A 100,406-nucleotide genomic window follows, 5' to 3' on the forward strand; every position below is an offset into this window, starting at 1 on the left:
TGATTTGTAATCAGCAGGTTATCGGTTCGAGTCCGATCATCGGCTTAGGCAAAATATTTATGGACCTTTAGCTCAGTTGGTTAGAGCAATCGGCTCATAACCGATCGGTCCAGGGTTCGAGTCCCTGAGGGTCCATTTTAGATAAATTAAGTAAGTAAGAATGATATTTTGGCCTGGTGGCTCAGTTGGTTAGAGCGCCGCCCTGTCACGGCGGAGGTCGAGGGTTCGAATCCCTTCCGGGTCGTTTCTCTTGTATGTTACAAGATTTTACTGGGATCTTAGCTCAGCTGGGAGAGCATCTGCCTTACAAGCAGAGGGTCACAGGTTCGAGCCCTGTAGGTCCCATTATGACAATTTAATATTGTTGTATGCCGCAGTGGCGGAACTGGCAGACGCCCAGGACTTAAAATCCTGTGGGTAGTGATACCCGTACCGGTTCGATTCCGGTCTGCGGCATTTTTATTTAGAAAAACTTCCAATATGGTTATATGTTGGAAGTTTTTTTGGCTTGTTAGAGGATATACCTAATGCAACAATCTCTTTCTGAGATTGTTGCTCTAAAGTTGAAAACTATGCAGACGCTGTCATGTAGGGCATCTATAAGCAGGTTTCTTTGTTACCATGAGAAGTTAATTGATATGTATGCTTCTAAAAAGAAGATGACAATGATGCCGGTAAATATAAATGGCAATGAGTTTAAGTTTTCTGCTGGTAAACATAATGAGCTACAGAAGGCTATTATTGAAGAATTTGCACCAAGATTTACACCAAATTTTCTGAATGTTTATATGTTGGAGATACAATAGAAAAAGATCTTGTAAAAAATGTTGATAAATTGAAAGAGTTTGGATTTGAGATTACGCTTCATGATAAAATGCCGGATGTAGTGCTATATCGTGAGGACAAGAACTGGATTTATTTTGTTGAGTCAGTAACATCTGTAGGACTGATGGATCCGAAACGCATATTGGAAATTACAGAAATGACGAAAGATGTCACGGCAGGAAAAATATTTGTAACAGCATTTCTGGATTTTAAGACATATAAAAGGTTTGCAGAGGAACTTGCATGGGAAACAGAGGTCTGGATTGCTGAAATGCCAGAGCATATGATACATTTGAATGGTGATCGATTTATGGGGCCAAGATAGAATGAAAAATTTATATGGCAAAATCTAAAGTGTGATAAGTATTGGTTAAATTTATGGGGATTAGTATCGTTAAAGATGTTTGCTTCTTGAGAAAATTGTATATAAGTGTTATTATAAATATAAGATACTTAAAATAATAATACTATCAGGCATTTAGCTTGATAAAGTATTAGAATTGTTTAGGGGAGAGAAATGGGTAGAGAAAATAAAGGTATAAGAATTTCATTTAATTCACCGGTTATTTTGATTTTTTCAATAGCGAGTCTTTTGGTATTAGGACTTAGCTATATGACCGGAGGTGTTTCAGACAGGTTATTATTTTGCGTGTATAGATCGTCTTTGTCAGATCCTTTGACATATTTCAGATTTTTCGGTCATGTTCTTGGTCATGCAAACTGGGAACATTTTCTTAGTAATATTATGATGATTCTTGTTGTGGGTCCGCTTCTTGAAGAAAAGTATGGCTCGACAGATACACTGTTTGTCATATTGACGACAGCATTTGTCACCGGACTTATTCATTTTATCTTTTTTCCCAATGTTGCTCTTTTAGGGGCGAGTGGTATTGTTTTTGCGTTTATATTGCTTGCAAGTATGACGAGTATAGAAGATGGCAAAATTCCGCTTACTTTTATTCTTGTCGCAGTTATCTATATAGGCGGTCAGATACGGGATGGAATTCTGGTAAAAGATGATGTATCAAATCTGACACATATAATCGGAGGAATTGTCGGTTCTGTATTTGGATTTGCTATGAATAAATACAGGGTGAGGAAATATTGAGATTAGCAAATCATGACATTGATAAATGATTACGGCAAAAATATTGAGATTGCAATTATATCATTAAATAAAAATACAAATACCGACGGATATTGAGGTGGTAAAAGTGTCATTTAAGCATATGAAAATTCAAAGCCTTGACGATTTCTTTGTTCCGCTTAGCGGACGGAGTGAAAAAGGAATTTATTTTTATCGTTTTAACAAAACATCTGATAAAATAGATGAATTTATTTATAAATATTATAATGCGGCGAGAAAATCTGGTGTTGTAATTGACGGGAAGATAGGAAATCCGACTGAAAGTAATCTTTCGTATTATCAGGAGATTATGGGGATGGATTTTCAGATGAGCATGGGATTTATTTCTGATTCTTTGAAAAAATGGCTGCCACGCATGAGGTCGATTCAGCGTGAAAATATTGCAGGGGCGATATATGATGTTCTTGACGGACTGCGAAGAAGTGGTAAGAATGAAAATATGCTTAAAAATGCGTATATCAAATTTATGTGCTGGCTTTATTATAAATTTGAGGGCATCGTGGAGCAGATGAACGGTGAGAATATTCCAAAGATTTTTTTCGTGGGAGATATTGTCGGCTATGAATTTATGCTTATAAATATACTTGCTGATGCAGGATGCGATGTTGTTTTTGTTCAGCCACATGGAGATGCGTATTATCTTAAGGTTGATGGAAATTTAGAAAAGTCTTTTGAGTATGTGGGAGAAAACGGTGCGGCAGAGCAAGATGTAATGAGAGCGTTTGCGGCAGATTTTAGTATAAAAAGTATGCTTGAAAATCATGATTTTAAGGCACAGAGAGAAAACGGTCAAGGAACGGTAAGTTCGCAGGCAGAAGTACAGAGAGCGAAAAGTCAAGGAACGATAAAGTTGCAGTCAGGAGGACAGGAAACAAAAAGTCATGGAATGGGAGGTTCGCAAGTAGATGTGCAGAACATACAAAGACAAGAAAGTGGAATAACGCAGGCAGAAGAAAAGAGTACGAAATCTTTACAGAACAAAAAAAGTTTAAATATAAAAATTCAGAGTACAGAAGCAGACAATATAAATAGTATGGCAGACAGAGGTGGTTCACAGCCAAAAATATCGTATAAGGTTTCTACTCGTAATTGCACTAATGTCTGGATAGAGGGCAATGGGCTTGACGATTTTTTGCAGCCGGCAGGGGTCAGAAAAGACAGATTTAGGAAATTATATGAAAACGAAAGAAGAACAGAAAAAGTAAACAATGTAGAAAATGCACAGAATTTGCATATAAGAAATGCAGATAAAGTAAACGATATAGAAAATGCACAGAATTTGCATAATATAAGAAATATAGAAAATAATCTGGGAAATGGGATGTTTTCTGCTGATAATGCACAGGGTTATGGGGCAGATAAAGATAAAATATTTTTAAACTGTTATGTAAGGATAAACGGTGTCTGGGACAAACTTACATATGAAAATGAACTTTATCAATTTTATCTTTCGCTTAAGGCTATGAAACGAAATGTTGTTGTCATTAGTGAGCTGATACCTAAGCCTGATGTTGATGAGATTGCAAAGATAAGGAGAGGAAATTACCGTGATGTTTTTCAGCTTGTAAAGGGACTTGAATTAAATATCAATTTTACCGAAAATCCGATAGTTAGTGAGTTTCTTATCAATTCTTTTGAGGATACTGTTTATGGAGAGGCGGACAGGCTTGGGACAGGTGCAAATATAAATAAAATTTTGAATAAAGCCGTATATCTTCTTTGTTTTATTAACAGATATCAGGCGCAGTTTTTTAAGAATTTCAGCTATGACAACATACCGTGTTTTATTTATATGGGTGGCTGCAATGATGAAAATGAAGCTATGTTTATGCATTTTCTTGCAAGGACACCGATTGATGTGCTTATTTTATGTCCAAACAGGGCAGAGAGATGCCGACTTGAGGATAATATTCTGTATGATATAAACTATGAGGAACAGCTTGCCATAGATAAATTTCCTATACAAAATTCGGGGCTGCACATAGGTACGGCGGCATACCATGCGGAGAGAGAGCTTGACACACTTATGTATAACGATGATACCATATTCAGGGATAAACAGTATGATAAAGCACGGACTGTTTCATTGCAGACTATGGACAGGGAAATCAAGATTTTGTGGGAGACTGAGATTAAGTACAGACCGGGATTTTCGACTGTTGACGGTTCTGTAAATATTCCTGTTATCTTTTCTAAGTTTTCGGGTGTAAAAGACGGAAATGTCAGAGAATATATGATAATGTTAAAAAAGCTTATGACACCTGAAACGGTTGTTGTAGACAAAGTTCCTAATATTCTTTCGACAGATGCAAATCCGATTAAAGAATATGCCACAGAATTTTTTAAGAATGGCAGGCTGCACAGGGACAAGATAAAAAAAAGCAGGGCATACCGGTATGGTTTTCTGCGTGATGAGATGCAGGATTATATTCTTGACAAACTGGAATTTTTGATAGCACAAAAATATATTAAGGGGACTTTTGAAAATGGAACTGAATATACTATAGTTTCAGTGGCTCTTAATCTGCCTAAGGAAGTGACAAGGCTTTTGCAGGCATTTGATTTTACTAAGAAAAATCCAAAACTTTTGTATATAAATACATCAGACGAGCTGATTTCCTTAGAAGATACGATTTATCTTACTTTTTTGCATTTGCTCGGTTTTGATGTTGCTTTATTTGTGCCTACGGGTTACAATATGGAAAAATATTTCAATTTGAAACTTATGGAAGAACATCAGCTCGGTGACTATATATATGATATTCAGATACCGGACTGGGAAAGTATTCCGTTAAGTTTGCACACATCATGGCGTGACAGGTTGTTCAGGCATGGTTGAGAAAATAAAAACAGATATTTATTTCTGAGCAGGCAGTTTGCAGAAGTTTGTGAAAACAGACTGTTAAAAAATAGATATTAACTAAACAAAAGTTTAAGATGAGAACTAAAAGCTGAAAGCGAGGGACGCATCTTGAATGAAAGTCAAGAAGATTGATAGTCAAAAAATATTAAGGAGGACAAGTATGGGACTTGATTTTGGAAAAAAAGAACCGGCAGCAGTTCAGCCGGCAGTTCAGAATGAGATTGAAGCGGTCGAGGTGTATGATATTGTCGAGGACAGAAAGCAGATGAACAACGAGCTTGTGGGTTCAGATGAGGTTGATGCACTTGTCAGCACTATCGAGGTAAACAACCTTGAAACGATAGTGTCTTTTGGTGCTGAGGCAGCAGATGAGATTTCAAAGGCTTCTGATATAGTTCTTAACAGTATGAGCATGAGCCAGATTGATGAGTCGAGCGAGATGCTCAATGCACTTTCAAAGATAATGTCAAAGTTTGATATTGACGAGATTAGGGAGGACAAGGGACTTTTTAATAAGTTATTTGGAAATCTGAGAAAGCAGCTTGAAAAAATCTTACAGAAATATCATACAATGGGTGATGAGGTTGACAAGATATATGTTCAGCTTAAGCAGTATGAGAGTGAGATAAAACAGTCAAATAGAAATTTAAACCAGATGTTTGATGCAAATGTTGGTTATTATCATGAACTTGTCAAATATATTCTTGCCGGTGAGCAGGGATGCAAGGAACTCGAAAATTATATTGCACAGAGACAGCAGGACTATGAAAATACGGCTGACAATGCCATTCAGCTTGAAATTTCAAGCCTTAATAATGCGTTGATGATGCTTGAGCAGAGAACACAGGATTTAAGGACTGCAGAGAATATTGCCATGCAGTCAATTCCCATGATTAAGACGATGGAGTACAGCAACATGAATCTTGTCAGAAAGATAAATTCTGCATTTATCGTCACATTACCTGTATTTAAGCAGGCACTTGCACAGGCTATTATGTTAAAGAGACAAAAGATACAGGCAGAGGCAATGTCTGAACTTGACAAAAAGACAAATGAGATGCTTATAAAAAATGCAAAGAATACTGTTGAGCAGTCAAAGATGACGGCAAAACTTGCATCGGGCAGTTCAATAAAGATAGATACGCTTGAGAAGACATGGAGAACCATTGTAAACGGTATTGACGAGACAAGAGCTATTCAGGAAAATGCCAGAAAACAGCGTATTGATGATGCAGCAAGACTTGACCAGATTAAGAAAGAGTTTATGGAAACATATGGCGGTGCTGTTAAGCGTTAATAAAAACTTAAGTATTAGATAAATACTTTTAGTGTTATACTTATATTAATGAAATTTTTACATTTAAAAAGAGGAGGAAATGAGTTATGCCAATTAATTTATCAAAAGGACAGAAAGTAGATCTTACAAAAGGAAATCCTGGACTTAAAAATGTTATGGTAGGTCTTGGATGGGATGTTAATGCATTTGATTCGGGGGCTGATTTTGATCTTGATGCAGCCGCATTTATGGTAGATTCAAATGGTAAATGCCCGACAGAAAAAGAGTTTGTATTTTATGGAAATCTTGAACATCCATCAGGTGCTATAAAGCATATGGGTGACAACCGGACAGGTGACGGTGAGGGAGATGATGAGCAGATAGAGGTAAATCTTGCTGATATTCCCGCAAATATTGAAAAAATCGCATTTACGGCAACAATTTATGATGCAGAGACAAGGAGACAGAATTTCGGTCAGGTGTCAAATGCTTATATAAGACTTGTCAATGTTGAGACTAATGAGGAGATTATAAGATACGACCTCGGAGAAGATTTTTCAATCGAGACGGCAGTGGTAGTTGGCGAGATATACAGACACAACGGAGAGTGGAAGTTCAATGCGATAGGAAGCGGTTTCCAGGGTGGTCTTGCTGCACTTTGCGGACACTATGGAATTGAGGTTGCCTAAAAAGGAGGTATGAAATGTCAATAAGCTTAAAAAAAGGGCAGAAGGTAAGCCTTACAAAGGAAAGTGCCGGTCTTTCAAATGTACTTGTAGGTCTTGGATGGGACGCTGTGGAGAGTAAGAAAGGTTTTCTTGCATCATTATTTGGAACACAGGCAGCTGACATAGATTGTGATGCGACTGCAATCCTTTTAAAGGACGGAAAGTTCTGCGATAAGAATGATGTGGTTTATTTTGGAAATCTCGAACATAAATCAGGGACTGTAAGGCACATGGGTGACAATCTTACAGGTGACGGTGAGGGTGACGATGAGCAGATACTTATAGACCTTTCAAAAGTTCCTGCTGAGTATGACAGGATAGTCATTGTGGTAAATATTTATGACTGTATAAAGAGAAAACAGGAATTTGGTATGATAAAAAATGCATTTATAAGAATAGTTGACGGAAAAACAAACAGGGAAATGTGCAAATACGACCTTTCTGAGGACTATTCGGGAATGACTGCGATGATATTTGGAGAAATCTACAGACATAACGGAGAGTGGAAGTTCAATGCCATAGGTCAGGGGACAAAGGATACAAGTATCAGTGAATTATGCAGACATTATAAGTGACAGGGCATATGCTGAAAGTCAGAAAAAGTTTATTTTAGAAAGAATTGATAGCAGGTAATTGTGTGATGCTTTAATAAAGTATTGCGTGAATATAAAAAAGAGAGGAAATTTTCTAATCATGATTGAAATAAGGAAAAAGGACAGCCTTAAAAAAGGCTTGTCCGGTGAACAGGCAGCTAAGAGTAAAGCAGAGTTTGGAACAAATGAGCTTGCAAAAAAACAACCGGAGTCATTATTATCAATGTTTATAGGAGCATTTGATGATATATGGATAAAAGTTTTATGTTTTGCACTTCTGCTTAAAATTGTGCTTGCGGTACTTGGTGTTATATTTCCGGCTATTTCAGGCGGAAACGATGCAATAGAAATAGTGAGTATCATTCTTGCAATAGCACTTGCAACGGGCTTTTCAACATTGTCGGAGTACAGAAACAGTTCAAGAAGTGAAGCTTTGCAGGAGGAGTACAGTAAAACTTTTGCAAAAGTAATGAGAGACGGAAAACTTTTAAAGATTTCTACAAATGAAATCGTAAAAGGTGATACGATACTTATACAGGCTGGTGACAAAGTACCGGTTGACGGACTTATTTTTGACGGTCATGTTAAAGTCTCTCAGGCGGCATTAAACGGTGAGTCAAGAGATGAGTCAAAAGTGGCAGCAGACAATATGGATGATGCAGAGTCGACAGATTATTCATCAGAAAATAAAGTGTTTATGGGTTCTGTAGTTACAAGCGGTGAGGCTTATATGGTGGCAACTGTTATAGGCGATGCTTCAGAGCTTGGTAAGATAAATAAGGCACTTACAGATAATGAGGAAGAGGAAAGAAAAGACACTTCAAGCCTTAAACTTGAGGTAGTAGCTGCAGGTATCGGTAAACTCGGTGTCTCAGCAGCAGCCATAGCAGGTGTTTTACAGGTAGTGTTAAATATCGTAAGAGCGAATGAAGCAATTACTCCGGTATTTGTTATTTTGCTTGTTGCGGAGGCAGTGATGCTTATGGCTTCTATCGTTATCATGGCTGTTCCGGAGGGACTTCCGATGATGAACAGTCTTGTGCAGTCAATGAATACTGAGTCAATGTATAAAAAGAATATTTTAGTAAGCCACAAAGCTGCATTTTCAGATTCCGCTTATATGAACCTTTTGTTCAGTGATAAAACAGGTACTATCACAGAGGGAAATCTCTCTTTGGTAGAATTTATCACAGGTGATGGAGAGATTGCTGATAAACTGTTAAATGCTGACTTTATTGATGCGATAACAGTCAATAACCTTGCTAAAGTATCAGAGGGAAAGGCTATCGGAAGTAACAACATGGACAGGGCACTTCTTTCTTATGCTCTTGCCAACAATGCAAAGCCGGATGAGGATGAAATTGAAAAAAGAGTTAAAGAAAATAATGGATTTGACTCTGAAAAGAAATGTGCCATCGTGGAACTTAACGACGGTGTAGTTTACTGGAAAGGTGCAACAGAGCAGATAATTGATGACATTACCCACTATGAGACAGCAGACGGAAGCATAAAAGAGTTTACTGCTGCTGACAAAGAAAAGGTTATAAAACAGATGGGAGCACAGGCTAAGCGTACTATGAAACTTTTATCTGTTGCAAAGATAGCAGATGGAAAGAAAATACTTCTTGCAGTATTGTGTCTCAGGGATAATGTCAGAAAAGATGCAATCGAGACAGTTGAGGTGCTTAACGGTGCCGGAATACAGGTTGTCATGGTGACAGGTGATGCTGAGGAGACAGCAACGGCTATCGCAAAAGAAGCCGGTATTCTCGTGGATGAGAAGAACGATGTTGTTCTCACACATGAAGAACTTGAAAAAATGTCAGATGAGGAGCTTAAAAAAGAACTTCCACATCTTAAGGTTGTAAGCCGTGCAAAGCCTCTCGACAAGAAGCGTTTAGTATCTATCGCACAGCAGCTTGACAATGTTTGTGGTATGACTGGTGACGGTGTAAATGATGCACCTGCGTTAAAACAGGCTGATATAGGATTTGCTATGGGTGACGGAACTGCAGTTGCACAGGAAGCCGGTGATGTAGTTATTCTTAATAACAGTCTTACTTCAATAAAAGACTGCGTACTTAACTCAAGAACAATGGCAAAATCAGTCGGCAAGTTCCTTATTTTCCAGCTTACGGTAAATATAAGTACACTTCTTATGAACATTCTTGCACCTATACTTGGCTGGACAGAGCCATTTTCAATCGTGCAGATATTGTGGATAAACCTCATAATGGATACGCTTGCAGCAATGGCATTTGGTGGTGAACCTATTCTTAACAGATATATGGACGAGAAGCCTGCAAAAAGAACTGACAATATCCTCACCGGGTATATCAAGTCAGCAATAGGAGTCAGTGCTATATTTATCACATTAGGTTCAATACTGATACTTGAAAATGTGGGCGGTATAACATCATTTGTAATGCCTGAAGGATGTAAAAATCCTGAACTTTACGAAAAGACATTTATGTTTGCCTTCTTTATCTATTCGATAATATTAAATAGTTTAAATACAAGATCTGAGAGATTTAATCTCTTTGAGCATATAAGCGAGAATAAAAATTTTGGGCTTGTAATGGGAGCAATATTTGTATTGCAAACAATTATCATTCAGATAGGCGGTCCGGTATTTGATACAACGATGCTTAGCGTAAAAGCACTTGTTGTGTCAATGTTGCTTGCTGTGCTTATTATCCCGGTAGATATGATAAGAAAGCTGATAGTACGAAAATAAATAACAGAATGAGTGAAAGAAGGGGTTGTGCTTGACTATTCCTACAATAATCTGCCTTGTTGGGGCGGAATTATGTGCTTTATCACTTATATTCAGACGCAGGAAATAGAGAGAAACAAGTGATGATGTTGAAATAAAGAAAATAGCTTAACAACTTGGCATATTTAGAAGTATGTGGGTGCGGTACCGGATGTGCCGCACCTCAAATTTTTGTCTAACAGATATTTAATTTATGATATACAGGAGAAATTTATGGATAATATATATGTAAACTATCTTTTGACAGCATTGATATTGACTTTTGCAATACCGGGTGCGGGAGTTGTCATAGAGCAGTTTGTAAAACTTCTTTATTCGGTGACAGCAGCCTTTCTTGGCGGCAGTTTCACCTATTTTATATTTAACAGACTGACTTTTATAGGAGTATTCCACCATGAACTGTCTCATGCCCTGCTTGCAACGGTTACGGGAGCGAAAGTTACCAAAATAGTATTCTTTCATCCTGACGGTGACAGGCTCGGATATGTCGAGTATGTGACAAGGGGAAATATAATAATGAGGTCAATTCAGCAGGCATTGGCTTCGATAGCACCGGTATTCTGCGGTGCATTGACAAGTGCGGGTATTTATTATTATCTTACTGTTTATGGTGCGGCATTAGCGGTATGGCAGACTGTACTTTTGTGGTATGTATTTATTTCAATCATATTACATATGACTATGAGCAGACAGGACTTTAAAGGACTGTATCGTGGCATACCGGTTGTGTACCTGATAGTATTTGTCATTGTATATATTTGTAAATTTACATTATTTTAATCTTAGTAACAGTTCAGCCATAAAAATATAATCGATAATATCTGAGATTGCTCATTGTATTGCTGATTATATTTTTACGGTAGAATAGCCTTTTATTTATTATATGAGGTAAACATAAGCTGCGTAGCAGTGACTGACAGTTTGCTGGCAGGTTTATGAATGTAATAAATGGAAGGCTGAACTGTTACCCTGATTTTATGGCTGAACTGTTACAAATATTGATAATATGGTGATTTTTTGCTATAATAAAAAAGATTGTGCATTGTTAAATGCAGTTACTGTTCCCTCATAAGAGAGGTGACATTATCTTATTTTAAGCATTTGCGAAATGCATATAATGTGTGCAATTAACACAACCTAAAATTAGTTTCGCAATTACTTATTAGCTTATTTTAAAAGGAGGATACAGATAAAATGAAGAAATTAGAGGACTATGTAAGATGTATTCCGGATTTTCCAAGCAAAGGCATAATGTTTCGTGATATTACATCAGTGATACAGGATCCGGACGGGCTTAAACTTGCTATTGATTCCATGATAGAGGCTGTCAGGGATGTTGATTTTGATGTTGTTGTCGGTACTGAATCAAGAGGATTTATTTTCGGTATGCCTATTGCATATGCACTCGGCAAAGGATTTGTTCCGTGCCGCAAAAAGGGCAAACTTCCATGTGAGACAGTTACGGCATCGTATGCCCTTGAATATGGAACGGCTGAGATTGAAATTCATAAGGATGCAATAAAGCCGGGACAGAAAGTTCTTCTTGTGGATGATCTTATCGCAACAGGCGGAACTATTGAAGCCTGTGCAGGGCTTGTCGAGGAACTCGGCGGTGAAGTAGTTAAGATTTTATTCCTGCTCGAACTTGCCGGTCTTAAAGGAAGAGAAAAACTTGCTAAGTATGATGTGACATCATTGATTACATATGAGGGAAAGTAGAATACAAAAAAGGAGACATAATTATTTATGTTAAATAAGTTATTTAAGTTAAAGGAAAATAATACAAATGTAAAGACCGAAGTTATAGCTGGTCTTACTACATTTATGGCTATGGCATATATACTTGCCGTAAACCCAAACATTTTGAGCGGCACGGGAATGAACCGTGATGCGGTACTTCTTGCGACAGCTATTGCATCGTTTATCGGCTGTATGGCTATGGCACTTCTTGCAAATTATCCATTTGCACTTGCACCGGGTATGGGACTTAATGCATATATGGCAGGAACAGTTTGTGCAAATATGGGATATTCATGGAAAGTAGCACTTCTTGCGGTATTTGTAGAAGGTCTTATATTTATCGTGCTCTCGCTTACAAATGTGCGTGAAGCTATATTTAATGCAATTCCGTCTTCACTTAAAAAAGGTGTAAGTGCAGGTATCGGTTTATTCATTGCATTTATCGGACTTCAGGGTGCAAAGATAGTAGTAGCTGATGATTCTACACTTCTTACTTATGTCAGATTTACAAAAAATTTCCATACTGTAGGAATTGGAGCATTACTTGCACTTGTCGGATTGTTTATAACAGTTATTCTCTATGCAAAAAATGTTAAAGGTTCTATTCTTATCGGAATATTAAGTACATGGATACTTGGAATGTTGTGCCAGCTTGTCGGAATTTATGTTCCGAATCCTGACACCGGATTTTATTCATTATATCCTACACTTAAGATGATAGATATTACAGCTATCGGAGATACATTTGGACAGTGCTTTAAAGCCGATTTTTCAAGCATCAGAATCCTTGATTTTATCGTTGTACTTTTTGCATTCCTCTTTGTAGATATTTTTGATACACTTGGAACACTTATCGGTGTATCAACAAAAGCAGGTATGCTCGATGAAAACGAAAAACTTCCAAGAATCAAGCCTGCACTTCTTGCCGATGCTATCGCAACATCAGTCGGAGCTGTTCTTGGAACATCAACAACTACAACATATGTTGAGTCATCAGCCGGTGTACTTGCAGGAGGACGCACCGGACTTTCGGCAGCAGTAACGGGTATTATGTTCCTGCTTGCGATAATCTTCGCACCTATATTTACTGCAATTCCTTCATTTGCTACTGCACCTGCACTTATCTTTGTAGGTTTCCTTATGATTTCATCAATCATAAGTGTAGATTTTACAGACCTTACAGAGTCAGTACCGGCATATCTTGCACTTCTTGCAATGCCGCTTATGTATAGCATTTCAGAGGGAATCGCACTCGGTGTTATATCATATGTAGTTATCAATGTATTTTGTGGAAAAGCAAAGAAAGTTAAACCTTTAATGTATATACTTGCGGTATTGTTTGTATGTAAGTATATATTCCTGTAGAAACAGGGAAAACGGTGCCGTTGTCAAATAGCATGATGCAAGGGTCAAAAGCAGATAGCAATGTATGTTTACATAAAAATTGCTATCTGTTGGCAGCGTGTCAGATAAAAAACGCAGTTTTGTGAATTGAGTTTCATAAAGCTGCGTTTTTTGTTTTGCCGAAAAAAAAGAACCGCTGGAGAAAGCGGTTCTAACAGTCAAGCTTTCGCTTAACTGTTTGGAGAAGGTATGAAAAAAATTTAAGCACTTATCAAATGATTTTGTTTCATTTGATGGGTTTATATTATCGTGGAAGTGTGAACTTGTAATGTTTTAAATGTGAAATATATGTTAATAAATGTGAACAAATAAAGTTAATTGGGGAGAGTTTGTGGAAACAGGATGAAAATACGGAAAACCCAGCAATTTTAACATTATCAGGCAGGCAGCAGAGAGGGGGCAGATATCTGATTAGCTATGTCAGGGGATTTTTTGGCTGAAATATTATATGTATATAATTATGAAATACCTGAATATCAGGGGATTGCAGTGTGTGAAAACGATTTCAAATATTATTGTTGTCCTAGGGAAAGAGTATGAATATAATGTAAGTGGGAAAAGACAAAAGTTGTTCATAGAGTACATCCTTAAGTAAGAAAGGAAAAAATCATGTCAATCAAGAAAATAGCAGAGAGAGCAGGTGTATCGGCTTCGACTGTTTCACGCGTGCTCAACAATCCAAATTATAAATGTTCATCTCCCAAGCTTCGTGACAAAATCTGGAAGATTGCGATAGAGCTTAATTACACCCCAAATACTGCTGCAAGAAATCTAAAGATGGGAGTTAAGGAGAAGGAAGAAAAAGTCTATTATGTCAGTGTTCTTATGACACGAATGGAAAAGGCAACGGCAGATCCGTTTTTTAATGAACTGCTGCGGGTGATAGAAAGTGAGATACATAAACAGGTTGCAATATTGACAAAGGTCTGGTATATGCCTGTTTTTTCAAATGATAAAAAATGCCGCCATGAGGATCTTAATCTGCTGGTAGATAAAATGTATGATGAGCTTGAGCAGAAATGTGACGGTCTTATAATCATTGGTAAATGTAATAAAGACGCATTGAAAAAACTCAATAACAAATTTAAAAATGTCGTTTCGGTAAACCGTAATTCAACAAATTATGAGGTTGATGAGGTTTTGTGTGACGGAAAGAAAGTTGCCATGATGGCAGTAGAATATCTTATATCACTAGGGCATACAAGTATAGGTTATGTTGGTGACTGCTACAATGAAGCGAGGTATCGTGGGTATCTTGAGGCATTGCACAGACATGACATCGACCCGGAGGCAGATTATATAGTACAGACCGGGCAGACAGAAGCGGAGGGGTTTGCGGCAATGCAGAAATTTATGCAGTCGGAGGACAGACCGACAGGAATATATTGTGCAAACGATATAACAGCTATCGGGATGTTAAAATTCCTTGAAACAAATAAAAACAGGTATTATATTCCATCTATAATAGCAAGTGATGATATAGAAGAAGCACAATATACAAGACCTATGCTTACAACAGTAAGACTTCCTAAAGAGGAGATGGGGAAGTTTGCATTATATCTTTTAGTTGACCGTATGCGTGGAGGACATAAAAGTGTTGTCAGGACAGAACTTGAGGGAAAACTTATGGTACGAAACAGTTGTGTAGGGACTGATGAGGGTGGATGGAGTGATTATTGTATTTAGATGTAAAATTAGGTGTTGACAGCTACTTTCTTATAAGATAGAAAATAATAGATATTCTAAAGGAGAAGTTGAACATTTTACTGATATTATAAGGTCAACAGCTCATTTAATAATAGAGTAAAAAAGAATAAAAAACTACCCCATCTGTATAATGAAAATATTCACAACATAGATGGGGGTTAATTTTTAGAAAACAGTTTTATATCGTAATATCAATATTTGCACCGAGTTCCGGATTGACAGACCTTTCCATAGCAGAACGATTCATCATGTCAATAAGACCGGCTCCGCTTTCTTTCATTGTATCTAGACTTTTTGCAAGAACTGCGGTTTCAACATTATTTATTACATCTGCCTGTGATATGCCCATAGAGAGTGCTGCAATATCCATAGAAATCCCTCCTTTTCATTTTGACCTATTGACCTATTGGTCTGTTTTCAGATTATAATTTTGAAAAATTTCTTTCTAAAATAATTATACCATAGTTTGATGAAGATTAACAGTTCAGCCATAAAAATACTGTAAACAACTTGCACTAATTATAAACTTAATGTATAATAGCCGATGCGGGGGAGCTTGTGCGTGAAACAGGCTGAGAGTAGATTGCGTATCTTAACCCTTATAACCTGATGGATAATGCCAGCGTAGGAAGTTGTCGGTATAGATTTGCAATGATTTATGTTGAGAATATGCATGGTAGTTATGTATATTCTTTTTTTGTGGCTTTTTATATGATGTAGCACGATTATAGGAAATTGCGAAACTGATATTCTGCGATAGCAGTTAATAGTGTTACGAGCAGGTAGTGGAACGGATTGTCAATATCCGTTTGACTCAGGCAGATTGGTGATAGTTTCGCAGATACCGAGAGTACATAAATAAAAAAAGGAGGACATAAATTTTGAAAACAGCATTAACAATAGCAGGAAGTGATTCAAGCGGTGGAGCAGGAATTCAGGCTGATATAAAAACAATGATAAGCAACGGAGTATATGCGATGAGTGCGATAACTGCACTTACGGCACAGAATACTACGGGTGTGACTGCTATCATGGATGTGACACCTGAATTTTTAGGAGAGCAGATTGACGAGATATTCACGGACATTTACCCTGATGCGGTAAAGATAGGAATGGTATCGGCAAGCGGACTTATAGAAAAAATCGCAGATAAACTCATAGAGTATAAGGCAAAAAATATAGTTGTTGACCCCGTTATGGTTGCGACAAGCGGTGCAAAACTCATAACTGATGATGCGATAAGTACATTAAAGAAAAAACTGCTTCCGATAGCAACAGTTCTCACACCAAACATACCTGAGGGTGAAGTTTTATCAGGAATGAAGATTGAGAATGAAAATGACATGGTAGAAGCGGCAAAGTTTATAAGTGAAAAATTTGACTGTGCAGTGCTTATGAAAGGCGGTCATCAGATAAATGATGCAAATGACCTATTATATAGAAATGGTGATTACAAGTGGTTTACGGGAAAGAGGATAGACAATCCTAATACTCATGGAACCGGATGTACTTTGTCAAGTGCCATAGCATCAAATCTTGCAAAAGGATATGACCTTGATAAGGCGGTACTCAGGGCAAAGGATTATATATCAGGAGCACTTGCGGCAATGCTTGATCTTGGAAAGGGAAGCGGACCTATGAACCACGCATTTGCGTGTGACAATGAATTTATGAAATAAGGGTCAAAATTGCGTAGCAATGGAGCAATCCGTTATATTTGAAAGACTTTATACTATATTAAATGTCATAAGCTCCTTGTTTATGATATGTAAAGTTGCAAAAACAAAATATAGTTTATTGGGAGTTTCACAAATATTTATATAAGATAACAAGAAAAGAAATAATAAGAAGTAAGAAAGAGGAATTAAATGGAAAACAAGGGAAGAACATCATTATTTGAAAACGGGCTTATATGGTTTGGAGCCGGACTTTCGATAGCCGAGATACTTACGGGAACATCGTTTGCATCGCTCGGTTTTGGTAAAGGAATACTTGCTATCATAATCGGTCATATTATAGGTTGCCTTATGCTTTTTTGTGCAGGAATCATAGGTGGAAAAGAAAGAAAAAGTGCAATGGATACTGTTACTATGAGTTTTGGTGCGGATGGAAGCAAATTTTTTGCATTTTTAAATGTGCTCCAGCTTGTGGGATGGACTTCTATTATGATCTATGATGGAGCACTTGCAGCAAATGGAATATTTAATACAGGAAACTGGGTGTGGTGTCTTGTAATCGGTGCTCTTATTATTCTCTGGGTTGTGATTGGAATAACAAATCTTGGAAAAATAAATACTGTTGCAATGGCTGCATTATTTATTCTTACTATAATAATGTGTAAGGTTATATTCTTTAGCGATACATCAGGAGTAAAAGTATCAGGCGACAGCATGAGCTTTGGAGCAGCAGTAGAGCTTGCGGTAGCTATGCCGTTGTCATGGCTTCCACTTATAAGTGATTATACAAGAGAAGCAAAAGAGCCTGTAAAGGCAACACTTGTAAGCACGATAGTTTATGGAATCGTAAGCTGCTGGATGTATATTATAGGAATGGGTGCAGCTATATTTACGGGAGAAAGTGATGTTGCACAGATAATGGTAAAAGCAGGACTTGGAATTGTTGGTCTTTTGATTGTTGTATTTTCAACAGTGACAACAACATTCCTTGATGCATATTCAGCCGGAATATCAAGTGAAACTATTTTATCAAAATTAAACGGAAAATATGTGACAATAGCAGTAACCGTAATCGGAACAGTTGCAGCAATATTATTCCCTATGGATGATATAACAGACTTCATGTACCTTATCGGTTCGGTGTTCGCACCAATGATAGCTATACAGATAGCAGATTACTTTATCTTAAAAGCAGATAAGAGCAGTAAGAAAGTTGATATGATAAATGCAATCATCTGGGTTATCGGATTTATACTCTACCGTTATCTTATGACTGTAGATATACCTGTCGGAAATACATTGCCTGATATGGCTGTTACTATTGTGATAGCAGTGGTTGCAGGAAAGATTTTCGGAGAAAAATAAATATAAAGATTTAGCAGACTAGTGTAATGTATCATTGATACATTGCACTAGTCTGTTTGACTTAGAAAACAGAAGAAAAGAATTGTATTGTCAGAAATGAATATAAATATTTGATGATAAAAATATTTGACAGGGCAAAACAATGATGATATTATGGAAAAGTAGTAAATATTTGTATAAAAGTAACAAAAGATAGGGGTGATAAAAAGCAATAATAAAAACAATATACAAATAGCAGACGATAGTAAAGTATAGTGGAGGGAAAATATGAAGAAATATGAAAAAATTTTAGCAAATATTTTAAGTTTAACAATTATAATTTGTGGAATAGTCGGTAATTATTCAGCTAGTAAGGTTAATGCAGAAATAAAAGATGAATATTATAAAGAAAGTATAATGACTGGAGATTTAAGTATAAATGGGAAGAAGATAAAGAATGAAAATCAAAATCAAAATATTTCTAAATTATCAGATGGTATAGTATATCAGTATGAAAATTCAGATGAAAGAGAATTGGAATTTTCTGAAAATAGTGAGGGTGAAAAATTTAAATTTACAGGAAATATTTATTCTAAAAATAATTATGACATGAGGGCGGCAGATACAAACTTTTCAGGGAATCTTATGACAGAAAAAGATATTAAGATAGATGGACAGAAGCTGATAATGGATAATGCCATATTATATTCAAAAAATGGAAATATAATTATAAATGGAAATTCTTATATTTCTAGTGGTATAATATATGCACCCAATGGAAATGTTGAAATTAATTGTCAGCAATTTACATGTCAGGGGGTGATTATTTCAAAAGCAGTTAAAATTAATGCATCTATATTGGAAATAGAGAAAGATAATACAGCTATAAATAAATTAAAAAATCTTGAGCAATACAAACTTCCAAAGTATAAGAATATTACTATGTTTTATGATAATAATACAGGAAAAATCGGAATAGAGGACATTGAATATCAGAAAATCAACTTATTTACAAGATTTGATGATGAAAGCTTTAAAAAGGTAAGTGGATACAAGAATGGTATGGAATTTAAATTTCGTGAAGGAAGTAAATATTTTGAGGCATATGCAGAATACACTGATAAATTTGGACAAAAATATTTAAGTCAGGTTGAAACATTTCAATCTGATAAAGAGGGAGGTTATAGTCCGGTACAAAGAGATGAGAATAAAGATGGTATTCAAGATGCATATGATGATATTGTAATGGATAGTGGGGATGTAAATGAAACGATTGAATTATCTTTAGATGAAAAAACATATAACAAAATAAATAAATACGATAGTATTATTCAAAAAAAAGTTGAAAACAATGTTGTAAAATATATTTATCACTTAAAAAGAGGTGATGATATAGAGAAATATTATGATTCAAATGGAAATAAGGTAATAAAGATAAATAACATATTATATCTAAGAAAAGTGGTAGAGATGTCTGGAAATACATATTCGTTATATATTTATAATAAAGATGGAGATTTATATGCAAAATGTGCCTATGATGGAAAAAATCAAATTTATAATGAATATAATTATGGAAAAAAAGGATTGAAGACAGTCAAACATAATGGTGTTGAATATAAATACGGATATACGGATGGTGAAGTGACAAAGCTGTCAATAAATGATAAAATGATATATGAACGAAAATCTGTATCAACAAATAATACAAGTATAACGATGGCAAACGGTTATGATTATAATTTAATAACAGATGAAATTGGAAATGTGACAGATTATGTAGAAAATGGAACAAAGAAATATAGCTGGAAATATGATGCAGATGATCATTATAAGTTGACAAGATGTTACGATAATGTCAATAATGTTATTTATAATTATAAGTATAATGATGAAGATGAGATTATAGCTGAGCAACTCAGTGACGGATTTAGCATACAAAAAGATATTAATGGATATGAATGGGATAAAAAAATAAAGTATAATGGAGAAATATTAGAGGAAAAATATAGGACAGATTTAGATACCTATATTTATAGTGTAGGAGATTTAGAATCTTATCAAAATAAAAGTGAAAAAAATATATCATTTAAAGGTAGTACAATTTTAAAAAAGCAATATTTTTCGCAAAATGATTCAGAAAAGATAATTAATGAATTTGGTAAAAAAATATGCTACAAATATAATGAATATGGTTTATTATATGAAATAACAGAAAATGGATCTGTTAAAGAAAATTATGAATATAATAATTTGATGGAGCTTGTAAGAGAAGATAATAAAGATGCAGGGAAAACATATATTTATGAATATGATGGTGGTGGAAATATTGTTGCTGTAAAGTCATTTAATTATAGTTATGGAATTCCTGCAAATGAATTAAACAAATATGAAAGTCAGGAAAACTATTTCTATAATGATAAATTTAAGGATCAATTAATTAGGGTTCGTGGGAAAGATATAACCTATGATGATGTTGGAAATCCTATAAGATATATGAATAAATATAGTATGAAATGGAGTTTTGGAAATAAATTATCTGAGATTGATAATGAATCAGGTAAAAAGATTGCAGAATATAAATATGACATGAATGGTCGTCGTGTTTGTAAAAATACAGGTGATAGTATTACAAAATACTATTATGATGAAGACAAGCTGATATTACAAAAAAATGATAAAGAGGCGATATGGTTTAATTATGATGTTTATGGAATACCGATAGGATTTAAATATAATGGTGTTCAGTATATTTATAATACAGATGAGCAGGGAAGTATAACAGGAATATATAATACCGCCGGGAAAAAAATAGTTGAATATATATATAATGGCTGGGGAGAGATAGTAAATCAGTCAGGTGATAAAGAGATTGCCCAAATTAATCCATTGAGATATAGAGGATATTATTATGATGAGGAAAGTGGTTTTTATTATTTGAATAACAGATATTATGCTTCATCAATAAAGCGTATGATAAATATGGATAGATATACAGACACAGGTTTTGGAATGTTTTCACATAATATGTATGCATATTGCGAAAATACACCGGTAAATGCAAGTAATTATAGTGGTAATGTACCGACATGGGTGACAAAACACTCTAAATCACCTAGTGGTAAGAATTATTACTGGAAGTATATTACAAACAATAGTGATATTAATTGTTATGCATATGCAGTTGATTTGAGTAAAAGGAAAGATCCAGGAGAAGCGTGTGGATATAAATTTAGTTATAATTTTACAGAGTCATATATTAGAGATTTAGTTATAAAAGATTTAAATAATAGAAAATATGAATGTAGAAAAATATCTCCATCAGATGTACGAACGGTTACAAGTGATTGGAAGTTGATTGCAATTAGAACTGGAAAAAGTAATAAGCAGGGAATCGGAAATAAATTATATCAAGATTATCATGTCATGAGAAGAAGGTATAAAGATGGAGCATTTTGGGGTCATAAACCAGGAACTGCTTCAGCAGTACTTATATACAATGGAGATCCTATTAAAGCAAAAACTTGGAATGGAGATGAATATGATGGTGGATGGGGAGATACTACTTATAGATATACAAGTTCAATATGTTTAGTTGCATACCGTTGATAGGGGGAGTATATGAAAAAGCGAAAAATAATAAATATTATTGGAATAATTTTAATAGTGGCAATATTTTATTTGGCAGGAATATTTTTCCCAAATAAAGCGAGGATTGGATATTATAAACATATTGATGATAAAGGGAAATTTTATAAGGATGCTGACAGGAATATTGAAAAAAGAGTTTATATATATGAAGATGATAAAAAAGAGCATATGCCATTTTTGAATATGTATTGTGATGATGTTTTGGTATATGACTGGTCGACAAGTGGCTTGACATTACCAGTGGATTATTTTAGACCAGCTGGAATGTATGATGAGAAAATAGTATATTATTCGCATAATAAATTTGCATTTAAAACATATTCACAGAATGGTAAAGTCAATACGATATATTGCAATTTCAATGACAAATATATAACGCTTACTGATCTGAAAGGACAGAAAATAACATACAAATGGATTGGTTTATTGTGTAATCCGGAAGAACATGAAAAGAAAGACTACACTAAGAAATATGGGGAGTACATTTTAAAGGACAGCGAAGAATTGTCATTGAAAGAAATAAAAGAAAATAGAAACAAGAGATACATTTTTTATGGAGCAGATATATTGTTCGTATTTGCTTTGGTATTTTATAATGTGCGTTGTCATAAGAAAAGCACGCAGAATATAGATTTTGGAGATGAAGGATAGTTTTTTACATTTGGTTGTTTTTTGAGCGAAGATAAATAGTTGATTTCACATGAAAGCGGAAAGCTTTCATGTGGGTGGCACGCACCTAAATAAACCAGTATTTTTACGAATGAATAAGGTCTTGTCATATGGCAAGACCTTTTAATATCTTTTAATTTACCACATCACTGCCAAGAAGCATCTTAAGGTCTGAAATTTCATCTCGTATCTGTTTACCGTTTTCGGTATCCTTGACAAGTATTCTTGGACTTGCCGTGTAAACTATCTCAGATTCTGAGTCTATATCTTTATTATCTCTAAGTGCTTTATACACACTTTCAAATGGGTGGTGTGCTTTGATCCTCATTCCATGTGAATTAAATATAAGCGTGTATCCGGCGATACCGGTTGTTTCGTGGTAGGCTTTGCTGAAACCGCCGTCTATCACAAGAAGTTTTCCGTTTGCCCTTATGGGTGATTCTCCCTCAATAGTTTTTACAGGGGTGTGACCGTTTATGATATGTGATTCAGGTGAGAAAAGACCAAATTCGTGAAGTATCATATTGCAGGTCTTTTCAGTATGATAAAATCTGTAGTAAGGGTTTGTCGGTTCATGCCATGTATTCTCATCGTTTATCATACTTCTCTCAAAGGTCTTTATGACACGGCCGCAGAGTGGTGACTTGTGACCTGCCCATAAAAACCACATAAAATCGAGTGCATTTTCGTTGTCATTGTCAAGATAAGCAAGTCTTGCCATTTTGTCTGCATAATCAAGGTATTTTTTGCCCTGATAGACAACTCCATCAAGTGTGATTCCGTCGAAGTTTCCGTATTCATCAAGAGGAACACAGCCGTGGTACAACAGATTGTTGTTAAATATCTTATACATACTGCCCTTTTCGTATAAAAATTTTATATGCTTCTGCAGACGGTTACTTCCGATAAAGGCAGCTTGTAATTCGTCCATAATGGCATTTTCCTGTTCAGTAAGTGCCAGGGGATTATCAGGATTTATTGTAGGCAGGTCTGTATCTGATAATTTATAAAGTAATTCCGTCGGATTGCAATCGGAGTTACAGTTGCTGTCTGAAACGGTATCAGTGTCATTTTTATTGTAGTTATTTTTTATATCAGTATTAGCAGTTATAGTATTTTTATTGTTTAAATCAGAGTTAGCAGTTTTTATGGTAAAATCATTAAGATTTATTTTTGAAAGAAGCAGTCTTTCGTTCATCTCATATTCAGGATGGCGGCAAATTATCTGTTCTTCAAGTTTAAATAAAATAACAGATATTGCTTTGAGTGCAGCATCCATCGGTTCTTTATCCTTATATGTTTTTTCTCCGAAAAGAGCAAGGTTTCTAAGACTTATACCATAACCGTTTTCAAGGATTCTTGTATTATCATATTTCAGATTGTTTCGTATGACATTTGCTATAGATGCCTTGTTTCCGCAAGCCGCACCCATCCAGAGAATATCGTGGTTACCCCATTCAATATCAAGTGAATGATGCTCCATGAGCAGGTCAAGTATCATATCGGCACATGGCCCACGGTCAAATATATCACCGACGATATGAAGATGGTCAACGGCAAGTCTTTTTATAAGATTTGCGAGTGCAATGATAAATTCATCACCATTATGAATGTTTAATATTGTATCAAGAATGACTTTGTGGTAGCGGACCTGGTTGTCATCCTCGTCTTTCTGTACATGTAAAAGCTCATCAATAATATAGGCAAATTCCTTTGGCATTGCTTTTCTAACTTTTGAGCGTGTGTATTTTGAGGAGAGGAGTTTTGCGACCTCAATGAGATTTCCAAGCATCATGCGGTACCATTCTTCAGGGAGTTCACATTCCTTGTGGAGCATTTCAAGTTTTTCTTTGGGATAATATATCAGCGTGCAGATTTCCTGTCTTTCCACATTGCTGAGTGTATCACGGAATAAAAGGTCAACCTTTTCATGAATGACACCTGAGCAGTTATTTAGAATATGGCAGAATGCTTCATATTCGCCATGAATATCGCTCATAAAATGTTCTGTTCCTTTTGGCAGGTTGCAAATAGCACTTAAATTTATTATTTCGCTGCTCACAGCTTGTTTCGTCGGATATTTTTGGGCGAGCAGTTTAAGATATTTCTTATTATTTTCCATAGTAGTCCTCCTATTTTAGTGCGGATTTTGGAATAATTATATCACAAATTTGCAATTTTTTGTAACACACTACAGTGTTACAAGAATTTTACATTATTTTACAAAAATTTGTCTATTGCATGGTTATGGATTTTACATAAGGTTGCTATTATTAACCTTGTCAGAGAAAAGAAATTGGTTTTAATTTTCACAGTATATATAAACAGTAATGAAAATGCTGAAATAAGCTGATAAATGGCTTGTTAGACAATATGTCTTGCAAGTGTGTGATACAGCAACGAAATTAAGACCAATAAAAAGTGAGGATTACACATGGAAACTTTAATATATCATATTGAAAATGGCGGGAGTACATGGCAGGAAAGAACAGTGGATGTCAGTTCTCCAATAAAGATTATGAATATAAAAATAAATATACCAAAAGAGTATGCGTTGCTTTGCTATATAATTGTAAAGGATAGTAATGGAAAGTTTAGAATGTTCAGGGAAATTGGGTATGGTCCCAGAACACTCATAATAGGAAATGATGGGATGCATACGACAGCAGGTGGGACGGCAGGAGATATTCCTATAGGCAGATGGAAGTTTATAATATGTGCATTTAGGGAATATGTTATGCAGCGTCTTGGGAAAAACAGTTTCAATGTTAAAGTTACTATTTCTGATGACATTTCTTCAGTGAAAGAGCCAGTGGGAGAACAGGACTGGGTTGGGAATAAAGAATTTGATATTGATAAGAATTATTCGGACGAGAGCAGATGGTATAAAGGTGATTTTCATACACACACGAGATTGTCTGATGGAAAGGAGACAACGAGAAGTGCGATGAAAAAGGCAGAACAAATGGGAATGGATTTTTATATCCCGACCGAACACAATGTTTTGCACACCGGATGGCCAGAAGCAAAAGTGATGGTCGTACCGGGGGTTGAGATTACGACAAGTCTGGGGCATTTTAATATATTTGGTTGTCTTGGGATGCCGGGCAGACTTACACACATTTTAAAACATGATGGTGAGGACAGGATAAGTCAGGAAGTAGAGTACACCATCAGGGAAGCAGATGAAAAGGAATGGCTTTGGAGTATAAACCATCCATTCCTGCATATATGGAAATGGACATATTTTGACCTTAAATTGAAAAATCTAAGATTGATGGAGATAATAAATGACCCGACATATGAATATGCAAAAAAAGCAAATGAAGATGCTATATCATTTATAGATTTTTTGTGGCAGCAGGGATTTAGGGTTTTCGGACTTGGGGGAAGTGATTCGCACAACCTTATAGACGAAAGGTACGAGGGGGCAGATGAGCCGAGTGTGCCGGGAGACCCTGCAACATTGGTATATATGGATGGAATGACGCCTTCTAAACTGTTGAAAGCGGTTTCAAAAGGTCATGTCATAGTTGCCAGATATATTACAATGGAAGTTTATTTTCTTTTTGAAAATAAAAAATATCTTCCCGGTGACAGGATAGAGATAACAGGCGATTCTGAATTTGAAAATGACATTGTTGCGAGTGTGACAATAAAAATAAATGAAGAAACATACGGAAAAAATATTATTCCTGAATTATATCTGATTGAAAACGGAGTAAAAAGAGAGGTCGTGCTTGAAAAGAGGGATGAACGGACATATATGGCAGATGTTGTGACAAACTGGCACACCATTGACTGGGAATGGAAAAGATTTGAGGTATTGTCTAAAGATTACGGTTTCTTAGGCTATGTAAATCCGATATTTCATGGAAGAAAAAAATCAAAACTAAAGACATTCGGTGAAGCAGTGCAGCTATGGCGAGGTCAATAAAATAAAGAAATGGGGAATTAAAAATGTTTGGTAACAGTAAATTAAAGAAAATAGGAAGTGTGTGGCTTTTTGTACTTCCGGCATTTATACCTTTGATGGTGTTTTGGATTTATCCGATATTAAAATCATTATACATAAGCTTTACTGATTGGGACTATATGTCGCCTACATATAACTTCGTATTTTTAGATAACTTTATAAAGCTGTTTAAGGACAGCAGATTTTATGAAGCATTAGGCACAACTGTTTGGTTTAGTATCGGAACATTATTTCCAACGATAGCCGGCGGACTTTTACTTGCACTTCTTCTTAGAAAAACATTCAGGGGAAGCGGATTTTTCAAATTCATTCTTTTTTCGCCGTGGATAACTCCGACTGTTGCGGTATCTATCGTGTGGACATGGATATTCAATCCCGACAGCGGACTTGCAAATGCGGTGTTAAAATTTTTTCATCTTCCTGCATTGCAATGGATAAATAGTTCAGATACGGCTCTTTTATCGGTAATAGTAGTAACGGTGTGGAAAAGTCTCGGTTATGCAATGATATTTTATCTCTCGGCACTTGAAAAAGTACCGACTGAGCTTTACGAAGCAAACGGACTTGATGGTGCTAACGCATGGCAGCGTTTCAAAGATGTGACACTTCCCTGTATATCACCGACAACATTCTTTTTGCTGATAGTGACAATGGTAAATTCATTGCAGGCTTATGACCAGATTCAGATACTTACGCAGGGAGGTCCGTCAGGTTCGACAAGAACACTTCTTTATATGTATTATCAGCTCGGTTTTGAAGAATATGACATGGGACAGGCGACAGCCGTAGCAATAGTTCTTATAGCAATAACGGTATTGCTGTCGGTAGTTCAGTTTATTATTTCTAAAAAATGGGTTCATTATTGATATAGATTGTGAATTATGAAGAAGAAATGAGCCGGCAGCAGAGCGGATTGTTAATATTCGCTTGACTGCAAGGTATTTAAGGGATATTTGATTTGAAATCATAAATGAAACTTTAGAAAGCGAGAGAAAAATGCAGCAGAATATAGTAAATGAAAATAAATATACAGGATTTGGAACAAAAAAGACATTTTCATCAATTACAAAGATAAACAAAGACAGTGTATCAGAGAGAAATCCGGCATTAGAAAAAAGCATTGAAGTCTTTGGGAATATCGGAAAGACATTCGGAAAAATGTTTATTCTTGTCATAGCAGGTATATTTACGGTATTCCCTTTTATATGGATGATAATCAGTGCATTAAAGACAAAGGCGGAGGTTATGGATGTGTCAAAATTATTTCCTGCAAAGGCACAGTGGGGAAATTTTGTGAGCATATTTACGGCATCGCCGATGCTTAAATACATAGGAAATAGTTTGTTCGTAAGTGTTGTGGTCGTTGCGATACAGATAATAACAGGTGCAATGCTTGCTTATGCAATGGTATTTATGAGATTTAGGGGAAGAAAAATATTATTTGCGATAGTTATGGGAACTTATATGCTGCCGGCAGCGGCAACATATATACCAAGTTACATAATACTTGCAAAACTGGGACTTTTAAACAGCTACACGGGTCTGATAATCTCAGACACGATAAATATATTTGGAATATTTTTGTTAAGACAGGCATTTATGCAGGTGCCGACACCGCTTATAGAGGCGGCAAAGATGGATGGTGCGGGGAATATGAAGGTTTTGTGGAAAGTCGTAATGCCCATGACTAAATCATCATTTATAACATTTGGTCTTATGAGTTTTATAACAATGTATAACAGTTATATGTGGCCGTCACTTATAACTAACGATAAAAATATAAGTCTTGTATCGCAGGGGCTTCGCAGCTTTTTTATAGAAGGTGGAGCTTACGGTACGGAATGGCCTAAGGTTATGGCTGCAAGTGCTGTTATAGTTGTGCCGCTTTTAGTGATGTTCGCATTTACCCAGAAATGGTTTATCAATGGTATTGGTGGAGATACGGGCGTTAAAGGTTAGAAAGACACCTGCAGAACTGCTTATAGACTATGTTATATCTATGCAATTCAATTCAGTGTAATGATAGTTTTGCAGATGTCTGGAAAATAGATTATATATAAAGTAAAAAATGGAGGATTATCATGAGAAAGAAATTATTATGTATGGCGTTGATGATGAGCATGACAGTGGGGCTTCTTACCGGTTGCGGAACAAGTTCTAAGTCTGCCGTAAAGAGTGGGTCTGATTCTAAAAAGAATGGTCCGGTTGAGGTTGAGTTCTGGTATTCCGGCGGTAAGACTGCCGTGAATGTTGTTGCGGACATTGTTGATGAATTTAATAAGTCCCAGTCGGATTATAAGGTTAAGTGTGTTACTCAGGCAGATTATGATGAAACTTATCAGAAAGTTCAGGCTGGTATTGCAGGTGGTACTGCACCTGATATTGCACTTCTGGATGTAAATAGTTCAAGGACCCTTAATCAGAAGAAAGTTCTTGAAGATATAAGTACATATACAAAAGATGATTCTGATTTTAATAAGGATGATTATCTTGATGTGTTTTTAAATCAGGGTGTAGATGATGAGAATAAGACATTTGCAATCCCTGCTTATGGAACTACACAGGTACTTTATTACAATAAAAAAGCATTTAAAAATGCAGGAATTAAGCCTGAAAGCATTAAGACATGGCAGGATTTAGCAGATGCTTCTAAGAAGATTACTGAAAAAAATAAGGGCATGACAGGTTGGGAACCTATGTGGGGCAAGGACAATCTTGTTGATGCAGTGCTCAGTAACGGCGGAAGTCTTTTTAGTGATGATGGAAAGACAGTGTGTGTAAACAGTAATGCGTGGGTTGAAGTGTGGGACAGCTTTAAAAAATGGATTCACGATGATAAGATAATGAAAATTCATTCCGGCGGACAGGGATGGGAATACTGGTACACAACTATTGATGATGTTTTGCAGAATAAGGCAGGCGGTTATACCGGTTCGTCAGGAGATCAGGCAGACCTTGACTTTAGTATCGTAGGTGCAATGCAGCAGCCGGGATTTGGAAATAATGCATCAGCTCCGGCAGCAGAAGCTAAGAATCTCGTTATCCTCAAAAATTCTTCAGATGAAGAAAAGAAAGGTGCTTATGAATTTATAAAGTACTTCACTACACCTGAAAATCAGGCTAAATGGTCTATGGAAACAGGTTATGTTGCAGTTAGAAAATCAACACAGGATGTAAAAGAATTTAAGGATTATACAGAAAAAAATCCACAGGCACTCGTACCATTACAGCAGGCTTCACATGGTTCTGTACTTCCGACAGACCCTACAGGCGGAAAGATTTATGACGCACTCAAGGTAGCAGCAGATAAAGTTGAGATTGAGGGAGTTTCTGCAAAAGATGCACTTGACGAGGCTCAGAAAACAGCAGAGGAAGCTATGAGTTCAGTTTCAAAGTAGTTTTTAGTGATTGTGAAACTAATTATTTGTTATATTTCACAATTTAATTTCAGATTATGATAGTTTCACAAATATTTTAAGTAAGTATATGGAAAGAGGGGACGAGCGGTGATTAAGGGGATTTTGTTTGATAAGGATGGTACGCTTCTTAAGTTTGATGAGTTGTGGAATGAGGCTACTAAAATGGTGATGCCAAAGTTTCTCCATAAGATAGGGATTGATGCTGATGAGGAAAATGTTTCAATGGCGGTGAAATCCGTTGGAAACAGCATTGCAGCAATGACCTACAGGGATATGACGAAAGCAGTCATTGAGTTTTTTGAGATAGAAGCAGATGATAAAATGTTAAGTCTTTATTCTAAACAGCTTGAAGAACTTTATTTTGAAGAAGTTACTAAAAGCACGGCAAATATCCTACCTACCGCTGACCTTGATAAATTATTTAAGTGGCTGTCGGACAGAAAGCTAATAGTGGGGCTTGCTACTGCTGATACAAAGCAGACAGCTCTTAAATGTCTTGACAGACTTGGCATCAGACATTTCTTTTCATATGTTGGCTCTGATGACGGGGTTTTAAAACCAAAACCGTCATCAGATATAATAGAAGATTTTAAAAGAAGATTTGAAATAAATTCAGATGAGATAATGGTAGTAGGAGATACAAATACGGATATGCAGTTTGCGAAGAACGGTGGAGCATTGGCAGTTGGAGTGTTGAGTGGTGTCGGTGAAAAAGAAGAATTGAAAGAAAGTGCAGACTTTATAATTGCTGATGTGGGACAACTTATGTACAACTGGAAGAATATAGAAATACAGGAAAGCAGGTAGTTACAGTTATGGCAGAATTGTTGATGGACGGAATTGAAAAAAAATATGACGGTGGAAGTTTTGCAGTAAAAAACTTTGACTTACAGATTAAAGACAAAGAATTTGTTGTGTTTGTTGGCCCTTCAGGCTGCGGTAAATCGACGGTATTAAGAATGATAGCAGGTCTTGAAAAGGCAACGGCAGGCAGTATTTATATAGATGGAAAAGTGCTTGATAAAAAAATGGCGGCAAACGGAGATATAGCAATGGTTTTCCAAAATTATGCCCTTTATCCGCATATGTCGGTGTACGACAATATAGCATACAGTATGAAGATAAAGAAAGTACCTAAAAGACAAATAAAAGAAAATGTTGAAAAAGTTGCAGATATGCTAGGTCTAAAAGAAGTTCTTAAAAGAAAACCGGGGCAGCTTTCGGGCGGTCAGAAACAGAGAGTTGCAATAGGAAAGGCACTTATCAGAACGCCAAAGGTATTTCTTATGGATGAACCATTGTCAAATCTTGATGCAAAGCTCAGAACCCAGATGCGTATGGAGATTAAAGAACTTTATAAACATTCAGATGCAACATTTGTCTATGTTACGCATGACCAGACAGAGGCAATGACACTTGGAACAAAGATAGTCGTGTTAAACAATGGAAAAATTCAGCAGGCATCAACCCCAAAAGAACTTTATAACAAACCGGCAAATCTTTTTGTAGCACAGTTTATAGGAACCCCACAGATGAATGTCTGGAAAGCAAAAGTCGTTCAGGAAAAAAAGAATGTAATGCTTTTTATCGGTGGACTTGGAAGATACAGACTGTCAGAAAAAAATGCTGAACTTTTGAGAAAAAGAGGATATTTTGATAAAGAAGTCTATGTTGGAATAAGACCTGAAGACATATTTTTACAGGTAAAGGGTATGGATGATGAGATGTTTCAGAGCAGCCTTGCAGCAAGATTAAAAGTTTATGAGCCGGATGGGGCAGTTTCATATTTGCACTTGGAAACGGCTGGCGAAAGTGATAGTATTGAAAATGAGAAAATTTCTTCAAATGAAAATGTTGCAAAAAACTGGAATGATACGATTGAGAGTGAAAATAAATTTAATAGTAATGTAACAATACGCATTGAGGGAAATGGTGATTTCAGAGAAGGCGAGGAGTATCACTTTGGATTTGATGAGTCAAAAATTCATTTCTTTGATATAGAAACGGAAAAAGCAATAAGATGAAAAATACAAAAAAAGAAGTGCTTAGAAACTGCATACCTGCAATGGTATGTATGGTAATAAGCGGACTTAACACGATAATAGACGGTTTATTTATTGGCAGAAATATAGGTGAGGACGGACTTGCAGCAATAAATATTGCATGGCCTGTGCCAGCGTTTATCCTTGCGAGCGGTATAGGTATAGGAGTAGGATGTGGGATAAATTATGTTTCCGCACTTGGAAAAAAACATGAAAAAGAGGCAAAAGAATTTTTAAAAAATGCTTTTGTCTTTTTGGCGTGTGCAGGTATTTTATACAGTGTATTTTTTGAAATGACAGCACCGTATCTTATGAAAATACTCGGTGCAGAGGGGAAGGTGCATACGCTTGCGGTACAATATACTAGGATAATAGCGGCAGCGGCACTCTTACAGATATTTGGAGCAGGACTTGTCCCGATAGTCAGAAATCTTAATATGCCAATACAGGCTATGGCAGCGACGATAAGTGGTGTCTGTTCAAATTTTGTATTTAACACGATATTTATTTTTGTACTTCAGATGGGAATGAGAGGAGCGGCACTTGGAACGGTGCTTTCACAGGTGGTAACAAGTGTTATAGCAGGTGTGAGCATAAAAAAATCAGGTGCATTAAGCAGAGAAGATGTGGAAGAAAAAGCGGAAAATACGGGTGGTTTAAGTTGTTATAAAAAAGTGGGAAATAAAATATTATCGGATAAGTTTATAGAAGAAAAATCAGAAAAAATATATTCGGGAAATATTGAGAAAATTATTAAAGAAGGATGTGAAGAAGAAAAAAGGTCAGGTTATATAAAAAAGATTTTTTTAGGCGGTATAGCTTCATTTGGAATTTCACTTCTTCCTACCTGGGTACTTGCATTGACAAACTATCAATGTCTTTCGTATGGAGGCAGCAGGACGGTGGCTTGTTATGCGGTCATATCGTATCTTGTATATCCGGCTCAGAATATGCTCACCGGTATAGCAGACGGAGTGCAGCCGCTTTTTAGTATGTGTGCGGCAAAAGAAAATATGGAAAAGAAAGAAAAGCAGATAAAAGGTGTTGTGACAAGGCTTGTGGTTTGTGTATCAATATTAGTAATGCTTTTGCTTTTTGCCGCTGCACCCGTATTTCATAAAGTTTTCTCACTAAGCAGTGAAAATTATGAACCATTTGTGCAGGGACTTAGGATAACAGCTATATCATTGTTGTTCTATGGATTAAACAGACTAAGCATAACGATAATGAACGGAAAAGGACAGCACCAGGAAGCATCAATAATAATTTATGGAGAAGCAATAATATATACACCATTTTTTTTATTTGTGCTGCCAAAACTTTTTTTAGTTACAGGAATATGGATAGAGCCGGTTGCGGCGGCTGTATTGACTGAAGCAGTATGTGTGATAGGTCAATTAAGAAAGAGTGAAAAATATGAATATACAAAAGCCGGATGAACTGAATTTGGGAAATAGCCGTATAGAAATATACGACAAAGACAATAATCTGTTAAAAGTAATAGAGCCGTATGCTGTGGAAAGCTGCATGAATCCCGGAATATTTAAAATTACGCCGATTAAAATAAAAAAAACGAAAGACAGCATTATATTTATATCGGAAAATATTAAAACTGAGATAAAAAAACAGGATATAGAAAGCGGTGATATAGAGGTGAAAGCATCTGATTTTACACCGCAAAGGCGTAAAGCAAAGAATAACTGCACTAAATGTACTAACTGTGGCAGATGCAGCTGGTAAAAATGAGTTCTTGGCAACAGACTGATAAAGTAAGCGTCAGATTGTAAAGCAGCTTGCAAAATAGTTGAGAATAATCTTTTTTGCAAATAATTTGTCAATTTATGTTAAGTTTGTGAGCCAGCAGTAAAAAAAATTCTTGCCTGATACACTCTTTTTGCGTATAATTTAGTTTGGTGTAAAAATATTAAATTATATACAAAAGGAGAAAATCATGTGGGATAGTATTAATAAGATATTAGCTAACATTGACGATTTCGTCTGGGGAGTTCCACTTATGGCAATCATAATAACAGGTGGAATTTTGCTTACATTTCGTCTTGGATTTTTGCAGATTCGCAGACTTCCGCTTGCATTAAAATGGATGGTTAAAAATGAAGAGGGCGGAAAAGGCGAAATATCAAGTTTTGCAGCATTGTGCACAGCACTTAGTGCAACAATAGGAACAGGTAATATAGTAGGTGTGGCAACGGCTGTTGGAGCAGGCGGACCCGGAGCACTTTTCTGGATGGTTGTAACAGCGTTGTTCGGAATGGCAACAAAGTATGCAGAGGGACTTCTGGCGGTCAAATACCGTGTGGTAGATAAAGACAATCACAGTCTTGGCGGGCCGTTTTATTATATAGAGCTTGGAATGGGTAAGAAATTCAAATGGCTTGCAAAAATATTTGCATTTTTTGGAGTCTGTGTAGGACTTTTTGGAATAGGAACATTCAGTCAGGTGAATGGAATATCAAGTGCTGTTCAGAATTTTTTTGATCCAAATAAGGCACATACGGTATCAATCCCCGGAATAGGTACATATTCATGGACGGTAGTAATTGCATCACTTATTCTTGCATTCTGCGTTGGAGCCGTACTTATAGGTGGAATTAAGAGAATTGCAAGTGTAAGTCAGATAATAGTTCCTTTTATGGCAATAATTTATTTTATATTTGCAGTAATGCTTGTCATATGCAATATAACAAAAATTCCTGATGCCATAGTGATAATTGTAAAAGCTGCATTTAATCCGCAGGCAGTTGCAGGTGGCGTGACGGGAAGTATGCTCGTTGCAATGCAAAAAGGTGTTGCCCGTGGTATATTCTCAAATGAGGCGGGACTTGGAAGTGCACCTATAGCGGCAGCAGCAGCTCAGACACACGAACCTGTAAGACAGGGTCTTGTCAGTATGACAGGAACATTTATTGATACAATAATTATCTGTACAATGACAGGTCTTTCAATCGTACTCACAGGAGCATGGAAAGTTGAGGGACTTGAGGGGGTTCAGGTGACAACATATGCATTTAAGCAGGGACTTCCGTTCCCGGCAGAAGTATCCGCATTTGTCTTGATGCTCTGTCTTGTATTCTTTGCATTTACAACGATACTCGGATGGGACTATTACAGCGAACGCTGTCTGGAATATATTACAAATGGAAATATGAAAAAAGTAAAAGTATTCCGCTGGGTATATATACTTGCAGTATTTATCGGACCTTACATGACAGTAAGTGCGGTATGGGTAATCGCAGACATATTTAACGGACTTATGGCACTGCCAAATATGATAGCAATATTTGCGTTAAACGGTGTGGTCGTAAAAGAAACAAGAGATTTCTTTAAAGCAAAGAAGCATTTGCAATAGGATGAGTTTTTAGTCCGCATCATTTAATAAAATATTATGATTATTTTGTAGATATTTAAAAGGCAGATAATGGCAGAGTCGGTCGAATAAATAGAATATATATATAAGAAATATAAGAAGCTTATGTTTTAACAATAGGATGGATAGAAGTTAAGACATAAGCTTCTCTTTTAAAGTTTTATTTAATCTTCATTGTGCTGTGCTATTTAGTGAAATATGCGTTAAGTAAAATGTAACAAAAAGTAATCTCAATATAATACTTGATTTTGTATAGAATTTTGAAATCTCATTAAATCTCATAAAAAGCTATATGTTCATTGTAAGAATTACACAGAAAATAAGAATACGGTATGTGAAAAATGCAGATAGAAAAAGCTGACAATATTATGTTAATATGGCGAAAAAGCCGGAACGGCAGAAGTAGTTTGATTTAGTTGTATTTATCCATGAAGTGTGATTGGATAAATATAGTTGTTAGCTGTACCATATGTGAGAGCAAATAGATATAAATGAAATTTTTGTAACAGTTCAGCCTCTCATTTATTACATTCGTAAACCTGACAGCAAGCTGTCAGTCGCTGCTATGCAGCTTGTGTTTACTTCATTTCATAAATGAAAGGCTATTCCGCCCAAAAAAACAAGCCAATAATACATCGAGAAAGCTCGTGTATTATTGACTTATCTTTTTTTGGCTGAACTGTTACAAAATTTTCAAATGCTTTTTAAGGAAATATTGCCGTAGAAAATAAAAGGTGTTATCATTAAGTTAAACAAGGAGAAAATGTATGGGGAAAGAAAATGATATACAGTGGCACTTAGGATTTTGTGCCGCAATGGAACTGGAGCTGAGGGAATATGCGGATAAGCTGGAATTTCACAGGGAATATCCACTCAGTAGAAAACCGCTGCTTATAGATTTGCTAGTAGTGGAAAAGACAGAAGATTTTGAAATAACGAACGATATTGGTCAGATATTTCAGAAACATAATATAATGGAGTATAAATCAGAGAATGATACTCTCAATGAAGATACATATTTTAAGGTAATGGCATATGCATATCTGTATAAAAGCAGTGAAAAATATGTAGGAGATATAGACATAAACAGTATCACGATTACGCTTGTGAGAGAAAGAAAGCCTGAAAAGCTTTTGAGATGGTTTAAGGAAAACAGCTACAAAGTATATGAAAAAACGAGTGGCATATACTATATAGAAAAAGACGGATTTATAAAAACACAGGTAGTAGTCACGGCTGAAGTAGGAGAAAAGGAACATATATTCCTAAAGACACTGAAACGAGGACTAAAAAGAAGTACAGTAGATAATTTCCTGGATGAAGCCTTTGAACTGCAAGAGCCATTTGAAAAAGACTGCATAAATTCATTACTGGGAATAATGGTATCATCAAATCAGGAATTATTTGATAGTATAAAGAATGGAGGGACAGGGATTATGAATGAAGTATTAAGAGAATTTTTTAAGGAAGAGATAAAGGCTGGCGAAGAACAGGCAAGAAACGAAGGAGTGCAGGAAGGACGCGAAGAGGGCAGGATAGAGACTTTATATACCGATTGCAATATGTCAGTGCCGGATATAGCTAAAAAGGTATCAAAGTCAGAAGAATATGTAAGGGAGATAATAAAAAAAATATCGGCGGCGTGTCTGTAAGAGCGATATTTCTTGCCAGAAAAGCAAATATTTAAAGAAAAAACAGTAAATCTTAACAATGGGAACAAAAATATCAAGAACTCATATTAGGATTTGCTGTTTTTTTATATAAAAATGATTTCACCATAAAATCTCAAAAATCAACATTATAAAATCTATTACCGTATAAATATTCTTTGTGCAAAATCACCAAAAACAATATAAAAATATAGAAACAAACAGTGCTATATGCAGACTAATAAATATGGTACAAACACTGTAATTATTAGGGTTCTATACATTTGAATAAAATAGTTTACAAAAAGCAAAAATGAACAAAAAATGCATGATTTGTTAAATGTTTACAAAAAATTAACATACAGTTAAAAATCTGTTGACACTAATTACTAATTTATGGTATTCTTAGGCTATCCAAAATAATGTAAAGTATTTTAGAAAAAAATAAAGTTTTCTGGAATACTTTTTGGTTGAAATCTGGAGATAGATTAAGGACCAAGGTTGAGAAAAAAATTAAAGAATTAAAAAGATTATAGGAGGAGACATTTTATGAGAAAGACAAAACTTTTAGCAATCACAATGGCTGCTGTTGTTGGAATGTCATCAGTTCCAGCGGTTTATCGAGATGTAGTAGTAGCACAGGCGGATGAGACTACCGGTGAAACATTTAGTTTGGATGAGCCCAATTATTTAGCTGCGTATACTGCTGGAAAGAAAGTTACAACAGATAAGCAAACTTTGAATTTTACATTTAAGACATATGAGACTGCAACATTAAATTGGGATACGCCGGTGTTGTTGGTTTATACATCTGATGATGGAATTTATGATAGTAAAAATACAAATTATAAACATTATGCAAATGTAAGGTCTGATTGCTGGGTTGATGCTGAGGGTACAACTGAAACAGATGCATCAAAAAATATAACAATTAATAAAACATATCCAAGTGATTGGAATGAGTGGTTAAAGGCTTGTAAAGAAGAAGGAAAAGCTACTGTAGAATATCAGAAAGATTCATCTAATAAGGTTACGATTAAATATACAGTTGTTGCAGGTGATTATACAAGTGTATCAGAGTTTTCATTTATAGCTGATGAAGGAAAAGAGACATATTTTGCAGTTACAGGTGAGTTATGTACAATATCAGGACTACCAATAGATATGAAAATGGAACTGTCAAATGAGCAGACAAGGTTGAAGTCAGTTGCAGGTACTTACTCTGACACCGACAAGACAACTACTTTCGGTCAGGTGAAATGTGACGGATGGTGGACTAATTGGAGTAATGGTGTTGAAATTACGGAAGATGCACAGAAGTTTTCTTTCAAAACAACAACAAATGAGTCTACAGATCTTAGATGGAATACACCAACAACAGTAGTGTTTACATCAGTGGATGGTGGTCTTTATAAACCGACTACTTCAAAGAATTTGTATAAGGAATATTCGGTTATAAGGTCAGATTGCTTTGTTATTACTGGAGCGGATACTGTAAATGAAACATCAGGAAGCCTTAAAACAACAGGTATTCCGACAGTTGAAACAAAAGCATACCCTGATGGTGCAAATGCAGATGAGAAAAAAGCTATTGATGATGAAAACAACGCTAAAATAACAGAAGCTTGGAAACCATGGGTTGATGCTAATAAAGCAGGTACAGAAGTAACAGGAACTGTTAAGAGAGAGGGTAATAAAGTTATCCTTACATACTTAAATAATGGTATAGGCTACACTGCTACAATTCCAGTAGAAGAGGGAAAGAAAGCATATCTTTCTTTAACAGGTGAACAGTGTACGATAGATAATCTAAAATTTGCACCTGCTCCAGCGGAGTCAACACCAGCACCAGGAACAGAAGCAACACCAGCACCGGGAACAAGTGCAACACCAGCACCGGGAACAAGTGCAGAACCGGCACCGGGAACAAGTGCAGCACCAGCACCGGGAACAAGTGCAACACCAACAGCTAAACCAACTGTAGCACCTACAAAGAAACCAAGTAATACAAAGAAACCGGCAAAGAAACTTAAGAGTGCAACAATTACTGTTAAAAATGGCAAGAAGAAAGTTTCTTCAGTGACTGTTAAGACAAAGAAGTCAGTTAAGCTTGCAGTTTCAGTAAACTCAAAAGCAAAACTTTCAGTAGCAAAACTTTCTAAGAAGAATGCTAAGATTGCAAAGGTAACATTTAAGAAAAACAAACTTACTATAAAGGGTCTTAAGAAAGGAAAAGTTTCTATTAAGATTACAAGTAAGAAGACATCTAAGTATAAGGCAGCAACAAAGACGATTAAGGTTACTGTTAAAAAATAAAAAATTTTCAAAAAAGATATTATTTATGTACATTGAGGGGGAGTTGACATAAAGTCAGCTCCTCCTTGTGATTTCTTACATTAAAAAAATAAAGTGATATCTGGATTAAAAGCAGATTGCAATGTATGATCTTAACATCTTGCAAAATACATTTTGAATCCAACATAACAAAAAATTGCAAAGTATTGAAAAGGAGATAAGCATATGGTAAGACATAAGATTAAAAAAGCGGTAGCTATTGCCATGTCAGCAGTGATTGCACTTACGGCAGTGCCCAATAAGAACATTGTCCAGACTGTAAAAGCGGATGAAAAAAGCAAATTTGGTGAAAATACATCTGATATTGTCGATATTGATACAGGATTCACTAATAAATCAGGGGATGAATATTTAAGTGGTAATTTCGATGTTCGTTATACATTTACGAATAAAACTAAAGATTCATCTGCAAATTGGTTTAATTTTGCTGTTGAAATATGGGATACAAACAATGGGGAAAACAGCGGATATACTGCAAGAGCTGATAATTATGGCTGGTTTTATGGTGGTGATAAATATAACCATAATAATGATGGCTCAAAAGCGACATGGGATAATATAAATTTTGTGTGGGATGACTTTGCAAAATCTATGGAAGATGCCAGTGTTACGGTAGATATTCATAGGGCAGAAAGGTCAGTTGTATTGAAATATAATATTGTCGATAATAAAGATAATTCAAAAGTTTACTCATTGAGAAATACGATTGAATTTGGTAAGTTTGAAGATACTGTCGGAATGCATCTTACAGGAGAAAAATGTACTCTTTCAAATATTAAAGCTGTAGACATGACTGATAATACAACTGAATCATCAGAACCGACAGAGATTTCAGCTTCTGAAGTTCAGAGTAAATATAATACATATTTCAACAGCAGTAATCAGAAAAATCATGTAACAGTACATGATCCATCTGTTGTAATAGGTTATACTGATACTAAATATACGGGGAATAAAAATGTAAAAATATATGGTGTTCAGAATACTGCTAAAACAAGAAAAAAGGTTTATTTTATATTTGGTTCGCACAGAGCTTTTGCATGGTCGACCGATATGCAGAATTGGAACTATTTTCAGAATAATATAAATAATGACACGACTTGTCAGGCTTTGTTTAAAGATGCGTTCAACTGGGCTAAGCAGGGTGATGCATCATACCAGTGGGATGGAAATTTATGGGCACCTGGTGTAATATGGAATCCTGATTACGTTAATTCGGACGGTTCAAAGGGAGCATGGTGTATGTATATGAGTATAAATGGTAACTCATGGAACTCAAGCATTGTACTTCTTACATCAGATGATTTGGATGGTGATTGGACAAACAGAGGTACAGTTGTGTATTCTGGATTTACTGAGTCAGGAGTTCATGATTATAAGGATACTGACTTTGCGAATATAGTCGGTTCGGATGAAAATGCTAAAAAGTTTATTTCAGAACACTACAAAAGGGGTTCATATACACCTTCATACAATGATGGCAAAAATGTATGTAGCAAAACAAATTGGAATAATTATTACGGGGCACACGCTATTGACCCTTGTGTAACATATGACTCAGAAGGAAGACTTTGGATGAGTTATGGCTCATGGTCAGGTGGTATCTGGATGTTTGAACTTAGTACAAGTACGGGACTTCGTGATGCTTCGATTGAGCATACATATAAAGATAATGAGAGTGACCCTTATATGGGATATAAACTTGCAGGTGGAAATCAGAAATCAGGAGAAGCTTCTTATATAGAAAAAATAGGAAGTAAATATTATTTATTTGTTTCATATGGTGGTTTTGCTGCAAAGGGTGGATATAATATGCGTGTTTTTGCATCAGACAAAATAAATGGTCCATATAAGGATGTGGCTGGAAATGATGCGAGATATGGTAGCAGTCAGTCCGATACTACAAGCACAGATGCAGGAAATACAAACGGAGTTGTCGGTGAGCGTCTTATGTCATATTATAAGTGGAGTTATCTTGACAAAGGGCGTGTAGCAGAGGGTCATAATTCAGCGGTAGCAGATGACGATGGAAAAGCATATGTTGTTTATCATACACGATTTAATGATGGAACTGAGGGACATCAGGTAAGAGTGCATCAGTTATTTAAGGCTAAAAACGGAGGTCTTGTTGCGACACCGTTTGAGTATTCCGGCGAGACATTATCTAAGTCTGCATATAGCAATGATGAAGTAGAAGGAGAATACAAAGTTATATTACACAAACAAAAGGTTGACAATAATAACCTTGAATGTTGCAATGAAGAAACTATCAAGCTTAATAAAAATGGAACTGTTACAGGTGATTATTCAGGTTCATGGGTGCAGTCAGAAGACGGGCCATACGTGACTATCGTAGCGGGTGGAGTTGTTTATCAGGGGGTATTTATAAAACAGAAGATAGAAGGCACTGCATACGAAACAATGTGTTTTACAACCGTTGGAAATAACAATGTAACTTTCTGGGGAACAAAAGGTTATACAGATGAAGCAATAGTCATAAAAGATGCAGGAATGATGAAAGTAACTGTTCCTGAAAAAACATATGTAGACCTTTCGCTTCCTACAAACGGAGATAATGGTTCTAAGATAAGCTGGTCATCTTCTGATACATCGGTAATGTCTGATAAGGGTGAGGTTATTGATGCTTCAAAGGATGTAAAAGTGACACTGACAGCAACTATAACCTATAATAATTATTCAACAAAAAAGACATATGAAACTATTGTAACAACAGATAAAATGGCTGATAAAGATTCTGGTCTTGAAGCAAATTATACATTTGAGAATGGACTTAGAAATGAAGCTGATACGACTCAGACAGGTACAGCGAAAAAACGCGGTTCAGGAACTACTCCTACTATTGAATATAATAAGGACAGAAGCGGAAATGTATTAAACCAGGGATTTGGTGCTAATGGAAATGAAAGTTATACAGAATTTAGTAATCCGTTAAAAGGAAAAACATTAAGTGGAGTGACTGTTTCACAGTGGGTAAATTGTCCGAGTGAAGATTTGTGGGATGCACTCTGGAGCTTTTATGATACTGATTCATCTGATTCAAAAGACGGCAGAGTATTTTTTACTCCGAATGCATATCTTGGATATAACGGAACGGTGAATGGAATCAATAAGTGGTTTGATTTTAATAGGGCTGACAAAACTACAGGGAATATTTCGACAAATCAGTGGCACTATGTAACAGTATCACTTGGAAAGAGTAATTTTGGAATATATGTTGATGGAAAGTTTGTATGCGATAAATCTAAATATACATTATATGCAGGTTCATCATATGCAGCTGCTGCCGAGGATATGCTTAGTGTCATTTCATCATCAGATAAGTTTTATCTTGGACACGGCTCTTTCTGGGGTTCGGCTCCGGCATATATGGATAATGTACGAATTTACAGCAGGGCATTGAATATAGGTGATGTTGCAGCATTATATAATTCAGAAAAGGAAGAACTTGTCAATTCAAAAAATGCTGAGCAGATTCAGGAAAAAGCCATGCAGCAGCAGAGTATATTCTTCAAGAATTATAATGCAGATACGGATGCAAAGACGGCAGGATGGACATCAACAAGTGCACAGAACTCGCTTACATTAGCAGGTGAGAGTGACGATGCATATAAGGGGTATGTGCAGTTTGCACCGGGAGCACAGAACTCAAGAAGTGCATACACTTCATTTGGAAATGTTACATTGCCTGACAAATATGTAGTTGAGTTTGATACAAAGCTTACGGCTGGAAATGGTCAGGCTTCGCAGATGGCATTGGCTGCGTCAGATTATAATAAGACAAATAGTGCGTTGGCAAATACTTCATATCTGTGGAGTTTAGACACAACAAATTCCACAAATTGGAAGATTTCATCAGGAAGTACGGCTTCAACAGCAAAGACAGATACAGTAACTATTGCAAAGAATACATGGACACATTTTAAGACGACTGTTGATAAGACCAACAAAAAGGTCACATTAGATATAACGGATGCATCAGGAAAGACACTTAAGACAATGGATATTGCAATGAGCAGTATCTCAGATGTGAAAGGATTATGGTATCTGAGTGGAAGATATCAGGGTGTTGCAGGATTTGATAATGTCCGTATCTATGAAGCAGCTGCAAGCCAAAAATATTCAGTATGTTACAGTCCTAATCATGTAGCAGCAGGAACGACTATAGAAACACAGGAATTTACTGTTGATGAGTCGCAGAAGCTCAAAAAGAATGAATTTACTCGCGACGGATATGAATTTATCGGATGGTCTAAAACTCCTGATGGAGCAGTTGACTATAAGGATGAGCAGAGTGTAAAAAATCTTGCAGAAGCAACAGAGGCGGTTGTATTGTATGCGGTTTGGAAAGAAGATTCATATACTGTAAAATACAATGCAAATGGAGCTGCGGGAGAGGAGATTTTACAGTATGGAAAACCAGGCTGTGGAATACGACTTATAGAAAACACATATGTTCGCAGCGGTTACAAGTTTAGCGGATGGGCAACAACAAAAGATGGAATTGTCTTATACAAAAATGCACAGGAAATTTTAACAGACCTTGCAGAAAAAAATCAGACAGTTATATTGTATGCGGTATGGGAGGATACGCATCGGTTTACAATTAAGTTTAACTCAAATGGCGGAAGTGGCTCAATGTCAAATCAGATAGCATTAAATAATACTAAGTTCAAACTTAGTAAGTGTAGATTTTCAAGAACCGGATATACATTTGCAGGCTGGGCAGAAACAGCAAATGGAACAGTTATATATAATGATGAACAAAGCATTGATAAGAAGCTTGCGGAGACAGGTGGAACTATAAGTTTATATGCCGTGTGGAAGAAAAACGCAGTGGTTTCAACACCTACCCCTACTCCAACAGTAACCCCGACGGTTACTCCATCGCAGAAACCGGCTTCAAGTCAGACTCCTGCGCCAGGTTCGTCGGCAACAACAAAACCGACAGATGTGCCAAGTCAGACTCCGACAGTAAAACCGACAGAAGTACCTACACAGAAACCAACGACAAACCCATCGGCAGAGCCGACGGTGTCACCAAGCAATGAACCGGCTGTTACACCATCAGTATCGCCAAGCACAGAGCCTGAACAGACTCCGACGGCGGCACCGACAAAGAAACCGGCAACAAAGAAGCTTAAGAGTGCAGCCATTACGGTTAAGAAAGGAAAGAAGAAAGTATCTTCCGTAACCGTTAAGAGAAAGAAAACTGTTAAACTTTCAGTTTCAGTGAACTCAAAAGCAAAACTTTCAATGGCAAAACTTTCAAAGAAGTATGCAAAGATTGTTAAAGTTAAATTTAAGAAGAATAAACTCACGATAAAAGCACTTAAGAAAAAGGGAAAGGTTTCCATTAAGATAACAAGTAAAAAGACTTCTAAGTATAAGGCGGCATCTAAGACGATTAAAGTTACCGTTAAATAGCAAAATTTTATAAAATTTGTTTTGGAACTAAAAATCCAATAAAGTAACAGCGATAATAAATGTTCTTGTTTGGTAAAAGTTCCAATATAAAAATATGACAGGCAATACAATGAACAAGTTCATTGTATTGCCTGTTTTGCCATTTTTATCTGAATTGTCGTAACAGTTCAGCCTTGCATTTCTTACATTCATAAACCTGCCAGCGAGCTGTCAGTCGCTGCTATGCAGCTTATGTTTACTCATTTCAGAAATGAAAGGCTATTCCGCCCAAAAAAACAAGCCAATAATACATCGAGCAAGCTCGTGTATTATTGACTTATCTTTTTTTGGCTGAACTGTTACGAATTGTCAGTCAGATTGTGATTTATAATGGACTTTATGTTTTTTTTGTGTTAAATTATATGATACAGGGGTCTGGAACAGATAGTGATATACTCTGCATAAAGATTGCTGTCAATATCATTATGAAATGATACTATTATCCGGAGGTGGCAGGCGAATGCTTAGAAAACCATCAGCAAGACGTGCGCTTGCTTCATATATAGACAGTCAGGAAAGAGTTGACATAAAAGTAATCATGATTCTTTTCATGCTGAATGTATTTGGAATTATCATGATATACAGTGCATCAAGCTATAATTGCAGTCTGAGTCCAAAGTACAATTACGATGGTATGTATTTTGCAAAGAAGCAGATATTTAATGTTGTTCTGGGATTTGGTGTTATGCTTGTCATACGATTGTGTAATTATAATCAATTATATATTTATCGTTTTTCAAAATCTCATTTGTTTAAGAATATAAAAGCTTTAAAAAATAAAAAAATATCTTTATCATGGCTTATATATATCATGTCGATAGTTGTGACGCTTACATTATTTTCACCGCTTAAAGTTGCGGCAAAGGGTGCAGTTAGATGGATAAAGATAGGACCGCTTTCACTGCAGGTTGCTGAGGTATCAAAGATACTCATTATTCTGTGGGTCGCAGCAATGATATCAAAATATATCAATCACAGAAACAAAATAAGAGTGTTGTTATTTATATGGATTCCGTCAATGCTTTCGGTACTTTTTTTATTTAAAGTCAGTTCCAATCTTTCCTCAGCCATTATAATCGGCGGTATAATTTTCGGAATGACTTTTATTATGACTCCATTTTGGAAGATACATATTGGAGTTGTTGCAGCCGGAGGTGTCGGTGTATATTATTATATAAATCACCTTAGAAATCTTATCAAATTGAATGTAAATCCCAAGGATTACAGTTTCAGAACCAGGCGTTTTTTGGGATGGCTTGCACCGCTTAAATATGCGGATGATGAGAGTTATCAGTCCCTCCAGGCACTCTATGCGGTTGCATCAGGAGGATTTTCCGGAAAAGGACTTGGAAACAGTGTCCAGAAGCTTTCTAAAATTCCTGAGGCACAGAACGATATGATATTTGCCGTTATATGTGAAGAACTTGGGATACTTGGTGCAGGGATACTGATAATGATGTTTATATACCTTATTTATCAGTTGTTTAAGATAGCAGGGAGAGCAGAAACGGTATTTGGTCGTGCTATGGTTGCAGGCATTGCGATACATATAGCACTCCAGGTTGTTGTAAATATATTTGTCGTTCTTATGATAATACCAAACACAGGCGTATCACTGCCATTTATAAGTTATGGAGGTTCAGCAGTTGTATTTACGATGGCGGAGATGGGACTCGCTCTTGCAGTAGACAGGGAGCATTTCAAAGCTAAAGTAAAGAGAAAAGCAAAGCAGATAATAGAAGAAAAAGAACTTGCAGAGTGAAATAAATTATGATAAACTAAATTTAGTTATATGACTGACGGAAGTGGAAGTGACCACAGGGAGTATAACAGTTTGACAGCCGACCGTCTGGGCAGAAAAGTTCCCGGAAGTGTCGGTTTTTTTATATTTCATTTACGAAAGGAGATATTTAATGAACGAAATTCAGTTAAAATACGGATGCAATCCAAATCAGAAACCAGCAAGAGTATTTATGAAAGATGGAAGTGACCTGCCTTTTGAGGTTTTAAACGGAAAGCCGGGATATATAAATCTTCTGGATGCTTTTAACAGCTGGCAGCTTGTTAAGGAAATAAAAGAGGCTACAGGTCATGTCGCAGCAGCTTCATTTAAGCATGTAAGTCCTGCCGGAGCCGCTATAGATGTACCTCTTACGGACACTATGAAAAAGGTTTATTTCGTAGATGATGATATAGAACTTACTCCTATGGCGACAGCTTACATCAGAGCAAGAGGAGCTGACAGAATGTCATCTTTCGGTGATTTTGTGGCACTCTCAGATGAGTGTGACGAAGCAACAGCAAAATATCTTAAGTCGCTTGTTTCAGATGGCATCATTGCACCGTCATATTCGGACGAAGCACTTGAGATACTTAAGGGCAAAAAGCGTGGAAATTACTGTGTTATCAAGATTGACCCTGATTATGAAGCAGCACCGCTTGAGACAAAAGATGTATTCGGAATCACATTTGAGCAGGGACACAACACGGTCAAGACAACAAAGGAACTTTTTGCAAATATTGTAACTGAGAAGAAAGAACTCTCAGAAGATGCATTAAATGATATGATAATTGCAAATATTGTACTTAAATATACACAGTCAAATTCAGTATGTTATGTAAAAGACGGACAGGCAATCGGTATTGGTGCAGGACAGCAGTCACGCATCCATTGTACAAGACTTGCAGGGGATAAAGCAGACAAGTGGTTCTTACGCCAGTCACCAAAAGCACTTAATCTTCCTTTTAAGGATGACATCAGAAAACCTGACAGGGACAATACTATAGATGTATATCTTTCAGATGAATATATGGATGTTCTTGCAGACGGCAAATGGGAGCAGTTCTTCACAGAGAAGCCTGAACCTATGACAAGAGAGGAACGCGCGGAGTGGATTAAAAATCTTGACGGAGTTACACTCGGTTCAGATGCTTTTATCCCATTCAGCGACAATATCGAGCGTGCAAATAAGAGTGGTGTCAAGTATGTTGCACAGGCAGGCGGCTCAAAGAATGACCAGTCTGTAATCGATGCCTGCAACGAATTTGGAATACTCATGGCATTCACCGGACTTAGATTATTCCATCACTAAGATGTAATAATCGTAAAAAATTCATCTTGAATTTTTCGTTCAGAAGATTTCGAGAGTACATTACGGAAAAAACGGAGGTTTTTATGGAAAAAGTATCTTTAAATAATGAACTCGCTTCAAATACATATCCGGGTAGAGGCATTGTTGTCGGAAAGACTGCTGACGGAAAGCATGCAGCAATCGCATATTTTATCATGGGCAGAAGTGAAAACAGCAGAAACAGGGTATTTGTGACAGATGGCGACGGAATCCGCACACAGGCTTTTGACCCGTCAAAGCTTACAGACCCAAGTCTTATAATATACGCACCTGTCCGTGTTCTTGGCAATGACACAATAGTTACAAACGGTGATCAGACAGATACGGTATATGAGCTTATGCAGGATGGTTCTACATTTGAACAGTCACTCTGCACAAGAGAGTTTGAGCCTGATGAGCCAAACTTCACACCTAGGATTTCAGCTATACTTCATGTGGAAGACGGCGGATTTGACTATTCAATGTCTATCCTTAAAAGCAATAACGGAAATCCTGACTGCTGCAACAGATTTACATTTGACTATGAAAATCCGGTCGCAGGCGAGGGAAGATTTATCCATACATATATGCATGATGGAAATCCGCTTCCAAGTTTTGAGGGAGAGCCAAAGCTTGTTGAGATACCAAATGATATGGATGAGTTTGGCGAGCTTGTATGGAACAGCTTAAATGAAGATAATAAGGTATCGCTTTTTATCAGATTTATAAACATTGAAGACGGAACATTTGAGAGTAAGATTTATAATAAGAATAAATAAGTATTGTTTGATTTTATTAGTTCAATGATTATGAATTGCAATTTTATATAAGAAAATTTAAGTCTGAGTTTAACCGCTCAGACTATTTTCTTTTTAAAATGAGAAGTAATATTTCAAGAATTAAGAGATTGTTCTTATCTCATTTCTAAATGTAGTGACGGAAAAGAGAAAAAAGTTGTAAAACACATGAGTTGTATATTGGATGATGAATATAGATTTTCACATCAGGCAGAATAAAGATATAAGTTGCTATTTATATCGGAAATGATTATACTGATATTACAATGAAAGTAAGGGATTTCTTACAGTGAAGGGAGGAAGAAAGATGGATTTAGCAAAAGTTACATCTAAGGGGCAGGTAACAATTCCTATTGATATTCGTAAAAAGCTTGGTCTGAAAAATGGTGATAAAGTGTTGTTTGTTGAAGAAGCAGGAAGAATATATATGATAAATTCATCAATGGATGCTTTCAGAGAAGCTCAGATGGAATTTGCGGGTGAAGCTGACAGAGTAGGACTTAGAGATGATGAAGATGTTGTAAATATGATTAAAGAATTGAGGAAAGAGGGTGTTGTGGACAGATGAGAATTATGCTTGATACAAACGTGATTATATCAGCATTATTATTTCCGAGTAAAAGAATGAATGATATGATGGATTATATTTTTACACAACATCAGCTCGTTTTATCTTCTTATGTAGTTGAAGAACTAAAAAGCGTTGTAAAACGCAAGTTTCCTGCTAAGGAATATGCGATAGAAAAGTTACTCATGGTAATGAGCTATGAATATGTTTATACACCTAAGAAAATGGATGAAACTCTTTTTAATATAAGAGACTGTAAAGACTATCCGGTTTTATATACGGCAATAATAGAGGATGTGGATATATTGATTACGGGAGACAAGGATTTTTCTGATGTAAATATAGAAAAACCAGAGATAATTACTCCCGGAGAGTTTATCGAAAAATATATTTAGTAATATTTTTATAGAGAAATTTACAAACCACAACAAGAGGAGGCACCGCTATGAATATCGAAGAAAACATAAAATTATTTCAGCAGTACCAGAAAAGCAACAAACTCGAAAAAGCATCGGAAATGGTTGATGTGATAGCAGATACACTTAAAACAGATGGCAGAACTGTTTTATGTGCAAATCATATTTTAGAGTTTTATCTGTTTGAATATTATTTTAAGACGAGAGATTATGAGGCGGTGAGGTATCCCATGCATCGTATGTATCATTCTCTTGCAAAAAAATATATGGAGAGGATGCATTTTGACAAAGCATATGAAAAACTGGAGAAGGCAGCGGAGTGGAATCGGGTCGATATGGATATTTACTGGGAAAAGACCGAGTGCTTAAAACAGCTTGGGGAACTTAAAAAACTTAAAGAAACGACAAAAGAACTTCACAAATTTATATATACGAGGGCGGATATTGCCCGTTATTATCGAAATATAGCTTATTATTATGTGGAGAAAAAAGAGCCCGAAAAGGCAATGATGCTATATACATACAGCAATATGTTCAGTCACAGCAAGACTGCCGACAGTGAGATTAACTTCCTTGAAACTGCTCTTGGCAGGGAGTGCCCGGAATATACTGTTGAGCAGATACAAAAGGATGTAAAGAAAATTAAACTGCCTGTCGGTATATCAGAGACAACGCTTGCTATACTTTTCAGGGCAGGACAGCTTGAACTGGAGCAGGGGGACAAGGCTTCCGGATTAGAATGTATGGAAGTTTTGTATCAGGTGACAGGCGATGAAAATATAAGAAAGATCGTAGAGGGAAATTCATGACAGGAGTATTATTTGAAGGTGGTTCGTTCAGACCGGTTTTCAGTTGCGGAGTGATGGATGCGTTACTGGAAGAGGATATTATTTTTCCGTATTGTATAGGTGTTTCAGCAGGTGCGGCGGATGCTGCATCATATATTTCAAAGCAGAAAGAGAGAAACATAAGGATACTTGAAAAATATCGCAATGATAAAAGGTATTTAAGTAAAAGAAATTTTATAAAAGAAAGAAGTATATTTGGGCTTGACTTTGTGTTCAGAGAGATACCAAACAGTCTTGACCCATTCGATATGAAAACTTTCAAAGATTATAAAGGCAGCTTTGTAATAGTTACGACGGATGCGAAAACCGGCAAGGTACATTATTTTAACCAGAATGATGTGGATGAGACATTCGAGGTGTTTTGTGCAACCTGTGCATTACCGGGTGCGTGTCCGCCGGCAAAGATAAATGGCAGAAAATATTATGACGGGGGACTTTCAAATCCCATTCCAATAGATAAATGCCTTGAGGATGGTTGTGACAAGATGCTTATAGTCCTTACACAGCCTGACGGATTTGTGAAAACTCCAAGAAAATCAGAAAAAAACATAGCAAAGATAATGAAATTAAAATATCCAAAGATAGCAGATGAACTTCTTAACAGATGTGACAAATACAATGAGTCTGTAAAAATGTGCGAAAAGCTCGAAAAAGCAGGCAAGGCAGTAATACTCAGACCACGCTGTAAACTAAACAGTCTTGAAAGTGATGTTAGCACATTAAGAAAAACATATGAGATGGGAAAAGAAGTCGCAAAAGCTAATATGGAAAAGATAAAGTTTATAGAGTAACGGTTCTGCTATAAAAATATATTGTAATACAATCAACTGTTTTTTGCATTATAAATTATCTTTTTATGGCAGAAAGATGGCACTATATAAAAAAATGATTTGATTTTTATAAGAAATAGTATATAATAAAACTGATTGAGAAAAGTTAAGCCTAGAAAGCCTTGTTTAAAAGGTTCTGGGAAAATAAAGTTCCTGCTACACATCAGGGACAAGTCTAAAGATGGAGGATTTTAAAATGAGTAGATTAGTTTCAGCAAAAGAAATGCTTACAAAAGCTAAAGCTGGTAAGTACGCAGTAGGTCAGTTTAACATCAACAACTTAGAGTGGACAAAGTCTATTTTACAGACAGCACAGGAATTACAGTCACCTGTTATCCTTGGTGTATCTGAAGGTGCAGGAAAGTATATGTGTGGTTATAAAACAGTCGTAGGTATGGTAGAGGGAATGCTTGAGGAATTAGACATTACTGTTCCTGTAGCACTTCATCTTGACCACGGTTCATTTGAAGGTGCAAAAGCTTGTATCAACGCAGGATTTTCTTCAATCATGTTTGATGGTTCAAGCCTTCCAATCGATGAAAATGTTCAGAAAACAACAGAATTAGTAAATACATGTAATATTCTTGGTCTTTCTCTTGAAGCTGAAGTAGGTTCAATCGGCGGAGAAGAAGACGGAGTTATCGGTGCCGGTGAGTGTGCAGATCCTGATGAGTGTAAGAAAGTTGCAGACCTTGGTGTTACAATGCTTGCAGCAGGTATCGGAAATATTCACGGTAAATATCCTGAAAACTGGGCAGGACTCAGCTTTGAGACACTTGATGCTATCCAGGCTAAGACAGGAGATATGCCTCTCGTTCTTCACGGTGGTACAGGAATCCCTGCTGATATGATTAAGAAAGCTATCTCTCTTGGTGTTGCAAAGATTAATGTAAACACAGAGTGCCAGTTAGCATTCCAGGAAGCTACACGTAAGTATATCGAAGCTGGCAAGGACTTAGAGGGAAAGGGATTTGATCCTCGTAAACTTCTTGCTCCTGGTGCAGAAGCAATCAAAGCAACTGTAAAAGAGAAGATGGAACTCTTCGGATCAGTTGGAAAAGCTAACTAAAAAGTGAGCCATAATTAAAATGGTATTTTAAGGCTTAGAAAAGTTATCAGACAGCTTTGCAGTATATATTGCTGCAAAGTTGTTTTTCCTTTATAATAAAATATAAAAATTATCTAAAAACCGACTAAAATGCAGTGTTTTTTGCATTGTCTAAAAATTATAACCATAAATTTTTAAGCTATAATGCCCGGAAGGAGTAATTATATTATATGACTAAAAACGAATTTTTATCCATACTTAGGGATAGTCTGGCGGGAAATGTGCCTTCTGATGTTATCAATGAAAATATAAGTTATTACAGGGATTATATTGAAAATAATGATAAAGCTGAAAGTCAGGTGCTTGAAGAACTTGGTGATCCAAGACTTATAGCCAGGACTATCATAGACAGTTTTATTGCTGAAAAAGGACCTATGGCTGATTTTTATACAAAACAGGCAAGAGACGAATATCGCGGAAATTATGATAATGCATCATCATATGACAATAATTATGAAGATGATTATGATAATGGCTACAACCGTTTTTCTTTAAAATGGTATGATAAATTATTGGGAATAATAATTATCATAGTGGTGGCAGCACTGGTTCTTGCACTAGGTGCAGTCGCTCTTGGAATATTCTTTAGGATAATACTTCCGCTTATAGTTATATATTTTGTAGTTAAGTTTATAATGGAAAGGTTGACATAAAGGTTCACACAGTGTTAATATCCTTATTGTCCGTAAAATAAGAGTGAACAAAAAGCACTGGTTTAGCTATAGACAGCAGTTTGGTATTATATAGTGCGGACAGTGCGTAAAGCGTACAATACAGTGTTTATAAATAAAACTGATTTTATTAGAATGGAGTAAAAATGTATAAGATATTATGTAAAGATGGCAGTGCAAAAAGAGGCCGTCTTGAAACGGTACATGGAACGATAGAAACACCGGTATTTATGAATGTTGCAACAGTTGGAGCAATGAAAGGTGCAGTTTCGACGGAGGATTTGCAGCATTTGAAAACACAGGTTGTATTGAGTAATACTTACCATCTTCATGTCAGACCGGGTGATGAAATTGTTAAAAAGATGGGTGGATTGCATAAATTTATGACTTGGGACAAACCTATTCTTACCGATTCAGGCGGATTTCAGGTTTTTTCGCTTGCCGGACTCAGAAAGATAAAAGAGGAGGGCGTTTATTTTAATTCCCATATAGATGGAAGAAAAATATTTATGGGACCTGAACAGAGTATGCAGATTCAGTCAAATATAGCTTCAACGATAGCTATGGCATTTGACGAGTGTCCTCCGCATCCTGCAACAAGACAGTATATGCAGAATTCTGTTGACAGGACAACGAGATGGCTTGAGAGATGTAAAAAGGAGATGGACAGACTTAACTCGCTTGATACTACGATAAATAAGTCCCAGCTTCTTTTTGGAATAAACCAGGGCGGAACTTTTGAGGACATACGAGTAGAACACGCAAAGAGAATATCAGAGCTTAACCTTGACGGTTATGCACTTGGAGGGCTTGCAGTAGGTGAAAGTCATGCTGAGATGTACGATATTATCGAAAAGACAGTACCATATCTGCCGGAGGACAAGCCGACATATCTTATGGGAGTCGGAACTCCTGCAAATATTCTCGAGGCAGTAGAGCGTGGAGTTGATTTCTTTGACTGTGTATATCCGGCAAGAAACGGCCGTCACGGTCATGCCTATACAAATCACGGCAAGATGAACCTTATGAATAAAAAATATGAGCTTGATGACAGACCGCTTGATGAGACTTGCGACTGTCCTACCTGCCGTAAGTACAGCAGAGCTTATATAAGACATCTCTTAAAGGCAAAGGAAATGCTTGGTTTAAGACTTATGGTAACGCACAACCTTTATTTCTATAACAGCATGATGGAAGAAATTCGTGATGCTATTGAAAAAGGGTGTTTTAAAGAATATAAAAAGAAAAAATTAGAACAGCTTGAGGAGGAAGCAAAATGAATTTGACAACAACATTGTTAGCAACAAAAGCAGGCGGAACACAGAGTATAATAAGTATGGTTGTAATATATGCGGCTATCATTGCGATTTTCTGGTTCTTTGCAATCAGACCACAGAAGAAGCAGCAGAAAGAGCATGATGCACTTGTATCTACGCTTGCAGTAGGTGACAGCATACTCACAACAAGCGGATTTTTCGGTGTTGTAATCGACATTATGGATGAAGTAGTTATCGTAGAATTTGGAAACAACAAGAACTGCCGTATTCCTATGAAGAAGGAAAATATTGTGGAGATAGACAAGCAGGAAGAAGAAGCTAAAGCTACAAAGAAATAAGTTGTTGTGCCGCATTTAAGATATGTACGGCAATATAAGCAATGCTGTGAACAGGCAGCAGAGCGGACTCAGAATATCCGTTTGACTTATCCATAAAATTTAAAAAGCTGTAAATTCACATATCTTTGTGGATTTGCAGCTTTTTTATGTTATAGGAAACTTCTCGTTTCCCATAACATAAAAACACTCCGTGAGGATGCGCATTTCGCGGAAAAGAAATAAATGCTACGCATTCCGCTTAAGCGCGAAAGAGTCGCAAGCGACTCTTTGTTCTTGTTGTAAATATTTGGTAAATCCAAATATTTTTTTGAAATTATAAATATCTATAAAATTCTAAAACTTTTTTGGTTGTAATTTTTTTGAAAACTTAAACTTTGTCAGTACACTAGGCATTTTCAGCATAATCCAAAACATTTTTTGTGAATTCTGAAGGCTTTGCGGCTTTTGCAATATTAATGAGATACTCGAAAGGAATACTCAATGTTCCACGGCCCGTACCCATATCTATAGCCGGTTTGTTACTGCCGTGGAAGTCTGAGCCGCCGCTTGGAAGAAGCTCGTATTTGTTGCAAAGTTTTCGTGCATATGTCTCATCCTGTGTCGTGTGATTTGAATATTTTGCCTCCATACCTTTAAGTCCGGCAGCTTTAAGACGGACGATAAGAGTTTCAAGTTCTTTTTCTTCGAGTTTATAGTGGAGAGGGTGTGCAAGGATAGGAACACCGCCCGATTCGAGAATAAGTTCGATACCCTCCTCAGGAGTGATATATTTTCTTGGAACATAGAATGGACAATGTGTGTCGAGATATTTATCAAAAGCCTCGGCAGCATTTTTTACAATACCGTGTTTTATAAGCCATCTTGCAAAGTGTGCTCTTGTTATAACGGTGTCAGGATTGCCATCCTGAAGTTCTTCATAGGTCATATTGATGGAAGCGTTGTTGAATTTTGCTACCATTTCCTTGTTTCTCTCAACTCTTCTTGAAACTAAAAGATCAGAAATTTTGGTAAATGCAGGATTTTTGTAGTCGATAAAAAGCCCGACTATGTGAATATCCCCGTCTTTATATCCTACAGAAAGTTCAGTTCCGGGAACAAAAAGAACGGGTGCGTTTTGTTCTTTAATGGCGGTAATCGCACTTTCTATTCCGCCTACTGCATCGTGGTCGGTGAGAGCAAATGCAGCGAGATTTTTTTCAACTGCTTTTTTAACAAGCTCTGCCGGAGAAAATGTTCCATCTGAAAAAGTTGAATGTGTGTGTAAGTCTACTGTTTTTATCATATTGTTCATGTAATGCCTCATTTCTTTTTTATGTACTTTTTATAGTGTTGTCTGGAATGCCGCAAAAGGTATTTTGCCCCTGACATCATGTAATATAACAAAAGTTTAACATAAAAAAGGATAAAAATGAATAGACATGAAAAAGAAAGGTGTGAACAGTAAATGATGTTTAGTCATGCAAAGGCAAAGTGTAAATGTTATTTATTACATCTAGGCACACCAATAGGGATATTTGGCTTTGCAGGTATATGCCGGTCAGAATGGAGGTTGTTATGGCGGAGAAGATAGTGAAAAATTATATGATAATATTGGTAATTCAGATTTTACTGACCGTGGTAATATTATTTGCGACTTCGGCAATAATATGGAAGTGTGCGGGAGATGAGAGTATGGTTAGTGCCGTTGTCACAGGGACATACATAATAGTAAGTCTTGTGGGGGGCTTTACTGCCGGAAAAATGTTTGAAAAAAACAGGTATCTTTGGGGAATACTGGCAGGGATATTGTATTTTGCCGTACTTATAGCAGCAGGTGCAGCAATTTTTAAGACATTTAAATTTGAGAGCAGTATGATTATTAATGGAATTATATGTATGACATCAGGCATGGTAGGTGGAATGATTTCACATAAATAATGACGGCAGAATACGGCCGGCTGAAATTATGGGATTGCTGCAATACAGCCTATTTTTTTTATACTGTAATGCAACATTAAAAATATATATAAAACTTAATAAAAAAGTAAGCACATATTACAAAAAATGTGTTATCATGAATATAAAGTAACATAGTGGAAGGCAGGGAGTGTTATGAAACGCAGAGATGAAATGAGAATAGAAAGCTATAGAGAAAGAGCAGTGCGAAGCAGGCGGCGCAGGGAGCGTGAACTTAAAAAGACGAGATTTATTCTTATGAATGCGGCGATAGCTTTAGTTGTGATACTTATTGTGTTTGTTGTTGCGATTATTAAATTAAATGGAAAAGGAAACAGCGGCAGCAAAGATTATACACAGGAAAATATAAAAAAGAAAGACACAAAAAAAGCTAAGAAGCCGGTCATGACGGCAACTCCGGCACCTACGAAGAAAGCCGTAACGCAGAATACAGGTGTCGGTGCAAAAAAGTGGATAAGGACAGATCTTGACAAAGACAAGCCGATGATAGCTTTGTCATTTGATGACGGTCCATACACACCGGTTACATCCAAGATTTTAAAGGTTTTGAAAAAGTATGATTCAAGGGCTACATTCTTTGTTGTTGGAAACAGAATACAGACATATAAAGAGATATTAAAAGAGTCGTACGACATGGGAAATCAGATTGGAAGCCACACATATGACCATGAGGATTTAAGTAAAAAGAATAAAAAGCAGCTTATATCTGAGATGAGAAAGACAAATAGAGAACTTCGCTCAGTTATAGGATGTAATGCGACGCTTATCAGACCTCCATATGGAAATATAAGTGATCTTATGAGAAAAGTCATCAAAATTCCGATGATGTACTGGAGTGTTGATACAGATGACTGGAAATGGAGAAATACGGCAAAGATTCTTGCTGGGTGCAAAAATGTAAAGGATGGAGATATAATACTTATGCATGATCTTTATCCGAGTACGGCAAATGCAGTAAAGAAGCTTGTTCCAAGGTTAAGGAAAAAGGGGTATCAGCTCGTAACGATAGATGAATTGTTTTATTATAAAGGAATAAAGGCGAAAGCCGGAAAAGTTTATGCGAGTGGAAGAAAATAGTTATTAAAAAAATTTGCCAATATGCTGTTTGCTATGGTATAATACAATTTAGCGTGGCTTATTGTACGGTAAACTACGGTAATCATGTTTTAAGTATTAAGTAAAAGGAGAAAAACAGCATGAAGGACAAGAAAAAAGGATTATTGCATTTGTTTATCATAATAGCAATAATCGGACTCTGTTCTTATATAACATTAGTAGGTATCACTAGTGCACATAAGGGCAGTGCCAAAAACATTAAACTTGGTTTGGACTTAGCCGGTGGTGTAAGTATCACATATGAAGCTACTAAGGACAATCCAACGGCAACGGAGATGAAAGATACCATTCAGATGATGCAGCAGCGTGCAGAGGTTTACAGCACAGAGTCTTCAGTAGTTCAGGTGGGTGACAATCGTATTGAGATTGATATACCGGGTGTTGCGGATGCAGATGAGGTTCTTAAATCACTTGGTAAAGAGGGTTCACTTGACTTTGTAGCAGAGGATGATATGAAGCTTGATAAAAAGGGAAATCCTCAATACACAAAGACCGTATGTACAGGTAAACATATCAAAAAGGCTGAGGCAGGTACACAGCAGAATGAAGTTACAAAGAATAAAGAATATGTAGTTGAACTTTCATTTAATGCAAAGGGTACAAAGTTATTTGCGGATGCGACAAAAGCCGCTTATCCTACAAAAAAGAAGATTTATATTGTATATGACGGAAAAGTGCTTTCTGATCCAAATGTTCAGGCTGAGATTACAGACGGAAAAGCAGTTATTTCCGGAAGCTTTGACACATATGACAAGGCAGAAGAACTTGCATCAATGATTCGTATCGGTGCACTTCCGGTAGAACTTAAGGAAATCCAGTCACAGGTAGTTGGAGCACAGCTTGGTCAGGATGCCATTCAGACAAGTTTACTTGCCGGTGCAATAGGTTTTGCTCTTGTAGTAATATTTATGCTTGTATTCTACAGACTTCCGGGACTTGCAGCTTCTATAGCACTTGTTTTTTACCTCGTGCTGATGCTTGTAGCATTAAACGGATTGAATATAACGCTTACACTTCCGGGTGTGGCAGGTATCATACTTAATATAGGTATGGCGGTTGATGCGAATGTTATCATATTTACCCGTATCAAGGAAGAACTGGCTAAGGGCAAATCAGTTCAGACAAGTATTAAGCTTGGTTTTGAAAAAGCTCTTTCAGCCATCGTTGATGGTAATGTTACAACGCTTATCGCCGCATTCGTACTTTATATAAAAGGATCAGGAACTATAAGAGGTTTTGCAACAACACTTGCAATGGGTATTATCCTCTCAATGTTTACTGCACTTTACATCACAAAATATATTCTTCAGGCAATGTATTCACTTGGTGTGGATGATGTAAAATATTTTGGTGTGGAGAAACCTAGAAGACAGATTAAATTCGTTCAGAACAGGGTTAAATTCTTTGTTATCTCAGGAGTGCTTATTGCTGGATGTGTTGTTTGTCTTATAGTAAATAAGGCAACATCAGGAAACATATTAAATTATGGTCTTGACTTCCTCGGTGGTACAACATATGACATACCATTTGGCAAAGATACAAAGATTGATTCAAGTCTTAAGAAAGAGGTTGAGTCTATCTTTGCAAAGAACAGCAACTCAAACGATATAGTAATATCAGAGGTTTCAGGTTCTAATGAACTTAATGTAAAGACTGTTGAGCTTACAGAAGAACAGAGAGCTAATGTTACAAATGAGCTTTCTAAGAAATACAGTATTAAAGAGAAAAATATCCAGATACAGAGTATCAGTGCTTCGGTATCAGGCGAGATGAAGCGTGATGCCGTACTTGCGGTAATAATAGCAGCAATCTGTATGCTTATTTATATTTGGTTTAGATTTAAAGATATTGTATTCGCAGGAAGTGCCGTACTTGCATTGCTTCATGATGTTATAGTAGTGCTTCTTGTATATGCAGCAGCAAAGATTTCAGTAGGAAATACATTTATTGCCTGTATGCTTACGATAGTGGGTTACTCAATAAATGCGACTATCGTCATATTCGACCGTATCCGTGAAAACATTGGAACACGTTCATCTATTACTGACGAGAGACTTTCAGAGATAGTAAATGACAGTATTACACAGACATTGACAAGAAGTATCAATACATCACTTACAACATTCTTCATGGTATTCATGCTTGCAATACTTGGAGTAGATTCAGTAAGAGAGTTTGCTATACCGCTTCTTGCAGGTATCGTTTGTGGTGCATACTCATCAGTATGTATAACAGGTACACTCTGGTACACGATTAAAAAAGCAACACACAATAAGAGTGGAAAGGCTGCTAAGAAAGCTAAATAAAGTTTTTGGAAAGTTACAGGAAAAAACCCCATAAGGCACAACTTATGGGGTTTTGTGTTCATATGATGGGGTACATAACGCATTAGCTTTATTTACATTTGCATACAAATGATACCCACTCACCAAGGGTGTTTTTCTCGATTATCTCAAAATTATTTTTTAGAAGTGCTTCTTCGACAAGGTCAGCTTTTTCGGCTAGTATTCCGGATGAGATAAAAAGACCGCCGGGTTTGATAAAGTTTGCAATGCAGTCTGAGAGCGGTATGATAACATCGGCGAGAATGTTCGCAACTGCAATGTCAACAGGTTCTTTTAATTCGTTTCGGACATTTTCGGTATCTTCAAGTATATTAAGGTGCTTAGCTTTGATGCGTGTTTCTTCTATATTATTAAGTGCGGCATTTTCAATCGTTGCCTCAACTGCATATGGGTCTATGTCAAGACAGAATGCAGATTTTGCACCGCAGAGCAGTGAGCATATCGCAAGGATTCCACTTCCGCAGCCTGCATCAAGAAGCGTGGTTTCTGTGGTGATATATTTTCTGAGTGACAAAAGACAGAGTTTTGTTGTCTCGTGAGTTCCGGTTCCAAAGGCAGAACCGGGATCTATCTGCATTATTATGTCATTTTCAGATGCATCCTCAGGAACTTCCTCCCATGTCGGTTTTATGATAATATCATCAGCGACCCTGAAAGCTTTAAAATTATCTTTCCACTTATTTTTCCACTGGCTGTCATCCTCAATGGAATAGCTTATGTGCGGTATTTTTATGTGGGTAAATTTCTTGATTTTTTTAATCTTCTTTTTTAATCTTCTGATAAGAACCTCAGGCTCTAATATTTCTTTTTCGCTGTCAGAAATATCCTCGTCCCTAATAGAAGAACCGGTGCTGAAAAATTCCGTATTTTCCTCACCGGGAACTTCAGTGTAAAAAGTAAGAATGGAACTTCCGTCATCAGCTCCCATATCGGCAGGAATATCTGTGTACATTTGTTTTTCCTCCTTTTCAGTCAGAGGGACATGGTCTTTTATTTCAAAACCGTCGATACCCATAGAACAGAGGATGTTTCCTATAATAGGTGCGTCATGTGTGTTTGTGTGCAATTCGTATTTAAGCCAGTTCATAATTAAAATCCTTTCGTTGCGTTTTATATATTGTGAATGTATGATGCTATTCATTAGTGACTAAATTTTAAAGGATTTCAGTTCTATGTACCATTAGCATAGACTGAAATCGAAATCATTGCTTGAATAGTAATGATTTTAGCACAGATGATGGAAAAAGTGTAGTCGTAAGGCTTACGGTGAACTTGTTGAGGAGAAGTTTTTGTGTTAAGCTATAGGTGATTTTGGATATTTTGAAGAAGTAAAAGAAGCAGAGTTTGCATGATAAATTTAAAAATGTTTGCAGGTAAGAATACCTAAAAGGCGAAAAAGGGGGAAAAGCAAAATGCCTGATATGATTTTAAATATAATAAACGAATATGTAGCATCTGTAAAAAAAATATTTGGGACATATTTAAGAAAAGTCATAGTATATGGTTCATATGCAAGGGGAGATTATAATGAGAAGTCAGATATAGATATTATGTTTATTGTGACTTTAAATGAAAATGAAATACATGAAAAATTTAACGATGTATGTGATATTGCATTTGAATATGAAATGAAGTACGGAATAGTGATTTCGCCTATTATAAAAAATGATAAACATTTTGAAAAATGGATGGAGGTGCTTCCGTTCTACCAGAATGTTGTCAAGGAGGGAGTATGTGTATATGAATAAAGAAGCGGATAGATTAAATTTAAGCAAATATCGTTTGGAAAGTGCTGAAAGCACATATAGAACTAGCTAAAACAGTCATATATCAAGTGAAAGAATACCTAAAATACAAAACAGGAGATTTCCAATGAAACAGTGGATGTATAAAAAATGTAATGCCGATACCGCGGCAGTTGCGAAAAGATATAATATTTCTGAGATATTTGCGAGAGTTCTTGTAAACAGGGGACTCCATTCATGGAAAGCAATGGATGCTTATATTTTTCCAGATATGGAAAAAATGTATAGACCTGAGCTTATGAAAGATCTCACTAAGGCAGCGGATATTCTTGTAAATGCGATAAATGATAAAATCAAGATAAGAGTTATAGGTGATTATGATGTTGATGGGGTTATGTCGTCGTATATTCTTTACCGGGGGATAAGGATGCTCGGTGGAGAGGTGTCCTGTCGTATTCCGCATAGGGTAAAGGACGGCTATGGTATCCGTGATTACATGGTTGACGAGGCGGCAGATGACGGATTCGGTCTTATTATCACCTGTGACAATGGAATATCTGCCGTAGGTGCGGCTAAAAGGGCAAAAGAGCTTGGCATTATATATATTCTTACGGATCATCATGAAGTGCCGGATAAGGATGGGGTGGAGATTATTCCAGTTGCAGATGCAGTTGTTGACCCGAAGCAAAAAGCGTGTACCTATCCCTATAATATGCTTTGTGGTGCAGGTGTTGTCTATAAACTTATGAGTTATATTTTTGAGGGGAAAAATGACAAGTCATATATAAATGAACTTCTTCCGTTTGCGGCAGCTGCAACGGTGTGTGATGTTGTACCGCTCGCTGATGAAAACAGGATAATAGTGAGCAATGGACTTAAGATACTCAACGATACTGCACATCTTAAAAATACCGGTATGCGAAAGATGATAGAACTTCTTGAACTGTCTGAACATATAAAATCAGGGTCTCTCGGTTTTCGTATAGGTCCGTGCATAAATGCAGCGGGGAGACTTGATGATGCCTCACTCGGTCTTAAGATGCTTATGACCGAAGATGAAAAAGAAGCAGTAAAACTTGCAAATGAACTGATAACGCTTAACGAGGAGAGAAAGGAACTAACGGCACAGGCAACGGATGATGCAATTACACAGATTGAGGAAACGAATGCACTTGAAAGACCTGTACTTGTAGTTTATCTTAAAGACTGCCATGAGAGTGTTGCGGGCATAGTGGCTGGGCGGATAAGGGAGAAATACTACAGACCGGCATATATACTTACCGACGGTGAAAAAGGGCTGAAAGGTTCTGGACGCTCAATACCAGGGTATCATATGCAGCAGGCATTGCAAAACTGTCAGGAACTGCTCACTGAATTTGGAGGCCATGCACTGGCGGCAGGTTTTTCGCTGCCAAAAGAAAATCTTGGAAAATTTAGGGAAACTTTAAATGAGCAATGCGGTCTTTCTGATGAGCAGCTTGTTGAAAAAGTAAGTTTTGATATGGAACTTGAGCTGTCGAAAGCCACAAAAAATCTTGTAGAACAGCTTCAATATATGGAGCCTTTTGGTGAGTCAAATGACAGTGCCGTGTTTGCGAGAGGAAAGCTTAAGATAAGTTCGATGTATCTCTGCGGAAAAGAAAATCAGATTGCAAAATTAAAGCTTGAAGATGACGGACTTTTGTATGAAGCGGTGGATTTTCATGCGGATAACTGCCTTTCAAGGGTGATAGAGGGAAAATATGGAGCCGGTGAATGGGAAAAAATGAAGCAGGGAAAATTCGGACAGCAGATAAGTATTCTCTATCAGCCTGAGATAAATAACTGGAGTGGAAATGTGCAGATGAAGATTGTTGATTGTATGTAGGGGATAGTATTTGTGTATGACGGCTGTGTGTAGGGATAATTAACAAGACAAAAGCGTATTGAAATAGATGTTGCTGACTTTGCCGGTTAATGCTATTATATGTAATATAACCAAGTTTTGTGCAATAAATGGCACGCAATAGTACATAAATACAAATTGAAATGATTTTTTGGAATTTTTAAATAACACAGGAGGAGTTTTATGTCAGATTTATCTTCTTTATCTGCGATAGCAGGTTTGTCGGGACTTAATGAGAGGGATTCTTATTACCAGTATCTTATAAACAACAATTCGACCAGCACTATGCTTAATGCGTTGTCCGGGGATTCGAGTGATAGTGACAGCAGTAGCAGTCTGTCAGGGATTACAAATCTTCTTAGTCAGGCATCCTCACTTACAGGAGCAGGTTCTTCATCTCTTTCGGGATTGTCATCACTGCTTGGAAGTTCTACGAGTGACGGTGATATTTCATCACTTGGCACTATTTCAAGTTTTTCCCAGATATTAAAGACATATCTCACGGCAGAACAGACTGAAGCGGCAAAGATGGCAAATACAATGTCGGAGGCTCTTAAAGAAGCAGACGCAAACGGAGAGGATAAATCTTTGACCACATATAAGACAGTGCAGGAATTATATGATTATTTTACAAGTAAGGCAAGTGCTGAGGGAAAGTCTAATATTGCATCAGCGGCGGATTCGACAGGAACAAAGAGTTCATCGGTTTCAGATACAGATAGCAGCACAAGTGAACAAAGTCTTGCATCAGCCGGACAGGCATCAGCGGCGGAGTTTGATTTTGACGGTTTTGAGAGTGATGTTGACAGCAGCATAGAGTCAGTGATGGCATCAACGGGTATTACCATGTAGATAAAATGCAAGGGCTGGGAATCAGAGTTTCGCCCTTGCATTATTTTTTATTGTATGATGTTAGGGTCAAAAGTAGATAGCAATGCATGTTTATATGCAAATTGCTATCTACTGGCTTGACCCACCAAACACCGACAATAAGAATGGAGGCGTTTGCAGGATTGCGAAAATTGCGTAGCAATGAAGCAATCCGGAGCATTAGTGAGACACCATTTTTTTAAATCAGCAATTTTAAAAATTAACTTCAGGCTGTGCTTAGTGTGCAATTATAACAAATAATAGTGCTGACACACTCCTGCTATGTTGCCATTTATATATTCAGGTTTATAAAATCATGATGAATTTTAAAATGAAATATTATCTTGGCTAAAAAGCGTGATATTATGTATATTATAAGCATAAAACTGGGAATAATATTTACCGGGTAAGAAAATACATTTTTTTGTATCAAAACATTTTGCCATACAACAAGAAGCAGTGAAATAAGTATAAAATTATAATTCTCTGCTTTATATTTTTTATACGAAAAATTATATTTTTTTGCAGTCTGGCTAAGTGTAAAAGAACATTCCCTGTCGGAAACATCAGCCTTTTTTGGGGAAGCAGTATTTTTATCCGGGGATGTTTCAAGATTAACTGCAAATCTGAGAGCAGCAGGGAAAATGATTCCTGCAAGAAGAATATATCCGGGGATAATGTTCATCGGATATAATGTTATGATAAGAAGAGCAAATATCAGATATTTGGATATAATAAGTCCCATATACCTGCTTATAATGTTTAATTCGTGATTTATTTCTTTAGCCTGTGACATAATAATCCTCATTTCCATGTATGATAAATATATATATAAACATTATAAACAGTATAGCAAATTTAGTCAAAAATGACAAAAATCTTACAATTTGCTTTTAAATTGAAAAGGGTCTTTAAAATTGAAAGCAAATGGTATATAATAAATTGGAATATGTAGAAATATGCTGAAAAATAAAATAGTGAAATATGAAAGTAAATGTATCGAAAGGAGAAACAGAGATGGTAGGTAGCGATATCGGAATAGATCTTGGTACAGCAAATGTACTTGTTTATATAAAAGGAAAAGGTGTTGTTTTAAGAGAGCCTTCAGTTGTTGCTTTTGACAGGGATACAAATAAGATTAAGGCTATAGGTGAAGATGCAAGACTTATGCTTGGTCGTACGCCTGGAAATATCGTAGCAGTTCGTCCGCTTCGCCAGGGTGTTATTTCTGATTATACAGTTACTGAGAAGATGCTCAGATACTTTATTCAGAAATCTTGTGGAAAGAGCCGTTTCAGAAAGCCACGCATAAGTGTATGTGTACCTAGTGGTGTTACTGAAGTTGAAAAGAAAGCAGTAGAGGATGCCACTTATGAAGCAGGTGCAAGAGAAGTTGCAATCATAGAGGAGCCTATTGCAGCAGCTATTGGTGCAGGAATAGATATTTCAAAGCCATGTGGAAATATGATAGTTGATATAGGTGGTGGTACGGCAGACATTGCTGTTATCTCGCTTGGCGGTACAGTTGTAAGCACTTCTATAAAAGTAGCAGGTGACAACTTTGATGATGCTATCGTAAGATATATGAGAAAAACGCACAATCTTCTTATCGGTGAGAGAACAGCTGAGGAAATCAAGATAAAGATAGGTTCTGCTTATCAGCGTCCTGAGGTTGTTACTATGGATGTAAGAGGTAGAAACCTTGTTACAGGTCTTCCAAAGACTATTACGGTTACATCTGATGAGACACTTGAGGCACTTAAGGAGATTACTTCACAGATTGTTGAAGCAGTGCACAGCGTACTTGAGAAGACTCCGCCTGAACTTGCAGCCGATGTATCAGACAGAGGAATTGTCCTTACCGGTGGCGGAAGTCTTTTATATGGTCTTGAAGAGCTTATCGAGGAAAAGACAGGAATCACGACTATGACAGCAGAGGAGCCTATGACAGCAGTAGCCGTAGGTACAGGAAAATTTGTTGAGTTTTTGGCAGGAAAGCGTGACGACGACTAAAGAAAAGATGTGATTTTGACGATAAATCAAGTATGAAAGTGTCTGTGCAGCAGCTGGGTATGAAGCAGTTGTTTAAGATTGCATTTTAGAATAAGCTGATATGGTATATGCATCAGACAGATTAAGAGTTTGTTCCTTATGAAAGGGGATAGTAGATGGTTAGAGGATTATATACTGCCTACACGGGTATGGCTAATGAACAAAAGAGACTTGACATTATATCAAACAATCTTGCCAATTCAGCAACAGTCGGATATAAGGAAGAGAATGTTACGAGTAAGTCATTTAAGGATTTTATGATAACAAAGATAAGAGATGGCTCAGAGGCATATGTTGACAGAGAAATTGGTGCGATGAATCCGGGTGTCAAGATAGGCGAAACATATATGAACTGGGATCAGGGTTCCCTTCGTGAGACGGACAACACATATGATATGGCTATTCAGGGAAATGGTTTTTTTGCCATAAAAGTAGTTGACAAAAATGGTGATTCATCCATCAAATATACACGAAACGGTCAGTTTACCATTACAAATGAGGGTTATGTTGTTGATGTTGACGGAAACAGACTTCAGGGAGCCAACGGTGATGTGCAGGTTCCGGTAGATGCTACAGATGTAGCAATCAAGTTAAATGGTGCGGTATATGCAAATGGCGAGCAGGTTGATACCATTACACTTACTGATTTTGAGGATTACAATTATCTTGATTTGTACGGTGACAATATGTATAACGCAGTTGATGGAGCTAAGACAAAGAGTTCAACAGCTACCATTCTTCAGGGATTTACGGAACAGTCAAATGTTAATGTAGTTGATGAAATGGTTTCAATGATAACTATTACGCGTGCATATGAAGCAGGTCAGAAGATGATAAAGACACAGGACAGTCTGCTTGAGCAGGCGGTTTCAAGTGTAGGTAAGGTCTGATAAAATATAATGTTGTCATTTGTCATAATTATTCAAATGGCATATATTAAGCAGTAAAGTCAGCAATGTATTTCAAACGGAATATACATGACAGAAATGGAGAGGCATTATGATGAGATCGCTTTGGACTGCTGCTTCGGGCATGAAAGCTCAGCAGACAAGTCTTGATATTATTTCAAATAACTTATCAAATATAAATACAACAGGATATAAGAAAGAGACAGCAGAGTTTCGTTCACTCTTATATCAGAACATTCAGAAACAGACTACTGACACAAACGGTCAGGAAAAGCCTATCGGTGCACAGGTTGGTCTTGGTGTAAAGGTCGCTGCCGTTGGAACGACTTTTAAACAGGGCAATTTTGCAACTACTGATGGTGCATTTGATTTTGCGATAAACGGCAAAGGTTTCTTTATGATAGAACAGCCTGACGGAAGTATTGCCTATACAAGAAACGGTAATTTTCAGCTTTCAGTTAATACATCAGGTGGTCTTACCCTTTCTACATCAGATGGATATGCAGTGCTTGATTCAACAGGAAATCCTATCACTTTTGATGCAAATGTAGATACGACAAAGCTTACTTTTGACAATTATGGAAATATCAAATATGTAGATGCTACGGGAAATGCCCAAAATCTTGGAATTGCCATCGGAATTGCACAGTACAACAATCCGGCAGGTCTTGAAAAAATGGGTGACAGTTATTTTAAAGAGTCAGTTGCATCAGGAACACCGAGAATAGAAGGTCAGGATGCAAATCTTCAGAGAAGTGTCGTAAAGAACGGTTACCTTGAAAGTTCAAGTGTGCAGGCAGTTGATGAGATGGTTGATATGATTGTTACACAGCGTGCATATGAGATGAATTCAAAGGCTATAACTGCATCAGATGAGATGCTCCAGCAGGCAAACAACTTAAGATCTTAAGGAGGTTAGGATATGGGTTCAGTTTTAGATGTTTCATCAATATACAATTCATATTCATCAAAGCTTGGTTCTACATCCGCGGATTCGATTGAGAGTACATTAAAGAGTACAAATTCTTCCACAGATTCAGAAAAGCTTATGGATGTATGTAAAGACTTTGAGTCATATTTCGTGCAGAAGATTATCGAGGAGTCAAAGAAAACACTTGATAACGAGGATGAACAGGGAGAGTATATGCAATATTTTTCAGATACATTAAACCAGGAATATTCAAAAATCATTACGGATAATGGTGGAACAGGTCTTGCACAGCAGTTATATGATTCGTTAAAAGGTACATATAATATAAAGTAAAAATAGCATTTAGTTATGCACTTGAACGCAGAATAAACATCCCATCGCTTCTGGTAAGCGGTGGGATGCTTGTGTTAGTGGGATTTAAAAAGACCTGCTGACAGACCGGCGGCTGCGTTCATGAGCAGGAAGTGAAAGCGGATTGCTAATGTCCGTTTTACTAAGGAATAGAGGGTTATTATGAAACAGGTAGAGGGATATGTAGAGAGAATTACATATAGAAATGAAGATAACGGCTATAGTGTCATTTATCTTTCAAACCCGGAGCCAAAAGCTGATGAGGATGATGAGGTCTGCTGTGTCGGATATTTTTCATTTGTATCTGAGGGAGAGTATCTTGTCATAAACGGCAGGGAGACAGTGCATAAAAGCTATGGACCGCAGATACAGGTAGAAAGTTACGAGAGTAAAAGACCAAGTAGCCAGGTAGCGATAGAAAAATATCTGGGTTCGGGTGCAATAAAGGGCATAGGTGCTGCACTTGCCGCAAGAATAGTGAGAAGATTCGGAGAAAAAACTTTTGAGATTATAGAAAATGAACCTGAGAGACTGGCTGAGATAAAAGGCATAAGCATGAAGATGGCAGTAAGTGTTGCCAAGCAGTTTAATGACAAAAGGCAGATGCGTCAGTCAGTCATATTTCTTCAGGAATATGGTATATCTGTAAATATGGCAGTAAAGATATACAAATTTTATGGAGAGAAGATTTATGAGATTATGCAGCAAAATCCTTACAGGCTTGCGGAAGATATAGCAGGCATAGGTTTTAAGATAGCAGACACGATAGCACTTAAAGCCGGATTTAATCAGGATAGTGAATTTAGGATTAAGGCAGGCATACTGTATGTTTTGCAACAGTCCGGTTCAAACGGACATTGTTATCTTCCGGAGACAGAGCTTATCGACGAGACAGCAGGACTGCTTGGTATAGAAAGAGAAAATGTCGAGAGAGAGCTTGACAATCTTACTTTAAACAAAGAACTTGTAATAGAGGAATGTGACGGAGAGAGGAGACTTTACCAGAGTAATCTTTATTATATGGAGATGAACTGCGGGCGTATGCTTCACGATCTCAATATCCCGTATAAGATAAAGCCTGCCGTACTTGAAAAGAAAATAGCTGCAATCGAAAAAAAGGATAAGATAGAACTCGATAAAATGCAAAAGGATGCGGTGTTTCAGGCTGTCCAAAATGGTATTATGATAATAACCGGTGGTCCGGGAACAGGTAAGACAACGACGATAAATACTATTATCCAGATAATGGAGAGTGAAGGATTTGATATACTTCTCGCTGCACCTACAGGCAGGGCGGCAAAGCGTATGTCAGAAACTTCCGGTATGGAAGCACAGACGATACACAGGATGCTTGAGATAGACGGAGGCTCACTCGACGATGACAGAGGCGGTATGCACTTTGAGAGAAATGAGACAAAACCACTCGAAGCAGATGTTATAATAGTTGACGAATTTTCAATGGTCGATATTTATATGCTAAATGCTCTGTTAAAGGCAATAATTCCGGGAACGAGACTTATAATGGTGGGTGATGTGAACCAGCTTCCGTCAGTAGGACCCGGAAATGTGTTGAAAGACATGATAAAATCTGAGTTTTGCAATGTTGTGAAATTAAACAGGATATTCAGACAGGCGGCGGAGAGTCAGATAGTTACAAATGCCCATAAGATAAATGACGGGGAACAAATATCTCTCGACAATAAAAATATGGATTTTTTCCATCTGGAGAGAAGTGCAGGGAAAGATGTTATCAATGTCACGGTACAGCTTATAATGAAAAATCTGCCGCCGTATGTTGATGCGACCAGCTATGATATTCAGGTGCTTACGCCGATGAGAAAAGGTGAGCTTGGCGTGGAAAACTTAAACAAGGTTTTGCAGGCATATATGAATCCTAGGATGGACGGAAAAAATGAGCACGAATTTCACGGAGTTATTTTCAGGGAAAATGACAAAGTTATGCAGATAAAAAATAATTATCAGATTAAATGGGAGAGGAAAAACCGCTTTGGCGATGTATATGAGGAAGGAACAGGCGTGTTCAATGGTGACACCGGCATAATAAAACAGATTATAGAAGCTGCGGAAGTTGTATATGTCGAATATGAGGAAGGCAAGATTGTAGAATATAATTTCAGCGATATGGACGAGATGGAACTTGCCTATGCGATAACTATACATAAATCGCAAGGCAGCGAATATCCGGCAGTTATTCTTCCGATAATATCCGGACCGAGGATGCTGCTTAACAGGAATTTATTATATACGGCGGTGACAAGGGCTAAGAAATGTGTAACCATAGTGGGAAGCAGTGACACTGTCCGGAGAATGATAAAAAATGTAAATGAGCAGAAAAGATATTCGACATTGTGTCAGAGAATTATAGAAATGGGGGAGTATAAATAGAAACTGCAAAGATTATAAAACAGATAGCGGAGGGGTTTGCGGAAATTTTATATCCATACAGATGTCCGGTATGTGACGATGTGCTCAGTATAGGTGTAAAGACAACTTTATGCCGTAAATGCATTAACCGTGTGGAAAGAGTGGCAGAGCCATCGTGTATGAGATGTGGCAAACCTCTTGAGGATGAAACAATGCAATATTGTTATTCCTGCAAAAACAATCAACATTTATATGAACAGGGCAAGGCGGCATTTGTGTATAACAGAAGTATGAAAAGTTCTATTGCTGCGTTTAAGTATGGAGCAAGAAAAGAATATGGAAGGTACTATGCTGCTGAACTTGCAAAAAAACATGAAAGCTGGATTAAAAAACAGGGGCACAGGCACTTATACCGGTTCCTATACATAAAGAGAGACATAAAAAAAGAGGCTATAATCAGGCAAAGGTCATTGCAGATTATTTAGAGGGTGAAACAGGAATACCGGTTATTGACGATTATCTCATCAGAATAAAAAATACGGAAGCACTAAAAGAATTAAGTGCAGCCGAAAGGAAAGCAAGTTTGGAAGATGCTTTTTTAGTATCAGAGACAAGCAAATTGTTGTATCGTAATTTAAGGTGTGTTATACTTGTAGATGATATATATACAACAGGAAGTACAATCAATGAATGTGCCGCCACACTTAAAAAATCAGGAGTATTGAAAGTTTATTTTTTATGTGCCTGTATAGGAAAGGACCAAGGAGGGGAATAGATATGGATGTAAGGAATTGTAAAAATTGTGGAAAATTATTTCAGTATGTGGGTAAACCGTTATGCCCGGCATGCAATAAAAAACTTGAGGATAAATTTTTTGAAGTAAGGGATTATATTTATGAAAACCCAACTGCAAACATGAGTCAGGTGTCTGAGGAGATGGAGGTACCTATCCAGCAGATTAAAAAGTGGGTGAGAGAGGAGAGACTTGCATTTTCAAAGGATTCAGGTATCACCATATCATGTGAAAAATGCGGAAAACCTATCCTTACGGGAAGATTTTGCAATGAATGTAAGAAAACAATGCAAAAAGATTTGTCAAAAATGTATGGGACTGAAAATAAGGTTCAAAAGAGTTCGGCAAAGGATCCTAATGGAAAAATGCGTTTCCTTAAAAACTGATTAAATGAGCAGTAAGTGAAAGGGGGAGCGCTTTGACTGAAATGAAGGTTGGAAAAATATTTGATGATGCATTTATATCAATTTCAAAAAAACTTATATCTTTGGATTTAAGGCGAAAAAAAGAAGAGATAATTAGTGTAAAATGTATGGAATTTGTAAAAACCAAAGGTAAGTTTAATTCAACGATAATTTGCGGGTTTTCATCAGATATATTTGATGCGATAATAATTGGAATGAATGATGGAAAGATGCCGTCAGAGGACGAAAAAGTATTATATATAAATGAGTATGTAAATATAATATGTGGAAGGGCATTATCCGAAATAAATAACAGATTGGGCAGAACATCAAGGCTTACTGTACCTATGATGTGTTCTGATAAAGAGAGCATTGATATTGATGATTCTGAGATGGAAAATGAAGTTTTATTTTATGAAACAGAATTTGGAAATATAGAAGTTTGCATTTATTATAAAATAATATAATGATGCAAAAGTAAAATGCAGATAACAATCAGTAATATGCAGTATTATATTGTGGCTTATACACAAAAGATATGCATATTAAATAAGAGTCTGCGTGTAAAGGAGGAAATATAATGGACAAAACAACTATAATTGTGGTAGATGATTCACCATTTGCATCAAAGCAGATAAAAGATCTTGTAGAAGAAAACGGGTATGAAGTGATAGGTTATGCAAAAAGCGGTGAGGAAGGCATAAAAATGTATGAGAAACTTCATCCGGACATAGTCATTCTCGACATAATAATGCCGGGAATTGACGGGATAGAGACAGCAGAAATTCTTTTTAAAAGTGATCCGTCTGCAACAATACTTATGCTAAGTTCACTTTGTGATACAGGAACATTAGAGGAAGTAAGAGCAATAGGAGTTAAATATCTGATTCCAAAGCCATGGGAGGATGATGTGCTTCTTGCAACACTTGAGTTGTTAAAAAAACATAGAGAAGAGTCACAGCAGGAGAATAATAATAAACAGGCGTGAACGGTGACAGGTAGTTTTAAAAACTGTTTTAAGTAGAGAAGAAAAGTTTTGAATATCAAAACAAATACTTTATAAATGGATAGAAAAAATAAAATAGCTGTATTTTTGTTAAAATTTCACAAAAATACAGCTATTTTATTGTGAAAAATCACAATGAAAGTGGTGTTGACGAATTGATAGATTTTAGAATATACTTTTAATTGTTTGGTAAAGTTTGATATACAAACTATTTTAATGTATAGGAAAATGCTTGTAACATAGTGTGATGCCAGGACAAAACACTGGTTTTGCCCTTGTTTAATGTATAGGAAAAACAAATGAATAATGTTTTAGGATCAATCAGTACAAATCTGATAAAATTATTTGATAATATTATGGAAGTGGAAGCCTATACCATAAAAAATGAGTATGGCAACAAGATTTCCATGACAGAAGTTCATACTATAGCTGCCATAGGAATGGCGGAGTTAAAAAGCATGAGTGAACTTGCTGCACAGCTTAATATCACTGTCGGAACATTGACAGTTGGGATAAATAATCTTGTAAAAAAAGGATTTGTGGAACGTTATAAGACTGAGCGTGACAGAAGGGTTGTTAAGATAGCATTGACAAAAGAAGGAAAAAAAATATACGCATTACATGAAAAATTTCATAAGGATATGGTATTTGCCCTTGTTAAAGGACTTAATGAAAATGAGATGGATGTTGTTGCGAAAGCACTTGACAATTTAGAAAGCTTTGTTGGAAAACGTTTTGAGAATGGAGAAAATAAATGATAACTACCAGAATTATTTCAACAGGTGCGTGTGTGCCTGAACAGGTTATCACAAATGATGATCTGTCAAAAATAGTTGATACGAGTGATGAATGGATAGCACAGAGAACTGGTATAAAAAGAAGACATATATCAGCAGGAGAGAATACATCATATTTTGCTATAAATACTGCAAGACAGGTGCTTGAGAGAGCAGAGGTTTCAGCGGAGGATGTTGACCTTATAATCGTGGCGAGTGTTACGGCAGATTATGGAACACCGTCCCTTGCCTGTATGGTTCAAAAGGAGATAGGTGCAGTAAATGCGGTGGCATTCGATGTAAATGCAGCGTGCAGCGGATTTATGTTTGCATTAAGCATAGCTGACAAATACATAAAAACAGGTATGTATGAAAATGCCATAGTCATAGGTGCAGAGACACTTTCAAAGATAGTTGACTGGAAAGACAGGTCAACCTGCGTATTGTTTGGAGATGGCTCAGGCGGTGCATATGTAGAAAAGTCAGAAGATGAGGGGATATTAAAAGAGGAACTCGGAGCGAAAGGTGAACTTTGGGATATTCTCACACAGGGTTATGTCGGATGTTCAAATGCATTTAATGAAGAACCACTTGAGAAAGACAATCTCTGGTATGTAAATATGGATGGCAGGGCAGTGTTTAAGTTTGCAACAAAAGCTGTCACAAAGAGCATAGAGAGAGTTATGGAGTCGGCAGGAGTAAAGCCTGAGGAGATAAAATATGTTGTGCCGCATCAGGCAAATGCAAGGATTGTTGACATAATTTCAAGAAAACTAGGTATAAGCAATGAAAAATGTTACAGGAATATGGCTGAGTATGGAAATACTTCTTCTGCAAGTATTCCTATTGTATTAAATGAGTTAAATGAAAAGGGACTTATTGAGAGAGGTGACAAACTTCTTCTCACAGGTTTCGGTGGCGGAATGACTTGGGGAACAATGCTCATTTCGTGGTAAACGGTTATCAGAAGATTTTATATTGACATTGTATGCCCGCATTTGCCGGCACAAATATTTTCATATAAAATTTTCATAACAAAAAATATATATATTTTAATCTATTTTTAGGAGGAAAAACCATGGTATTTGAGAAAATCAGAGAGATTATTGCTGAGCAGACAGGTAAGGATGTTGACGAGATCACATTAGAGACAAATGTAAAAGAGGATCTCGACGCAGATTCTTTAGACTTATTCCAGATTATCAACGATATTGAAGATGAGTTCGATGTATCAGTTGAAGATCCTGAGTCTATCGTTACTGTAAAGGATGCCGTTGATTTTGTAGAAAGTCACAAAGAAGCATAATAAGCTATTTTAACACTATCAGGCAAATAGCAGAGCGGATTGCGATATCTGCTTGATATAGCATGGAAGGCAGCGCTGGAAGTTAATAATATTTATTCACAACCGGCGCTATCTCTTTACTTTTTTGGCATTGAGCAGGAGATTTTTGTTTATCGGACATACATTATATAACCGGTAATGATTTTATTAGATGGATTTGACACTTGAAAATGGAGGAAAATGCAAATGAAAACAGTATTTATGTTTAGCGGTCAGGGTGCACAGTATGCAGGTATGGGAAAAGACCTGTATGAAAACTACGCCGTTGCAAAAGAAGTATTTGACAGAGCAGATGAGGTTTTGGGATATTCGATAAAAGATATATGTTTTTCTGATGAGGAAAAACTCGGACTTACAGAGTTTACACAGCCTGCAATCCTTACAATGAGTATTGCGGCTATGAAAGTCTTACAGGAAAACGGGATAAATGCTGATATGACGGCAGGACTTAGTCTTGGTGAGTATTCGGCACTTGTTGCAAGTGGTGCGATGAAGTTTGAGGAAGCCGTGGCACTTGTACAGAAAAGAGGAAAATTTATGTCAGAAGCCGTTCCGGCAGGGAAAGGCGGAATGTTTGCGATAATAGGTCTTGATACTGCACTTGTAGAAAAAGCCTGCGAGGAAGCAGTTAAAGAGGTCGGAGGAGTTGCCGTTCCGGCAAATTATAATGCACCGGGACAGATAGTCATAGGTGGAGATGCGGCAACAGTTGAGAAAGCAGGAGAGATAGCAAAGGAAAAGGGAGCAAAGCTTGCAGTAAAGCTTAAAGTAAGCGGTCCGTTCCATACAAGTCTTTTGCAGCCGGCAGCAGATAAACTCTTGCCGGAACTTGAAAAGATGAATATAGGAAAGATGGAAATTCCTGTCTATACAAATGTGACAGCAGAGGTGTTAAAGAGTGAGAGTGATATAGTTCCTACGCTTGCAAAACAGGTTGTGTCGCCGGTAAGATGGGAGCACATAATCAGAAATATGTACGATGCCGGTGCAGATACATTTATAGAATTAGGACCGGGAAAGACTCTTTGCGGTTTTGTAAAGAGAACAGTCAAGGGGATTGTCAATGTGAATGTTGAAGATACGGCTTCACTTGAGAAAGCACTTTTAAAGATTAAGAAAGCATAATACAGATATACGGACGGCATGCGGCTGTCAGTTATAATAACAACGGCATGCTCTCGCTATGCTAATCACACAGCAGATACATAACGCACTTGAAATATAGTGCGTAAGTACCGGTGTGCTTAGAATGCCGTCTTACATTATAACTCGACAGGCCGCAAACCTGAGTTCGCAGGAATGTGAAAATAACTTTTAGTTGGAGTTTTTATAGATTTGATAAAGTTTGGAGGGATAATATGTTAGAAGGAAAGACAGTGATTGTTACGGGTGCTGCTAAGGGTATCGGTAAGGCGATTGCGATAGCTTTTGCTAAGGAGGGATGTAATATAGTTCTCAATTATCACAGCAGTGTGTCGGATGAGACTGTTAAGGAGATTGAGGAGCAGGGAGTTAAGTGTATGCCTGTTCAGGGTGATGTGAGTGATTTTGATTTTGCAAAAAATCTTATCAGGGATGTTAAAAAAGAATTCGGTTCTATTGATGTGCTTGTAAATAATGCAGGTATCACAAAGGATATGCTTCTTATGAGAATGACTGAGGAACAGTTTGATTCTGTTATCAATACAAATCTTAAAGGTTCTTTTAATATGATTCGTCATGCAAGCAGTGTTATGTTAAAGCAGAGAAGCGGTGCGATAATAAATATGTCATCTGTTTCAGGTGTTGCAGGAAATATTGGACAGGCAAATTATGCGGCTTCTAAGGCAGGTGTTATTGGTCTTACTAAAGCGACTGCAAAGGAACTTGCACAGAGAGGAGTTACCTGTAATGCGATAGCTCCTGGATTTATTGAGACAGACATGACAGCGGTTTTAAATGATGATACAAAGGATGCTATACTTAATTCTATTCCGCTTAGCAGGGCAGGAAAACCTGAGGATGTTGCAAATGCAGCAGTATTTCTGGCTAAGAACAGTTATATTACAGGACAGGTCTTAAATGTAGACGGCGGAATGATAATGTAGTTATAAACAAAATGAAAGACAGATATTTAGATATTAGAATCAGTTTAGGTATGTATTTGCCGTACCGGACTGTAGAAACGGGGGAATTATGTCAAGAAGATGTGTGATAACCGGTATGGGTGTTGTAAGCCCGCTTGGAAGTACAGTGGATAGTATGTGGGAAAATGCCAAGAACGGTGTTTGTGGAATTGATAATATCACAAAATTTGATGCAACAGATTTTAAAGTAAAAGTAGCAGGTGAAGTCAGGGATTTTGATGCGGAAAAATATATGACTAAAAAAGACATCAAGAGAAATGACCCATTTGCCGTATATGCTATGGGTGCTGCTGTTCAGGCTATGGATGACAGCGGTATCGATATGGAAAAAGAGGATGCCTCAAGAGTAGGTGTTATCTTTGGTTCAGGTGTAGGCGGGCTTGGAACGATGCAGCAGCAGGTTACGAGAATGAACGAAAAAGGAGCTTCAAGGGTTTCACCTATGTTTATACCTATGACTATAGGAAATATGGCAGCAGGAAATATTGCTATAAGATTTGGTGCAAAGGGTATAAATGAAGATATAGTTACAGCCTGCGCAACAGCTACAAGCAGTATCGGTGCAGCTTTTAGAAATATCATTCACGGCTATGCGGATGTTATCATTACGGGAGGTGCAGAGGCTGGTCTTTGTGAGATAGGTATCGCAGGATTTACAAATCTTACGGCACTTTCAACAAATCCGGATCCAAAGGATGCGTGCAAGCCTTTTGATAAGAACAGGGATGGATTCGTGCTCGGTGACGGTGCAGGAGCACTTGTAGTTGAAGAACTTGAACACGCTCTTGCAAGAAATGCAACTATATATGGAGAAATTGTCGGATATGGTGCAACGAGTGATGCATATCACATTACTCTTCCTGAAAAGACAGGAGCTGGTGCGGCAAAAGCCATGGAGCTTGCAATGGAAGAAGCCGGAATAAAACCGGAGCAGGTTTCATATATAAATGCACATGGAACAAGTACACCGGCAAACGACTCAACAGAGACAAATGCAATCAAACTCGCGTTTGGTGATGCGGCAAAAGATGTTGCCATAAGCTCTACAAAATCAATGACAGGACATTTGCTTGGAGCAGCAGGAGCAGTTGAAGCGGTAATGTGTGTTAAGGCATTACAGGATGATATACTTCCACCAACAATAAATTATAAGACACCTGATGAGGAATGTGACCTTGATTATATTCCAAATGAGGCAAGAAAGGTTGAAAAAGCTGAATATGCGTTATCAAATTCACTTGGATTTGGTGGACATAATGCGGTGCTCTGTTTTAAAAAGTGGGGGGAACAAAATGAAATTCGATGAAGTTAAAGAACTTATCGCTATTTTTGAAAAAAGCGATATGGGTGAGATGGAGATAAAACTTGACGGTGATAGTGTGCATCTTGGAAGAAATGCTTCATTTTCTGTTGGAAACAGTGAAACGGAGACAGTAAAAACCGTTATAGCGGGAGCAGAAAGTGGCATGGTATCTGCGGTACAGACAAATGGTGCAGTTTCTAATGATACTGATATAAACCAGACTGCAGATGTGGAAAAAGAAAGCGTGTCAGCAGATGACAAACTTGTCACAGCACCTATTGTTGGAACATATTATCAGAGTCAGGCACCTGATAAGCCGCCTTTTGTAAAGGTTGGCGATACGGTTGCCAAAGGTGATGTAGTATGTATCATAGAAGCAATGAAGTTTATGAATGAAGTTGTAAGTGAAGTAAGCGGAAAAATAGTTGAAGTTCTTGTAGAGGACGGAGAGTTTGTCGAGTTTGGACAGCCGCTTTTCAGAGTTCAGTAGGTTGTATAAAAAGGATTTTTATGCGAAAAAATTTTTGCAATAAAACTTTAGATACAAATTTTTCAGTAAAAAATATTAAAAATAAAAAAGTTTCAGGTGCAGTTTTGGGGCATCAGACTTTGTGCAGGAGCAGAGATAGAATAGGAGTAAATTTAAAATGGCAATGGATATCAAGGAAATCATGAGCATAATTCCACACAGACAGCCGTTTCTTCTTATCGACAGAGTTGAGGAGATAGTCGAGGGAGAGTCGGTTACGGCAATTAAGAATGTTACCTATAATGAACCGTTTTTTGCGGGGCATTTTCCAAACGAGCCTGTAATGCCGGGAGTGCTTATTGTTGAGGCTATGGCACAGGCAGGAGCAGTAGCTATATTGTCTATGGATGAGTTTAAGGGAAAGACAGCTTATTTTGGCGGGATAAATAAAGCTAAATTTAAGAAGAAAGTTGTTCCGGGAGATACACTCCGCCTTGAAGTTAAGATTGAAAAACTTAAGAAAAATGCAGGTATCGGACAGGGTACGGCTTATGTAGGTGACAAGGTGGCAGCACAGGCAGAACTTGTATTTATGATTGGTTAGAGGTGAAAACTTTATGTTTGACAAAATTTTGATCGCAAATCGTGGAGAGATAGCAGTAAGGATAATAAGAGCGTGTCGAGAGATGGGGATAAAAACGGTTGCCGTATTTTCAGAGCCGGACAGGGAAGCACTTCACACACAGCTTGCAGATGAAGCAGTATGTATAGGTTCGGCAAAAGTCGGCGACAGTTATCTTGATATGAATAATATAATCAGTGCCGCTGTTGAAAAGCAGGCACAGGCAATACATCCGGGATTTGGATTTTTGTCGGAAAACAGTATGTTTGCGGGTGTGTGTAAGGATTGCAATATCAAATTTATCGGACCGAAAGGTTCGGTGATAGATGCACTTGGCAACAAGGCAAACGCAAGACAGATGATGATAAATGCAGGAGTACCTGTTATTCCGGGAAGTGACGGAATTCTCGCTGATGTTGAGCAGGCTTATGAAATGGCAGATAAGTTAGGTTATCCTGTCATTGTAAAAGCATCTGCCGGAGGCGGTGGAAAAGGAATAAGGATAGTCAGAAAAAAAGAAGAATTAAAAGAGGCATTTCTGTCAGCCCAGAGTGAGACAAAAGCTGCGTTTGGCGATGACTCAATGTATATGGAAAAACTTATCGAGGGTGCAAGACATGTTGAAGTGCAGATACTAGGTGATAGTTTTGGCAATGTGATACATCTCGGTGAGCGTGATTGTTCATTGCAAAGAAAGAATCAGAAAGTTTTAGAGGAAACACCGTGCGAAGTATTGTCAGAGAGCACAAGGGCAAAAATCTGTGATTCTGCTGTAAGAGCGGCAAAGGCAGCAGGTTATGAGAATGCAGGAACTATTGAATTTTTGTATGATGAAGATTCCGATAAATATTATTTTATGGAGATGAACACAAGAGTTCAGGTAGAGCATCCGATAACCGAGATGGTGACGGGTGTTGATATTGTTAAAGAACAGATAAGAATTGCGGCAGGAGAGAAATTATTATATACACAGGATGACATAAAGATAAGCGGTCATGCGATAGAGTGCAGGATAAATGCAGAGAATCCGTCAAGGAATTTTGCACCATGTCCGGGTACGATAGATTATCTTTTAATGCCGTCAGGCGGTCTTGGACTCAGGGTAGACAGTGCGATATATCAAGGTTATGAGATACCGCCGTACTATGATTCCATGCTTGCAAAGGTTATCGTGCATGGTAGGGACAGGGACGAAGCGATAGCGAAAATGAAAAGAGCATTGTATGAATTTATAATAGAGGGTGTAGATACGAATATAGAATATCAGAACAAAATTCTTAATAATAAGCAGTTTGAAAAATGTCAGTATAATACATCATTTTTAGAAAATGTAAAATTGTAAAATAATATTATGGCAGTTAATGTGTAATCTTTATTTTCTGTCTTTTACGATTGACTGTTAATCAGATGTTGGAGTGAGGCAGGTTATGAATATTTTCAAGAAAAAAAGTTATTTTTCAGTAAGTGGTACAGAGGAAAAGAAAAAAACTGAAAAAAACAAAAAAAGTCAGGAACCATCAATTCCGGACGGTATGTGGATAAAATGTAATACTTGTAAAAACATAATATACAAAAAGGAAGTAACGGAATTTAAACTCTGTCCGAACTGCGGAGCACATTTCAGGATGAGTCCTGCTGAGAGGATAAAGATAATATGTGATGAGGGCAGTTTCAAAGAACTTGATGCAGATATGTCAACAAAAAATCCCATGAATTATCCCGATTATGATAAGGTGATAAAAAAAGCAAAGGCAAAATCGGGCATAAAAGAGGGAGTTGTGACAGGTGAATGTACGATAGGCGGATTTAAAACCGTTATAGCTATAATGGACAGTCACTTTATGATGGGGAGTATGGGTTCGGTTGTCGGTGAAAAGATAACAAGGGCAATAGAATACTCAACAGAAAATGAACTTCCTATTATAATATTTACAACCTCAGGCGGTGCAAGGATGCAGGAGGGAATAGTTTCTCTTATGCAGATGGCAAAAACAGCGGAGGCAGTCGGACAACATGACGAGGCGGGACTTTTATATGTGACGGTGCTGACCGACCCGACAACAGGTGGGGTGACCGCAAGTTTTGCGATGCTTGGAGATATAATACTTGCCGAGCCGAAAGCACTTATTGGATTTGCAGGGCAGAGAGTTATACAGGGAACGATACACCAGAAACTTCCGGATGGATTTCAGCGTGCAGAATTTCAGCTTGAGCATGGATTTGTAGATAGGATAGTCAACAGGGAAGATATGAGAGACGAACTTATCTCGATATTAAAACTGCATGAAGCTAAGTGATTATTAAGAAAGGAAGTGCCAGTGTGAACAATGCAATGAAATCCGTAAGGATTGCAAGAAAGATAGACAGACCTAACACAAGAGAATTTATTGATAAATTATTTGAAAACTTTATGGAAATGCACGGTGACAGACTGTTTGCGGATGATGGTTCGATAGTCGGAGGGATTGCGTCCTTTGAGGGAACACCAGTTACTGTCATAGGAATACAGAAAGGTCACACACTTGACGAAAATGTGGAATGTAATTTTGGAAGTCCAAACCCTGAGGGTTACAGAAAAGCATTAAGGCTCATGAAGCAGGCAGAAAAATTTCACAGACCTGTTATCACACTTGTAAATACGGCAGGAGCATTCTGCGGTATAGGAGCAGAAGAAAGAGGTCAGGGCGAGGCTATTGCAAGAAACATAATGGAAATGTCAAGACTGAAAACTCCGATAATATCAATATTTACCGGAGAGGGCGGAAGTGGCGGAGCACTTGCACTCGCAGTAGCAGATGAAGTGTGGATGTTAGAGCACAGTCTTTATTCGGTACTCTCACCGGAGGGATTTGCAAGTATATTGTGGAGAGATTCGGAAAGAGTAGAAGAAGCCGCAGAACTCATGAAAATGACAGCAAACGAACTCTTAAAAAATGGTGTTGCAGACAGAATGTTTCCGGAACATAAAGATGGAATAGAAAATAATTTAAACTACACAACAGACCAGATAAGAGAAGCACTCAGAAAAAAATTACCTGAACTCGTGAAAAAAGAAACAAAAACATTACTTGATGAGAGATATAAAAGATTTAGAAAATTCGGGGAATATGCAGAGTGATAAAACAGCCTTGCTTCTATCAAAACTATCAAATTTAACAGACAGTGTCTGTTAAATTGTCATGGTCACATTATTGTGAACTGTTGACGATTTCAGACCCGGACAAACGCAGCTTCTATGAAAAAGAAACTAAAAAAGCCTTCTCCCCCAGCTATGCTGTGGGAGAAGGGGGCAAGTTGAACTGGTGGTTATTAACTTGATAAATTATCAATCATTCAAATGAATACCGTCTTTTTCAATCGTTATAAGTCTTTCTTTATATAAATGTCCGATGGCACGCTTAAATGCATTTTTGCTCATATGAAAACGGTTTTTAACCGCTTCTGAGTCAGATTTATCATTAAATGGAAGAAATCCATTTTCTCTCTGTAAAGTTTCATATATAAATGAAGCGTCATCATTCATTTGCTCAGGTATTTTTTTCTTGACACTTAAAGTAAGTCTGCCATCATCCATGACTTGTGCAACTCTTGCATATACCGGCTGGTTTATGCGGTATTTTTCAAAAACTTCTTTTTTAGGAAGAAGTGCGGAATATTTATCATCAACTGCGATAAATACACCAAAATTGTCACTTATTTCATAGACACGACCGAAAACCTCATCATCTTTTTTATAAGGTGATTCATTTGAGAGGTGATTGTAGACCTTCATTGAAGCACAAAGTCTGTCACTTTTGTCAACATAGAGTGTGACAAGTACCGCGTCATCTTCTTTTACTTCATATGCCTGCTCTTTAAATGGAAGAAGAAGGTCTTTTGAGAGTCCCCAGTCAAGAAAAGCACCAATTTTTGTGACTTCCTTGACATAGAGCCTTGCAACTTGACCAAGTTCAATGGACGGTTCTTCCATGGTTGCAATAGGTCTGTCCTCTGAATCTTTGTAAACAAACACATTTAGTACATCATTAAGCTGCGTGCCTTTTGGAACCTGTGATTTTGGCAGGAGTATCTTGTCACTGTCCTCACCGGTAGGAGTGTTTAAAAATACTCCAAAATCAGTTGTTTTTACAACTATAAGTTCCTGGGTTTTACCGATAGGGATGGCTGATTTCTTTTTTTGCTCCTCATCTCTGTGTTTATCTGAGTAATGATTTTTGTCAGAAAAGCTATGTCTGTTATCATTTCCGTTTTGTCTGTTAAAGCGGTTTCGCACATCCTTTTTGTCATGTCTGTCGAAACTGCCTCGTCTGTCTTTTTTGTCAAATCCGCCCCGCCTGTTATTTTTTTCATATCTGTCATTTTTTCTGTGACTGTTATGGGAATATGTTCTGTCATCATTTCTGCCGCCATAAGTTCTTTCGTTTTTCAAAATTAAAGGTCCTCCGTTCTGTTGTGATGTACTCTCGGAATTCTTCATTCAGAAGATTCTGGGAGTACATTTTGTTAAGTTGACAATAAGTTGCCAGAGTTTTGTATTAAAAATAAGTATAACAGTTCAGTTTTTCATTTGTTATGTTTTTATTGCTGAACTGTTACAAATAAGTATATAATTTTTACAAAAAAAAATCCAGTTAAAATTGAAATTTGTGCAAAATTGCGTTATACTGTAAATTGTAGGAAAATTTATGTAAATTTAATAATATTAAACAAGCAGCAGAGCAGGTCACAGATATCCACCTGACTGATACTAAAGCAAACATATTAAAAAGTTAGTGTGAAATATTCCATATATGCAAGAATTTTCATACTATGTACAAAAAACATGTGTAGAAATGAAGGTTAATATTATATGGATTAAAACAAAAAACGGATAAGCGTGGAGCTGATATGGTGAAAATCATTATAGATATCAAATTGTGTGATTAACAAAAATATATAGTTTGACGATTATCCAAGACAAAAACAGAAAAGAGGTTATTTAAATGAAAAACATTATCAGTACAGACAAAGCACCGGCGGCAATAGGACCATATTCTCAGGCAGTTGAAGTAAACGGTCTTGTATTTACATCAGGGGTTGTTCCTATCGACCCTGCTACGGGAGAACTTGTTACTGGACCGGCTGAAGTTCAGGCAGAGAGAGCTTTTAAGAGTCTTAAGGCACTTCTCGAAGCGGCAGGTTCGTCAACTGCGAATGTTATCAAGACAACGGTTTTTATCAGTGATATGAATGATTTTGGCAAGATTAATGAAGTATATGCAAAATATTTTGAAGAGCCATATCCGGCAAGATCATGTGTAGAGGTTGCAAGACTTCCTAAAGATGTTGCTATAGAGATAGAGGCTGTAGCCACAAAATAGCTGATTTTTAAGTTACTGCCAATACTAACATTATAGACAACAGCATATTAGAGAGGTAGGATATGGAGAGAATACAGTTGAGAAAACAGCTTATCAAGTGTTGTGTATTTGCAATTTCGCAATTAGTTATTGTATCAGGAACATTCATTCTGAAATCCGAAAAGGCAGAGGCGGCCGGCAATAATCTTGCTATATCTATTGCTAACGACTATGTAAATATCAGAAATAAACCATCATTAAATGGAAAAGTAAAAGGAAGGCTTTATAGAGGAAGTGCAGTTTATATTACAAGAACATATAAAAACGGATGGGCACTTATAAAAAGCGGAAATTTCAGAGGATACATAAAAAAAGAATTTCTTGCAACCGGCACAAAGGCTAGACAGCTTGCAAGAAAATATGGAGTCAAATACATAACCGTAAAAAAGAATGTCGGTGCACTAAATGTGCGGGAAAAGACCAGCAAAAAAGCCAAAATAATTACTTCTATAGGTTCGGGAGAAAGTTTTTATGTAAGAAAATTATGTGGGAAAAGCTGGGTTCGCATATCTGTTGACGGGGAACAGGGATATGTGGCAAGAAATTATGTCAATCTCAGAGTGAAATATAAGCATCCTGTTTCAATCGCTCAGGTAAAAGCTGAAGAAAAGAAACAGGAAACTACCACTAAGAAAGATACTACTACAACTAAGAATAGTACAACCACTACAAAGAACAGCACGACTAAAAAAGACTCAACTACGACCACGAAAGACAGCACAACATTAAGTGAGGAAACAGATAACACAAATGATACAGCAAAGAAAAAAGTAACCGGAAGCCAAATAGCTAATTATGCAAAGAAATTTTTGGGAAATCCGTATAAATATGGAGGAACAAGCCTTACAAATGGAGCAGATTGTTCAGGATTTACACAGAGCATATATAAGGAGTTTGGATATGATATTCCAAGAACTTCGCTTGAGCAGTCATCGTATGGGACAAAAGTTTCAGTTTCTTCAATAAAACAGGGTGATTTGGTTTTTTATCAGAGTGGAAAAACAGTTGGTCATGTTGCATTGTATATAGGTGATGGGGAAGTGATTCATGCAAGTAATGAGAAAGACGGCATAAAAATATCAAAAATGAATTACAGGACGCCGTATTGTATTAGAAGAATTGTCTGACAATTTAAAAGTTAAATGTGAATAGTAAAAACAATTATAAACAAAAAGTTGTTGATAACTGACATAAAATGTTGATAAGTTTTAGCACAAGGTCATTAATCGACAATAAATTAACATAAAATGTTGATAAATCGACGGTAAAGAGAGCCGTATAATGTCGAAAAATGCGAAAAAATTGAGTTATGCACTAAGTTATCAACATTATCAACAAAATTGAAATCCACAGGTTGTCAATAAAACCTGTGGATTTCTTTTATCAGACATTTTGTTAATAACATGATGTAAAGACCCAAAACAGATGGTAATGCAGCAATTTGCATATAAATATGCATTGCTATCTACTTTTGACCCTAACATCATAATATGCGTTTAGTGATAAATGTATAATAAAAAGATGTAAATGATTATATTATTGTGCAATTTTACTTGCTTTTTAAGAAAAAGTGAGGTATAATAAATTTAACAATTTGTAAAGGAGTGATAGTCATGAAATTTATTATCAGTGGTAAAAATCTTGATGTAACAGATGGACTTAAAGCAGCAATCGAGGAAAAGATCGGAAAGCTTGAGAGGTATTTCACTCCGGAAACTGAAGTTCATGTTACCTTGAGTGTAGAGAAAGAAAGACAGAAAATAGAGATTACGATCCCTATGAAAGGAAACATCGTAAGAGCTGAGCAGGTCAGTGATGATATGTATGTTTCAATAGATTTGGTTGAGGAGGTTATTGAGAGACAGTTACGCAAGTACAAGAACAAACTTGTTGACAAGCAGCAGGCAGCGACAAGCTTAAGCAAAGCATTTATCGAAGAAGAGATAGAAGACGATGATGAGATTAAGATCATCCGTTCAAAGAAGTTCGGCATGAAGCCTATGGATCCGGAAGAAGCCTGCATCCAGATGGATCTTCTCGGACACAATTTCTATGTATTCCGTAATGCAGCAACAGATGAGGTAAATGTAGTTTACAAGAGAAAAGGAAATACATTTGGACTTATAGAGCCTGAGTTTTAATAAATATAGTAACAGTTCAGCCATAAAAAGATAATTGGCAATACAATGAGCTGTTACATAAGTAACATAAAATGAAATTAACACTTTGGAGAGAGTGTTACATATATGAAAACAAGAGTATGAAATCGATTTAAGCAAAAGCAGTCCCGGAAGATTCCGGGACTGTTTATTATGTTGCAGGAAAATTCTCCTTTCCTACAACATAATAAACAGTCCGTGAGGATGTGCATTTCGCGGAAAAGAAATAAATATTACGCATTCCGCTCAAGCACAAGGGAGTCGTAAGCGACTCTTTATTCTTGCGGTAGTATAGTGTTTTAGCAAAAAACAAAGGTTGAAAAACAAAGTATTTAATGATATACTGTAAAATAGTTTTTTTATACAAATAAATAGTAATAATGTATAGGAGTGAAATTCATGAGTATATTTAGTAAAATTTTCGGTACTCACAGTCAGCATGAAGTGAAAAGAATTATTCCGATAGTGGATAAAATAGAAGCTCTTGCTCCTGAGTTTGAAAAATTGACAGATGATGAACTTAAGGCGAAAACACCTGAGTTTAAAGCACGTCTTGAAAAGGGAGAGACATTAGATGATCTGCTTCCTGAGGCATATGCAACAGTCAGAGAGGCAGCAACAAGAGTTCTTGGAATGAGACATTACCGTGTACAGCTTATCGGTGGTGTGATTCTTCATCAGGGAAGAATTACAGAGATGCGTACAGGTGAAGGTAAAACACTTGTTTCGACACTTCCTGCATACTTAAATGCATTAGAGGGCAAAGGTGTTCATATCGTTACGGTAAATGATTACCTTGCAAAACGTGATGCTGAGTGGATGGGTCAGGTTCATGAGTTTCTCGGCCTTACAGTTGGTGTTATCTTAAATTCAATGGACAATGACGAGAGAAGAGAAGCATACAACTGCGATATAACATATGCTACAAACAATGAACTTGGTTTTGATTATCTTCGTGACAATATGGTCGTATATAAAGAGGAACTTGTGCAGAGAGAACTTCACTATGCGATTATCGATGAGGTCGATTCAGTACTTATTGATGAGGCTAGAACACCACTTATCATTTCAGGACAGAGTGGCAAGTCAACAAAGCTTTACGAAGCTTGTGATATATTTGTTAAACAACTGACAAAGGGTACTGCAAAAGAACTTTCAAAGATGGACATCATCATGAACGAGGAAGAGCAGGAAACCGGTGATTATGTTGTTGATGAGAAAGATAAGAATGTAAACCTTACTGAAGAAGGCGTAAGAAAAGCAGAGAGATTTTTCCAGGTTAAAAACCTTGCAGATCCGGACAATCTTGAATTACAGCACAACATAAACCTTGCACTCAGAGCACATTCTCTTATGTTTAAGGATAAAGATTATGTTGTAAAAGATGATGAGGTACTTATCGTCGATGAGTTTACCGGACGAATCATGCCGGGACGCCGTTTCTCAGACGGATTACATCAGGCTATAGAAGCAAAAGAACATGTAAAGGTTAAGAGAGAGAGTAAGACACTTGCAACCATTACATTCCAGAACTTCTTCAATAAATATGCAAAGAAATCAGGTATGACAGGTACAGCTCTTACAGAGGAAAAAGAATTCCGTGACATCTATGAGATGGATGTTGTTGAGGTTCCTACAAATCTTCCGGTAGCTCGTATCGATTATGAAGATGCTGTTTATAAGACAAAGGAAGAAAAGTTCAATGCTGTTGTTGCTGATATAGTAGCGGCACACGAAAAAGGACAGCCTGTACTTGTGGGCACGATAAATATTGACACATCTGAATACCTTAGCGAAAAGCTTAAGAAGAAAGGTATTCCGCATAAAGTTCTTAATGCCAAATTCCATGAGCTTGAGGCTGAGATTATTGCCGATGCAGGTCAGATGGGTGCAGTGACAATTGCTACTAACATGGCTGGTCGTGGTACTGATATTAAGCTTGGCGATGGCGTTAAGGAACTCGGAGGTTTGAAGATAATAGGTACAGAGAGACATGAGTCACGCCGTATCGACAATCAGCTCCGTGGTCGTGCCGGTCGTCAGGGCGATCCGGGTGAGTCAAGATTTTACATCTCACTTGAGGATGATCTTATGCGTCTTTTCGGTTCAGAGAGACTTATGGGACTTTTCTCAGCAATGCCTGATGGTGAGCAGATAGAGCACAAGATGCTTTCAAATGCCATTGAGAGTGCACAGAAGAAGATAGAGGGCAACAACTTTGGTATCAGAAAGAACCTCCTTGAATTTGACCGTGTAAACAATGAGCAGAGAGAAGTTATCTACAAAGAGCGCCGCAAGGTTCTTGACGGTGAGAATATGAGAGATACTATCTATAAGATGATAACTGATGTTGTAGAAAAATGTGTTTCTTCGATTATAGGCGATGAGGGTTCTCCTGAGGAATGGGATATTGCAGAGTTAAATAATGTTATCCGTCCTATAATCCCTATAAAAAAGATAGTTCTTTCAGATGAAGAATTAAAACATGGTTCAAAAGATGAACTTATCCAGAGACTTAAAGAAGAAGCCGTAAAGGTTTATGAAGCTAAGGAAGCTGAGTTCCCTGAGGCAGACCAGATAAGAGAAGTAGAGAGAATTATCCTTCTTAAAGTTATCGATAGAAAATGGATGGATCATATCGACGATATGGATCAGCTCCGTCAGGGTATCGGACTTCAGGCATACGGTCAGCGAGATCCTGTAGTTGAGTACAAATTTGCCGGATTTGAAATGTTTGATTCGATGATAGATGCAATTACTGAAGAGACTGTAAAAGCACTTACACATATTCAGATAGAGCAGAAAGTTGAGCGTGAACAGGTAGCAAAAGTTACGGGAACAAACAAAGATGAGACTGTAGCAGCAAAGCCTAAAAAGCGCGAGGGAAGAAAAGTGCAGCCAAACGATCCGTGTCCATGTGGAAGCGGTAAGAAATATAAGATGTGCTGCGGAAGAAAATTCTAAAAAGTTTTAATAGAAAGAGGTGAGTTGATGGTAGAATTTGATAATATCAGGATAGCATTATCAAATTACGATGAACCACTGCTTGAAATGGGGAACTCACTTTGACTTAGCTAATAAGCGTGACAGAGTCGAAGAGTTAGAGCATACTATGGAAGAGCCGGGATTTTGGGATGATCCAAATAAATCGGCAGCAGTTGTTCAGGATTGTAAAAAGTTAAAGACGACTATCGAGAGATATGAGAAACTTTGCAATGACAAAGATGATACACTTACACTTATAGACATAGCCGAGGAGGAAAATGATGCAAGTCTTCTGCCTGAGGTGGAGGAGTCGTTTAATGCCTTTGAGGAAGAATATAATGCACTCAGGATAGAGACATTATTAAGTGGTGAATATGATAAATGCAATGCTATACTTACGCTTCATGCAGGAGCAGGCGGAACAGAGAGTTGCGACTGGGCGAGTATGCTATGCAGAATGTACCAGCGGTGGGCTGAGAAAAAAGGTTTCAATGTTGAGATGATAGATTTTCTTGACGGTGATGAGGCCGGCTACAAATCAGTTACATTGCAAATAGACGGTGAAAATGCGTATGGTTATCTGAAATCAGAACACGGTGTGCACCGTCTTGTTAGGATTTCTCCGTTCAATGCGGCAGGAAAAAGACAGACTTCTTTTGTATCATGTGATGTGATGCCTGATATAGAGGAGGATCTTGATGTTGAGATTGCAGATGATGATATCAGGATAGATACATATCGTTCAAGTGGTGCAGGTGGACAGCATATAAACAAGACCTCATCGGCAATACGAATCACGCATTTTCCAACCGGAATCGTGGTACAGTGTCAGAATGAGCGTTCCCAGCATATGAATAAAGATAAAGCCATGCAGATGCTTAAGGCAAAGCTCTATATGCTTAAACAACAGGAGCAGCTTGAAAAGGCGAGCGGTATCCGTGGCGAGGTCAAGGATAACGGCTGGGGCAGTCAGATTCGTTCATATGTAATGCAGCCTTACACTATGGTAAAAGACAACAGAACAGGTCAGGAAGTAAGTAATGTGGCAGGAGTGCTGGATGGAAATCTTGATCCGTTTATAAATGCATATCTTGCATGGATTACATCGACAGACAAACAGAACTAAGAGATGGAGGATGAGATGGTAAAAGTAGGAATATTAGGATATGGTACAGTAGGTTCAGGTGTTTTTGAGATATTAGATAAAAACAGCAATATAATATCAAAGAGAGCAGGTCAGGATATAGAAGTAAAATATGTACTTGACCTCAGGGATTTTCCGGGAGATCCGGCAGAAAAATATGTTGTGCATGATTTCTCAATCCTTGAAAATGACGATGAAGTAAAGATTGTTGTCGAAACAATGGGAGGACTTCATCCTGCATATGAATTTGTTAAGGCAAGTCTTCTTAAAGGAAAAAATGTCGTAACATCAAACAAAGCACTTGTTGCTTCATTTGGTACCGAACTTTTACAGATTGCAAGAGATAAAAATGTAAACTTTTTATTTGAGGCAAGTGTAGGTGGTGGTATTCCTATCATAAGACCACTTCAGACATCTTTAGCTCCTGATGAGATAGATGAGATTTCAGGTATCTTAAACGGTACAACAAACTTTATTCTTACTGAGATGACAGAAAACGGTTCTGACTTTGACTCAGTTCTTAAGGATGCACAGGCAAAAGGATATGCGGAAGCTGATCCGACGGCAGATGTTGAGGGATATGATGCGTGCCGTAAGATTGCTATTCTCACATCACTTGCATATGGAAAGCAGCTTGACTTTGAGGATATTTATACAGAGGGTATCACAAAGATAACTGACAGGGATATTAAATATGCTGCAAAGCTTAAGGCAAAAGTTAAGATATTTGGTTCAAGTAAATTAGCAGGGGATAAAGTAAGTGCGATGGTAGCACCAAAACTTATCACACATGACCATCCACTCTACAGTGTTGACGGAGTGTTTAATGCTATCCTTGTAAAAGGAAACATGGTCGGGGATGTAATGTTTTATGGTCAGGGAGCAGGTAAGCTTGCAACAGCAAGTGCGGTTGTTTCTGATATTATGGAGGCATCAGAAAATCTTGACAATAACATCAATGTCATCTGGTCAGATGAGAAACTTGAGCTTATGCCTATGGATGAAGTAGTTTCTAAATTCTTTGTAAGAGTATCAGGAAACAAAGCTGATAACGAAGCAAAGATAAAAGAATTATTCGGCGAGGTTGAGTTTGTTGATGCAGGTTATGATGATGAGACAGGTTTTGTAACAAAAGATATCACTGAAGCAGTATATGAAAATGCTGCAAAAGAGATTGGCAGTGTTATAAATAAGATTCGTTTTGATGCGTAAAACATACAAAATAGTTAGCACGGAAAAATTTAATCGTTTATATATTTACAACAGGCGGCTATTTTATAGCCGTCTGTTGTGTGTTTAGAGAAAAGGTGTTTCCTGCTATATATAGGTGTGGACAGGAACACTGTTTATGGGCAGAAAATGTGCATAGAAATGGAGATTATCATGGATAACAAATTAGATATTGCGGCAAAGATTGCCGAGGAACTTGAGATAAAAAAATGGCAGGTAGAAGCCGTTATCAAACTTATAGATGAGGGAAATACGATTCCTTTTATCGCAAGATATAGAAAGGAAGCACACGGTTCTCTTGATGATGAACAGCTTAGAAATCTTAATGAGAGACTGACTTATCTTAGAAATCTTGAAGAAAAGAAAGCACAGGTGATTGCAAGCATTGAAGAGCAGGGAAAACTCACAGAGGAGCTTAAAAAGCAGATAGAGCAGGCACAGACACAGGTTGTGGTTGATGACCTATACAGGCCGTACAGACCAAAGAGAAGAACAAGGGCAACAATAGCAAAAGAAAAAGGTCTTGAACCGCTCGCTGATATAATCTTTGAGCAGGCTGCATCAGAGTCTGTAGAAACACTTGCAATGGACTATGTTTCAGAGGAAAAAGAGATTGCAACGCCTGAGGATGCCATTTCTGGAGCAAAAGACATAATAGCCGAGATAATATCTGACAATGCGGATTATCGTATATATATAAGGAATATAACGATGCAGGAGGGCTTACTTATATCTAATGCTAAAGATGAAAAAGAAAAATCTGTTTATGAAATGTATTACGAATTTCAGGAAAAACTCGACAAGATAGCAGGTCACAGGATATTGGCGATAAACAGGGGAGAAAAAGAAAAGTTTCTCACCGTAAAAATCGAAGCACCTGAGGAGCGGATAATCACTTACCTTAAAAAGATGGTTATAACAAACGACAATGCAAACACAAACGAGATACTTGCGGACACTATAGAGGACAGTTACAAAAGACTTATAGCACCTGCGATAGAGCGTGAGATAAGAAATGAACTTACTGAAAAAGCTGAGGACGGAGCGATAAAAGTCTTTGGAAAAAATCTCGAACAGCTTCTTATGCAGCCGCCTATTAAGGGAAGAAATGTTCTTGGCTGGGACCCGGCTTTCAGAACAGGATGTAAGCTTGCGGTGGTTGACAGTACGGGAAAAGTTCTCGACACGACAGTAGTATTTCCTACAGAACCACAGAATAAGGTCGAGGAGACAAAGAAAACTGTTAAGAAACTTATTGATAAGTACGATATATCTCTTATATCAGTAGGAAACGGAACTGCATCAAGGGAGTCTGAGCTTATAATCGCGGAGATGTTAAAAGAGATAAATAAGCCGGTTCAGTATATCATCGTAAATGAGGCCGGGGCATCCGTTTATTCAGCAAGCAAACTTGCAACGGAAGAATTTCCGGAACTTAATGTCGGTGAGAGAAGTGCAGCTTCGATAGCGAGAAGACTTCAGGACCCGCTTGCAGAACTTGTAAAAATAGATCCAAAATCCATAGGTGTCGGTCAGTATCAGCATGATATGAACCAGAAAAAACTTGAGGAAACACTTACGGGAGTTGTTGAAGACTGCGTAAACAGGGTTGGTGTTGACATAAACACAGCGTCAGCTTCGCTTCTTGAGTATATATCAGGTATAAGCAAGGCTATAGCTAAAAACATAGTTATATACAGAGAGGAAAATGGTAAGTTTACAAACAGAAAGCAGCTTTTGAAAGTTGCCAAACTCGGACCAAAGGCATTTTTACAATGTGCGGGATTTTTGAGGATAGAGGGTGGAGACAATCCGCTTGATGCGACAAGCGTTCATCCGGAGTCATATGATGCCGCCGAGGCACTTCTTGAAAAACTTGGCATATCACAGGAAGAATTAAAAGAGATACAGACTGAGGCTGCAAAGAATATTGAGCATAAAAAAAATGCACAAAACACAAAGCCTGAGAGAAAGAAAAAGAAGAAAGATTTTGTTGTAAAAAATAAAAACTCAGCATTTGGTGCGGCACTAATGAAAGCATTAGGTGACGGTGCAGGTATCGAATTTGAGGATGATGGAAATAATTCTAAAAACAGCAGGGACAGTTTTGCAGGAAGTGGAAAAAATGCTAAAAACAGCATTGAGTACCGCATAAAAGACAAGGCAAAGATGGCAGAGGAACTCGGTATAGGTGAGATAACGCTTGCAGACATAGTAAAAGAACTTGAAAAGCCGGGCAGAGATCCGCGTGATGAGATGCCAAAGCCGATACTTCGCACCGATGTACTTGAAATGAAAGATTTAAAACCGGGGATGATACTTAAGGGAACGGTCAGAAATGTTATTGATTTTGGTGCATTTGTGGATATAGGAGTCCACCAGGACGGACTTGTTCATATATCGGAACTTTCAGACAGCAGATTTGTTAAACATCCGCTCGATGTAGTCAGTGTCGGAGATATAGTTGATGTCAAAGTTATGAGTGTTGATCTTGAAAAAAAGAGGATTCAGCTTACAATGAAGATGAAAGGCTAATTTATTTATGAAAAAATTATTTGTGGAAGTAAAAAATGGCGGCAAGATGACTTACAGCGTAAGTGATTTGAACAAACTTGACAGGATGTATGAGACAGAAGTTTTTGAGAGAAAAGAAAAAAGAGTAATGTCACCTTTCAAGAAAGAGATGCAGAAAAGTTTTCAGGCACAGGTCAGAGATTATGCTTTTGAAAAAATTCTTGACAGGCATCTTTATACATTTAAATATCTGCTTGTCATACCAAATCCATATGGACTTGCAAAACAGACGGCATTTATTTTATTCAATTCTTCAAAAGAATGTAAAGTTGTGTATAGAGTTATAGGTGACACTCCGGACTGCGATTTTACAGGCGAAACAGAGTACACGACAAGACACAGAGTTCCGATACTTGGCTTGTATGGCGGTAGAAATAATAAAATTGACTTAAGCCTTGTAGATAAAAACGGCGAGACAATAAAGCACAGAGTCATTCAGATATATGTTTCGCCTATTCAGGAAAATATAAGGAATATGGTTTCAGAAACCGACACGAAAATGTCACAATTTGGTTTTATAATGCTTAATACTGCGATAGGTAGCCCGGTTGCAATAGACAGAAACGGGGATGTCAGATATTCTATTCAGATAAAAACAGGAAAGCTTGGTATGATACCGCTTGCAAACGGTCATTTTCTGCTTGTGGACAAGACTGCAAACAGGATTGACAAATATGGCAGGGTCACTCCGTGCAGATACCATGAGATGGATTATATGGGCAGAGTGTATAGGACATATCTTCTTGAATACAGGATAGGAAGAGCCATAACACAGCATGGAGATTCACTTTTCTTTGTTACTGCATCTGATGATGGACATTTATCTGACAGGATAGCAGAGCTTAATCTAAAAACAGGAGAACTTATAAAATATTGTGATATTCACAGTATTGTCGGTGACAAATACAGAGTGTATGACAACTGGATCGACACATCAAACATAGAATACAATGACGGCAGGATACTTATAACGGCAAAAAGACTTAACTCTATAATAAGCATTGACTGGAAAGAGTTAAAGCCTGACTGGATAATCGCACCGCCAAAGGTATGGCAGGACAGCGATGTGAGCAAGTATGTGCTTAAAGACAAGTCAGAGCATAGAGAAGGGGAAGCTGTTATACCGGTATGCTCATTTCCTGAATACACATCACTTATGGAGGACAATGGGGACAAAAAGAAAATCGTATTGTTTGATATAAGAAATGTTGTTAAATATGATGGAAAAGTCATTGTGCCCGGAGGAAAACGCTCCACCAAAAATTCTATGGTGAAGATAATAGATATAGACGAAAAGGATATGTCATACAGGGTAAGTGAACAGACGGAGGTTTTAAGTTCGCTTAGATTTTCAAGAGTTATCCATTCTGAAGATGAAAAATATCTTCTTGTTGCACAGGGATACCTAAGAGAGCAGACGGATGATGTGCACAGCATTATCCAGGAAATTGATGCAGGCACCGGAGAAAAACTTCATGGTTCAAAAATCAGAAAAGTATTTTCAAGTGCATGGATATTTGCACCTGATATAAAAGAATTCTGCGTATCAATGGAAAAGAATGACAATGTGATATTTGGAAAACTTAATCCACTAGAAAAATTCGCTGGTGAACTGCCGGTATTGTCAAAAGAAAAAACAGATGGTTATTATTTTGGCAATGGAAGAATATGCGATGAATTATTTCTTTGCAATATGAGACCGGGAGCAGTTGACAGGATTTATTTTATCGGTGAGCACAATGCATATGTTAAAGACATGGAAAATGTTGCTTTTAAAGATAAAAAGGAAAGCTTTGCGATACCTTTAAAGGAGTTTGCAAAGGACGAATATCATGTGTATGTAGAATATAATGATGAGGTGCATAAACTAAAAAATGAGATACGCATAGTAAAATAATGGGCTGTAATTTACAACTGTATAGTTTATAGGAATTGCGGCAATAAATTATTTATGGAGGAAGAAATGGATAATTTATCAGATTTTTCTGCAAAAGAGACAGATGGAATTTGTTTTATGCAGGATATTTTGGGTGGGACCGGATATTCGGATACAGAAGCATTTGATAAAAAAGAGCTAAAGAAAAATGTTGATACCGAGAGAAATCTAACATGGCACAGCATGGATATAACAAAAGATGTGCGTGCAAAACAGTTAGGGCAGCAGCCAAAGACGATATGGCTTACGGGCTTATCAGGTTCAGGCAAATCGACAATAGTAAATGAGCTTGAGAAAAGATTATTTATTTACGGTAAAAAGACAATGGTACTTGACGGGGACAATGTCAGGATGGGACTGAACAAAAATCTGGGATTCAGCGAAGCGGACAGAGTAGAAAATATCAGGCGTATAGCTGAGGTATCAAAACTGATGAATGATGCAGGGCTTATAGTACTCACATCATTTATTTCTCCATTTAGAAAAGATAGAAGAAATGCAAAAGAAATAGTAGGAAAAGACAGTTTTATAGAAATTTACATCAGTACTCCATTAGAGGAATGTGAGAAAAGGGATGTAAAGGGCTTATATAAAAAAGCAAGAGCAGGTGAGATAGCCGATTTTTCGGGAATATCAAGTCCTTACGAGGAGCCTGAAAATCCTGATATTGAAGTAGATACTACAGGAAAAAGTATAGAAGAAACTGTAGAGTATATTTTTTCGAGATTAAAGAAGTATTTATGATAAGAACTGTTTTCCGAATTTATAAAAAAAGGCAGTATATGGTTCTTAGGCAGAAATCATATGCTGTTTTATTTTATATACCTTATGAGAAAGCATAGCATGACAGTAAATGTTGTGTGAGTGAACAGTATTAGTTGTTTGATATATTTTATGAATTATCACTAAATGTTATAAAAACACAAACAAATATTTGATTTTGTAATAAAAGTGAGAAAATTTGTAAATAGGCTTGCTTTATTCATAGTAATCCTATATGATATAGAAAAAAGATAGGAATTAAAGAATATGAAGGCAGAGATACAAAAAGAATTAAAACTGATGGCTTCAATCTTCAAAATAGGTGTGGTTGGTTTCGGTGGCGGAACTGCTTTAATCCCTGTTATTGAAAGAGAAGTTGTTGAAGACCAGAAAATAGTTGAAAAAAGTGAATATGACAAGGATGTGATCGTGGCAAGTATTACTCCGGGTGCTTTACCGGTCGAGATTGCTACAGGTCTTGGAAAACGTGCATATGGAGCTAAGGGTATGGCAATTGCTGCATTCCTTATGGCTTTTCCGGGTGTGCTTATGACCGTACTTATGTTATCGGTTTTGTCAAAGGTTGACGAAAAACTTTTTGTGCAGATAGAGTGTCTTTCTATCGGTCTTACAGCATTTATAAGCTGCCTTCTTACACAATATGCTGTAAAGAGTATGCAGGAAGCAAAGAAAGAGTCTGTAAAAAGATTTGGCAGGGCATTTGTTATAATGATAGCTGTTTTTATATTATCATGCGGAAAATCTGTTTACAATATACTTGGCATAAAAGAAACACCTGTATTTGGACTTTCAACGGTTCAAGTTCTTGGAATTGCATTTTTTGGAATATTTTATACACATTGCAGATTTAACATAAAAAATACACTTGTTTCAGGAATTACCATTATATTATATATACTTTGTGTAGGAAAAGCAGGTATAATACAGAATATTTATCTTGAGACAGGGTTAAAGATATTTATGTTCATACTTGCAATACATGGACTTTATGTTTGTACGAGATATGGTATGAGCAAAGGTAAAAGATCCGAAGAAGAGCTTGAAAAGGCAGGACACAGGCTCACAGCGGCAGGATTTTCAAAAGAGATGATAACATGGTTATTATTTATAATAATACTTTCAATACCGGCATTTATCATAACAAAAGACACATGGATTTATCTGTTTAGAGGATTTGCATCATCAATAATATCTTTCGGTGGCGGTGATGCTTATTTATCAGTAGCAGACGGTATGTTTGTAAGTACCGGAATGATAAAGGAAAATGAATTTTACAGCCAGCTCGTTTCAATAGTAAATGTACTTCCGGGTTCTATCCTCTGTAAGACACTTGCCGGAATCGGTTACTTTATCGGTTTTGACATAGACGGCAGTGTACTTCAGGGATATGCGGTAGCACTTGCAGGATTTGCGTGCAGTGTTGCAGCATCAGGAATAGTATTTTGTATAATATATTACCTCTATGAAAAATTTGAGGGAATAGCAGTATTTAAGCTTATCGGAAGATGGATAAGGCCAATAATAGCAGGACTTTTGTTAAATGTCATGGTATCAATGATATACCAGAATATAGAAACAGGAACAGCTATAGGAGGAAGTGTGGTTACGACACTTATCATTACATTTGTTATTTATTTTGTAAATCTGGTACTTATGCTCAAGGCAAAGGCAGGTAACGGAATACTTATACTTATATCGGCAGTACTTGGAATTGCACTTTGCAATGGGATTTTGATTTGATGTTTAAGTGACGACAAAAATAAGGATTATTATTATGCGCTTAGGGACGCTTTCGCTCGGAGAACAACGCAGCGGTACATAAAGGTGCAAACAACGCACCTTAAGTACCGGCGTTGTTCAAACGCCCTTCGGTCATGATAATAATCCTTATTTTTGTCTGGGTGTTGTAAAGTTAAGTTTTTCGTGCGACAATGAAGTTTTTGTTGTAAAATTTGTTCATATATTAATAAAGTTTTTTTGCTGTAAAGTTAAGTTTTTCGTGCGACAATGAAGTTCTTGTTGTAAAATTTGTTCATATATTAATAAAGTTTTTTTGTTGTAAAGTTAAGTTTTTCGTGCGACAATGAAGTTTTCCTCATTTGCAAAACTAATTTCCACCCCTATATGACTTGTCGT

General features: G+C 37.0%; 81 protein-coding genes, 4 tRNA genes, 1 pseudogene and 2 riboswitches. Of the genes and pseudogenes, 80 read left to right on the forward strand and 6 right to left on the reverse strand.

Going from position 1 to position 100,406, the window contains the following annotated elements:
- Positions 1–61 precede the first annotated feature (61 nt).
- The 16 genes from DWZ63_RS11940 to DWZ63_RS12010 all read left to right on the forward strand — a co-directional run bounded on the left by DWZ63_RS11940 (position 62) and on the right by DWZ63_RS12010 (position 15,038).
- Positions 62–135, forward strand: a tRNA-Ile gene (locus tag DWZ63_RS11940).
- 35 nt (positions 136–170) lie between these two features.
- Positions 171–244: transfer RNA gene (locus tag DWZ63_RS11945), tRNA-Asp, on the forward strand.
- 28 nt (positions 245–272) lie between these two features.
- A tRNA-Val gene (locus DWZ63_RS11950) sits at positions 273–345 on the forward strand.
- Between the two features lie 25 nt (positions 346–370).
- Positions 371–456, forward strand: a tRNA-Leu gene (locus DWZ63_RS11955).
- Positions 457–527: 71 nt separating this feature from the next.
- Positions 528–806: a BsuBI/PstI family type II restriction endonuclease gene (locus DWZ63_RS16150; protein ID WP_270393963.1), complete on the forward strand. Its 279-nt coding sequence runs from the start codon at positions 528–530 to the stop codon at positions 804–806.
- A complete protein-coding gene (locus tag DWZ63_RS11960) occupies positions 803–1,150 on the forward strand; it encodes a BsuBI/PstI family type II restriction endonuclease (RefSeq protein ID WP_270393968.1) in 348 nt (115 codons plus the stop codon). The genes DWZ63_RS16150 and DWZ63_RS11960 overlap by 4 nt, the downstream gene beginning before the upstream one ends.
- 192 nt (positions 1,151–1,342) lie before the next feature.
- Positions 1,343–1,933 carry a rhomboid family intramembrane serine protease gene (locus DWZ63_RS11965; protein WP_055945680.1) on the forward strand — a complete coding sequence of 197 codons (591 nt, stop codon included), beginning with the start codon at positions 1,343–1,345 and terminating at the stop codon, positions 1,931–1,933.
- Between the two features lie 106 nt (positions 1,934–2,039).
- On the forward strand, positions 2,040–4,811 hold the full coding sequence (locus tag DWZ63_RS15795) for a YceG family protein (RefSeq protein ID WP_055945682.1): 2,772 nt from the start codon (positions 2,040–2,042) through the stop codon (positions 4,809–4,811).
- Positions 4,812–4,995: 184 nt separating this feature from the next.
- Positions 4,996–6,132: a toxic anion resistance protein gene (locus DWZ63_RS11975; RefSeq protein WP_055945684.1), complete on the forward strand. Its 1,137-nt coding sequence runs from the start codon at positions 4,996–4,998 to the stop codon at positions 6,130–6,132.
- A gap of 86 nt (positions 6,133–6,218) precedes the next feature.
- Positions 6,219–6,800, forward strand: a complete 582-nt coding sequence (locus DWZ63_RS11980) for a TerD family protein (RefSeq protein ID WP_022015361.1) — start codon at positions 6,219–6,221, stop codon at positions 6,798–6,800.
- Between the two features lie 14 nt (positions 6,801–6,814).
- Positions 6,815–7,414: a TerD family protein gene (locus DWZ63_RS11985; RefSeq protein ID WP_022015362.1), complete on the forward strand. Its 600-nt coding sequence runs from the start codon at positions 6,815–6,817 to the stop codon at positions 7,412–7,414.
- A gap of 118 nt (positions 7,415–7,532) precedes the next feature.
- Positions 7,533–10,169, forward strand: coding sequence for a cation-transporting P-type ATPase (locus DWZ63_RS11990; RefSeq protein ID WP_118500022.1), 2,637 nt, complete (start codon positions 7,533–7,535; stop codon positions 10,167–10,169).
- A gap of 252 nt (positions 10,170–10,421) precedes the next feature.
- Positions 10,422–10,988, forward strand: a complete 567-nt coding sequence (locus DWZ63_RS11995; RefSeq protein ID WP_118500023.1) for a M50 family metallopeptidase — start codon at positions 10,422–10,424, stop codon at positions 10,986–10,988.
- Positions 10,989–11,402: 414 nt separating this feature from the next.
- Positions 11,403–11,927 carry an adenine phosphoribosyltransferase gene (locus DWZ63_RS12000; protein ID WP_055945689.1) on the forward strand — a complete coding sequence of 175 codons (525 nt, stop codon included), beginning with the start codon at positions 11,403–11,405 and terminating at the stop codon, positions 11,925–11,927.
- A 27-nt stretch (positions 11,928–11,954) separates the two neighbouring features.
- Complete coding sequence (locus DWZ63_RS12005) at positions 11,955–13,313, forward strand: NCS2 family permease (RefSeq protein ID WP_118500024.1); 1,359 nt, start codon at positions 11,955–11,957, stop codon at positions 13,311–13,313.
- A 648-nt stretch (positions 13,314–13,961) separates the two neighbouring features.
- Positions 13,962–15,038: a LacI family DNA-binding transcriptional regulator gene (locus tag DWZ63_RS12010; protein ID WP_022015367.1), complete on the forward strand. Its 1,077-nt coding sequence runs from the start codon at positions 13,962–13,964 to the stop codon at positions 15,036–15,038.
- A gap of 199 nt (positions 15,039–15,237) precedes the next feature.
- Here DWZ63_RS12010 and DWZ63_RS12015 read toward each other — a convergent pair whose 3' ends face one another.
- Complete coding sequence (locus DWZ63_RS12015; RefSeq protein WP_022015368.1) at positions 15,238–15,429, reverse strand: YjfB family protein; 192 nt, start codon at positions 15,427–15,429, stop codon at positions 15,238–15,240.
- 168 nt (positions 15,430–15,597) lie between these two features.
- Positions 15,598–15,708: riboswitch (TPP riboswitch) on the forward strand.
- Between the two features lie 232 nt (positions 15,709–15,940).
- On the opposite strand from DWZ63_RS12015, the gene thiD reads away from it, so the two are divergent.
- The 4 genes from thiD (at position 15,941) to DWZ63_RS12035 (ending at position 22,381) form a co-directional block, all read left to right on the forward strand.
- On the forward strand, positions 15,941–16,738 hold the full coding sequence (thiD, locus tag DWZ63_RS12020) for a bifunctional hydroxymethylpyrimidine kinase/phosphomethylpyrimidine kinase (RefSeq protein WP_055945693.1): 798 nt from the start codon (positions 15,941–15,943) through the stop codon (positions 16,736–16,738).
- A gap of 189 nt (positions 16,739–16,927) precedes the next feature.
- On the forward strand, positions 16,928–18,100 hold the full coding sequence (cytX, locus tag DWZ63_RS12025; protein ID WP_118500025.1) for a putative hydroxymethylpyrimidine transporter CytX: 1,173 nt from the start codon (positions 16,928–16,930) through the stop codon (positions 18,098–18,100).
- Between the two features lie 267 nt (positions 18,101–18,367).
- Entirely contained in the window at positions 18,368–21,688 is a 3,321-nt protein-coding gene (locus DWZ63_RS12030) for an RHS repeat-associated core domain-containing protein (RefSeq protein WP_055945697.1), read from the forward strand.
- A gap of 12 nt (positions 21,689–21,700) precedes the next feature.
- A complete protein-coding gene (locus tag DWZ63_RS12035) occupies positions 21,701–22,381 on the forward strand; it encodes a hypothetical protein (RefSeq protein ID WP_055945699.1) in 681 nt (226 codons plus the stop codon).
- A gap of 151 nt (positions 22,382–22,532) precedes the next feature.
- On the opposite strand, the gene DWZ63_RS12040 is transcribed toward DWZ63_RS12035, so the two are convergent.
- A complete protein-coding gene (locus DWZ63_RS12040; protein WP_055945701.1) occupies positions 22,533–24,521 on the reverse strand; it encodes a fructose-bisphosphatase class III in 1,989 nt (662 codons plus the stop codon).
- Between the two features lie 312 nt (positions 24,522–24,833).
- Between DWZ63_RS12040 and DWZ63_RS12045 the strand changes: the two genes are divergently transcribed.
- The 23 genes from DWZ63_RS12045 (at position 24,834) to yajC (ending at position 54,672) form a co-directional block, all read left to right on the forward strand.
- Positions 24,834–26,336 (forward strand): CehA/McbA family metallohydrolase, encoded by a 1,503-nt coding sequence (locus DWZ63_RS12045; RefSeq protein WP_055945703.1) that lies wholly within the window; start codon positions 24,834–24,836, stop codon positions 26,334–26,336.
- Between the two features lie 23 nt (positions 26,337–26,359).
- A complete protein-coding gene (locus DWZ63_RS12050) occupies positions 26,360–27,241 on the forward strand; it encodes a sugar ABC transporter permease (protein WP_022015373.1) in 882 nt (293 codons plus the stop codon).
- A gap of 130 nt (positions 27,242–27,371) precedes the next feature.
- A complete protein-coding gene (locus tag DWZ63_RS12055) occupies positions 27,372–28,334 on the forward strand; it encodes a carbohydrate ABC transporter permease (protein WP_207664392.1) in 963 nt (320 codons plus the stop codon).
- Positions 28,335–28,456: 122 nt separating this feature from the next.
- Positions 28,457–29,773 carry an ABC transporter substrate-binding protein gene (locus tag DWZ63_RS12060; RefSeq protein WP_118500026.1) on the forward strand — a complete coding sequence of 439 codons (1,317 nt, stop codon included), beginning with the start codon at positions 28,457–28,459 and terminating at the stop codon, positions 29,771–29,773.
- A 108-nt stretch (positions 29,774–29,881) separates the two neighbouring features.
- A complete protein-coding gene (locus DWZ63_RS12065) occupies positions 29,882–30,601 on the forward strand; it encodes an HAD family hydrolase (protein WP_118500027.1) in 720 nt (239 codons plus the stop codon).
- Between the two features lie 8 nt (positions 30,602–30,609).
- The gene (locus DWZ63_RS12070) at positions 30,610–31,818 is read left to right on the forward strand and encodes an ABC transporter ATP-binding protein (RefSeq protein WP_118500028.1); all 1,209 of its coding nucleotides are present in this window, start codon (positions 30,610–30,612) and stop codon (positions 31,816–31,818) included.
- Positions 31,815–33,275: an MATE family efflux transporter gene (locus DWZ63_RS12075; RefSeq protein WP_118500029.1), complete on the forward strand. Its 1,461-nt coding sequence runs from the start codon at positions 31,815–31,817 to the stop codon at positions 33,273–33,275. Before DWZ63_RS12070 ends, DWZ63_RS12075 begins: the two co-directional genes overlap by 4 nt.
- Positions 33,253–33,576 (forward strand): hypothetical protein, encoded by a 324-nt coding sequence (locus DWZ63_RS12080; RefSeq protein ID WP_118500030.1) that lies wholly within the window; start codon positions 33,253–33,255, stop codon positions 33,574–33,576. The genes DWZ63_RS12075 and DWZ63_RS12080 overlap by 23 nt, the downstream gene beginning before the upstream one ends.
- A 211-nt stretch (positions 33,577–33,787) precedes the next feature.
- Positions 33,788–35,203 carry a sodium:alanine symporter family protein gene (locus DWZ63_RS12085; protein ID WP_118500031.1) on the forward strand — a complete coding sequence of 472 codons (1,416 nt, stop codon included), beginning with the start codon at positions 33,788–33,790 and terminating at the stop codon, positions 35,201–35,203.
- A 785-nt stretch (positions 35,204–35,988) separates the two neighbouring features.
- On the forward strand, positions 35,989–36,873 hold the full coding sequence (locus DWZ63_RS12090) for a hypothetical protein (RefSeq protein ID WP_118500032.1): 885 nt from the start codon (positions 35,989–35,991) through the stop codon (positions 36,871–36,873).
- A gap of 546 nt (positions 36,874–37,419) precedes the next feature.
- Complete coding sequence (locus tag DWZ63_RS12095) at positions 37,420–39,186, forward strand: hypothetical protein (RefSeq protein WP_118500033.1); 1,767 nt, start codon at positions 37,420–37,422, stop codon at positions 39,184–39,186.
- A 204-nt stretch (positions 39,187–39,390) separates the two neighbouring features.
- Positions 39,391–44,670 carry a glycoside hydrolase family 43 C-terminal domain-containing protein gene (locus tag DWZ63_RS12100; RefSeq protein ID WP_118500034.1) on the forward strand — a complete coding sequence of 1,760 codons (5,280 nt, stop codon included), beginning with the start codon at positions 39,391–39,393 and terminating at the stop codon, positions 44,668–44,670.
- A gap of 499 nt (positions 44,671–45,169) precedes the next feature.
- A complete protein-coding gene (locus tag DWZ63_RS12105; RefSeq protein WP_182431515.1) occupies positions 45,170–46,471 on the forward strand; it encodes an FtsW/RodA/SpoVE family cell cycle protein in 1,302 nt (433 codons plus the stop codon).
- Between the two features lie 20 nt (positions 46,472–46,491).
- A riboswitch (ZMP/ZTP riboswitch) is annotated at positions 46,492–46,571 on the forward strand.
- A gap of 51 nt (positions 46,572–46,622) precedes the next feature.
- On the forward strand, positions 46,623–47,801 hold the full coding sequence (locus DWZ63_RS12110; RefSeq protein WP_118500036.1) for a phosphoribosylaminoimidazolecarboxamide formyltransferase: 1,179 nt from the start codon (positions 46,623–46,625) through the stop codon (positions 47,799–47,801).
- An 83-nt stretch (positions 47,802–47,884) separates the two neighbouring features.
- On the forward strand, positions 47,885–48,598 hold the full coding sequence (locus DWZ63_RS12115) for an IMP cyclohydrolase (protein ID WP_022015039.1): 714 nt from the start codon (positions 47,885–47,887) through the stop codon (positions 48,596–48,598).
- A 325-nt stretch (positions 48,599–48,923) separates the two neighbouring features.
- Complete coding sequence (locus tag DWZ63_RS12120; RefSeq protein WP_118500037.1) at positions 48,924–49,184, forward strand: AbrB/MazE/SpoVT family DNA-binding domain-containing protein; 261 nt, start codon at positions 48,924–48,926, stop codon at positions 49,182–49,184.
- A complete protein-coding gene (locus DWZ63_RS12125) occupies positions 49,181–49,579 on the forward strand; it encodes a putative toxin-antitoxin system toxin component, PIN family (RefSeq protein ID WP_055945728.1) in 399 nt (132 codons plus the stop codon). Before DWZ63_RS12120 ends, DWZ63_RS12125 begins: the two co-directional genes overlap by 4 nt.
- Positions 49,580–49,629: 50 nt before the next feature.
- Entirely contained in the window at positions 49,630–50,409 is a 780-nt protein-coding gene (locus tag DWZ63_RS12130) for a hypothetical protein (protein WP_118500038.1), read from the forward strand.
- The gene (locus DWZ63_RS12135; protein ID WP_055945732.1) at positions 50,406–51,239 is read left to right on the forward strand and encodes a patatin family protein; all 834 of its coding nucleotides are present in this window, start codon (positions 50,406–50,408) and stop codon (positions 51,237–51,239) included. The genes DWZ63_RS12130 and DWZ63_RS12135 overlap by 4 nt, the downstream gene beginning before the upstream one ends.
- 235 nt (positions 51,240–51,474) lie before the next feature.
- A complete protein-coding gene (fba, locus tag DWZ63_RS12140; RefSeq protein WP_055945734.1) occupies positions 51,475–52,347 on the forward strand; it encodes a class II fructose-1,6-bisphosphate aldolase in 873 nt (290 codons plus the stop codon).
- Between the two features lie 209 nt (positions 52,348–52,556).
- On the forward strand, positions 52,557–53,039 hold the full coding sequence (locus DWZ63_RS12145; protein ID WP_055945736.1) for a hypothetical protein: 483 nt from the start codon (positions 52,557–52,559) through the stop codon (positions 53,037–53,039).
- Between the two features lie 164 nt (positions 53,040–53,203).
- The gene (tgt, locus tag DWZ63_RS12150) at positions 53,204–54,337 is read left to right on the forward strand and encodes a tRNA guanosine(34) transglycosylase Tgt (protein ID WP_022015034.1); all 1,134 of its coding nucleotides are present in this window, start codon (positions 53,204–53,206) and stop codon (positions 54,335–54,337) included.
- Positions 54,334–54,672, forward strand: coding sequence for a preprotein translocase subunit YajC (gene yajC / locus DWZ63_RS12155; RefSeq protein WP_118500039.1), 339 nt, complete (start codon positions 54,334–54,336; stop codon positions 54,670–54,672). Before tgt ends, yajC begins: the two co-directional genes overlap by 4 nt.
- A 385-nt stretch (positions 54,673–55,057) precedes the next feature.
- Here the strand turns inward: yajC and DWZ63_RS12160 are convergent, their stop codons facing one another.
- Positions 55,058–55,963 carry a PHP domain-containing protein gene (locus DWZ63_RS12160; RefSeq protein WP_182431516.1) on the reverse strand — a complete coding sequence of 302 codons (906 nt, stop codon included), beginning with the start codon at positions 55,961–55,963 and terminating at the stop codon, positions 55,058–55,060.
- 263 nt (positions 55,964–56,226) lie between these two features.
- Here DWZ63_RS12160 and DWZ63_RS12165 point away from each other — a divergent pair, with 263 nt between their 5' ends.
- The 3 genes from DWZ63_RS12165 (at position 56,227) to DWZ63_RS12175 (ending at position 60,050) form a co-directional block, all read left to right on the forward strand.
- Positions 56,227–56,589: a TIGR04086 family membrane protein gene (locus DWZ63_RS12165; RefSeq protein WP_182431517.1), complete on the forward strand. Its 363-nt coding sequence runs from the start codon at positions 56,227–56,229 to the stop codon at positions 56,587–56,589.
- A 174-nt stretch (positions 56,590–56,763) separates the two neighbouring features.
- Entirely contained in the window at positions 56,764–57,705 is a 942-nt protein-coding gene (locus DWZ63_RS12170; protein ID WP_055945743.1) for a polysaccharide deacetylase family protein, read from the forward strand.
- Between the two features lie 119 nt (positions 57,706–57,824).
- Positions 57,825–60,050 (forward strand): protein translocase subunit SecDF, encoded by a 2,226-nt coding sequence (locus DWZ63_RS12175; protein WP_022015029.1) that lies wholly within the window; start codon positions 57,825–57,827, stop codon positions 60,048–60,050.
- Positions 60,051–60,138: 88 nt separating this feature from the next.
- Here DWZ63_RS12175 and prmA read toward each other — a convergent pair whose 3' ends face one another.
- Positions 60,139–61,176 carry a 50S ribosomal protein L11 methyltransferase gene (gene prmA, locus DWZ63_RS12180; protein ID WP_182431518.1) on the reverse strand — a complete coding sequence of 346 codons (1,038 nt, stop codon included), beginning with the start codon at positions 61,174–61,176 and terminating at the stop codon, positions 60,139–60,141.
- A 325-nt stretch (positions 61,177–61,501) separates the two neighbouring features.
- Here prmA and DWZ63_RS12185 point away from each other — a divergent pair, with 325 nt between their 5' ends.
- From DWZ63_RS12185 to DWZ63_RS12195, 3 genes are all read left to right on the forward strand, one after another.
- Entirely contained in the window at positions 61,502–61,837 is a 336-nt protein-coding gene (locus DWZ63_RS12185; RefSeq protein ID WP_118500043.1) for a nucleotidyltransferase domain-containing protein, read from the forward strand.
- Between the two features lie 124 nt (positions 61,838–61,961).
- Entirely contained in the window at positions 61,962–63,701 is a 1,740-nt protein-coding gene (gene recJ, locus DWZ63_RS12190) for a single-stranded-DNA-specific exonuclease RecJ (RefSeq protein ID WP_118500044.1), read from the forward strand.
- 201 nt (positions 63,702–63,902) lie between these two features.
- Positions 63,903–64,571 (forward strand): hypothetical protein, encoded by a 669-nt coding sequence (locus DWZ63_RS12195; RefSeq protein WP_118500045.1) that lies wholly within the window; start codon positions 63,903–63,905, stop codon positions 64,569–64,571.
- 310 nt (positions 64,572–64,881) lie between these two features.
- On the opposite strand, the gene DWZ63_RS12200 is transcribed toward DWZ63_RS12195, so the two are convergent.
- Positions 64,882–65,385, reverse strand: a complete 504-nt coding sequence (locus DWZ63_RS12200) for a hypothetical protein (RefSeq protein WP_118500046.1) — start codon at positions 65,383–65,385, stop codon at positions 64,882–64,884.
- Positions 65,386–65,606: 221 nt separating this feature from the next.
- On the opposite strand from DWZ63_RS12200, the gene mreB reads away from it, so the two are divergent.
- The 21 genes and pseudogenes from mreB to DWZ63_RS16230 form a co-directional block, all read left to right on the forward strand.
- Complete coding sequence (gene mreB / locus DWZ63_RS12205) at positions 65,607–66,602, forward strand: rod shape-determining protein MreB (protein WP_022015150.1); 996 nt, start codon at positions 65,607–65,609, stop codon at positions 66,600–66,602.
- 155 nt (positions 66,603–66,757) lie between these two features.
- Complete coding sequence (locus DWZ63_RS12210) at positions 66,758–67,531, forward strand: flagellar hook-basal body protein (protein ID WP_118500047.1); 774 nt, start codon at positions 66,758–66,760, stop codon at positions 67,529–67,531.
- A gap of 109 nt (positions 67,532–67,640) precedes the next feature.
- Entirely contained in the window at positions 67,641–68,459 is an 819-nt protein-coding gene (gene flgG / locus DWZ63_RS12215) for a flagellar basal-body rod protein FlgG (protein ID WP_022015152.1), read from the forward strand.
- Between the two features lie 12 nt (positions 68,460–68,471).
- Positions 68,472–68,813: a rod-binding protein gene (locus DWZ63_RS12220; RefSeq protein WP_118500048.1), complete on the forward strand. Its 342-nt coding sequence runs from the start codon at positions 68,472–68,474 to the stop codon at positions 68,811–68,813.
- A gap of 180 nt (positions 68,814–68,993) precedes the next feature.
- Positions 68,994–71,237, forward strand: a complete 2,244-nt coding sequence (locus tag DWZ63_RS12225; RefSeq protein WP_118500049.1) for an ATP-dependent RecD-like DNA helicase — start codon at positions 68,994–68,996, stop codon at positions 71,235–71,237.
- Between the two features lie 254 nt (positions 71,238–71,491).
- Positions 71,492–71,701, forward strand: coding sequence for a hypothetical protein (locus tag DWZ63_RS12230; RefSeq protein WP_147353232.1), 210 nt, complete (start codon positions 71,492–71,494; stop codon positions 71,699–71,701).
- 292 nt (positions 71,702–71,993) lie between these two features.
- Positions 71,994–72,395 carry a flagellar protein gene (locus DWZ63_RS12240; protein ID WP_118500052.1) on the forward strand — a complete coding sequence of 134 codons (402 nt, stop codon included), beginning with the start codon at positions 71,994–71,996 and terminating at the stop codon, positions 72,393–72,395.
- Between the two features lie 41 nt (positions 72,396–72,436).
- Complete coding sequence (locus DWZ63_RS12245) at positions 72,437–72,880, forward strand: chemotaxis protein CheX (RefSeq protein WP_243020614.1); 444 nt, start codon at positions 72,437–72,439, stop codon at positions 72,878–72,880.
- A gap of 113 nt (positions 72,881–72,993) precedes the next feature.
- Positions 72,994–73,401: a response regulator gene (locus tag DWZ63_RS12250; RefSeq protein WP_055945767.1), complete on the forward strand. Its 408-nt coding sequence runs from the start codon at positions 72,994–72,996 to the stop codon at positions 73,399–73,401.
- A 317-nt stretch (positions 73,402–73,718) separates the two neighbouring features.
- On the forward strand, positions 73,719–74,177 hold the full coding sequence (locus DWZ63_RS12255; protein WP_022015159.1) for a MarR family transcriptional regulator: 459 nt from the start codon (positions 73,719–73,721) through the stop codon (positions 74,175–74,177).
- The gene (locus tag DWZ63_RS12260) at positions 74,174–75,151 is read left to right on the forward strand and encodes a beta-ketoacyl-ACP synthase III (protein WP_118500053.1); all 978 of its coding nucleotides are present in this window, start codon (positions 74,174–74,176) and stop codon (positions 75,149–75,151) included. The genes DWZ63_RS12255 and DWZ63_RS12260 overlap by 4 nt, the downstream gene beginning before the upstream one ends.
- Before the next feature lie 122 nt (positions 75,152–75,273).
- Positions 75,274–75,501: an acyl carrier protein gene (locus DWZ63_RS12265; protein ID WP_022015161.1), complete on the forward strand. Its 228-nt coding sequence runs from the start codon at positions 75,274–75,276 to the stop codon at positions 75,499–75,501.
- Positions 75,502–75,726: 225 nt separating this feature from the next.
- Positions 75,727–76,665 carry an ACP S-malonyltransferase gene (fabD, locus tag DWZ63_RS12270; protein WP_118500054.1) on the forward strand — a complete coding sequence of 313 codons (939 nt, stop codon included), beginning with the start codon at positions 75,727–75,729 and terminating at the stop codon, positions 76,663–76,665.
- Positions 76,666–76,898: 233 nt separating this feature from the next.
- On the forward strand, positions 76,899–77,627 hold the full coding sequence (fabG, locus tag DWZ63_RS12275) for a 3-oxoacyl-[acyl-carrier-protein] reductase (protein WP_055945774.1): 729 nt from the start codon (positions 76,899–76,901) through the stop codon (positions 77,625–77,627).
- Positions 77,628–77,715: 88 nt separating this feature from the next.
- Complete coding sequence (fabF, locus tag DWZ63_RS12280; protein WP_055945775.1) at positions 77,716–78,972, forward strand: beta-ketoacyl-ACP synthase II; 1,257 nt, start codon at positions 77,716–77,718, stop codon at positions 78,970–78,972.
- Positions 78,959–79,459, forward strand: coding sequence for an acetyl-CoA carboxylase biotin carboxyl carrier protein (gene accB, locus DWZ63_RS12285; RefSeq protein ID WP_182431519.1), 501 nt, complete (start codon positions 78,959–78,961; stop codon positions 79,457–79,459). Before fabF ends, accB begins: the two co-directional genes overlap by 14 nt.
- Positions 79,460–79,622: 163 nt before the next feature.
- Positions 79,623–80,042, forward strand: coding sequence for a 3-hydroxyacyl-ACP dehydratase FabZ (gene fabZ / locus DWZ63_RS12290; RefSeq protein ID WP_055946204.1), 420 nt, complete (start codon positions 79,623–79,625; stop codon positions 80,040–80,042).
- Between the two features lie 13 nt (positions 80,043–80,055).
- Positions 80,056–81,402: an acetyl-CoA carboxylase biotin carboxylase subunit gene (locus DWZ63_RS12295; protein WP_055945777.1), complete on the forward strand. Its 1,347-nt coding sequence runs from the start codon at positions 80,056–80,058 to the stop codon at positions 81,400–81,402.
- An 85-nt stretch (positions 81,403–81,487) separates the two neighbouring features.
- Positions 81,488–82,357, forward strand: coding sequence for an acetyl-CoA carboxylase, carboxyltransferase subunit beta (gene accD / locus DWZ63_RS12300; RefSeq protein WP_022015168.1), 870 nt, complete (start codon positions 81,488–81,490; stop codon positions 82,355–82,357).
- A gap of 35 nt (positions 82,358–82,392) precedes the next feature.
- Positions 82,393–83,178: an acetyl-CoA carboxylase carboxyltransferase subunit alpha gene (locus tag DWZ63_RS12305; RefSeq protein ID WP_055946207.1), complete on the forward strand. Its 786-nt coding sequence runs from the start codon at positions 82,393–82,395 to the stop codon at positions 83,176–83,178.
- Positions 83,179–83,192: 14 nt separating this feature from the next.
- Positions 83,193–83,306: pseudogene (locus DWZ63_RS16230) on the forward strand (DUF1016 N-terminal domain-containing protein); the annotation flags it as partial.
- Positions 83,307–83,385: 79 nt separating this feature from the next.
- Here DWZ63_RS16230 and DWZ63_RS12315 read toward each other — a convergent pair.
- Complete coding sequence (locus tag DWZ63_RS12315; RefSeq protein WP_347474850.1) at positions 83,386–84,489, reverse strand: S1-like domain-containing RNA-binding protein; 1,104 nt, start codon at positions 84,487–84,489, stop codon at positions 83,386–83,388.
- Between the two features lie 553 nt (positions 84,490–85,042).
- Here DWZ63_RS12315 and DWZ63_RS12320 point away from each other — a divergent pair.
- From DWZ63_RS12320 to DWZ63_RS12365, 10 genes are all read left to right on the forward strand, one after another.
- Complete coding sequence (locus DWZ63_RS12320) at positions 85,043–85,420, forward strand: RidA family protein (RefSeq protein WP_022015171.1); 378 nt, start codon at positions 85,043–85,045, stop codon at positions 85,418–85,420.
- Between the two features lie 62 nt (positions 85,421–85,482).
- Positions 85,483–86,586 (forward strand): C40 family peptidase, encoded by a 1,104-nt coding sequence (locus DWZ63_RS12325; protein ID WP_055945784.1) that lies wholly within the window; start codon positions 85,483–85,485, stop codon positions 86,584–86,586.
- Positions 86,587–87,072: 486 nt separating this feature from the next.
- Positions 87,073–87,600: a ribosome-associated translation inhibitor RaiA gene (gene raiA, locus DWZ63_RS12330; RefSeq protein WP_022015173.1), complete on the forward strand. Its 528-nt coding sequence runs from the start codon at positions 87,073–87,075 to the stop codon at positions 87,598–87,600.
- A 417-nt stretch (positions 87,601–88,017) separates the two neighbouring features.
- Positions 88,018–90,582, forward strand: coding sequence for a preprotein translocase subunit SecA (secA, locus tag DWZ63_RS12335; protein ID WP_022015174.1), 2,565 nt, complete (start codon positions 88,018–88,020; stop codon positions 90,580–90,582).
- Between the two features lie 27 nt (positions 90,583–90,609).
- Positions 90,610–91,729, forward strand: a protein-coding gene (gene prfB, locus DWZ63_RS12340; RefSeq protein WP_118500057.1) for a peptide chain release factor 2 whose coding sequence is annotated in 2 segments (ribosomal slippage) — positions 90,610–90,684 and positions 90,686–91,729 — 1,119 coding nt in all. Because the reading frame shifts where the segments join, the coding sequence is not laid out codon by codon here.
- Between the two features lie 15 nt (positions 91,730–91,744).
- On the forward strand, positions 91,745–92,959 hold the full coding sequence (locus tag DWZ63_RS12345) for a homoserine dehydrogenase (RefSeq protein WP_022015176.1): 1,215 nt from the start codon (positions 91,745–91,747) through the stop codon (positions 92,957–92,959).
- 171 nt (positions 92,960–93,130) lie between these two features.
- On the forward strand, positions 93,131–95,512 hold the full coding sequence (locus tag DWZ63_RS12350) for a Tex family protein (RefSeq protein ID WP_055945794.1): 2,382 nt from the start codon (positions 93,131–93,133) through the stop codon (positions 95,510–95,512).
- Positions 95,513–95,519: 7 nt separating this feature from the next.
- Complete coding sequence (locus DWZ63_RS12355) at positions 95,520–97,448, forward strand: aryl-sulfate sulfotransferase (protein ID WP_118500058.1); 1,929 nt, start codon at positions 95,520–95,522, stop codon at positions 97,446–97,448.
- Positions 97,449–97,514: 66 nt separating this feature from the next.
- Positions 97,515–98,231 carry an adenylyl-sulfate kinase gene (gene cysC, locus DWZ63_RS12360; protein ID WP_022015179.1) on the forward strand — a complete coding sequence of 239 codons (717 nt, stop codon included), beginning with the start codon at positions 97,515–97,517 and terminating at the stop codon, positions 98,229–98,231.
- A 285-nt stretch (positions 98,232–98,516) separates the two neighbouring features.
- A complete protein-coding gene (locus DWZ63_RS12365; protein ID WP_118500060.1) occupies positions 98,517–100,010 on the forward strand; it encodes a chromate transporter in 1,494 nt (497 codons plus the stop codon).
- Positions 100,011–100,406 lie beyond the last annotated feature (396 nt).

Origin of the sequence: Clostridium sp. AF34-13 (assembly GCF_003477845.1) — a bacterium.
GTDB classification, from domain to species: Bacteria; Bacillota; Clostridia; order Lachnospirales; family Lachnospiraceae; genus Butyribacter; species Butyribacter intestini.

Excerpts from the sequence above, each read along its gene's own strand:
- DWZ63_RS12305 (WP_055946207.1), top strand. The coding sequence starts at position 82,393 with ATGAAATCCGTAAGGATTGCAAGAAAGATAGACAGACCTAACACAAGA.
- DWZ63_RS12250 (WP_055945767.1), top strand. The coding sequence starts at position 72,994 with ATGGACAAAACAACTATAATTGTGGTAGATGATTCACCATTTGCATCA.
- recJ (WP_118500044.1), top strand. The coding sequence starts at position 61,962 with ATGAAACAGTGGATGTATAAAAAATGTAATGCCGATACCGCGGCAGTT.
- DWZ63_RS12040 (WP_055945701.1), bottom strand. The coding sequence starts at position 24,521 with ATGGAAAATAATAAGAAATATCTTAAACTGCTCGCCCAAAAATATCCG.
- DWZ63_RS12350 (WP_055945794.1), top strand. The coding sequence starts at position 93,131 with ATGGATAACAAATTAGATATTGCGGCAAAGATTGCCGAGGAACTTGAG.
- DWZ63_RS12240 (WP_118500052.1), top strand. The coding sequence starts at position 71,994 with ATGGATGTAAGGAATTGTAAAAATTGTGGAAAATTATTTCAGTATGTG.
- DWZ63_RS12135 (WP_055945732.1), top strand. The coding sequence starts at position 50,406 with ATGACAGGAGTATTATTTGAAGGTGGTTCGTTCAGACCGGTTTTCAGT.
- DWZ63_RS12075 (WP_118500029.1), top strand. The coding sequence starts at position 31,815 with ATGAAAAATACAAAAAAAGAAGTGCTTAGAAACTGCATACCTGCAATG.
- DWZ63_RS12005 (WP_118500024.1), top strand. The coding sequence starts at position 11,955 with ATGTTAAATAAGTTATTTAAGTTAAAGGAAAATAATACAAATGTAAAG.
- DWZ63_RS11985 (WP_022015362.1), top strand. The coding sequence starts at position 6,815 with ATGTCAATAAGCTTAAAAAAAGGGCAGAAGGTAAGCCTTACAAAGGAA.
- DWZ63_RS12115 (WP_022015039.1), top strand. The coding sequence starts at position 47,885 with ATGGAAAAAGTATCTTTAAATAATGAACTCGCTTCAAATACATATCCG.
- prmA (WP_182431518.1), bottom strand. The coding sequence starts at position 61,176 with ATGAACTGGCTTAAATACGAATTGCACACAAACACACATGACGCACCT.
- tgt (WP_022015034.1), top strand. The coding sequence starts at position 53,204 with ATGTATAAGATATTATGTAAAGATGGCAGTGCAAAAAGAGGCCGTCTT.
- DWZ63_RS12295 (WP_055945777.1), top strand. The coding sequence starts at position 80,056 with ATGTTTGACAAAATTTTGATCGCAAATCGTGGAGAGATAGCAGTAAGG.
- DWZ63_RS12095 (WP_118500033.1), top strand. The coding sequence starts at position 37,420 with ATGAGAAAGACAAAACTTTTAGCAATCACAATGGCTGCTGTTGTTGGA.
- fabZ (WP_055946204.1), top strand. The coding sequence starts at position 79,623 with ATGGATATCAAGGAAATCATGAGCATAATTCCACACAGACAGCCGTTT.
- DWZ63_RS12015 (WP_022015368.1), bottom strand. The coding sequence starts at position 15,429 with ATGGATATTGCAGCACTCTCTATGGGCATATCACAGGCAGATGTAATA.
- DWZ63_RS12200 (WP_118500046.1), bottom strand. The coding sequence starts at position 65,385 with ATGTCACAGGCTAAAGAAATAAATCACGAATTAAACATTATAAGCAGG.
- DWZ63_RS12210 (WP_118500047.1), top strand. The coding sequence starts at position 66,758 with ATGGTTAGAGGATTATATACTGCCTACACGGGTATGGCTAATGAACAA.
- DWZ63_RS12000 (WP_055945689.1), top strand. The coding sequence starts at position 11,403 with ATGAAGAAATTAGAGGACTATGTAAGATGTATTCCGGATTTTCCAAGC.
- DWZ63_RS11965 (WP_055945680.1), top strand. The coding sequence starts at position 1,343 with ATGGGTAGAGAAAATAAAGGTATAAGAATTTCATTTAATTCACCGGTT.
- DWZ63_RS12170 (WP_055945743.1), top strand. The coding sequence starts at position 56,764 with ATGAAACGCAGAGATGAAATGAGAATAGAAAGCTATAGAGAAAGAGCA.
- DWZ63_RS12195 (WP_118500045.1), top strand. The coding sequence starts at position 63,903 with ATGTCAGATTTATCTTCTTTATCTGCGATAGCAGGTTTGTCGGGACTT.
- fabG (WP_055945774.1), top strand. The coding sequence starts at position 76,899 with ATGTTAGAAGGAAAGACAGTGATTGTTACGGGTGCTGCTAAGGGTATC.
- accD (WP_022015168.1), top strand. The coding sequence starts at position 81,488 with ATGAATATTTTCAAGAAAAAAAGTTATTTTTCAGTAAGTGGTACAGAG.
- accB (WP_182431519.1), top strand. The coding sequence starts at position 78,959 with ATGAAATTCGATGAAGTTAAAGAACTTATCGCTATTTTTGAAAAAAGC.
- mreB (WP_022015150.1), top strand. The coding sequence starts at position 65,607 with ATGGTAGGTAGCGATATCGGAATAGATCTTGGTACAGCAAATGTACTT.
- DWZ63_RS12030 (WP_055945697.1), top strand. The coding sequence starts at position 18,368 with ATGAAGAAATATGAAAAAATTTTAGCAAATATTTTAAGTTTAACAATT.
- DWZ63_RS12145 (WP_055945736.1), top strand. The coding sequence starts at position 52,557 with ATGACTAAAAACGAATTTTTATCCATACTTAGGGATAGTCTGGCGGGA.
- flgG (WP_022015152.1), top strand. The coding sequence starts at position 67,641 with ATGATGAGATCGCTTTGGACTGCTGCTTCGGGCATGAAAGCTCAGCAG.
- fabD (WP_118500054.1), top strand. The coding sequence starts at position 75,727 with ATGAAAACAGTATTTATGTTTAGCGGTCAGGGTGCACAGTATGCAGGT.
- DWZ63_RS12105 (WP_182431515.1), top strand. The coding sequence starts at position 45,170 with ATGCTTAGAAAACCATCAGCAAGACGTGCGCTTGCTTCATATATAGAC.
- DWZ63_RS12245 (WP_243020614.1), top strand. The coding sequence starts at position 72,437 with ATGAAGGTTGGAAAAATATTTGATGATGCATTTATATCAATTTCAAAA.
- DWZ63_RS11990 (WP_118500022.1), top strand. The coding sequence starts at position 7,533 with ATGATTGAAATAAGGAAAAAGGACAGCCTTAAAAAAGGCTTGTCCGGT.
- DWZ63_RS12055 (WP_207664392.1), top strand. The coding sequence starts at position 27,372 with ATGCAGCAGAATATAGTAAATGAAAATAAATATACAGGATTTGGAACA.
- DWZ63_RS12050 (WP_022015373.1), top strand. The coding sequence starts at position 26,360 with ATGTTTGGTAACAGTAAATTAAAGAAAATAGGAAGTGTGTGGCTTTTT.
- DWZ63_RS12035 (WP_055945699.1), top strand. The coding sequence starts at position 21,701 with ATGAAAAAGCGAAAAATAATAAATATTATTGGAATAATTTTAATAGTG.
- DWZ63_RS12125 (WP_055945728.1), top strand. The coding sequence starts at position 49,181 with ATGAGAATTATGCTTGATACAAACGTGATTATATCAGCATTATTATTT.
- DWZ63_RS12090 (WP_118500032.1), top strand. The coding sequence starts at position 35,989 with ATGGGGAAAGAAAATGATATACAGTGGCACTTAGGATTTTGTGCCGCA.
- DWZ63_RS12160 (WP_182431516.1), bottom strand. The coding sequence starts at position 55,963 with ATGAACAATATGATAAAAACAGTAGACTTACACACACATTCAACTTTT.
- DWZ63_RS12100 (WP_118500034.1), top strand. The coding sequence starts at position 39,391 with ATGGTAAGACATAAGATTAAAAAAGCGGTAGCTATTGCCATGTCAGCA.
- DWZ63_RS12365 (WP_118500060.1), top strand. The coding sequence starts at position 98,517 with ATGAAGGCAGAGATACAAAAAGAATTAAAACTGATGGCTTCAATCTTC.
- DWZ63_RS11995 (WP_118500023.1), top strand. The coding sequence starts at position 10,422 with ATGGATAATATATATGTAAACTATCTTTTGACAGCATTGATATTGACT.
- fabF (WP_055945775.1), top strand. The coding sequence starts at position 77,716 with ATGTCAAGAAGATGTGTGATAACCGGTATGGGTGTTGTAAGCCCGCTT.
- DWZ63_RS12010 (WP_022015367.1), top strand. The coding sequence starts at position 13,962 with ATGTCAATCAAGAAAATAGCAGAGAGAGCAGGTGTATCGGCTTCGACT.
- DWZ63_RS12225 (WP_118500049.1), top strand. The coding sequence starts at position 68,994 with ATGAAACAGGTAGAGGGATATGTAGAGAGAATTACATATAGAAATGAA.
- DWZ63_RS12120 (WP_118500037.1), top strand. The coding sequence starts at position 48,924 with ATGGATTTAGCAAAAGTTACATCTAAGGGGCAGGTAACAATTCCTATT.
- fba (WP_055945734.1), top strand. The coding sequence starts at position 51,475 with ATGAGTAGATTAGTTTCAGCAAAAGAAATGCTTACAAAAGCTAAAGCT.
- DWZ63_RS12265 (WP_022015161.1), top strand. The coding sequence starts at position 75,274 with ATGGTATTTGAGAAAATCAGAGAGATTATTGCTGAGCAGACAGGTAAG.
- DWZ63_RS12345 (WP_022015176.1), top strand. The coding sequence starts at position 91,745 with ATGGTAAAAGTAGGAATATTAGGATATGGTACAGTAGGTTCAGGTGTT.
- cysC (WP_022015179.1), top strand. The coding sequence starts at position 97,515 with ATGGATAATTTATCAGATTTTTCTGCAAAAGAGACAGATGGAATTTGT.
- DWZ63_RS12325 (WP_055945784.1), top strand. The coding sequence starts at position 85,483 with ATGGAGAGAATACAGTTGAGAAAACAGCTTATCAAGTGTTGTGTATTT.
- DWZ63_RS12320 (WP_022015171.1), top strand. The coding sequence starts at position 85,043 with ATGAAAAACATTATCAGTACAGACAAAGCACCGGCGGCAATAGGACCA.
- DWZ63_RS12060 (WP_118500026.1), top strand. The coding sequence starts at position 28,457 with ATGAGAAAGAAATTATTATGTATGGCGTTGATGATGAGCATGACAGTG.
- DWZ63_RS12260 (WP_118500053.1), top strand. The coding sequence starts at position 74,174 with ATGATAACTACCAGAATTATTTCAACAGGTGCGTGTGTGCCTGAACAG.
- DWZ63_RS12355 (WP_118500058.1), top strand. The coding sequence starts at position 95,520 with ATGAAAAAATTATTTGTGGAAGTAAAAAATGGCGGCAAGATGACTTAC.
- DWZ63_RS12175 (WP_022015029.1), top strand. The coding sequence starts at position 57,825 with ATGAAGGACAAGAAAAAAGGATTATTGCATTTGTTTATCATAATAGCA.
- raiA (WP_022015173.1), top strand. The coding sequence starts at position 87,073 with ATGAAATTTATTATCAGTGGTAAAAATCTTGATGTAACAGATGGACTT.
- DWZ63_RS12070 (WP_118500028.1), top strand. The coding sequence starts at position 30,610 with ATGGCAGAATTGTTGATGGACGGAATTGAAAAAAAATATGACGGTGGA.
- DWZ63_RS12045 (WP_055945703.1), top strand. The coding sequence starts at position 24,834 with ATGGAAACTTTAATATATCATATTGAAAATGGCGGGAGTACATGGCAG.
- DWZ63_RS12130 (WP_118500038.1), top strand. The coding sequence starts at position 49,630 with ATGAATATCGAAGAAAACATAAAATTATTTCAGCAGTACCAGAAAAGC.
- secA (WP_022015174.1), top strand. The coding sequence starts at position 88,018 with ATGAGTATATTTAGTAAAATTTTCGGTACTCACAGTCAGCATGAAGTG.
- DWZ63_RS11980 (WP_022015361.1), top strand. The coding sequence starts at position 6,219 with ATGCCAATTAATTTATCAAAAGGACAGAAAGTAGATCTTACAAAAGGA.
- DWZ63_RS12080 (WP_118500030.1), top strand. The coding sequence starts at position 33,253 with ATGAATATACAAAAGCCGGATGAACTGAATTTGGGAAATAGCCGTATA.
- DWZ63_RS16150 (WP_270393963.1), top strand. The coding sequence starts at position 528 with ATGCAACAATCTCTTTCTGAGATTGTTGCTCTAAAGTTGAAAACTATG.
- DWZ63_RS12110 (WP_118500036.1), top strand. The coding sequence starts at position 46,623 with ATGAACGAAATTCAGTTAAAATACGGATGCAATCCAAATCAGAAACCA.
- DWZ63_RS12220 (WP_118500048.1), top strand. The coding sequence starts at position 68,472 with ATGGGTTCAGTTTTAGATGTTTCATCAATATACAATTCATATTCATCA.
- DWZ63_RS12185 (WP_118500043.1), top strand. The coding sequence starts at position 61,502 with ATGCCTGATATGATTTTAAATATAATAAACGAATATGTAGCATCTGTA.
- DWZ63_RS11975 (WP_055945684.1), top strand. The coding sequence starts at position 4,996 with ATGGGACTTGATTTTGGAAAAAAAGAACCGGCAGCAGTTCAGCCGGCA.
- DWZ63_RS12255 (WP_022015159.1), top strand. The coding sequence starts at position 73,719 with ATGAATAATGTTTTAGGATCAATCAGTACAAATCTGATAAAATTATTT.
- yajC (WP_118500039.1), top strand. The coding sequence starts at position 54,334 with ATGAATTTGACAACAACATTGTTAGCAACAAAAGCAGGCGGAACACAG.
- DWZ63_RS12085 (WP_118500031.1), top strand. The coding sequence starts at position 33,788 with ATGTGGGATAGTATTAATAAGATATTAGCTAACATTGACGATTTCGTC.
- DWZ63_RS12165 (WP_182431517.1), top strand. The coding sequence starts at position 56,227 with ATGGCGGAGAAGATAGTGAAAAATTATATGATAATATTGGTAATTCAG.
- cytX (WP_118500025.1), top strand. The coding sequence starts at position 16,928 with ATGGAAAACAAGGGAAGAACATCATTATTTGAAAACGGGCTTATATGG.